We start from the raw sequence: 115,343 nt of genomic DNA, 5'->3' as shown, positions 1-115,343 counted from the left end.
GCCGCTCGGTATCCCCGCCCGCCAACGGTCTCAGCGCAGAGGTTGTTGAGGGCCATTTGCCACCGGGTACCGTGATCTCGTACGACGCGCCACCAAAACCGGGGCAGGAGCATCACTTGATCATGTTGGATGGCGCTTTAACGCTGACCGTGGATGCCGTTGCCCACGATCTGAGTGGCGGGGATTGCCTGCGTTATCATCTTTCGGGTTCAACCCGATTTGAAACGTCGCTTGAGCGTGGGGCTCGATATTTGTTGGTGCTGATATGATTTCGCGTCTCGACGTAGAGGGCTTTGACGCGGCAGTGAGTGACCTCACCGATATCCTGCACGCCTGTGTGCAGGATGGGGCGAGTGTTGGATTTATCTTGCCCTTTACGCTGGATCAGTCACACGCATATTGGCGGACCAAAGTACGCCCGAATCTGGACTTCGGCGCGATGGATATTTTTGCGGCCCATGACAAAGGACGCGTTTTAGGCACGGTGCAGCTCATCCCGGCGGCGATGCCGAACCAGCCGCATCGCGCCGATGTTGCCAAGCTACTGGTTCATCCACATGCCAGACGCCAAGGGTTGGGACGAACCCTGATGGTCGCGCTTGAGGATCGTGCCGTCGCTCTGGGTCGCACTCTGTTGGTGCTGGATACGCGCAGTTCAGATCCATCACGCCTATTGTATCAGAGCCTAGGTTTTCAGATCGCCGGAGAGATACCGAATTTTTGCCGCAACCCGTTCGAAGACCAGCTGGAACCGACAACCTATATGTACAAACACCTCTGCTGATCTGAGGCACTGCGCGCATTGGCTGCTGTAGAGGAATACCATTTCCCCAGCGGCTTACACTGCCGCCTGCAATCACTTTCTTTTTGAGCGAGAAGAGCCGTCGACTTTCAATAGGCAATCTCAATGTTGTACGCGTCTACGGCGGTAAAGGACTGCAACTGGTTGAAACCAGCCTAACAGTTGCCGCACCGGCTTCGTAAAAAAGAAAGCTTGTTTGTCGGTAACGTCCTTGGATGAAAAAACGCGAAGTGCGGTTATCGGGTAAACTCTGCAAAACGACTGGCACCGGGATTCTTACTGTGCGCACGGGCTTTTTTTCACACGGTCGCAGTCAATGGCAGGTGGCTGCTAGGTCAAGGCTACGCCTTCCACCGTAACCCTGTGCATCAGACGGCGGAAACCGTGATAATCGTTAATCGCCTTGTGCCAAGTGGCCCGGTTGTCCCACATGGTAATATCACCTTCCCGCCAACGAACACGGCACTGGAACTCGGGCTGTTTGCAATGCTCATAGAGCATCGCCAAGATTGCGGAAGACTCCTCCGCGCTGAGCTCTTCGACATAGGTCGTAAAAACAGGGTTCACGAATAGCCCACGGTGCCCGCTGAGCGGGTGTGTAATCACAACCGGGTGGCGTGCATCCTGGGTGGCCTTTTCCGCATTTCCCAGCCTTCCGCTCTTGGCGGCTTCGCTATTCTGCGCGGCAGCACCGAAGACATGGCGCGAAGAATGCACGGCAGTAAGCCCATCAAGGAACCGACGCATAGAATCTGACAGGGCCTCGTAAGCCGCCCTCATAGACACGAACAACGTATCTCCTCCATAAGGCGGCATCTCGATGGCATGCAGGATCGAACCCATGGCGGGAACCTGATCATAGGAATGATCAGTATGCCAGCCTTCGCCCACCGCTTCTTTCTGGTCCTTTTCCTTTAAGACCGTCGCGATTTCGGGGTAGCCGTCGATCGGCTTGAAAAAGCGGTTCACGTTGATCGGCCCAAAGCGGCGGGCAAAGTTCAAGTGGTCCTTGGGGCTGGCGCTTTGCCCTCTGAGGATAATGACGGAGTGCTCAGCAAATGCTGTGTGGATCTTTTCGAACTGGCTGCTGTCTCGGATATCGGCTCCAAAGATTTCTGCCCCGAGACTACCTGTGAGGGGTCTAATATCCATTAGTTCGCTCCTTGTGCCGCTGAGGGCAAAGTAGCGGATCATGAAAGATCGGGAAAACTGAATTAATTTAAATGGAACGCAGAATTGAGCGACGGGAAACGATGATAGACACCCGTGATACGTAGACCGGAGATTTGTGGGGCGAGCTGATTTGAATGGCTTCAGCGTCAAGTCAGATGACCTGCAATAGGCCATCCTGCGAAGTGATCAATGACACCTCCGGGATCAAACGTCGCCCAGGTTTAGCTACCGGCAATCTGGCGTTGGCTATGCAGCAGAGCGTTCCGTCAGAGCCTCCACGCATGATTTCAGTCAGAATGACCCGAGCTTTGGCTTATAGGTTTTAAGTGACATTGCGACGACCTGACCAGAACTCTTTGGGGGGGGGCAAGAATATGCAAACGCTCGTCTTGGGTTGAGTTGCAACAAAAAGTAAAGTGACACTATCAGCCTAGGATATTTTGAGGGGTTTTGGTTTTGCTCGCCCGCATTGCGTCTGGTCTTTTTTTGTCTGCTTTGGTCTATTGTTTTACCGCATTTGCAGCTCACGCTCACTCTGGTGATGGTTATGGCGGAGGCTTCGTTGCAGGCTTCACGCATCCTATACTTGGGTGGGACCACGTGGCGGCAATGGTCGCAGTTGGTCTGTGGGGTGCCTTTCTAGGAGCGCCTGCAGTCTGGATTCTGCCTGTTGTGTTTCCGCTGGTAATGGCCTTTGGCGCGGTTGCGGGAATATTGGGGATTCCCATTCCGGCTATCGAAACGGGTATCGCTCTTTCCGCTGTGGTGCTGGGAATAATGATAGTTTTTGCCGTGAAGCCACCAATTTGGGTTTGTGCTGTGATTGTCGGGTCTTTTGCGGTGTTTCACGGCTATGCGCATGGCACCGAACTTCCCACAACCGTTAACGCTTTCGCCTATGCAGTTGGTTTTGTCGTTTCAACCGGTTTACTGCATCTTATCGGTATTTCGTTTGGAATACTTGTTCGGTGGCCTGCTGGCAGAATTGCCGTTCGCGGTGCCGGTGGATTGATTGCATTCGCAGGAATCGTGTTCCTGACCGGCGTTGCCTGAGTATGAAAAAGCTTAGGCCTCTACTATATCTTCCCTTGTTGGTGCTCGTTGCCAATCCGGCATCAGCACATAGCCCCGTCCCCGGCATGGAAGGGTTTTACGTCGGGCTCCTCCATCCCTTTTCTACACCGCCGCAGGCACTTCTACTGCTTGGACTTGCATTGGGTGCCGGTGGGTTCAAAACTGCAAGGGTGCAGTGGCTACTTGGAAGCTTTCTGGTTGCCAGCCTTGGCGGCTTGATGCTTGCCTTTGGTTTTGAAGAACTCGACGCGACCATGTTCGCTTTGGCCTTTGTCGTGTGTTCGGTTGCAGCGCTTTTTCCTGGCAAACTGTTTCCGGTAGCCCTGGCATTGATCGGTGTCGGAGCCTTCCTGATAGGAGATGCATCCGTTCCAGACGAAGGCCCGCCTCGAGACAGGCTGTTCACAATGTCCGGCTCGATGGTCGGCGCGAATATGGGTATGCTATACCTTGTTGGAATTTTTCTTCTGATCAAAGAGCGTTTCCCTCAGCCTTGGGTAGGAACCGCTTTTCGCGTGGCGGCCGCATGGATTGGCGCTGTCTCGCTACTGATGCTCGCACTTGGGCTTTCCGAAATTACCCGTTCCATATAACCGGCCACCAAGACCCGAATTTGTCATCCGCACGGATTGACGATTTACCATTTTTTGTTGCGGTGGAGGGGAACAGCACGAGAGATGCGACAAAGATCAGGATGCAGGGCGGGCTGGTGAATCGGGCCAAGGCGGTGGGCGAGGTCGCGCAGCGACAGGATAAAACTTACAGTCAGGGCTTACGGCCGTCCTCGAATGCAGTGCAGCATCTCGTGATACGATGCCTTGTCAACGCCGGGTTGTCGATGTGGGTGGGCATGCCGGATCCGAGGATCTGTCATGGATATACCAAACTTGCCTGCCATTCGCGCGCTGGCTATCGCCGAAGCTATCGAAATCTTAACGGCTGGACCGTCTTCGCGGGCGATCCCCTCCTGCCTTTGACCTGATCGGTTCTATGGTGCATCGCAACCCTTCAATCCAGCCATACGCTGCGCGCGTTCGATCCCCAATTCGTCAAAAGTCGAAGTTGAGCGACAAACTCGTCATTTGTTTTCAGAGACCAAATGCTCGTTGACACAGGATTGGTCAAAGGCTGATAGCAGCTCTAAGCCGAGACACTCTGTGATCCTCGCGAAAGCGGCTTTGCACCCATTGCCTTTCTTTCTTCATTTACAAATTAAAACATTCATTTTATTGATTGTATATGAATGGAAATACATTTTCTCGACGCGCTTTCTTGTTCAACGCCGCATGTTGCGCGGCGCTTGTAGCACAATCCAAAATCGTCCGGGCGGATTTACAGCTTGGTTCTTCGGCTCGGATTACGACCTTGTCAGACGGGTACCTGTCCTTACCACCGGATATGGTCTTCGGGTTAATGCCTCAGCAAGAACTCGACCAGCTTCTGAACCGCAATCAAGTAGACATGACCAAATACGAGCCAGAGTGCAACGTGGCGCTCTACCGCGACGATGAGAACACGGTTCTATTCGATGTTGGAGCCGGACCAGATTTCATGCCCACATCCGGCAAGCTTTTGGAAACTCTTGAAACAATCGACCTGTCGCCCGAGGATGTCACCCACGTGGTTTTCACCCATGCGCACCCGGATCACATATGGGGTGTTTTGGATGATTTCGACGACCTGCTGTTCCCCAACGCAACGCATCACATCGGTCGCAAAGAATGGGACTATTGGTGGAACCCTTCAACTGTAGAGACGATCGGGGAAGATCGCGCTGCATTCGCAGTTGGTGCAAAGCGGCGTATGGAAGCCATTGAGGATCAGGTCACGTTCTTTGACGATGGGCAAGAGGTTCTTCCTGGCATCGCCGCCCGGGCAAGTTTTGGACACACGCCCGGCCACATGGCCTTTGAAATTCGCAATGGCAGTGACTCTGTGATGATTGTCGGCGACGCGATCGGAAATCCGCACGTGGCTTTCGAACGCCCCGATTGGTACAGCGGCACGGATCAGGATCCGCAGGCTGCCGCAACCGTGCGGAGTTCGTTACTGGATCAGACGTCGCAGGATCAAATGAAAATCATTGGCTTCCACCTGCCAAATGGAGGAATCGGCCGGGTCGAAAAAGCTGGCTCTGCATACAGATTCATTGGAGAGACGTAATGATGCGGTCGCTGACGATTGCCTTGGCCTTGGCTACACCAGTTTGGGCAAGTGAGGATATAGCAGATCAATACCCGCAAAGTGTGCTGTATTCCAAACCAGTTGAATACATCCCCGGCGTCTATTCCGCCATCGGCGCAACCGCTCCGCCGACCTATGAAAACTCTGGTCACAACAACAACCTCAGCTTCATCGTAACCGGTGAGGGTGTGGTCGTTGTAAACGGCGGCGCGGCCTATGTCCTTGCCGAAGCGCTTCACCAGGAAATTCAAGCAATCACGGATCAGCCGGTCAAGCTTGTCTTCAACGAGAATGGTCAGGGGCACGCAATGCTTGGCAACGCGTATTGGTCAGATCTCGGCATCCCAATCATCGCCCATTCGGATGGAGCTGCTGAATTCGAAGAGTACGGCCCCCAGATCCTGGAAGGGATGAAGCGATACAATCAGGACAAGGCAGAAGGAACCTTCCTGGCTGCCCCAACCGAGACATTCGACGATGAATACGTGGTTGAGTTGGGCGACTTCCGGATCGAGGCAAAATACCTCGGGCCTGCGCACAGTCCCGGCGATATCTCGATCTGGTTGCCGAACCAAAGCCTTGTGATCGCGGGTGATATGGCGTTTCACGAGCGCATGCTACCCATCTTTCAAGACACCTATACAGCGGATTGGCTTGAGACTTGGGACAACGAGTTTGAGGCTTTGAATGCCACATATGTCATCCCCGGACACGGTCACCCGACAAATATGGATCAGGTACGCCGCTATACGCGCGACTACCTGATCTATCTGCGCGGCAAGATTCAAGAGCATATGGATGCGGGCGGCGATCTGGCCGAGGCTTACTATGTCGATCAATCACCCTATGCCCATCTGGATACGTTTGAAGAGCTGGCAACAAAAAATGCCGGGCGCGTCTTCGAACAAATGGAATTCGAGTAACTCAGGAGTGTTGAGGAACAGGTATTCGCATCAATAATCTATGCGTCGTGATCGCCCCAACCCACATGAAGAAAACGGCAAGCCAAGCAGTCATCGACAAGGCGGACCCTCCGGAAAGCCCGGCCCCCACGGCGCAACCTCCTGCCAGCATCGCTCCGAATCCCATGAGAACAGCGCCAACCAGATAACGTTCCATCGGGGTATCCAGGCCAAACCGTTCAATCCTCCACTCCCCTGAGGTTATGGCTGACCCTGAGGCGCCAATTGCTACGCCTGGAACAAGGCCGATACCGAAGGACAGCACAACGTTTCGCTGGGTAACCAACGCCATCAGTGTATCCGTGGCCGGACCCGTAAACGTGATTGAAGACACAGGCACGACTTCAAAAGATGCTTGCGCGATGGCAAATGTGACCAACCAGCCAAGCGCCACTGCCACCCCAACCCCTGCGGCTGAGACGATCCTTGTAAGCGCAACTTTCCGGCGGGACGCAAACGCAATTGCCGAGACAAGTCCAAATGCTGCAATGGCTGTATAAACTATTGGCGAAAAACCAAGCATTTTTGAAAGATCTCGCGGTGCGCCACCCGAGACAGTCCAGATACCGGAAAGAAACTCACGGGCGGGACTAAGTACGCCGGTGTAGGCAGCCTGAGCCACCAAGGTCAAAACCAATCCAGTCACCAAGGCACGCAGATTGCCGCAGGACGCCAGCACCAAAAGCCGAGATGCACATCCACGCGCCAGCACCATGCCCACGCCGAACATCGCTCCACCGATTATTGCACCGCTTAGGCTGCCCGTTGACGCGATGGCGCGTGTCTCGGAAAGGTCCAGCCACTCAAACCAGACAAACGCCTGTACCAAGGTTAACGCTGCGGTGAAGGCGATCAGCCAAACCGCAAGGCGGGGGCCAAACTCGCCTTCGGCGACTTCGACAGTCGATGCACGCAAACAAAAGTGAGACTTCTGAGCCGTCACACCGAACAAGACACCGACAAGCACTCCGGCAAATGCCAAGGTGCCCGGGTCTCCCAACTGATCAATGAGCCTCTCCATGAACAGAAATTCTCACTTCGTATCGTGCGCGTCCTTGTCTTCGGTCAAGTTGTCATTGTCATTGCGCGGCCATTGGCCTGCGCGCCAACTGGCATTGCGTCCACAACTCACCCAAGGCGGCGACCAACCGGTCCACGTCCTCAGAAGAATGTACCGGTGACGGTGTAATCCTGAGACGTTCCGTTCCCTTGGGAACCGTCGGATAGTTTATGGGCTGGATGTAAATCCCATAGTCACGCATCAGAACATCCGAGATGAAGCGACACTTGACCGGGTCGCCAACCATGACCGGTATAATATGGCTTGGGTTTGGTGTATGGGGAATACCCAGATCGTCCAACTTGTCCCGAACTTCGCGCACACGCTGCTGGTGTAAATGCCGCTCCGCATTACTGTGCTTCAGGTGCCGAACCGACGCCGAAGCACCAGCGGCCACGGCCGGAGGCAACGCAGTGGTAAAGATAAACCCACTGGCAAAGGACCGGACAAAATCGACAAGCTCTTTCGACGCCGCGATGTATCCACCAACTACGCCGAATGCTTTGCCCAATGTTCCCTCGATAACCGTCAGGCGGTCCATCAAACCTTCGCGTTCGGCGATGCCTCCACCGCGCGGACCGTATAGCCCTACGGCATGTACCTCATCCAGATAGGTCATCGCGCCATAACGATCTGCCAGATCACAGATCTCGGCAATGGGTGCGATATCGCCATCCATGGAATAGACGCTTTCGAACGCAATGAGCTTCGGTGCATTGGCAGGCAGGTCAGCAAGGTGCCTTTCAAGGTCTGCCAGGTCGTTGTGTTTCCAGATTCGTTTTTGACAACGACTGTGGCGAATGCCCTCGATCATCGAGGCGTGGTTCAACTCGTCAGACAGAACCGTGATGCCCGGTATGCGGGACGCCAGAGTTCCCAAAGCCGCCCAATTCGATACATAGCCCGACGTAAACAGCAGTGCCGCGTCCTTGCGGTGCAAGTCGGCAAGTTCCTGTTCCAGCAAAACATGCGCGTGGGTGGTTCCAGAAATATTCCGCGTTCCACCCGCCCCGGCACCGCTTTTGTCAATCGCCTTATGCATGGCTGCAAGAACATCGGGGTGCTGGCCCATACCGAGATAGTCGTTCGAGCACCAGACAGTGACTTTCTCGGGACCGTTTTCCGCATAGCTCCGCGCAGTTGGGAACGCGCCGCGTTGTCGTTCGAGATCAGCAAAAATCCGGTAGTTTCCGTCTTCTTTCAACTGCTCCAATTGGTCGCGAAAATACTGTTGGTAGTTCATTTCAGTTCCCGACGGCCTCTTCTACGATCCCGGACAGCAACGCTTGGACCTTTTGCATTGGCCCGTCAGGGTAGCTTCGGTATCCCACCATCACGCCACTTTCGTCTTCGGCCACAAAAATACCGTAGGGGCAGAAGCCGATATTCATCGGATCGGCCTCCATCACCTCGCGCGAGATTTTTGCCGAGCAGAAAATAAAGATGTCAGCGGCCGCGAATATCTGCTTGTCGCTGCCGACATCAGCGCCTGTTCGATTCAGCATTTCACCAACATGGCTCACATAATCGATGACAAGCCCTTGCCCCACAATCGCGGACTCGACGGCGAACGTGGCATCATCGAAACTACCATCAAACGGGGTGGTGATGATCTCTTCCGCAAGTGCCTGACTTGCGAGAACAGCGGAAAACGCGGCCGCAGCGATAAAGTGTTTCATGGTTTTAGTCCTCCTCCTGAACCGCATTTTCTCAGATTGTTCATCGGGGTCTTTGACACCGGTCAAAGCCCCCGAATGCGTCAGCCGAACATGTCCGAGGTGATACCGGCGTACCAACCCACCGACTCTTCGTATGTTGCTTTTCTCAGGTCGGCATCTTCGCCGGTCTGGCTGATAAAGCCGTCAACCTTGGCGATCTTTTCAGGCGTCGCCTCGTAGGTTGCGCCAACCTTTACACCATCATCCGTGTCGATAAGCGACCAGCAGGTGTTCGAAAATTTGGCCGGGAACACTTTGGACCCGGTCAGCGCACCGCGAACGGCATTTGCGCAGACTTTCGCCTGACTGTTGGCCGAAAAACCGGATTTCGGCATGTCACCCTGCTGGCTTGCGTCGCCAAGAACATAGATGTCCGGATCAGCCTTCGACGACATATCCGCAGCGTTCACAGGTGCCCAGTTGCCATCTGTCACCCCTGCCATTTCCGCAATGCGTCCGGCTTTCATCGCCGGGATCACGTTGCAGACATCGACCTTGGTCTCTTCACCATCGATTGTGACTGTCATTGCATCCGGATTCACTGATACAATGCCACCACCAAAGTCTTCTCCGATCCAGTCGACCATACCTTCGTAATGGTTTGCCCAGCCTTCCTGGAACAACGACATTTTCGAGAATTTCGGCTTTGGATCCGCCACGATGATCTTTGCTGTCGGGTTATTTTCCCTCAGGACATGCGCCACCATCGAAATCCGCTCATACGGTCCGGGCGGGCAACGGAAAGGGTTCGGCGGAGCGACCATCGCAAAGGTGCCACCTTCGGGCATCGCCATAATCTGCGCTTTGAGAAGTTCGGTCTGCGACCCCGCCTTGTACGCATGTGGCATCTTGTTCTGCGCTGAGACATCCCAACCTTCAACGGCACCGTCAACGAAATCGATACCCGGGCTCAGGATCAGCTTGTCATACGGAACCGACCCGCCACCGGCCAACGCCACGGTCTTTGCATCCCGATCCACCCCTGTGGCCCAATCATGCACCACGTTGATGCCGTAATTCGCAGCAAGCGTGCCATAGCTGTGGGCGATATCCGAAAGATCCTGAAACCCACCTAGGTAAAGATTTGAGAAGAAACAGGTGTAATAGGTCCGCGACGGCTCGATCAGCGTCACGTCGATCTCACCCTTGCTGTCCTTGGCAATGTACCGCGCGGCAGTCGCACCGCCCGCACCGCCGCCGACAACCACTACACGGGGCTTGCCTTGAGCCAGCACCATCGGAGCAGAAAGCCCTGCTGCCACCACCCCGGCGGCTCCAAGAAATACTCGTCTATTGAGTGTCATGGTGTTTCCTCCCATTCGGCACTGTCACTCTGGGTTATTGAAGTAGGCGGCCAATGCCGCGATCTCGTCATTGCTCAGCCGTCCGGCGATCATTTGCATGACCGGATGTGGCCGCTGCTTGTCTTTGTAAGCGTGCATGGCGACCACGAAGTCCTCGTCAGGCCAATACACGATTGAAGGGATGCCCTCATCGCCTCCTTCGATCTGGTGGCATGTTGTACATTCGCTGCTGAGATATGCGCCGTACTCAGGATCCCCCTGAATCGCCAGGATCGCAGGGTCGACCGAGTGATCTGTGCCCCTCGCCGTTGGATCCGCTTCGGGTATGTCCTGAGGATTGTCGGAAAATCCCCGCAAATAGGCGATCACATTGGCGCGGTCTTTCGGGTCTTTCAGGCCGCGAAAACTCATCCTCGTGCCTGATGCAAATGCACGTGGGTTTTCGATATAGGCGGACAGAGTATCAGCGTGCCATTCCAGGCCCGAGTTTCCCGCGCGCACAAGGCTCTTGGAATAGTTGAAACCATCTAGCCCCGCAGCCTTGCGCCCAAAGACACCGTTCAGATGCGGGCCAATCTTGTTCTCGGCCCCTTCACCGACCTGATGACAGCCTTTGCATTTGGCGAACACCACTTTTCCGGCCTCAGCATCGCCTAGGTCTTCGGTTGCATAGGTCGATGAGGCAGTAATTGCCACTGCCGCTGCGCTTAAAACTATGTTCGACCATCGCATGATCAGTTTCCGAACGACTTAAGGTAGACGATCACCGCCTCAATATCGTCTGGTTTCTTAAGCCCCGCAAAAGACATGCGCGTGCCCTTCATATATTCCTTGGGTTTTGCCAGGAAGGCCGCCATTTCTTCAGCGGTCCAAATAAGACCTGCCTCGGCAGCGTCTTTCATGGCGTTCGAGTATTTGAACCCTTCGACGGACCCTGCATTCGCCCCGATAACTCCGTTCAATGTCGGCCCCGTGCTGTGCTTGGCACCTTCACCGACCTGATGGCAGGCTTTACACTTTTTAAAAACTTTCTCTCCGGCAGAAACCAGTTCTGCGGTTTCGTCAACTTCTGCGGCTTCCTGAACGGCTGGTGTTGCTGCGGCCTCTTCCTCCGGCTTTGGTGCTGCGGTTGGGATGAATGACGGTCCGTCCGCCGTAAAAACCGGCAGCTCATCCGGATTGGCGTCATTCATGACTGAGTTCGAACCACCCTCTGGCGGCGTCTCGACCAAAAAAACAGAGCGCATCGTGACGGTGGCCTCTGCCTTGCAGTTTTCCATGCAAGGTTCTTTGCGCCATTCGGTGTATTCGGTCTCGGGTCGAACATCGACGACAAAGCCGTCCATATTATACATTTCGAAATCTGCGAAATTTTCGTTGTTCAGTTCGAAATCATCATCCACCAGATCGTTGGAATAAAGGATGTAGGCGACAATTGCATAGGTCTCATCTGCGGTTAGCGTGCCCGCTTCACCAAACGGCATTGAACGCGAAATGTAGTCCCAAGCGGTCGACAAATGCGGCCAATAAGACCCAACGGTTTTAACAGGGTCTTCGTCGGCCAGCGTATCGAAACCACCAGCCAGAACAGGCCAGTTGTCTACACCCTCGGCAAATTCGCCGTGGCATGACGCGCAGCGGTCGGCAAAAACTTCTTCTCCGGTCCAGACGTCGCCGGACCCAGCCGGCAAGCCGCGCCCGTCAGGCAAGACATCCACGTCCCAGGCCGCGACCTCTTCCTCCAGTGCAGGCCGCCCAAGCCCATAAATGCCGTCGTGGCTGGGCGCGGGCGCGGTCAGATTCGCACCACTTGCAACCCGTTCTGCCGCCGCCGCCTGAATCTCTTCGACTTTGAGCTCCAACTCGGCTGCTCGGTTGGCTTCTGCTTGCGCATTTTCACGGGCTGCTGCTGCGTTTGCCTCAACCTGCTCAATCCGGGTTTCCAAGGTTTCTATCTGCGACTGGCCGTAGTTCCGGTTCGCGAAAGCCACCGCTGCCGCAAGCACGAACGCTGTGCCGCCAAATACGGGCAGGAAAACATGACTAAGAGACTTCGACATTTTCAGCGATCCCTTCTGCGCTCACGTACCAAGTCTGGATACAGTTGTTGTGATAGACCGAGTTCTCTCCGCGCTTTTCGCGCAGCTGGTCTTTGGTAGGCTGCACGTAGCCGGTCTCGTCGATCGCGCGGGCCTGCAAGAGCATTGGCGCCCCGTCCCAGTTCGTATCGAGATAGAAACGCGTCAAAGCCTTGCTGTCGCCCTGCTTGCCAAGACGCGCAGTCTCCCAGGTGATGCCACCGTCCTTGGACACATCGACCCGCGTAATTTGCCCGTGGCCTGACCAGGCAAGCCCGGAAATGACCAAGGGTCCCGGTCCGTGCTTGATCGGCATTTGGGGGCTAGGTGATGTAATGACGGATTTTGCATCCATCACCCACGTCCATTTCTGGGCTGTGCCATCGGCGTAGACATCAGTGTATTTTGATGTTTCTTCGCGGCTTTCGACCGCCATATCAACGACCTCAATGCGGCGCAGCCACTTGACCCACATGTTGCCTTCCCAGCCCGGAACAACCAGGCGAACGGGGTACCCATGCTCCATACGCAGCGCTTCGCCATTTGCCTTGAAGGCCACCAGCACGTCATCCAGTGCTTTTTCCATCGGGATGGAGCGGCCATTGGATGACGCATCTGCGCCCTCAACATAGACCCATTTGTCGGGTGAGATATCGGCCCCCGCTTCCTGCAACAGCGTCCGCAGCGGAACACCGGTGTATTCCATGTTGTGTATCATGCCATGGGTGAACTGGACCCCATTGAGCTGTGCACCGGCCCATTCCATACCCGTGTTCGCCGCGCATTCGCAGAAATACACGTGGTTTTCGCGCGGGAACCGCTCGATATCGTCGTAAGTAAAGACAAGCGGACGATCGACCAGCCCGTTGATCATCAGGCGATAGTCTTCTTTGCGCAGCTCAATCGCGCCCGAGTGATGGCGCTCAAAAGCGCATCCTTGCGGAGTGATCGTACCATCAAGCGCGTGGATTGGCGTGAAGTTGATCGATGAAATCGGAGAGGCGGTCAGCCATTCCACATTGCGCCGAACGACATGGGATTCGAAGCTGATCGGCATGCCATATGGTGTCTCATCGACGCCGGCACCCGTGTAAGACGCCCAATCCTGAAGCTCTGTTATCAAGGGGTCGGGCGTGTCCGCGGCGGCTGCACCGGCGACTGACCCTGCCGCAACCGCAGCACTGCCTTTCAGGAAGGCCCGGCGGGACGGTTTGAACGCGTCATCCATATCTCTTAGGTCTCCATCTGTTTTTTAAGCGCCGACAACATCGACGCTGGTGTTCTCTTGCACCGTTACGGTGCCTAGATTGCGAATGTGGTTTTCGACGACATCCCAGACCGGCGGACCCTCGGTGCCTTCGTTGACGCTTGCCCAACCAGCAACGACGTAGGTTTTCGACGGGTCAATCGGCTCACCAGTTTTGAGCAGGGTCATTTCGCTGATCCGTTGCCCTTGTGGCTTGGTCACATCGATGCGGTAGCCAAGCCCACCGACACGAACCATGTCGCCGCCCTGCTGGTAGTAGGGATCAGGATTGAACAGGTTGTCACCCACATCCTCAAGGATCACATGGATGAATTCCCCCGTCATTTCCGTACGATACGCATTCGGATAAGTCATTGAGGTCACGTTCCATATGTCCTCTCGCGTAATCTCCTGCCCCGGCAGGATTGACGGCCCCCAACGGACGCCGGGCGACATCGCGATATCCGCTTCACGCTCGCTGAGCAGCGCGTCGCAAATCAGGTCATCCCAAGTGCCATTGAAATTGCCACGGCGGTAGAGCAACGAGTCTGTTTTGCCGATCACCTCGCGCAGCGTGGTTTCATATGGCGCCCGCTGTTCGTCGATCAGGGCAGTGATCGCTGGATCGGGCGCAATGACGTCCGAAAAGATCGGGATCAGCTTGTGCTTCAGCCCCATCATCTGCCCATCCCGCACGTCCAGATCCACGCGGCTCACGAATTTGCCGTTTGAGCCAGAGGCGATGATATGCGTCTTACCCACCAGAACCGGCTCGGGCAGCGCGTCATGGGTGTGACCGCTGAGGATCACGTCTATCCCCTGAACCCGGCCTGCCATCTTCTTGTCCACGTCAAAGCCGTTATGACTTAGGACGACAACGACGTCCGCACCGGCATCACGAACCTCGTCCACCATTGCCTGCATGTTTTCATCCCGGATACCGAATGAGTATTCGGGGAACATCCAGCCTGGGTTCGCGATGGGCATGTAGGGGAACGCCTGCCCTATCACGGCGACCTTGGCACCACCCCGGTCGAAGAACTTGTAGGGCTTGAACAGCTCGGCGGGCTCATCCCATTCGGCATCAAAGATGTTCTGACCCAAAGCGGCAAAGGGCAGCCCTTCGACGATTTCGTTGACGCGGTCGCTGCCCAACGTGAATTCCCAATGGAATGTCATCGCATCAGGTTTCAGCGCATTCATGACGTTGACCATGTCCTGACCAGCCGTCTGATAGCAGGTGTAGGAGCCGTGCCAGGTATCTCCGCCGTCCAGCAGCAAAGCGTCTGGGCGGTCCGCGCGGATGGCGTTGATCACGGTAGACACGCGGTCCAAGCCGCCGACCCGGCCATAGGTCTTCGCCAACGCTGCGAAATCATTGTAGGTCAGCGCGTAGGCCGACGGGCTTCCATCTTCGATCCCGTAAGCCTTGCGGAATGCGGCCCCTGTAACATGCGGCATCTGCCCCCGTGCATCGCCGATACCCAGATTTATCTCGGGTTCACGGAAGTAAATCGGTTTGAGTTGCGCGTGAATATCTGTGACATGGATCAGGCTGATATTGCCGAAGGTCTCGAACTCCAGCAGTTGATCCTGCGACAGGCTTTGCTGTGCAGCAAGTCTGGCCCAGTTCCCGAACCCAGACGCCCCGTACAGTGCCGAAGCGGCCATCGAAACCTGCAAGAAGTCACGTCGCGAAATCATCTATTGGCTTTCCTGTTACTCATATAAATGTGTGAATGTTAAGTGCACGAAAAACCCGCGCCGGACATCACCTACGCGGGTCATTCGTTATTGACGTACAGCTGGGGTTTCCACGGAAAGCCCATTACCACGCGAAGCCACATAGAGCTCCAAAGCACGGAACTCGTCTGATCCTTCCGCAAAAGTCTCTGCCCGCGTGTCGCGAATACAGCCGCGAAAACGATTGTGGCGCGAAATCAACTTGGCCTGTTTCAGGCGATAAGTCGGGAATCCATTGATCATACCTTGGCTTAGGTGATCAGCGCGGATCATATTGCCCCAGTTGTCTTCATGACAATTGGCACAGCTCAGCTCCAACTGACCGTAGCGGGTATAATACATTTCCTTGCCCTGCTCCCAATATGGGGCGGCATCGCCATCAATGGCGACGTTCATTGGCATCCCGCGTGACTGCAGACCGATCAATGCGACCATACCCTGCATTTCTCCACCGGACCATTTCCAGGCATCAGCCTCCATACGGTCCGTGCGGCACCTGTTAATCAGATCTTCCATTACAACCAGCTTGCCGCTTTCGGCGTCGACCTTGGGCATGGATGCCTGCAATCCTTTGAAGCTTTCCACCCCATCGTGGCACGAAGCACAGCTTTCACCAGCGGCACCATCGACCGTCGCAAAGAGGTCGACTGCCTGATCGACGAAGATCATTGCTGGATTGTCAAAATCATCGATTTGCAGTGCTTGCGTTTCATCAGTGCGGAAATGCCAACCTGAATAGATCGTGTCCAAATTCTCGAGATGCGCCGGAGCTTTAGTGACCGAGGTCATATCCAGCTCACCGTTGATCACAAGATTCTCTTCGTCCGGTCCGGCCATTACTGCAACTGGGAAAACCAGAATTGCCGTGATCGCCGTAAGTGCCTTGGTATTCATCGCATTCCTCCCTTGGTGGACCAGCGCAAGAATTCACAACCAGCGCTGATCTTCCTTAGTCGTCGAGCCGTCAGGCGATCTCGATCGTTTTCTTTTCGTCGTAGACAGAGCCGTCATCATCGTACCAGGTAAAGACGAACTCACCGGCTTCGGGTACGGTCGCTTCAAACTGGAAGTACGGATTGGTCGAAATCGCCGGTTCCATAGTCACGTCAATCACCATTTCGCCGTTAAACTCGCAGGTGAAACGGTTGATGATCGAACGCGGAATGACGTTGCCTTCTTTATCCTTGCGCTGGCCGCTTTCCATCTTATGGCTGATCAGTGTCTTGATCGTGATGGCTTCACCAGCAGCAGCTGTCTTTGGAACCTTGACGCGGGGTTTTACACCGGATGCCATTGGTCAATCTCCTGTATTTCGGGGCGCTTGGCGATCAACCGCCGCAGCCGCCGATTGTTACTTTTACGGTCGCGGATGCCTTGGCAAAGCTGCCATCTGCCATCTTGGCCACTGCAATAACATCTTGCGTTCCGGCAAGACGGATGCGGGTTGAAGCGGCTTGCGCAGCGGCCAGCGGGCCGAAGTTGAACGTTGCAACGCCCGGTTCGGGGTTGCCCGCGGCCACGATAAGAATCGAAGCAGCACCCGGCGCGCTGACTTCGATAGGTACGGTGTTCCCGTTTTCAGCGATTTCCGGCGCCGTCAGTGTAACACCGCCGTCGGCCACATCTGCCCCGCCGGTAAACGCGGCGATCGCATCTTCAGCGGCTGCATTTGCGCGTAGCGGCATAATTGTCAGGAACGCGGCGCCCAGCCCAAGGGCCAGAGTCTCGCGGCGAGAGAGTTCCATATTCAATCTCCTTTAAATCCTCGTAAGTTCACACCGGAAGGCGTGACTACTCCTCTTTCAGGGTCGCAAGAAACGCGACCACGTCCTCGATTTCCTGTGCGGTCAGGATTGACGCCAAAGGCGCGCTCGGTGCTTTGCCGGTATAGGCGTCGCCCGGGCGGATATAGCCGTCATCCTTGTAGAACGCCGGCATCACCGTACCTTCGAACGTCATCTTTGCGTTCGCGATCAATCCGCGAAGCTCTGCTTCGGTCCAACGATCACCGGCCCCATCCAGCATTGGACCAACTTCGCCATGGAACGGAATGTCCGCCAAAGCCGTGACCGCGTGGCACGCCACGCAATTGCCTTTCGACTTGTCGCCAACGATGAGCGCACCATTTGCGGCATCACCGCCAACGCCGGTCAGAGAGACTTCGACAGCACCATATTCATCGTAGGTTACGTCTTTCGGGTCTGTATCTGCCGCAGATGCGGCAAAGCCTGTCATTGCGCAGACCAAAGTTAAGAGTCTCAGCTTCATGATCCCTCCCATTTGCTAACTCGCCGTTGGCGCCTTGCGACCCAATGCCTTTGTGTACCGTAGTCGACGAGCACGGCTTATCGCAACATTAAATTCATTATAGTGAATTTTTTTATTTGTAATGACAGCATTCAATCGCTCGAAACATCGTTTCGCTCCTGAATGCGTCGAGCATGATAGCGCTGGAAATCTTCACCATTATCAAGCTCATATCTTTTCTCTTCGACCCAGGTGAAAAGGTCCAGGGTTGTTCCCTTGGAGAACGCGCCCGGCATTACAGCAACCGCAGCATCAATGGCTGTGGCAGCCTCGGGAACCTCTTGCGGTAGAAATACAAGCGTTGGGGTAAACAGAATCCCCCACTTGCGCATCAATGCTCTTTGCTCATCCTCTTGCCCGTCAAAGTCGGTGGCTGTCGTGCTGCCATGCAAATCCAATTGGACGACAAAGAAATTCTCTTCGATAAACGCCGCCAGGTCGGGCTGAGGGAACACCTCTTCATGCATCTTTTTGCAGTAGATACAGCCCTGTTGTTCGATGAACAAAACCAACCGCTTGTTTTCACTATTGGCCTCTTCAAGATCCTCGCGGAGGTCTTTGAACGTGTCACGCATCCAAGGCGTTTTATGCAATCCATCGTCACCCAGTTCAGCAGCCAAGACTGCCCCGCCCATCAGGCATGCGATCAAAATTGACAAAGCTCGTTTCATATCTTCCTCCCAAATTACCCAATAGCTGCGAGCCACGGCATATGGTCGAGCATCCATTGTGCGATGTGATTGATGGAATTAGTGGCAATGAGAGTGCCGAAAACGACCAGCAAACCGCCCATTGCCTTTTCGATAAGTGGTAAGTGCCTTCTGAACCGCGCCATCCATTGCATGAAGGGGCGAACCAGAAAGGCCGCCAGAACAAACGGTGCAGTCATTCCAACCCCATAAACGAATAGCAGCACCGCCCCGCGCCAGGCCGTCTCAGTCCCGGCGGCCGTGAACAGGATCGCGGCAAGCACTGGCCCGACGCAGGGTGTCCAGCCAAAAGCAAATGCCAATCCAAGAACATATGCCCCAATCAGGCTTACGTTTGATGTCTCGCCGACGTCTGCGCGAAACTGGCGATACAGGAACCCGATGCGAATAATCCCCAGGAAATGCAGACCCATCGCAATGATGATGGCCGCTGCGATCCAACGCAGGATGTCGAAATACTCTCGTACCATCTGGCCAAATATCGAAGCGGTCGCTCCAAGTGCCATGAAGATCGTTATGATCCCTGCCGCAAATGCGACTGCCGAAAACGTTGCCCTGCGGCGAACGGTGCCGGAAATGGCGGAACCAGCAGAAATCTGATCAATCCCGACTCCCGCCAGATAACTGAGGTAGAAAGGTACAATAGGCAGGATGCAGGGTGACAGAAAAGATAACAGTCCTGCGACCAAAGCTCCTGCAAATGTAATGTCGAGCATGGTCAAACCTGTCTCGGTGCGTTATCATTCATACATTCAAAATAATAAAGATATTGCGTCGCGGTCAATCGGAGCTTGAGATGCGCCACTTAATTCTGCTCGTACTTGCAACTGCGTTGCTTGTTTCTCCCGTGGCAGTACGGGCAGAAATGACGCTTCTGATGGCCGAAGAAGATGGGTGTATGTGGTGTGCCCGCTGGGATTCCGAAATCTCAGAGATCTACCCAAAATCACCCGAAGGAAATGCCGCTCCGCTGCAACGCGTTGATATCAACGCAGCCATGCCTGATGGGATCGCATTGGAACGGCCTCTTTACTACACGCCGACCTTTGTTCTGCTGAACAACGGCCGAGAGGTCGGCCGAATCGAAGGATATCCCGGTGAGGACTTTTTCTGGGGGTTGCTGGGCGTCTTGCTACGTGACGCTGGGGTTCCGATTAAGGCCTCTGGATAAACTGCCGCAGACTACATAAACTGTTTTGAATACTTGAAGCCATGAAAGCGAGGCGATCTTGTTGGACAAATCTTCGAAACTGCCAGTGTTCTCAAAGGATACGTGCTCCGAAGACATGGACAGAATGATGGAGAATGCTCAGACGGCATCAAGTTTCCTCAAGGCAATCAGTCATGAGGGACGCCTGATGATTCTGTGTTATCTGTCTTCAGGGGAAAAATCTGTAACGCAGATGGAAGAAATGCTTTCGGCACGTCAGGCTGCCGTGTCTCAACAATTATCGCGCTTACGCTTTGAGGGCTTGGTGAAAACGCGACGCGAGGGGAAAGCGATCTACTACAGATTGGCTGATGATCGATCGACGCAAATACTAGAAGTCGTTTACGATCTTTTCTGTAGGGAAAAGTAGAAGCCGTTCAGAAAACCGCCAGCTTTGGGAGGAGACTGGCAATGTTCGAAGCATTGGGAGATGCAAACACAGTTGCTCTGATCGGTTTGATTGGTGGCATCGTATTGGGACTGGCCGCACGTGTCGGTCGCTTTTGCACGTTGGGTGCAATCGAAGACTACCTTTACGCAGATGATGACCGGCGGCTGCGGATGTGGGTAATTGCGATCGGCGTAGCAATTGTCGGCAGCCACTTAGCTATGGCTTTCGGGTGGCTGGACCCTGTTGGAACAAGGTATCTTGCACAGACCTGGAACCCACTTGGTTCGATCGTGGGTGGCCTCATGTTCGGTTACGGAATGGCGATCAGCGGAAACTGCGGCTATGGCGCGCTGGCAAGGCTTGGGGGCGGCGACCTTCGATCATTCGTCATCGTTTTGATCATGGGTCTTTCTGCTTACGTCGTAATGTCCGGACCCCTGGCATATCTGCGGGTTTGGGTCTTTCCTGTGGAAATGGATATCGATAACCCCCAGAGTATAAGCTTTCTTTCCGAACGGCTGACCTCTATTCCAGCTTGGCTCGTCGGCTCAGTTATCGGCGTTGTTTTGGTGATGTTCGCCTTGGCGAACCAGCGCTTCCGCCGCAGTCCGGCACAAGTGTTTTGGGGAGCTGTCGTTGGGCTGGCGATCGTCTCAGGTTGGCTAGGCACCAATTGGGTTGCAACACACGGCTTTGACGGCGAATCGGTGCAAACCCATACCTTTGCCGCTCCCTTGGGTGATACGATATTCTACCTGATGACAGCATCCGGAAACACGTTGTCCTTTGCGGTTGGCTCAGTCTCAGGCGTTCTCATCGGCGCGTTTTTGGGATCCTGGTCCAAAGGCCATTTCCGATGGGAAGCATGCGAAGATCCGCGTGAGCTCAAGCGGCAAATGCTGGGCGCGGCGATTATGGGTCCAGGAGCGATCATCGCGGTTGGTTGCAGCGTCGGACAAGGCATATCTGCCTTCTCACTTCTGACCTACAGCGCGCCTGTAACCTTCGCTGCGATATTTGTGGGTGCAGCCCTTGGATTGAGGCAACTCGTGTCTGGACTATCTTTCATTACTGAGCGTTGAGTTCACAGTCCAAATCAGTAAGGGTCGGGCTTCGCGTCGGCGCAGCGCACGCGCTGCACAGAAGCATAATAGAACATGGTTAGGTTGCTATGGTGCTGGCTGTTCTGCCATCATCATAACAAATCAATGTTTTTTCCTTCTGACTTCATCCTTGATCACCCCGCAAAGGACACGCCAAAGCTTGCCGTACCGTCGCGTCAGCGCCTCCAGATTCTGTAACCGGAAATAACAGCCATGGTTATAGGACGGACGAAGCTTTGGGATGTAACGTCATTTTTTCGCCGATCCGCTAGCTTCTTTTTCATCCGTAGCAAACGGCAGAAGCGACGAGGTGCACCGCAGCATAAAACCCCAGCCGGTTGCATCAGACGGCCTAGATTGCAAAACGCGCTTCCTGCGCATCGCTGTTTTTTGCAAGTGGCTGCGCGAGCCTATGAGGTGCGCGAAGTGTTATGCGCGCACCTACAACAGCTGTAGGTACGCGCATAACGCTGCATTCCTATCATTGATTTCATTCATGAAATTCAAGTGTGCTCGCCCATAACTTTGCGCGATGTTTGCGCATAACTTTGCACGATTGGCCCATAAGTCTGCGCGGTTCAACGTACACGCTCAATTGACAGTGGTTTCTGTACAAGTCCTACAACTTTATAGCATTTTCCTTCAATCACAACTACGATTTGATCGGCAAGTTTCAACCATAGTTTGACGAACGCAGTTCACTTGCACGCTTGCGATAGATCTCAAAATTAAACTCCGGCCGTGGGGGCTTGATATGCATTCGGCTGATACGTCACGTCATAGAGCATATTGGTCGAGACGGAATGATAGATCGAGAGACCGTGGAAGAGCTGATGCGAACATCGACCCGTCGCAGCTGGATGAAATCCTATATTGGACCAGCGTCGGGCAGTCGGATACAGCCCAGCCGCAGTGTTTGAGCTAGCCCTAGAGACTCGGTGACTTTCGCGAGATTTGATCCGTCGTATTTTGATCTTCAGCGTAGTTGTAAGTTCAATCCCTGAACATTGAGTGTCGAATCGTTTCACTATGTGAGAGCTACTGCATGCTGACCAACCCTCCAAATAAGTTGCTTCAGTGATTTGGGCACACGTTTAGCTAGAAGGTTCCCAGAACTACGCGGTGAATCTCGGGCTACCGCGCACTTCGACTTGACACGGTGGCCCTAACTGGTTCAGCTTCCGGTCATGACGTACACACGCATCCACTGCCATCGAATATCGGCTTGAGGTCGATAACCCACGCGAAATCCGTGGGAGGCAGCATTGGTATGCGGGCGAGGCTTATATCCTTGTAATTGCTCCAGATTAGAGTGCACGAGTCGGTTCGATTCCGACGCCTCCTACCATCCTCAAGAGGAGTCCGACATGGCGGACGACGTTACGAACGCAATTGATTTCAGCGATATCAAGCAATCGGTCGAGGAGAGCCTCGGACGCACACCCGAAGGCTGGTCCGGCTTGGTCACGAAGCTCTTCACAGAGGTCAAAGAATACTGCGATCTGAAGGGTGCCACCTATCCGTTTGTCCTCCAGATCAAGGAAAAGCTGGGAGAACTCCGCATCTATCATCGGTGTGATGATCGACACATTCAGTCCTTGATCGCTGCGACGATTGCGCGAGCAAATCACAGCTGTGAACGATGCGGGAATAGCTCAGAAACCCAGCTGCTGGATGGCTGGTACACGACACTTTGCTGCTGGTGCGCGCATGATGTCGCGAGCAAACGTCATCCGGAACGACACCGGCTGTTTGGCGTTCGGAAAATGCCCGTTCGGGGCAGGTTGACCTGCTCAGTTTGTGGCTATTTCGGCCAGCTAGATCGAACAGATGAGCGCGGACGTTGTCCTGCATGTGTGCAGAAAGGGTGGTGAGTGATGCTCAAAATCGTTGTCTACGTAAACGAAAGAGAAATCGCCCGGGCACATGCCGGGAACGTCAGTGAGGATATTAGAGGGCTCTGCGACTACGAAGTGCGCGTGAACGAACGACAGTCCGAGCAGCTCGGTATCGAAGAGAAAGCAGTACGCTTCGAGATCTCGCAGCATGATCGCGAGCAGACTGTGTGGTCACTCGTTGAGAAGATCGCTTCAATGTGGCTGGAGGAGACCGGTGCGCGACAGCCCCGCACTAAGGCTGATGACGTGACGCGCGCATTCCTAAAGCTGAAGAAAGCCAAGTTTCTCGCCGGACAAGTACCACTGTCTGATCCGATCACCAGCGCAGAGGAGCTCGACGCGCTCGCTGCTGACGTCGAGGTTGGTCCACTGACTCGAGCTCTTCTGGCACTGAAAGAAGCGGGGATCGCACTTGGCCGGGCAAAACTATCTGATCCGATTTCCGCAGATGAGATCAGAGCGCGCAAGGTGCATGAAGAGAGTGACAACGAATTGCTGTCGCAGATTCGGGCGAGCATTCGCGAGTTAGATGAGCGCATCACTAGTGAAGTCAATGGCGATGACCAGAGCGAGGACGAGCACACAGATCCAGCACTCGAAGCCTTCCTTGAGCTTTTGGAAAAAGACATCGCTGCTGGAAACCTCGTTGGAGACCTAGCCGAGCACATTGCAGCGCACAAACGTCGATTGGGTGACGATGATGACCAAGACAATTGAGCCAGTTTTCACAGATACCGAAGACCTCGGCTTCTTGAAAATGACGTTTGCAGTTCACGATGACGATCTTGGAGCCTGGTTCCCAGTTGGGCCCCCAGATTTTCGACATCTCACTTATGAAGAGATGACCGACGAGGTGATCCGGAAAATCATCAATGCAAAGGCCAAGCGGTTGAGAGAGGACGGACTCGATGCCTGGGATCCCTTGGAAAACAGCACATAACATCATGTGCGAATGGGCGACATGGCGACATGGCGACATGGCGACATGGCGAGACCAGATGTTGGTCCAACTGCGCGCTGACAAGGCTCCTTTCAGTGTGTTCCAGGATGTAGGAGACTGGATTTGGGCGGAGTTTGCAAAGGCGATGCAACCGGGCTTGGAGATGCCCTGCCCGAAAGGCTTTGAGATCACTTGGTCACATAGCGTTGGATTGATACTTCACACGAGAACTGCGTGACATCAGAAATCCTTGCTTGTCGGCTGCGCTCCAAACTTCAGAAGAATGTTATCCGCAGCAACCGTTTCAAAATACATGGGAGGATGTGACCTATGAACCAAGTAGTTGATTGGAATGACATCCATAACAGCGTGCTTAAAGCCCTTGGAGAGCAGCGTATGGGGTGGGCTGACCAGCTCGTACTCGTGCTGGAGGATGTGAAGCTCAGTGTTGCTCAACGCCCGGATATCTTTGGAACTAAGCTGCCGGTTGTCGTGCAGATCAAACAAAAGTTAGGCGGGTTGCGCGTCTACACACGAAAAATGCAATCGAAATATCTTCGACGAGCTGGAGACACGTGTCGAGAGGATCAAGAAGTCGTGTGAGCGATGCGGAAATTCTGCCGAAATACAAAACGTCATCTGGCCGGACATCAAGACCACGGTGTGATATAATTCCACTATGAGTACCGAAACCTTAATCAGCCTTGCCGTATCATTTGCTATCATCAGCCTATGCATCTGGTTCGTACGTCTCGTCGTCAAACAAAGCGGTAAAGACAGAACAGTAGACCCAGAAGCCGTGCAAGAACTGATGCGAAACGTCGACTGGTCGCAGCTGGACAGAGTCCTTTATCGACCCGGCGAAAAGCAGTCCGCTGCGGACAAGCCGTAAGTCTGAGCTACCGCCTTACAATTCGGACACTAGGGTCAGGACTCGTTCTCGTTTCATAGCCAGAACAAGACGATTGCGGCGAGAGCGATGGCTGAACAGAAGACCTTGGGGCACCTATCATATCTGGTCGCGACACGACGCCAGTCCTTGAGCCTGCCGAACATTATCTCGATGCGGTTGCGTCGTTTGTAGCGGCGTTTGTCGTATTTCACGGGTGTCTTACGTTGCTTTCGACCGGAGATGCAGGCGCGTATCCCTTTGTCTTGCAAGGCGTCTCGGAACCAATCCGCGTCGTAGCCCCGGTCCCCGAGTAGCCAGTCAACATTAGGCAGGCTTCTGAGCAGCGCCTTCGCACCGATGTAATCGCTGACCTGTCCGGCAGAGACGAAGAAGTTGATAGGGCGCGCCCGGCTATCGCAAATAGCATGCAGTTTCGTGTTCATGCCGCCCTTGGTGCGACCGATCAGGCGACCACGCCCCCTTTTCGCGCCCAGGCTGGACGCGGTGCGATGTGCCTTCAGATAGGTCGCATCGATCATCACTGTTTTCTTCTCGCCGTGCTGAGCCGCCAGGCCAGCCATCATCTGTGCAAAGATGCCCTTATCGCTCCATTGCTTCCAACAGTTGCAAAGCGTCTTATGTGGACCATACTCTGTCGGCGCATCACGCCAGCGTAACCCATTGCGGTTTTCGAAGATAATCCCACTCAGAACTTGCCGGGCGTCGACACGCGGCTTACCGTGGGACTTCGGGAAATAGGGCTCCAGACGCGCCATCTGTGCGTCGCTTAGCCAGAAGAGATCAGACATGTCACCGTTCGTTTTCCGAACAATGAATCATGCTGCCCAGCCAAAATCAATGGGTCCTGAGCCTAGACCGGTTTCGAATAATTTCGGACGGGTTAGAGGGTCCCCAGATCGACCAAGACTTCACACCTTCGTAAATTGTAGTGGAGAAGCTCCTGAAAATAGTCGGGTCTCAATGAGTGTCAGCTCGATGACTGTCGGAAGGAGTATGACTTGGAGGATTCATTACAGCATCCAACCGAGACCAATCAATATTGCGCATGAACTCTTTAACCAGCTTCGGGTCTCTCTTCCTACGCTTGCCTCCACTATTCACGGCAAACCAGCTTAGCCACAAGCCAAAGCCGACCAAGGTAAAAGATACAGCGATGCTGATTAAGGTTTCGTCGCTCATAACGGGACAATAGCACATGATGCCTTTCGGCTGCGCAACAAATTTGGCTTTGTTTGAAGTCAAGAGCTGTAAGACACTCAGATACTCATTCAATAAAAAATGCCGCGCGGCTGAGGTTCGACGTCGAGCAACCAGCCCGGCCACGTCAGCCGGGCCGACCTATGTGCATTGGTATCAGGAACCGCTGTCCACGATTCCTATGGAGAAGAACATCGTCTCACCGGAGTGGTCATCGACACCGTCGTTGTCCGTGGAGACATAGGCAGTACCCGACGGCGTGATGGCGAGGCCTTCAACCTTGTCCAGCACGTAGCCACCGGTTGAACGCAGGTCCGGGAGAAGGTCGCGCACTTCTTCCTTGCTGACGACCGGAAGATCACTCCCCAGCGGCGCGGGCTTCATCTCGGACAGCGGGATACGGTAGACCTTTTTGGTCACCGCACGGAAATCATGCTGGTTGTCCCGCTCAACGACATAGACGAAATCGCCATGGAAGGTGATCTCGGAAAGCCCAACCCAACCGGTCTCGGGCTCAGCTTTCTCGTAGAGCACTGCGCCCCACTCCTCGGTTTCAGTGTTATAGGCCACTAGCTTCACGTGGTTCGCGGGATCGTCAGCCCATTCTCGCTGAACGGCCATCCAAAGTGTGTCTCCAACTTTGGTGATGCCTTCAAAGCCGAAGCGCCGTTCGACCGCCATCAGTTCCGCCGGCAGGCCGATCTCGTCTTCGATCTGACCGTCAGCGGAGATATGAAAAAGCGCATGCGGAATTACGCGGTCGGTGCGGCCTTCGGAGGCAACCCAGAAGCCGCCGTCTCCGTCAAGCGTGATGCCTTCCATGTCGAGCTTTTGTGCCGCCTCTCCATTTGCCCGTGTGACGCGGATGGCGTCGGTGATCTGCGCAGGGGTTGAGGTCACATCGATACGGAAGATCGTCGGCTGATAGCCATAGAAACTGTCGTTGACAGCCCAGACCGTATCTTCGCCCTCGGCAACCATGCCAGAGATCGCACCCCAGCCGGTCAGTTCATCCATGCCTGCACTTGTCAGGTGCGGATAGACCGCAGGGGCGTTTTGATACTCGAAGAGCATCACATGAGCCCGCGCGCCGCCGTCTTCGATCAGGTCGGCTTCGTTGGCTGAAACAAGCAGATTGCGCTCTGGGATTGTAACATAGCCTTCCGGACCAACGCCGGACGGAAGCAATTGTTCGAGCACCGGATTTGCAGGATCTTTCACATTGTAGACGCCAACGACGCTGCCGCGTTCGGAGCCAACGAACACATACGGCGTACCATTGAAAACACCGAAGGTCACGCTTTCGGGCTCAACGCCTTTGCTGTCGGAGCGCTTGTCCGGATAGTGGCCGATATGGATGATGGCTTCTTCAAAAGACTTGCCGGACTCGTACACAACCGTGCCGTCCTTGTTAAAGATCGTCCAACCGCGTGAGCCGCCTTCGTAATCACCTTCGTTGGCGGTTGCAAAGTGTAGGTCGTCGATCCAGGCGACGGCATCCGGCTCGCGCAAACGACCAAGCTGGCTTTCGGTGAAGATGAGCGCACCGCGTTCGTCGGTCGCATCTATATTCTCCAGATCAACCGCTCCCGCGGGAAAATGGTTCACGATGGACCCATCACGCGCCACTACAACCATGTGGTTGTTTTCCTGCAAGCTCACAACCGTCTCACCAAGGCTGTTGATGTGCACGTATTCCGGCTCGGGATCGGTAGGCGCAACGTCGGCCAGACCGGTCAGGTCAGCGACCAGCATGCTGTCGCAGTTCAGACCTGCTTCCGAGACATCGATCATTACAAGATTGCCGGCAGGGAGCTGCGGGATGATGCCATCGTTCAGGTCTTCGTCTCGCTCATTCTCGATAGCAATCGAAATGAACTTGCCGTCCGGCGATTTTGCAAGGCTGTCTGGCTGGCCGCCAATGTCACATGTGTTAAGCTCGTTGCCTGACGCCACGTCGATAGCTTTTACCATGCCTGAAGGTGAGGTGTAGCTTTCAGATGTGTTCACGCCGACAAGAGCTGTGCTGCCGACAACTACGACGCTGGTGGGTTCACCGCCAAGGTCAATATTGCCTAAGGGGCGAGGATCAGACGGGTTGGTGATGTCGATACGGCCCAGAGCACCCAGAGGGCTGTCCGTGTAGACTAGCGTCACACCGTCCGCCGTGACGTCGATGATCTCTGGGCTGGACTCGCGATTGATATCCTCGCCCTCCGCCATGTTCTGGACCACCGGAAACGACGCGATGCGGTTGAAATGCATGTCGGCACTTGCCGCCGACGCTGTCAGAGCGAAAACCGAAGTCAGGCACACAGCACGATATGTCATTGAAGATCCCCCTTGGATGGACACGACGGGGGTGCCGTAGGGGCAAGACAGCTTCATGACAGTTTTGTCTAAGTTTTGTGAACTTAGTCCCGGCTTAGAGTTAAAACAGATCAGACTTACTATTTTGCCAGTGAAGCACTAACAGCTGTGCCGACGAAACCAACGTTAAAGATACCCCGTTTCGGGGTGCGTACGCCGAAACCAGCCTTGTAGACTAACTGTTTCAACATTCACTGCATCGGCTAGACGTCCCTGCATTCCCGGCGCAAGCAACGCAAGACGCCGTTCAAGTACGACAAGCGCAGATACATACGACGAGACCGCATAGAAATTTTGTTTGGCAGGCTCGCGGATTGGAGGCGCGTGGCACCCCGCTATGACTGTTGTCTCAAAGCCTTTCTCTCAGCCATCGCCATAGCGGTTCTCGTCATCTATCTGTTATGAATCCTGGTCCTAGAATTTCGGTCACTCGAGCGAGTTTTGATCTGTCATTTTCTGATCTTCGGCGAGGTTTCAGATTTCAAGCCTGAAACACAGAGTATCGAATCGACTCACCGCCTGAGAGCGACTCCACGCTGAACTGAACTCTAACGTAGTTGCTTCGGCCTCTTGGGCACACGTTAAGCTAGAAGGTTCCCGGAACTACGCGGTGGATTTCAAGGTTCAGCACACTCCGTATTGACATCGTGATACGAACTGGTTCAGCCTCTAGCCATGACATACACACGCATCCACTGCCATCGAATATCGGCCTGAGGTCGATAACCCACGCGAAATCCGTGGGAGGCAGCATTGGTATGCAGGCGAGGCTTATATCCTTGTAATTGCTCCAGATTAGAGTGCACGAGTCGGTTCGATTCCGACGCCTCCTACCATCCACTGGAGGCAACACATGTCACAAGACGCAAAATTGAATTACAGACTTGAACGGCCCTTGAAGGCGTTCATCGACGGCGAGCTAGCGTTGGAAATCAAACCTCGCATCTCGACTGGTGCACTGAAGAAAACGCTCCCCTTCGGATTGCCGGACGAAGACTTTCCCATTCGGAAATCGACTGTCGCAGCCGAAACAAAAGAAGGGATGCAATGGCTGATCACGCGGTTGGAGGAAATGAGCGCTCAGCAAGGTTCCGAGTACTTTGAAGACGGAGGTGCGTTAGATGCCGAACACGTTCGACTATGATGACATCCGCGCCTCAGTAGAAAAGTGCCTCGGTAAAGACAATCTCGGCTGGGTTCGAATTACCACTGAGTGCTTTGAAGCGATCAAGAAGCATTGCGACCAGCGCGACGAGAACTATCCCCGGGTCGCTCAGATCAAACAAAAATTCGGTTCGCTTCGGGTCTATATTGATGGTGCACAAGAAGGCACCTTCATTGAATCGAGATTACAGAAAGCTGTTCAGGAAGCAGGAATGTCCTGTGAACGGTGCGGTAACGTCTCCACACCGCAGGTCATTGGCTTTTGGCACACCAACCTATGTTGTTGGCACGCGCACGAAGCAGCCGCCAAGCGGATGCAAACCTTTCCCAAAGTGGGACTGAACCCTCGTGCAAAGAGAAATGCTCTGCAATGTCGCAGCTGTGGCTATATCGGACAGATCGCTTGGGGAGCTTCGGGACACAGGTGCCCCGCCTGTGTGGCGAAAGGTTGGTAGTCAGATGAGTGACACAAGCTGGCAAGAAACCGAAATCATGGCTCTGGCAGGCTTCTGCCATGACAAGGCTGACATTCTCCGACTTGTCTTGAGTGCCGTCAGCATCCGCAGGGACTGGGAAAACGTAAAACAAATGGTTCTTCACAACACCAGTTCCGAAGATCTTCACGCGGTGATCAAAGATCGGTCTAAAGAAGCGGCGGCTTTCAGTGAAGATCCTGAGGATTGGCGACAAGACGAGATTGCTCGATTGGAAGAGATCGATCCAATTCTGGCGATCTTTGGCGGGGACGCAGTGAAACAAATGCCCAGCCTGGACTTGTGGAAGGATGTCATGCGCATCATCGCAGAGCGCCATGCCATCGATATGTCGCCGAAAGCAACTGATACAGGAGACCAAAAATCCGCTGCGGCACGTTATCTACTGGACAGAGAGGACTTCGACTACTTGCCGCGCACGCTCCGAAACGAGATGCCGGCCCATATCCAACAACTCACAACCTGGAGCGATCAGTTCGCCAGACTGGCTTCACTTGATCAGCTGAATACACTCCGAGCCCTTTCGCTGACGTTTCCTCATTGTGAGCCAGTTACTGCGGGCATCGCGCACAACATTGAATGCAACTGGGGTATGGGATCCGACGTCATTCAAATCCAACCGACACTTCTAGTGGGTGAACCCGGTGTCGGCAAAACTGCCTTTGCAAAAGCAGTGTGTGGAGCGCTCGGCCTTCACGTCCAAAGCGCAAATGTTGGGGGCAAGTCGGAAAACCACCTGTTTGGTCTTTCCGCAGGATGGAGTTCTGCGCATGCAGGCATTGTGACAGAAGCCGTGGCAATGGCCCGCGTTCTAAATCCCGCGATCATTCTGGATGAAATTGACAAGACTCATTCAGGTCGCAACGGAGACATAGTCGGCGAACTTTTGGCAATGCTGGAACCCTCTGAGGCCAGACGATATCGAGAGAAGTATCTGGCGACTGACGTGGATGCCTCTCACGTGAGTTGGATCTTGACCGCAAATGATCTGAGTGGCGTTCCTGCCCCTTTGCTTAGTCGCTGCACCATTTATGAGATCCCGCCACCGACAACGGAACAATTGCCTGCGATCATTCAGAGCCTGGTGAACGAGTTTGCCGCCGAATTTGGACTAAGGCCTGAGTTCTTTTGCCTGGATCTGGGTGATGTCGAGGCGCTGGTGGACACGTATGAGCAGCACAGGTCGGTACGGATTCTGAGACGATTTGTGCGCGGCCTCCTTCATCAAAAATCAAAAGGCATCACTTGGAACTAGCAGGTCTGAAAGGATCCGAGAGAAACCATTTCACTACATGGGAAAACGAAAAGGTTGAGAGTTGTAGTTTATGTGAATCATACCCCAATCGCAGAAGCGCCCACCATACTTGAGCGCAAACAAGACCAGGCTGAGCGCTGTCGCTGTCAGAACTGCGGATACGAGAATGGAAATGAGTACAGCTGCCTCCATTTGCATACCTGAACCTTAAGTTTAAAAATTATTGTGTGTGATTGGAGATTAACGTGAGTGACGACAAAAAAGCTACCGCCGCCCCGGACTCACCGGCGGGCACTCAGAAACAACCAGATGGTAGCTTCTCAGAGCTCGTCCAGGAGCTCTGGGGGGAGTCTCGACAAAGATCTTGATCTAGAGTTTCTTGAGGACTGAATCAGCCTCTCCCCGCCCGTCGGGGTCCACGCGAGGGTGGCCCCCAGGCAGCCCTAAAATGAATTAGTCTCGATGTGATCTGACAGCTGACCGTTTTTCCGGCGGCGTCTGTCAGATCACATCGGAACCACTACACCTAAAATTGTGTGTTTATACTCTTAATTTAAACATTTCGTAGGGATTCTCCTTAACATCCCAATCGCCAGTATCGGCAAAACTCGTCATGACATCGATGCTGGCCTTGTTGTTTTCGGCGTCCGGTGCGCGCCTTTTGAGTTCGCACGACAACTGTAGATATGTCGTTACTCGCGGGACATTTCCTTTAGCCTCCCAGTTTTGGGATAAAGTCGATGATTGTGCATTAGGACAAACGCAAGATTCATCGCAAGCTACGCATTCACCGCGTAGCCGACCTACCGATTTGACCTGTAGAGCATCTTTCGAATTTCAGCATGGAGATCACTGTGCCGCCATTTGTCAGGCTCAAATACGTACGAAGTAATTCGATCCATATGAGAGGCAATTGTACCTGTTTGCTCCGTAATCCTCTTGAGTTCTCCATAATCTACAACAATTTTTTTGTCGTTTAGCTCTGTGGAAATGCTGGCATTCTCAGACCGCCCAGGGGCACGAGCCGACCAACCAGTGATGCCATGTGCAAGACGATTTCGAATTTCTAGCGAGCTTAGAAGTATGGAGTGGATTTCAACTACGAATTCCTTGTGCAAGTCGCGTTCCGATGCTCTGTCGAGGTGAAACTGCTTCCAAAGATCCAATTTTTGGGAAAGGCTTTGTCGCTGGGCTTTCTTTCCGTTGGCGCCGAAGTCGGCCAATGCTGATTGCAAGCTGCGTTCAAGCATGGACCATACGGAAAAATGGATGCCTACCGCTTCACGCAATTCAACAAGTGTGACGGCGCTAGTTATGCAATTTTTGAAGTTTTGTTTTTTCACTAAAGCTCCTTAGCATGAAGCGTCGCTGGCATTGCCTTCATCTTCCCTTTGCAACGGGGAAAACTAATGCACCCCAAAAAACTGCCATACCGGCCGTTTCGTTCAACCAACCATCCGTTTTCGCACGCCGGACAACTTGGGTACTCTGCACCGCAGGTACATTTTTTTAGTTTAGATCCCTCGACTCTCGTCGGAAATCCTTTGCCGCAACTTGAGCAAGCAGAGATTGAAAAGCCGCATAGATCAGCGTGTTCGCACCTGTACCAGAAACGACCGTCTTTGGTTGGAAACGCTAGAAGTTGTCCACCGCATTCGCCGCAAATGTGGTTTTCTTGCTGAAATTCGGGCTCACCAAGAATGCCATACTCAGGATCTTCAAGCAGCTCGGTAACAAAAGCGGATTGCATAGATGCGGAGCTCATCAGTGTCACGGTTTTTCTTGCTCTGGTTAGGGCGACATACATGACGCGTCGCTCTTCCGCGTTTTCGAATGGCTCAGCATCCGGTGAGACCATGTTTAGAAGAGGGTCATCAACAATCTCGGAGGGAAACCCAGTACGCCCCCTGAACAGATTGAGGACAATGACATGGTCAGCTTCCAGTCCCTTCGATGAGTGAATTGTTTTGAACGTGATGTCCAGCTGGGGAAAAGCGCGTCGCAAGCCGGTTAATCCTGCCGGAGCAAGGTGTCGATATCGGCCCAACAGCAGTACCGTCGTCTTTTTCTCGCCGTCTAGGTTTTGCGGTATTGAGCCTAAGACTTGGGTCAGCTTGAGATCCGCATCATGGCGGAAAGTCGATACAACCCTAAGCGCCGGTGCCTCAGCAACTCCAGCTGGGATTACGATTTTTGTTAGTTGAGCTGGGTTTTTCAGGACAAACCGTTTTGCAGCGTGCGCAATTTGATCGACAGACCTGAATGTCCTCCCAAGGTCAACAGTCCGGTGCACACCTGTTTCTCCATCAAAGACACCACCAAACTCTTCCCCGAAGTGCCGCATGAGATTGATGTCAGATCCTGCAAATCTGTAGATAGACTGCCAATCGTCACCAACTGCGAAAACCCGTGCATCAGAATGCTGAGCTTTGAGAGCTTTGACCAATCGCCCTCTACTGCGTGAGATATCCTGAAACTCGTCTACGAGAATATGTCTGAATGGGCTCACAAATTCTTTGCTCTCCGCGTACTCAGAGGCACGCAGTATCATGTCTTCGAAGTCGATCCGCCCATTTAGTCGTCTTTGATATTCTTCATAGACCGGTTCAAAGATCGTTAGAAAAGCCTTCGACCGTTTTCCGAGTTTCAGCTTTTCTGCTTTTTCAGAGCATTCGCGAATATGGTATCCCCCACCCTTGTAGTGGCGCAGGAAGGTTCCAACCAACTGCACGAAACTGTCGGCCTGCTTTAGCTCCACAACCCTGTCGAACAAAGTTTCTGGCGATCTCGGAGCCAGCTCCTCGTATTCGGTGACTTTCTCAGCCAAAGCTTCAAGCAGGCGACCCTCTTGGCGCTCATAAGAATATGTTTCGATTAGAGTGGTTTTATGTTCTTCGTGGACACCCCGTTTCCACTCCATACTTTCCAGGTATTCTTCTTGGTCGACAAACGGAGCAGTTGTTAACTCATAAGTGCCGTCCGCAGCCCGCTTCCTGCGAACACCAAAATGTTCGATGTAAACGCCACTCTTGGTCAGCTTGAAGTCAGGGCAATAATCCCGAAACCCGCCTTCTGACACCTTGTGCTCGTAGTTCGGTTCATATTCGTATTCGATGCCATTTTCGAATAACCAGTTGGCTATCATCAGCTCTTCGAAACTTTTGACCTGCTCACCTTGAAGTGTGCGGAGGTCCGCCTTCTCAATGAAGGTGTAGTAGGCGTGCTTCTGATTGAAGTCCCACTCACTCTTTTCTTCGAGCCGAGCGTAAGCGAACCAGCCGATGATGGCCTTAGAAACATCAGTCGCGGTCTTTACGAGATCACTTAAGATATCCCTGACTAGAGCGAGGAACGCTTTGTCATCCGTCGCATGGGCCGCAAGAGCCGGTTTGCTGCCTTCCACAGTACCGATGATGTCGTAGGCCAGTGAATGAAACGTTCTGGCTTCTAGTTGTTCACCGCACTTTTCTTCGATGCGTTCCGACATTTCCTTTGCGGCATCACGCGCGAAGGCAAGCAATAGAACTTCTTCAGGTTTCCGAGTTTCAGATTTCAGCAAATACCCGGCTTTGGCAGTAATAACGCTTGTCTTTCCGGAGCCGGCCCCGGCGAGCACGAGAGTAGCGTCCTCATCGGCTACAATAGAAGTACGTTGTTCTGGCGTGAGTGGGTTGCTTTCAAACGTATTAAAGAACTCCGTCCACTCGATGAGTTGCCGTTTCTCGAACTTTAATATGGCTTCATTTCGTCTGGCTCTGGCGTCACCAATAAACGCTTGAATCTTCTCTACTTTACTTTTTGCAGCATCTTCGATTGCAGCCGAAGGGAGCTTCGACAACAATCGGCGATCTAAATCCTTTGCTAGTTCAAGTTTGGGCGACAACATACATGCCGATGGATAACACTTAGGCTCGGACAAATCGTCTATGGTACGCAACAGTTCAGTAATGCCTTGTGCTTCGGCCTCGAAACATTCTCGGTTGTAAACCAACCATTGCGCCCGAACTACTTCCGCGAATGACATAGCTTCGAGATGATTTGCCCCCTTGAGAAGATAAGTACTATTGTCATCTGCATGAACAGAAAGCTGACTTCCGAATAATCCTTTAGTAACCGTGGGAGCTTCTGCGAGATTGCGGAGATGGAGCCGGTGGGCGTGCTTCGCTCCAACAGTCAGTTCGTGGTCTTCGAAGGTTAGCTGGCGCGCATGTGACCCAAGAGGATCCAACAAAAAACCAACAATCGGTTTGGATTTAATTCGGTTCAAAATCATACTTGCTCGTCACCTGCCAACCACCAAGTTAACTCCCTAATGTGTGAAAAATCAGCCTATTTTTGGGCGAATAAGTCGACGAGCGATTGAAGAAGAACAGTTTTGAGTCCACCAAACTGATTTCCGTTATCCTCACGAAGGTTGCGCACTGTTCGCGTGGGTGGTCATCTTGGTGGGTGTAGTTCAAAAGAATGGCTGTATCACTGACTTCGGCGTCTACCACGCTCGCCCGACAAGGTGTGCCGGGGCTTTCAGTGACAACCATTTTGCAAGCTTTCAGTGAATTCAGCTCGTGTTCTCTAAGCGAAAATAGATGTTGAAACCTTTCAGCGGGTATTGGGTGTATTTGAAAGTCTATAAAATCCTCTCATTCGCATAGTTCAGAGGGATTGGCGCCGAGTAGCAACCCGCTACGACAGATGCCTGAAAGCGCTTCTTTCAGGCATCGCTCTCGCGGCCGTCGGCATCTTCTGGCTCTGATGCTCAATGAGCCTGGAGCCTAAGAATTTTAACGAGAGCGATTATAAGCATCGAGAATTTTTAGGTGCCTTAGTGACGTATTGCCGCTCAGATAGCCAAAGGTTCTTGGTGTTTCGTTCACCGGCAATACGGTTTCATTGGGCGCGACCGCGAAAGTGAGGTTTCATACTTCTTATACCGCCCTTTAGAGTATCTTGGGCAATCCCGTGCAAGAACTGCTGCGATAACGCCAGCACTTAGGTTCTCGCCCTTTGAGCCAAAGCAAGTTCCTACCCATCGGTCGTAGGTCTTGGCACCGGTTAATACGCAGCGCACCATTTTACCACTGTAGTTGCTGACCATCCACTTTTTGCCTTCAGCACCTCCAGGTTCATCCAGTTCTGGAGCGTCGACACCGTCAAAGCGTATCGGGACGCCTCGCACCTCTATAGTATCCGCATCTCGCACGTGCGTGACCTGCCCTTTGATTTCTTCAGCAGCAACTGCGTTGCTCGTACCGAGGACGATGTAAACGCTCACCTGAATAATAAATTTGATCACTACTGCTCCAAAGATTTTTTCTGTAACATCCTTCAAGTGTTGCGGGAATTCAACCTATTGCTGAACAAGCGAAGAGAAATAATTGCGTTGTGGCGTTGGACTAAAAAAGCCAGCATCCTGTGGCGGACAAATGGATGACCTGTTTTGTGTCTTGCCACCGGTATTTGGCAACATGCGTGTCAACATACCGCACCAAGTTTTTTCACTTAAGCAAACCGTGCCGAAGTGTCAAAAATGGCTACTTCGCTCTGTCTCAATAACCACCGACAAGGGTTTTGATTGTTGAACAATAGTCCAGCAAGCCACGACTACACTTCGGCTTCTCTGGATATCGCCGGGTTGACTCGGCAACCTGGAAGGGTTCTCAAGATTTGACACGGTGTGAGGACGATCAACACTCGCAAACTTTTCACTGCGCGAAACTGACGCAAGCGCTAGACGCTTGGTTGGCTGCGTTGAGCACTCGTTCCTGCCGACTGCTTGGGAATGCAGGGGCGAACAAAGGACACGAAATGTACCATATCATACCAGACATACATGGCCATGCGGACAAGTTGGATGGCTTGCTTGCATATCTTGGTTGGCGAAAAATGCTCTCGGGATGGATAGGGCCGACACCTGAGCAGCGAATTGTGTTCCTCGGTGACTTCATTGATCGCGGCCCCGAGAATGCACGCGTCTTGGATACCGTCAGATCGCTAATCGACAGTGGCAAGGCTTGTGCGGTTATGGGAAATCACGAGTTCAATGCCATCCACTACCACACGGTGGTTGACGGTAAACCGCTGCGTGAACGGTCTCAGAAAAACCGAAACCAACATAAGAGTTTTCTGGATGAATTCCCAACTGGCGACGCAAGGACACGAGACGCCATCAACTGGATGAAAGATTTGCCGCTGTTTTTCGAGAACGATCTTTTCAGAGCCGTCCATGCCTGTTGGTACGCCCCTGCTATCGACCTTCTCAAAACGGAACTTTCAGATACACGGCTTTCAGACGACGATCTGGAGCGAGAAGGCTGGACCGCAGGCCCATTGTGGGACGCCCTCCAAATCGTGACATCAGGCGTCGAAAAGCAACTTCCAGAGGGATACTCGTTTTTTGACAAGGGAGAGCATGAACGCCACCATGTTCGGATCGCTTGGTGGCTTAATGGGGCACGTTCATGGCGAGATGCTGCCCAAAGCGTTCCCGATGTATCAAGCTTACCAGATGGAAATCTACCAGAGGATGTGTTTGACTACATTTATTCCGACACTAAACCAGTGTTCTTCGGCCACTACTGGTTGACCGGCAGGCCCCGCGTTGAGGCTCCTCATGCGCTGTGCCTGGACTATTCTGCTGGCAAGGGCGGACCATTAGTCGCCTACAGGTTTGAGGGCGACCAGAAGGAGAACTTGGTAGACCAAATAGTCGCACAAGAGATCAGCTAAACATACCGATTGCGTGTTCTAAACGCTGGGCCCGGTGATCGAAATGGCCCAACGCGCAAACCCCTTTGTGGTCGGCGCAACCTATTCGATTTACTGCTTTGGCCCAACAAAGCCGGCCAACGCAAAATTCGAGCGCGGCCAGCCCGTTGGTGCTGGCAATGGAGCCTCACCCAGTGATAACCGTTCCCGAAGTGCTTCAAGACCGTCGACGTCCAACCTTGGTTCTTCGTCCAAACTTGCAAATCCTCGCTCGACATGCGCTTCGATGCTTTCACAGCAGAGATGTCCGTAGGTGCGGCTCACGGTATCCGTGTTGGCATGCCCCAACTGTGCTGCGACAACGGCCAACGGCGTGCCTGACTGAACCAATTGACTGGCGTAGGTGTGCCTTAAGCCGTGAAACACGAAATGATCAGGTAATCTGGCGGCTAGCACTGCGGCTTTAAATAGATGCTTATGGTTTCCGCTCCAGGCCTTTCCTGAATTCATTCTGAACAATAGATCTTCCCCGTCACGAGTGGCCGACAACCTGAGAAAGAAGCTCATCCCTTCTTGGGACAGCACGACAAATCGGGCACGCCCGTTCTTTGACGGTCGCACATAGACGCCGAAAACGCCGGCACCGACATCACAGACTTTCATTCTAGCCAACTCGGAAACACGACACCCCGAGTAGAGCGCAGCCTTCACTAACTTATGAAGATCAGGGCGGCACTCTTCAATAAGTGCCCGGCATTGGCGACGGGTCAGGAAAACATGACGGGGCGCATCGGCATTGGGGAGCCGTCGAAAGCATCTCCAAACCCTGTCAGAATCAATCTCTCCATTTTCCCATGCCATTCGCAGCGCTAGGCGCAATATGCCGACCAATGTGTTTGCGGTCTTCTTGCGCTTTCGTAACGCCTCCGGGTCTAAGTCTTCGATTTTGCACCTAGGACCCTGTTGTCGGTTTCCGCGCTTAGGCGGAGTCTCAAGAATATCCCGGCAAAACTCCGTGACTATTCGACTGTTTACCGCGCTTGCCTTCAGGTCGCCGAGCCTCGGAATAATGTGATGATTGATCAGCGACAAGTTGGTTTCAAAGTGCGAGCGGGTCGCGGCAATGCGCTTCCATTCGACGTAGTCTCGCAGGGCATCTCCAACTGTAAAGCCAAAGGAATTGTTCTCGTATCGAAGGTTTCGTGTGGCTCCCACCGGGTAAGAAGGAGACGCGATGTTCTGGACCGCAGGCGACTCAAACCAGTCCTTGGCCAAGGTAAGGGCTTCTTCGTGACCAACTTGCCAACCATTGTAGTCTCGCGCGATAGCTAGCCGCTGTTGTGTGTACCCGTGATCGCTACGCCTGACGCGGGCTAGCCAATAGATCGGCTTCCCAGTCGATTTCTGTATCCCTATGTGTCGACAATACTCCAGAATCTTCCAGTATGGAGCTTTGCGCTCTGGAAGTTGGGCTATCACCTCTTTCTTGCTCAGATCCAACTTTGCGTTCGCCAACGGCATTTGTACCCCCAAGAAAAAGTTCTCTCGCCTTCCTTTGAAGTCCAAACTTCTCGACGTACTCAAGGAGCGCTTCTTCAAGTTGGCGTTCTTTATTCTGATTCAACTGCACCTCCCTTGTGGGTAGCCGCATCTGACACCGAAAATGTAAACAAACAGTAAATGACGTGGACTTGTTACCTGGGTTGCCAACGTCAAAGGTGACACGCCCCGGTCATGTCGCCAACGGACGGTAGATCCCTTCTGTCATGCATTCACTACATATCGGGCTTCTAAAACCGCCCGTTTTCAAGCATGATGAAACGGCGTATGGGTCGGGATGAATGACAAAAAACTCACGTAGTCGAGAGCTTGAAAATAGCTGAATTCGACTTTAATTCTGCAACCGGCGCCAAAATCCGTAGGTCCTCGGCAGATGCACATGTGAAACGTGCAGAATACTCGCGCTCCAGCTTCAATAAGGTTTTTGTTTCCCCAAAATCGCTGTTTTTGGTTGAGAACAACTTCCCGGTTTACCAAGGGACAAAGTAAGCGGGCCTTTAAACGGCGATTGAAGGCCGGGAAATTTTCTCCGTATGCCCAGTCAACGCAGCGCGACGATTGATCGCTATTCTGCGAAAAACAGCTTGATTGGGACGGCTCCGTTACCGAAGTCCTAACCTTTCTGTATCTCCACCCTACAATGTTGCCCCCGTCGGCCACCTTGGCCGAAGTCGCTGACGGGGCGGTGTATGGCGTCTGATCCTTGTGACCCGACCACGTTTACTAGCGAGCCAGTGCGATAATTGTTGGGAATCTTTCGTGAGCCTATGTTTTCAGAGGCCAAAAGATTATGAGTATAGCGCAAGTGTTGCGCCATACTTTTTTGAAACTTAAATGCCGCCAAATGAGCCGGCATGAGCAACACCACTAGGACCCGTCGTTTGGAACGTACCACCAACTTCATTTGCTTGACGTCCATAGAACAGACCATCTACGCGACCGCTGGTATCTGACCCAGCTACGTTTGCAGTGAAGGTTCCCCCCGAAACGCTACCAGTTCCGGTAAAATCAAGCTCTGACGCTGAACTTATTGCTCCAGTGTTCACATTGACAGCTTGAGTACCAGTGCTCGCAACACTTACCGTCGAAAAGTCAGTTGAAACCGATACGTCAGAACTTGTCACATATGGTTGACCATCAGCACGGCGGGCCACGCCTACACTTGCCCCATTGTATGTCGCGGATTTTCCGCTGGGGACATTTGCCGCGGCTGTCTTCGTTCCAAATGAACCTGCCCCAACCTTGCCAGAACCGGTTCCATACCCAGTGATCCACGCACCATAGGTTTGATATTCGTAGCCTTGCGCAACCGGATCAACAAATACTGCAAAGTTTTGCTGATTAGCCGTTTCCGCCCCAAGAATACCAGACTGGGAACTCAAAGTGTCTCCGCTCCTGGAATCGAAATTTACAGACGTACCGGGACCACTAGCACCGAACGCGACAACGTTCCCATTCCGAGTTGTAATAGTCGCTGTGCTGGCGCCAGGACCAGACAGATTACTAACCGCGACATCTCCTGTACTCAGGTCCGCTGTATATGAGGCAGAGACCGACTGCCCTTCCAGTTGTCTGGACCCGTCAGCAGGAAGATTGGAAAAGCCTGTAAACGGCTGAGTTGAGGAGCCAGTTGAACTTGAACCACCACCCCCACTAGAACACGCGGCGAGCGCGAGTAAAATTATTGTTTTAGATAACAGACGCAACGAAGTAGAAACCATTGCATACCCCTCTTTTAATGTTTAACGGTGAAGCACCTGTTATTAGGGTGTCGATACCCTGTCTACTAACAATAAGATACTTACGATACTAAAAGGAAATCAAACTTGTATAAGTTGTATTTTCGTCACTACGTTGATTTTACATAGTTTTTTTTGAATACTTGATATGGTATTTCGGCTTTTTTCAAATCTATATAAAATAATATGTCAATCAAATGAGAAATGAGAAAAGGCTCTAATGCTCAGGGAAATGCGCACGATCCTATTAGGTTTAATATTCTTTCTGGCAACCGCCTTATTGCTCTGCATAAGCAGCTCGGTAGTTGCATCGGAAGCCACAGAAGGAACAGATGGCGACCCCAGAATCGAGAACTCTTTTCTTCTCGGAATGGAATACCTAAGAAATGGGAATCCTAGTTTAGCTGCGAAGCATTTTCTACTCATACTTGCAGAAGACCCATCGCTTGTCCGTGTTCGCCTTGAACTTGCGAGAGCGTACTTTCTGAACAAACAGTGGGAGAGGTCAAGAAGTGAATTTTTCCGAGTTCTATCGAGTGACCTGCCAGAACCTGTACGTATTCGAGTTCTTGATTACATCAGGGCAATTGATGCTCGCAGGGGATTTGATTGGGACTTGAGTATTGGTGTTTCTTCCGTCGGTGATACGCGCTCATATGACACTGATCAGATCTATCTCGATTTTGGAGGGGCTCATCTTCCCTTTACACTGCAACGTGAGAAATCAAAGGAGTTGGGCCTACGGCTTACTGGAGGTGCAAATTTCAGAAAGCCGATCAAGAATAGTTTCGACACCTTGGAAACTGTGGCGTTTGCGGCAGTGTCGTTCGACCTGAAGGAAGCAAGAACTTCTCGATATGACGACTACCAATTGCTAAGCCGTGTTGGCCTTCGACTACTTTCCCCTCGCACGACAGTTTCAGTCGCCCCGGTTATTTCTACCAGAATATTGGCTGGTGAAATTTTTGAGAACCGCAATGCTTGGGAAGTCGCCTTTGAGCGCCGCGGGCTAGTCGGTGGGGCTTTGTTTGGCTTCTTGAGCGTAGCGGACTTACACAATAAGAAGTCTGAGGCTCTCGATGGCTACGAGACTGTAGCGGAACTGGGTTTTCGGAGGTCAGTTTCTGGCCGAAACGTTGTAGGCGTAAGCCTGCTACTAGAGGACAAGAACGTAGACAACAGTTTTGAGAACTACATCAGGCGTGGGATTCGCCTGTTCGGCAGCTTCAATGCTCGCTACGGGCTAACTATTTCACCGAGCATATATTTCTACGAAAAGAGCTATAGGGAAAGAAACCCCCTGCTTACTGGTGACCCCGACGAAACGACCATTGGCACTTCCATACGGGTGGAGAAAAACGACGTTTTCTTTGCCAACGGGTTCTCACCATTCGTTGAGTTTGAATACTCTCAAACGAAATCAGAAATAGATGCCTTTAGCTACAGCGAGAACAAATTTAATGCCGGGGTGGAGCGCCGGTTCTAGGCAACCTGCCTGAGCTAAAAGTACTGATTGCAGATTGCGGTTGCGATGCTGATCACATTAGGGTCAGGGTTCATAACCAATAGACGACAGCTGCCGCGATAGCTATGGCTGAGAAGAGGACCTTTGGGCAACGGGCATAGCGTGTCGCCACGCGCCTCCAATCAAGGAGATTTGTGAGACACATGTAAGGTTTGGGTATCGGCGCGTTCATTTGCTGTTGCTCTGGTAGAGCTGGGAGATCAACGCGAAGAAGACCTACCGTGTTCATTAGGACTGGGGCTTGCAGTTGCGCAATGAGGCCTCCCGCGCCGGAAGCAATCATTCCGATGGAACCAAGGCCAATCATGCACAAACAATCGACTTGGACCAGTCAGATGAGGCTGCTCATTCGATACTGGCACGCTTCTCGCGTGATGTCCGTATGGAATGCTTGGCAGCAGATCGCGATTTTCCATATTCTTGCGACTGGTGCCGCATCTTACGTCAAGTCAGCTGAGCATACCGATTACGTGTTCCAAACCCTGTATCTAGTGATCAAAATAGCGAGACACGCAAATCGCTTGTAGCGCAGCATTGTTGGCTACCTCTTGCTTTGCAGGCTTCGATTAGTCACTCTTGCCTTTTCAAGAAGGCCCTGAGATTGCTCTCGCGCCACGGTTTCCCTGTCGGCGAAGGAGTTTCCTCCCTATTCAATTGTTCGGCTATCGCGTTCACGCTCAGACCGGTTTTCTGAAGCTCCAAGCTTCGACGCAGTGCAAACTCTTCTCGTTTGTGCTTGGAGCTCATCCAGTCCGATTGGCGCTTGCGCCAATCGCCAAAATGCTGGTCAGGATCGAAAGACCATTCAGATGTCTGGAGCGGATCTGGTGGGATGCGTAAAATTGGCATGTCAGTGTTTTCAAACCATTCGTCCATGAACCCATTCCGACGCCAGTTCTTCACAACAGAAAAATCGACGACAAGTACGGTTGCACTGTCGGTTCGACACATGTGCTCAATGGAATTAAGAGCTGATTGAATGTGAATGCTGCCCCTGTCCGGTTCAATTTCGAGAAAAACCTCTTCACGAATCAGATTGTAGCTGTGCTCTTTCGCGTATCGGCGGATCAGCTCCATCTGGTAGCGAATGGTTTTACTGGCAGTGGCCGCAGCTTCTACATCTTTGGGCAATTCTTTAAACTGCGCCCATGTAACCGGTAGCGTCCAATAGAAACCTACAGCGTTTTCCAAGCGTTACACTCCCAAACATTTGAAATCCGCAAAATCCCGAGGGATCCTAAATCAGGTCTGAGGATTGGTTAAGTTGGCGTCAATCGAAAGAATCCACGGAGAACCCTCAATGTCAAATAGGAGCGAATACCCGATTTCTGAAAAGCTTCCAGCTATCATTCAGTTGGTAAAAACGGCTGGCGCAATGATCCGAGCCGAGTTTCATCGACCAGATAGACCGCGCGGAACCCTTCACAAGGCCACTGTCGACACCGAAGTTGAAACTTTTTTGAAAACAAATCTAATGCGTCTTCAGCCGGCAAGCTGGCTTGGAGAAGAGACCGAAAGCTCATTGATCGACGGGTCACTGACTTGGGTGATTGATCCTCATGACGGGACGGCGGACTTCATGAAGGGCTTGCGCGGTTCCGCTGTGTCCGTAGCGCTGCTTGAAAACAACATGCCCGTATTAGGCGTCGTGTATGCGCCCACAGCTCCGGATGATGCAGGCGATCTGATTGCGTGGGCAAAAGGAGGCGACCTGACACGCAATGGGCTGGTAATCAAACTTGCGCCCTCCAACGACAAACCAATCGTCGGATTGAATGCCGATGCCGCGGATTATGCATTTGCCAATCATGTTAGCCTGAAAGGGGTCCGCGTGCGCACTCTGCCTAGCCCTGCCTACAGATTGGCGCTCGCAGCTGTAGGAGAGCTCGATGCTGCCATGAGTTTGGTTGGCGGGCTGTCTTCTTGGGATATTGCTGGCGGACACGCTCTTCTGATTGGCGCTGGAAAGGTTATCACGCAGAGGAACGGAAGTCCTATCGACTACAGTCAGACCTCCTTCGATGGTGTTGTCGCAGGCGCGGGAGCTTTGGTGCGCGAATTGTCCGGCGCTCAAATGGAAGCGCACCCGAAATCCGCTCGCAACCCTGCCGTTCCCCGCAAACGCATAAATCTGCCCGCTAGTCTCTCGCGCGCACATGGTGTCTTGTTGGGACAATTGGCAGGCGACGCGTTGGGCTCATTCGTGGAATTTCAGGAGGCAGAGACAATTGCCCGCAGGCACCCGGGTGGTGTCGACAGTCTTTTGGACGGCGGAACCTGGAACTTGATTGCTGGCCAACCCACTGATGACAGTGAAATGGCTTTGGCACTGGCCCGGAGCCTGTGCGCGATGGATCGTTTCGACAGAGATCACGTGGCGAATGCCTACATCGAATGGCGGGATTCTCGGCCCTTCGACATTGGAATCACAACCAGCAGTGCGATATCTGCGCTGGCACAAGGTGGCTTCGTCGCCTCTGATAGCCAGGCAAACGGGGCATTGATGCGGGTGAGCCCTATTGGGGTCTTTGCATGTGGAACGCCTGCGCTGGCCGCAGAGATCGCACGCCAAGATGCTTCTCTCACCCATCCGAATGAGGTGACCAAGGCCGCTAATGCCGCATTTGCTGCGGCGGTGTCTACGGGTGTGGCAGGAGGGAGTAAGGAAGACATGTGGTCTTCCGCGTATGCAAATGCGGGTCAGAATGGGGGCGCGGCTATTGTACGCGACCGGCTTTTGACGGCGCGAACGCAACGTCCCATCGAGTTCCAACATCAAATGGGCTGGGTCCTAACGGCATTTCAGAACGCATTCTATTGTTTAATGTCCAAACAGTCACTTCGGGACGCGATTGTCAGCACCGTCGCTTGTGGCGGAGACACCGATACTAATGCTGCTATTTGCGGCGCTCTTCTGGGGGCTTTGCACGGACGGGATGCCATACCTTTACAATGGCGAAATGCCATTCTCACCTGCCGACCGGTTGACGCGGATGACATCCATCACCCACGACCCAAAACCTATTGGCCGGACGACGCGCTCGACCTTGCCGAGGCGTTGTTGGTTGCAGGTGCGGCGGGTAATCAAGATGCAGTTTGACTGCATATCCAAATTGAACAAAAGCAGGAGGACTAATCCATGAATGACTTCAAGAACCTAAACAAGCAGAGTCAAACCTTGCTGAAAATAAAAATTGATTGATACATTTAGGCGGCGGTACTGGCGGCAAAGTCGAACAACATTGGGCTGAGCGAGGCTTTGTTTCTAGCTATGCAGGGATTGGCCAGAGAGATGGCAGTTCATTCAATTGAAAGGAAAAAAGCAAAAGTCCTATTGGAAGGCGCACTTCAGAGCATTTTCTGAAAACCGATCTAAAGTAACCCGCCACTGACAAGGCGTTAGACGTTAGTGTTGTTTAGTCCTCTCCCAAATGGTTTGCATAGAAACATCAAACGTTCTGACGTACGGGTGAGATCAACGTTAATCCTCAATAGGAGGTCTTCGATGAATGTGATCACATACAGCCAAGATGCCTATGATTGGGCAGAGTCAACAAATCTCACTCTGGTAGAAATAAAAGGCGAAACCGTTCTGGGGGCAGCGATGCGACAAGCGACCGGATGGTTTATTGATAGAAGTGAACGATATCGAAACTACTGCGGTCGAGATGCTCAAATTGAGACCACGGACACATCTATTCCGCCGCTCCCACATCATTCTGCATTGTCGAGAACGAGGTGTGCCCAAAGTAACACTTTAGCTTCTCATCGACATGGGTCTGGAGCCGTCGCTCATGGTGTACTTGCTGAACACTCCGCTCGAAGATATTTATGGCAAGCGGTTTGGTCGGCTAAAGAAACGGATGGGCTTCGACGATTCTAAATGGTGCTTCCATAGCATCCGCAAAACAGTTGTGACACAACTCCAGCACTCGAATATCCCGGAAGAGATCACGAAATATATTTTGGGCCATGAGAACCGGGCCATCACTTTTGGCCTGTATAGCGCCGGACCCAGTCTCGATCAGAAACGTAAAGGCATCTCGAAGCTGATTTACTCAGCCTGATTGCCTGACCACCTCACTTCCCTAGCACTTCACCTTATCAATGCCGGCAGGGTAGATTACGTCTGGGTCCCCCTCAATTACCAAGACTACATTTTTGTCCTCATACTTGCCCTTGAGAGCGCGAAGCGCATCATCTCGGTGCAGATAGGCGTCTTTATGGATATCTATCGAGCCATCTTTGCGTCGGACTACGAAATTGTACCAAAGTGCTTGCATCTATTCCTCGTCGTATTCCGTGCCTTGCCGATGTTTGCGCCTTCCTCAGCGAGAAATGGTGACAGTGTCATGGTCCCCAACCGCTCCCAGTATGGATTCGTAAAACGCACTCGCGTTCTCCCATTTGGTTATTTCTGCGTCGGAAGCGGAGTGCAGAAACTTACCCCTTCTCGATAAGTCTACAAGGTAAAAAGTTGAGAGACAGAAAGAAGGAATCCCTCTGTTTGGGGGATTTTCATCCCTTCTTATTCAATAACTGAGGGAGGAACTTCAAGGAGACTTTTACCGTCCTTTGCTGCGGGCCACACAAAACGGCCATTCTAAAGCCGTTTGCTGAACAGGCATTTGCCTTGGGCATCCCACCAGATGATCTTCAACAGATCACCGCTTTGAAACATGAGTTCACGCTTTGCGCCCGCTTGTGAAACTCGTTCGATTCAGTTTCCCGCGAAACTCTGCAAATCAACGAGAATGTCTGGGTTGCTGCCTTTGCCTTCTAGTTCTTCACAGACTTGAGTGAGAATTACGAAGTATTTTTCCAAGCGTGGATCGCTTTTCTTTAGCTGGCTAAGATGCGCTGCGAGCAATTCCGTTGCGGCAAGAAGGTTATCGGCCACCGGATCACGTCCTGCTACCAAAGCCCATGGATCGTTTAGACGCCATCGCAACAAACCAACCAAAAGGAATGGGCCGTAGGAGTAAGCCGTTGAAAAGTCTTTGCCGACGGCCTCACGAACCTTGGCTTCAGCAACCGACGCGATGAAGTCCACTTCTTTGCGATCAAGAAGCATGGGTGCGTTGTCATTTCTCGACAGCAAAAATGCAGCGCAGGCCATCTGGTCTTTCTTCCAGCGCTCCTTAGGAAGTGACAGCAAATGATCAAAAGCCTGCCGCTGATGTAAAGGGTTAGTAGCCGTTCGCCCAATTCCTTGAAGCATCAGTGATCTGCTTCCGGGAGCAAGAATAAATGGGTGTTGTCTAACTGGAGAATCCAAAGCTTCTAGCAGGTTTGGAACAACCCAATCTGGGCATCTTTTGAACAGCCAGGTCAGAAAGCGCAGAGATTGGTTTTCGTCGGTTCCGTCGCCATTTAGACGCGCACGGACATCTTGTTCCGCACGCTCTATAGCTTTGTCGAGAAGAGTTAGAGCTGTGTCGGGGATGCCCTTTGGAAGGTCACCGTCGCTTGAAACAGAATACTTTCCGAAAGGTCGCATCGACACTTTGCTAGCTAGCGTTTCCCAGTCAGGTATTCGCTGATCCAAATTGTCTTCAAGGAGCTCAATCAAGCCGTAACTACGCTCAGTCTCAAACCAATTGTCAGAGCCGCACGGTAGGACCAGCCGGTTGGGCACCGACGGTTTCTCTGGCTCCAAACATTCGATAACCTCCTCCCATGTTTGATCAAGCTGCTCAGCATGCCCCCAGTCAACAACCAAGGGGCTTGCAAACCCCTCGGAGACCAATGTGAGTCTTGCGCGGCCAGCAGCGGGCGTTTGCTGCAAATGAAGCTCAACAGGTGTGTTTGTCTGTGGTGGATTCGCGAGCGGAACAACGGCTCTACGAGGTGTTGAATCCGTTTGTTTCTTCAAATGTACTTTGATCTCGTCGGTGCCAGCAACTAAGCCAAGGCGAGCTGGCCTGTCGCTTTGGTATGACTGCCCCGCCGGCAACAGAGCATCCGGAGGAATGAGGTCATAATTCGCCGCTCCATCCGCGTTTTGAACAATGGTGGAAATCTGAGGCAGGAAGTCGTAATAAACCGGGTCGTTTTCCGACAACCGTCGGGCAGCTTCCAATGCTCCCAAAGCCACCGCTTCGGGTTTCAAAGCTTGGACTTCGCGCCCTAACGCGTCTTGTATTTTGCCAATAATAAGATTGCGAATTTGTCCTGTTGTTGGAGTTTCGAACAACAAGTGATCGCATCCAGCCAGCGCTTGGACCAGTTTTGAAGGAACGTCTCCCGTAGCTGGTAAAAAGCTCTTTGGAGGTTCAATGATTTCCCATCTTCCGTTCCAAAGCCTCAAGGGCTCAACGTCGCAAGTTCCCTCAACAGCAAGCTGACATGGCAAGTTGGACGCAACGACATGATCCGAGCGGCGAGGGTTCTCACATTTCTCCGTTAAGGACGCGGAAGCTTGATCCAGCAGTGAGTCCATTCCTAAACCACACTCGATTAGCTCACCAACGCGTTTACGCTCTGGCGCAAATTTTTCCTCTCGTCTTAACTTCAAAACTTGCACTGACAGGCCCTTTGCATGGTGCCCAATCACTCCAATGGTTTGCCCTTCTGTCCATCTTTGAGACATTTCATCGCTTAAGCCAGCAATTACGGCGAGGACAGATCGCCAAACCAACAGTCTGCGCCCCGGTCTCAACTTCCGAAGGCTGGACAAAAGCGCTTCTTGTTTTTCTTCGTCGAGATTTGGCAGGTCGGGAATTGCGAGAACTACCGTAGCTTTTCGAGCGGAAGCCATGGCCGACAAAGACCCCGCTAATTCAAGCTCGAATTCTGGTGCATTGTCGATCATGGATCTTACTGAGAGGCGCCGATCCGCACTTCCGACTTTTCCCCAACCGGGTCCACGTCCATGAGGCGATCTGAGAGCCTGCATACCACCGATAATTTCTGCTTCAGGTGATGCATCATCGACCCTGACGACGACACCACCGATGCCGCCGCGAACCAGTTGTTCTGTGTTTTCAATCGTCTCTTGACCCGGCACTTCCAACCAGTTTTTAGCACCGAAGTCATTCCACCCATTGAGGTCATATCCTACTAGTTTTCTCAATTTGACGACTCCTGAAAACACGAGCGGACAAAGTCAGCAAGAGCCGCTTTTCCTTCCTTCAGTGTTTCACCACGGGCGTCGAGAGCAATCGCGCAGACCCTGCTTGCACCAATTGAGATTTCTGAGTTCTCAAACTCTCCATGGGCTGGCATCAAAATTAAGCCTTCCCGGATGACCTCCTGGCTGGCTTTCTTTCGAAGTGCTTCAATCAAAATTGCAGCATTCCTCGCCTCGTCGCCTGGTGACATCCGTTCAAATGGGTTTGGCGTCCAAACGGGGACGCGCCGCTCGAATTCATCTGATTTAAGATCGGTAATTCTCAACCAAACGTGCGCCTTAGCTCCAAATTGAATGGATGTTACAGCCTCAGGCCGGGCTTGGACCTCCACGATCAACCCGCTTTCTTGCAGCCAGAAAACCGCCAAGGGTCTGTCATGTAGAAATCGACGACCCTGAATTGCTTCATCCAACCAAACAAGGGGCGCTTGAGCGAGAAGCTTAGTTTCTTTCAATCCATGCAGCGCCAGTGTCACGGCAAGAACACAGAAGTCTGTCCAGCTTTGCGCTTGCCAGGCCCACAGTTCATCTTCAGCTTTGTCTTGCCTGAGAAGTCGAAGCCACGCCTCGTTCACTGCTCTGTAGGCTCGATTTTCCAGCAAAACATAATTCGCCGTAACACCTGGTTCCGCGACACTGACACCAAGCTGGTTTAATTCGCGCGACAAACGCCGGCACAACCTCGAGTATGCTTCAACATCCCGATAGCGTTTACTATTTTCAGCGCGTCGATGCTCCCGCATCCATTGCCTCGCAAAGTGGGAAGCCAAACGCAGGTACGAGTGCAAAACGCGATTTTCCAGAGTGTCGAAGTTTTCGTGGCGTGCAATAGCCAAAATGCGTTGATCTGCGCCCGCTCTTTCCGCAGTCGTTGTTCCGGGTTGCCTAACCATCCAGAGCATTGAAGCTCGATCCATCTCTTGGACGCGATCCAAAGGCGTCAACTCTCGATTTCGTCTCAGGACTCGCCGTATCTTCTTTTCTAGTTCCTGCAAGTAAGGCTTCACCCCGATGGATTGCCGGACGATCTCGGCCATCCTAGGGTCACTTTCGTCTTCCGCGCGATTCCAAGCTTCTTGCAAACGGGTCCACAGGTTTTCGGGATCATCGAGCGCGGCCTCTAGTTCTTCAATCCTTGCTAGCACCCTGTGCATGCGTTCTGACGCAGCAACAGAGATTTCCTCCGCCGGTGTTTTTGGCTCAAGCCCAATCTTTGGCCTGGCTGGTAATCCGGTGACTTTCACCGGATTTTCAGCCGTTCCGGATTTTGGATATGGAAATAGGCGAAGCTCTCTGTCATCCCAACTTAATAAGGGAGCATGTAGGGAACGTCCGCCTTCGCCGACCTTTGCGTCACCAAGCAAACAGTCGCTCGGCCCGAGGGCATCCTCTTGCGCATTAGTAGTTTTCAATGACCATGGCCGGCGAAGAAGGTTCATCCTCGTGTTACCCCACGCCAAGTAAACTGACCCGTCCCATCTTCTGCGACTTCTGCCGAGTGACGGATTGCATCTGCCAAAACTGGGTCGCTCAGTTCTCTCTCAACATAGTTGGATAGCTCTTGAAGCTCTGTGCTCGCATTTTCCATCTCTATGCCGCGCAACTTAGGCAGAAGGCGCATTTCGACCTGATCGGCCAGAGCTGTTTGGATGTCTCTTCTACCGTTGTCCTCCGGGTAATTCGCTGCATAAGCCATAATTGAGCGGCCCAGACGATGGCCAAACGGACGACCAAGTTTCGTCATGTATTCGACCATTCTCTCGACATGCATTTCAACCCGCGATTGGTCCTCCGCTAGGGCGTTGATACCACGAACCCACTTTCGCCACTGTGTGCGTGTGAGAGCCTTAGAGTCAGCCGGTTTTCCCTGAGGCGTTCCTGCTTTAATCGATTTCGGGGCCGCAAATCGCATGACATTTGCGCGGTCCACGACTTTGTCAGACAGAGATTGAGTACTCTCGTCTTCGTTCATCGTTCCGGCAAACAGAACATTATATCCAGGGAATATTCTTGGGGTCGTTTGACCTTCGGGCATTGGAATGTCTAGCTCAAGCTCGGCATCCTTCCGGGCCTCTGACCTATTTGTCTCATCTATGCCGGGTCGGCTTTCCAGCCGGCTCAAAAAGTCTGAGAAGTAGTACTCAACCCTTGCTAGGTTCATTTCGTCCAAAAGAACAAGCATCATCCGATCTTGTAAGTCACTGCTCTCCGCTGGACCGTTAAACGCATCCAGATGGTACAAAGAGCGCGCCAAATCGGTAGGTCGGAATTGACCTTCGATGTAGTTGTAGAAGCCCATTAGATCCTGTGGACTATCCCAACGTGGTTGGACTGGTACTTGCAAAAACCCAATGCCCATTGCTTGGGCATATCGACGAGGCAATTGGCTTTTGCCGGTCCCGGAAATCCCAGCCAAAACTGCCATTTGCGTAGTCTCGTTGACTTTCATCGCTGTGTGGAAGGCCCGAATGACCCTTGTATGGTAATCCAGCCCATGCGCTTTCATGTGGTTTGAAACCCGATGCAAAGCTTCGTTCTCTTGCTCTTGGGCATGCGTATCCCAAGTGTTCAAGTCTTTCAGAACAGGAGGCAGTGCGTTAAGTTCGCAAAGCGGATCAGCAGCCTTTTTGTTTCCGGAAATTCCCGCTTTGTCTTTGTATGTTTCAATTTGTGCCAGAAGTTCAGCACGCTGCGCTTCCATTCGCGACAATTCGGTTTGAGTCGACGCAACTCTAGCTGCCTCGTCCGTATAGTCTGCTTTAAGTTCTTCCAATCTCGACTCTGCAATACGAGCGGCCTCTTCTGCCTCTTCCCGTCGCCGATCAAAGCCCTCAATTTCCGCCTCGACGCGAGTAATATCTCGCTCCAATTTCTCAATTTTTTCGCGAAGCTCTTCTTCACGGGCCTTAAGTGTTTGGAGATTAGCCAGCTCTTCGCGCAGGTTCGAAACCGTTTGCTCCAAGCGGTTGTGGTCTTCTTCTAGTTGCGAAATTTGACCAACCAGCTCTTCCGCACGTTTCAGTCTAGCCTCGACCTTTTCAAGCTCGCTGGACTTTTCCGACAAATCTCGCGTCACATCTGCAAGTGCAGATTGGGCGTCCTCAGTTTCCTGCCGCATCGCGAGCACTTCCTGGCGTCGCTCCTCAAGCTGCTGCCATTCCGCAAGAAGTTCGTCCTTTTGACGTAAAAGACTGTCCACTTCAGCTTGGATATCTGAAATGCTGGAAATTGCACCTCGGCGTTTTTCCAACTCCGCTTCTAGGTCGTCTAAGGTTGTCGACTTTCCGCGAATTTGCGCTTCTAGCTCACCAAGGGTCGCGAGTGGACCTTTTATCGTGATGGCCTGATCAGCTCGCGCCGAAACGACTACCATTACAATTGTCAGCGCGAGCAATCCAAAGCCAATGACCATAACAGTAAGTAATAGAGAACCCATCAGTTAACTCCTTCGGCTGGCGTTTCGATTTCATCGGATTGTGACTGCTCGAGTTGGTTATTTGACAACTCGGGCTGAACTGCACTGGTAGACGCAGGTTTGAAATTCTCTGCCTCAGATTTTAGTCGGGCAATTTCACTTTCTAATTCGCGTTTTTGAACTCCCAGTTGGTTGTTCTGGACCTCCAACTCGCTGTTCTCTTTCAAGATACTCTCTTTTTGGCTGAGAAGTTGACTAAGTTCCTTTTGGATCTCAGACAGTGCTTGGCTTTGAACTTTGAGGTGGCTCAATCGTGCTTCTTCGCCAAGGCGTTCGCTTTGCCGTTGTCTAAGTAGTTCTAGTTCGGCGACGACTTCAGCCTTCTTGCCTTCTAAGTCTTTCCGAGTCGCCTCGAGAGCGAGAGCTGCGCCATCCCGTTCTGTTTCGATAGCAGTTAGCCGTTGCTTTGCTTCCGTTTCCTGCGCAGACAAAAGGCTTACGCTTTGCCTTAGGGCGGCCAATTCACCGGTCACTCGTGTTAAATCGGCGCTCTCGGTATTAAGATTGGATCGAACAGACGCAATTTGGGCTTCGAGATCATCTTTGTTGTTTTCGGCCGTTTCAAGATCCAAGCGCCTCTGTGCGAGTTGCTCTTGACTGGCCACTAATTGTTCTGAAATTTCTTGGAGCCTACTTTCTTGAGTGCGTAAAGACTGAACCTTTTCTTCAAGGCCGGTTCTTTCCGCATTTAAGCCTTCAAGCAGAGCAACTTGTTTGTTCCTTTTATTTTGTACAGAAGACAACTCCTCTTCGAGCTTTTCCAATCGTGGCCGAAGTGAAGCAAGTGCGTCTTGCGCGTTAGATAGTCGGCGCTCAGCTTGCTCAGCTTCAGCTTCACGCTCGCTCAAATTCTTTTTCGTGTCTTGAAGATCTGCTTCTAAATAATCCAGGTCTGCTCGTTTCGAATTCAGCTGTGCATTAATCTCATCCAGATCATCTTTTATCTGTTCAAAATTGGCGACTTCGTCTTTTAGAACGTCTCTTCTTCGCTGTGCGTCTCGTGCCTCGTCCTCTGCTTTGGTCAACTCATCGCGAAGTTTTTCGACCTTTCTAGAGATCTCCTGCTCAGATGACTTGGCTTTCTTCAGGGCTGATTCCGCAGCGTTTCGATCAGCAATCAAACGCTCCGCTTCTGTTTTCTCTTTCGATAGTGCCGCCAAAGCTTCTTTGGCTTCATTCACTGCGGCATTAAGACTATCAAGATCTTGCCGAGCAGCAGCAGCCAGCGCTACTTCTGCTTTCAAATTCGAAAGTTCGCTTTGACTGGTGCTGATTTTACCTGCCAGATCGGCATGTTGTTCCTGGGCGTCTTCGACCGCGCGCAGAATCCGCTCTTTGTTGCCGCGGATCTCGCCATACTCATTCTCCAGAGTGTTAATTTTAAACAACAAGAATCCGAAGGCAGCGGCGGACAACAAACCAGTTCCCGCAGCGATAAAGGTGAATGTTCGCGACTTTCTCCAGGTTTCATTTGCTGAGTTCACGTTCGACGAGGTCAAGGCACGCCTCCATATCTTGTTTCAATTCATCGACCCAAAACCGCTGAATTTTCCAGCCGGCAGAGCGCATCAAGTGATCGCGCCAATGGTCATCAAGTTTGCGATTGCCGTCGGCATCCTGGTGCCAGCGACGCCCATCTATTTCGAGGTCAAGCTTTATGTCCCCTTCGCCAAACAGAGCGAAGTCGAGACGGCGGCCCATAATCTGGTATTGGGGTCTAGGATCGAGCCCTCGTGCTTTCAAAGCGTGAAAAACAACCCGTTCCCACTCGCTGTCAAAAACACCTTCGCCACCTTGACGCGTTGGGCTCGTCGCCCGCGCTGCTAAGGTTCTAAGCTGCTTGATCTTCCCAGATTGCGCGAAGTTGAGATCGCCAAACACGTGCGCAACAGCCCGGGCTCTACTAATCGCAACGTTCAACCTGCGCCAGTCTCTCTGGATAAACGTTATAGCGCTGCTTCTAATCCTGGAATGAACTGTGGGCGAAAACAGAATCAAGTCTCGCTCCTGTCCTTGGAAACCATCGACTGTCCCAACCCGCAGGTCTGAGGCGTGCAAGAGATCAGCGGGTATCCTTTCGCGCAGAGCTTTATCCAATTCCTGAACCTGCGATCTAAACGGAGAGATAACACCGATACTTCCCCCGTAGCTGTTTTTCGTCAGCAAAGCCTCGACATGACTTACAATCGCCGAAACCTCCTTCATGTTCACATTTTGTGAGCCATGCGATACGACGGCGGGACCTGAAACATCCGTCCAAGCTAGGCCAGGTTTTTGCCCCTTAGGCAGTTTCAACCGACTTAAATCAGCAGAAACTCTGAGTTTTCCGCCGTAGAACGCATCGTTTATGTAACCGACGATGTCTTCTGCGGAACGATATTGGTCGCGAAGCATGACGGCGGGAACATTGGGTGTACTCCGAGAAAGATCGAACAGGCTTTTTCGACCCTGAGAAAACCGACCCGTTCCCCGCGGTGGAAGACCGTACGAAGCCATCAAATTGCGGTCTTGTTTGAGACCGATTTGAGGTATGAAAGCAAGTTGTCGATCATCACCTACTACCACGGCGCGCTTTGCTCTCGCCAGAAGTGGCAACGCTGATGCAATGTCGCACTGACTTGCTTCATCAAAGACAACTAGATCGAACAAACCTTCATAGAGCGGTATGCGACGCGGTACTCCAAGCACGGAGGCCAACCATAGTGGACGGTGTTCCAAAACACTTTGCGCGATTGTGCGGGACATGGTTTCTCCGCCATGCAAAGTCAGATCATCGTGCTCATTTGAGAGCGAAATACGTTGATCTTCTGTGAGAGCAGCGCGTTTTGCCAATAGCCTGCGCATCACCGTTTTGGCCAAGCTCTCAGTCTCTTCTGTCAATACGACAGGGTCTCCTGGAGTGCCGATCTCCATCAGCTGCTTGCGGCAACTTAAAACATCCTGTTTGAGCTCACTAATGTTGTCCAAACCGGATGAATTGGCGGCAAGTTTTGCCCGTCCGAACAACCATCCCAGAATACGCGCCCATAAGCTGGATTTGTGCTCCGCAGAAGCGGCATCTGCTTCTTTGGAGCTCTCTTTTCCCAAGAGATCAATTTTTTCGACCGTGTCGGCTAAGCGGGTGTTCAGGTTTCGAATAAGACGAATTTGCTCCAGAGCCGCTTGTCGCCTTTCCGATACTGAGGCGAGACTAGCAACAACACTTGGATCGACTTCTCCCGTTCCCCTGCTTGGTTCATGAACAAGCTCTGCAACTGTTTCGACCATTCCTTGATCGATATCGCGGGAAGGATCCAAAGTCCTTACGTAGAAATTCACGCTCGGCGCGATTTCCGAAAGCCGTTCCTCAACGGCATCCAACGCTTGGTGGTTTTTTGACGCGACAACGACGGACCCACCTTGTAGAATTTCAGAAGCAACCATCGCAACGATTGTCTGGCTTTTACCTGTTCCCGGTGGACCCGTCACAACGGAAAATGGTGTGCTTAAGGAGTTTGCGGTGGCTTGAATCTGTTCATGATTAAGCGGCCCAACATTTATCGGTGCCGCCGATCTTAACTCACCCGTGTAAGGCAACCCCAGAACCTGGCCAAGCGCCGTTCTAGATATTTTTTGGCTGTCCCAGGTCGCAATCACATCTAAGTCTCTGACTGCACCTGACGTGAATGAGGTCTCGGTAGGCAGGAAAACACCCATCGCATCGAAAATTCCCTCATCATTCGGATCGAGGGTCGCTGCAAAATTTCGTCCTGTTATTTTTCCAACAACAAATCGTGCCGCCGCTTCTTTTACCTTCGCAAGAAAAGCGTCTTTCGATAGCCCAGTTCCCGCCTGCCCCGTGAAAGCTTTGAACAGTTTGGCTTCTGACCAGGCAGAATTCCGAGCAAGTGTCTTCACCCAATCCGGGTTGACCATAACGTCGTCAGTGTCGATGCGTACTTGCAATGACCGGTCATCTCTATCCCAAGTTGCCGCGATTAAACCAACCGGTTGGATAGCAGATGCGCCATTTTTCTTCGAAACTGCAATCGGCCAGCCAACTGCCATTGTTTTTTCGTTGGCGTCTCGCCGAGAGAGAGCTTCACGGAAGCTATCCGGAAGGTTCTCCAAACTTATTCGGACGACTCCGATTTCGTTCTCATCAGGAACGAGATTACCATTGCCGCAAACGAGTTGGAAAGCAGTTCCATGACGGTCGTCAGCTTGCGTTAAAGCACCCCGAGGATCGCTTTGCAGAGCCGCGCGGTAATACTTTATCAGAGCAATTGGGTCTATTGCCTGATCGGAGCTTGAGTCTTGCTCCACATCGAGGATTGGACTTTCTTCCTTCTGAAATATCGCTGGTGCCGCGACAAGCTTATCAGAGTCGATGAACGGAGTATCTGCCGGTGTGCGCTGTCCTGCTGCATTCTGAGCAACGCCAACTCGACTTATTGCACGCCACTTTTTATCGCGACCAAGGACAACAGCACCCTGTTGTTGCAAGGCCAAAAGTTCCGCACGAATTTCCTCTCTGCGGCTTGCTTTGAAGTCAACATCAAGCAATGCGAAGAGTTCGTTCGTCGTGCGGCCTCTTGGAAATGCCTCAAGTGTATTTTTGACAATGCCCAAAGATTTCAACTCCTTAATTGAGAAGGACATATGCACTTTTTTGATAGAAACTTTTGCGAAGATGCGAAAAAAATTAATTCTCAGCCATATTCCAAACGAAGGTTTCTTCGTGTCTCGGTTTGACATCTACGCCAGGCAAGCACAACCCATGTGGCAAAGAGGTTTACCTTACGGCACCCTAAGCGTGCCCTCGGTAGATAAATGCCCTGCCAACTTTTTCGTAGTCCGCTCGACCCAAGGCGACTAGAATGACCAACAAACCTTGAACAAAAAACTTCAATTTGTAGCCGTAGCTAAATGGCCAACCTTCTCCTTCTGCCACACCAGCCAGTTCAAAGGCCGCTTCGTCCACTTTCCACTCTCGCTCCCCAAGAACGGAGATACAGGTGTCAACGACGCATTGCTGGAATAATTGAGAGAAGATCTCACCCTTAGTATTCACCGACGATACAACGAACCCACTTGGAACCTTGTCTACCCTATATTCGTTCCGGAGTTGGACACGCCCGATTTCACTCGCTTCCATCATCTTTCTTTCCAATCCAATTTTCGTCAGAGAGATATAGAAGTATTGCTGATACCACTTGTGCGACGGTGCCACAGAGTTGTGAGTTTCAGCCAATAGAGGCACGTGTGTGTATCGTGTTCAACACCGACTGTAGGGTGACCCATAGCTCTTCCCAATAGCGATAGTGGAAGACCTCGCAACCCTTCGAACCGTTCAGGCGTTCGACGAAGAACATCACCCAAACATCGGAATCGGGGAACAAAGTACCGGCAAACCCTGCGATGGTTGCAATCCTTGCGCCTGGTCGGGCCCACAGTGTTGCGCTGATCAAAAGGTGGGTCTGAGTAAACAAGTGAGTCTTTCTTTTGACAACCTGGTTGTCTAACCACTATATGACAATATAGTTGTCAATTTAGGAGAATCACCATGGAAGCCCTCGATTCCTTCCTGCGGGCCCAGGTTGAGCCCATCACCTATGTCGTCTTTTTCGGTATGCTGATCATCTTCGGCCTGCTCGAAACCAGTGTTGAACGCAGCCATGAGCCGCCCGGGCGTGTTGGCCGTTGGCCTGCGAATATCGGGCTGACCGTATTGAACATCGCTGTTCTCGGGGCCCTGCCCATCTCCGGTGTCGTCTTTGCAGACTGGATGCGGGACGCCGGGGTCGGGTTGTTCAACTGGATCAAAACCAATCCGATTCTGGCCCTGACAGGTGGGTTCCTTGTGCGCAGCTTCACAAGCTGGGCGACGCATCTGGCGATGCACAAGATACCGTTCCTGTGGCGGTTCCACCGGGTGCATCACTCCGACACATTCCTGGACATCTCGACCACGGTGCGCTTCCACCCCATCGAATTCCTGATCAACCTGCCGATCATGCTGACCGCCATCGCGATCTTCGGCATCTCACCGGTGACACTAATGCTGTACGAGGTGTTCGATGCGGGCATGAACGTGTTCACACATGCCAATGTGCGGCTGCCGAAATGGCTGGACCGGGTGCTTCGCGTGTTGATCGTTACGCCCGACATGCACCGGGTGCACCACTCCTCCGACCATCGGGAAACCGACAGCAATTACGGCGCCACCCTGTCGATCTGGGACCACGTGTTCCGCACCCATACCCTGAAAGAGGGTGACGCTTTGAGCGAGATGGAAATCGGACTTCGGGAAGTGCAGGATCGCCGGGCAAACTCCCTGCTGTGGCTCTTGGCCCTGCCGTTCACCCCGATCCGGATCAAGCGGCGGAACCTGACTGCCGCTGAAAGAACCAAAGATACCCGAAAGGAGGCTGCATGACCGCTAAACCCGAAACAGTGACCCGTCTGATCCGAGAGGTCCGCACATGTTTCAACCAGCTTCGATCCCTGGCCGAAAACCTGAACGCCGATCTGGATGTGAACCCCTCGATGCGGGCGGTCATGGAAAGCCTCGCCCGAGATGCGCACAGGACTGTTCCCGACCTTGCCAAAGAGCGTGGGACTTCCCGCCAGCACGTGCAGAAGGTGATCAACGGTCTTCTCGACCAAGAATTGGTCAAGGCCTCGGAGAACCCGGAACACAAACGCTCGGTTCTCTATCTTCTGACATCGAAGGGCGACCAGGTTTTCGCCGAAATCCGGCGGCGTGAGGCGGCCCCGATGCGGGCCCTGTCAGAGGCCCTCAGCCAGGCAGATATCGAACAAACGTCTGATGTCCTGTCACGCATGAACCAAACCCTGGACCACCTCATCAATCAAGGAGAAAGCACATGATGAATTTCGAGAATAAGGGCCACGGTCGCACCATCGTCATGGCGCTGATTGCCATCCTCGTCGGCGGCATTGCGGTCCACTGGTCGTGGAACACGCTGGCGGTGGAACTGTTCGCCCAGCCGGAGATGACGTTCCGCCACGCGATTGCGGTGGAACTTCTGCTAATCGCGGTCGGATCGCTGATCGGCCTGCCCAGCTTCCTGTCGAAGTTCCGGGACGCCTGAGCCGTTGTCGCTGAAAACCGCCATCGTCCGGCAGTTTGGCAAGCCCACGAGTCTGGTTGGAAAGCTGGCAGGTCATATCATGGCCCGCCGATCTTCCAACCGACTACGCAACCAAAGGACCGTTGAGTTGATGAACCTACAGCCTGACAGCCGGGTCCTTGAGATCGGATGTGGTCCCGGGCTGGCACTGGCCCTGTGTGCGGAAACCGTCTCGGAGGGGCGCATTATCGGGTTGGATCATTCGCCTGTAATGATCGAACAGGCCCGGAAGCGGCTAGAGGCGAGTGGCTCTGAGAGTTCAGTTGATCTGGTGTTCGGTGGCGTTGACCGTCTCAAAGAATGGCCCGGTGCGTTCGACCGGGTATACTCCCTGAACTTGATCCAGTTCATTGCCGACAAAACCGACTTCTTCCAGCGCGTGTTCGCTACCCTGGATCAGGGTGGTATATGTTTGACGACATATCAACCACGTCTGGACAACGAAGATCCAAACGGGGCTTCTGCTATGGCCGACAAGGTCACGCGGATAATGAAGGAGGCAGGGTTTAAGCAAGTTGTTCGAATTGGCATAGTAGCCGGGCCATCACCAGCGCTCTGTGTCATAGGCCAAAAAGAAGTCAGGCGTTGACCGACTGCCGGAACCACTTGGAACACCCCAGTTCACATAAAGGCTGACGTGGGCGCGACCTTGACTCAACGGCAGCTCTGTTCCGCATATCGGAAGTTGCAGAGCCTGGTTGAGAAAATCCACTGTGGGCTAAAGTCAGAAATTCGTCTTGATTGGCCTTCAAATCCAGTATGGCTAAAGCAAGCTATCACATTTTGGCGTTCCATATACAAACTAGCAACTTCATCAATCGTTTGTGGCTTGACTTAGGAGCTCATCACATCTTCCGTTGAATGATGCGTAATTTGTTCCTCACGATTGTCGCGTCTACCTTTCTCTCGGGAGCTTCCGTCGCATCTGACACAATGGAAGTCGATCTGGAACTGGCTCTTCTAGTCGACGTTTCACGGTCAATGACAGAACGAGAACTCGAGATTCAGCGCCGGGGTTATGCCGCGGCACTACTGTCAAACGAAGTCTTCGCTGCAATTCAGTCGGGCCTTTTGCAGCGGGTGGCCTTGACATACGTCGAGTGGGCCGGAACACAAGAAGTGATCGTTGATTGGCGATTATTGGAAACGCGCGCAGATCTGGAAGAATTTGCGCGCGTTCTAACCACGCGTTTTGATCCCGCGTTGCGCCGTACTTCGATTTCTGAGGCATTGATCTTCGGAGCGGCGATGATCGAAGGGAACGAATTCGAAGGCCTGCGCAAGGTAATCGATGTTTCTGGCGACGGGCCAAACAATCAGGGTCGCCCGGTTTTGCAGGCCCGCGAGGCTGTATTGTCGAAGTCGATTATCATTAATGGGTTACCGCTGATGACCCGCGAAGGTATGGGGAGCCAGTGGCACCTCGACAACCTTGACGTTTACTATGAAAACTGTGTGATCGGTGGGCCTGGTTCCTTCGTAATCCCGGTGCTTGACTGGCAAGACTTTGCAGAGGCTGTGCGTCGAAAACTGGTGTTGGAAATCGCATCTGCGCCATTAAAGGAAAGGTTATTGACTGCACAATACGCACCAACCTCAGACTATGACTGCCTGATCGGCGAGAAAATATGGGAAAGGAACCAACGAATCTGGAGCGAACCCTAGAAACGACTGCCATCGAAAACCCACGTTTCAGTAATTAAAACCAGCCGCAAATGACTACGGCTTGTATTTTTTTGACCCTTTTATCATAAAATGCCCAAATAGCTTATTCAGAGAGCCGTGTTTGGTCTTTGAGCTGCGTCAATCGAATGACTTGAGCTACCGTTTGCTTGAATGTAGGCGTGCCCATTGCTTGGGTTGCTCTAGATGGTTCATCATAGGTTCGAAACCGCCTCGAAAACCGCAAGTCAGGAGCGTTCGCAAACCGCTTCACTGGCGGTTCCAAAATTCGACTATTAGCGCCCGTATTTCAAATATGATCAGAGATATTGAAACGACTACTAAGACAATCGCTGAAGCTCTGGCTTCTGCACGGCAGATTTCTCCAATGACTTCAGAGGCAGGTCAGCTAACACTGGATGAGGCATATTCAATTGCAAGTCGTGTCCGAGGGATTCAGGGCAAAAAGAGAGTTGGCCGGAAAGTTGGCTTCACAAACCGCGCGATCTGGCCTGTTTATGGTGTGGATCAACCCATTTGGGGAGAGGTCTACTCAGAAGGACTGTTTTCGACTGATCAGCCGGTAAATTTGGCAAGGTATTCAGAACCGAGGATTGAACCAGAAATTGTATTGGGCCTTAAACATGCACCAATAGCTGAAATGGATAATGCGCAGTTGGCAGGTTGTGTGGAGTGGGTCGCTCCAGGATTTGAAATTGTGCAATCGATTTATCCTGGTTGGAAATTCTCGGTCGAAGATTCAATCGTAGCACAAGGATTACACGGCTGCCTCGTTCTTGGCGACAAGATCGCGGCGACGCATGATGTTTTGACCGGCTTGGCTGAAGTGCCTCTAGCATTGTTCAAGGGCGCCGAGGCCATCGAGTCCGGCAAAGGTGAAAACGCGCTTGGAGGCCCAATCGAAGTCCTGGCTCATCTCGTGTCTCTACTCTCCGACACCGACCAGCTTCAGGGAGGCGAGCTGGTTACAACCGGTACTTTGACGGACGCATGGCCGGTGTCTCCGGGTGAACAATGGTCAGCTGGCTTTGGTGGAGTCATGGACACCGAGCTATCGGTGCGATTTACATGAGGCTGAAATAGAGTTGTGACGCCTACTGCACCAAAGAAAATTTACTCTCCATAGATGGCCACGATGGTCTTCAACTGATTTCATCAATTCTGAAATGCAAGTCATACGATGCTATCCAAATCAGATTACATGATGTTTCTCAGGCACCCTGCCTGGCTATGGATCAAGAAACACGCCAGGCATCTGTTGCCGCCGATTGACCCTTCATTGCAAGCACGCTTTGACGAGGGGCACGCGTTTGAGCCTTATGCGGAGGCGTTATTTGGTGATCTCGTAAAACTCGGCTTTTCAGATTTTGCAGAATACCAGGCTCTGCCCGCGCGCACTTTGGATGCTTGGAGAAACGGTGCGAACGCCGTGGCACAGGGACGCTATGAAGATGGAACCATAACTTGCATCTCCGACATCGTGAGCCGCAGTGGCGATGGGTACGTTCTGACAGAGATCAAGAGCGGGACATCTGCAAAGCCCGAACACACTTTTGATCTCGCATTCCAGCGTGTCGTGCTTGAGGCAGCCGGGTTCCCCATTGCGCGCTGCGAAGTGGCACATGTGAACCGTGATTACGTCAGAAACGGCGAAATCAATCCGCAAGAGCTTGTCAGCATCACTGACATCACGGATGCGGTGACTGAGCAGCTCGAAAAAACACGCACGCGTATCGATCAGGCATTGAGCGTCGTTGCCAGCGATACGATGCCTGATCCGTCCCCCGAACTTGCGCGCCTTAAATCCTACGGTGAATGGCTGGAGATCAGCGAAGAGCTCGACCCACCTCTCGCGCAGGACAGTATCCACCGCCTTCCGTTCATGAATGCGGAAAAAGCCTCGGAACTCATCGCAAATGGGGTCACAAAGATTGACGAGATCACTGTTCCATCTGTGTTGGGCAAGTCGACGCAACGCTACTTGAGAGCAGTGGCGAATGGTGCACGCACAATCGATCATCAGGAGTTGAGCAGGTTTCTGAGCGAGATTGTCTATCCGCTTTATTATTTTGACTACGAGACGTCTCAGAGTTTGGTGCCACCCTGGAACGGAACGCGTCCCTATCAACAAGTGGCTTTCCAGTATTCCTTGCATATCCAACATGAGCCTCGCGGAGAAATCGAGCACAGGGAGTATCTCCACCGAGACGCCAGTAACCCGATGCCAGCCTTACTGAAAAGGCTTCGTGAGGACATAGGAGACGTTGGCTCTGTAGTGGTTTGGTATGCTCCGTTCGAGAAATCGCGCAATACGGAAATGGCGGAAACTTATCCAGAGCACGCAGAGTTCCTGGAAGGCCTGAACGCCCGCGTTGTAGATCTTATGAAGCCGTTTGCGGATGAAGTGATCAACGATCCTGCGTTCATGGGTAGCGCCTCTATCAAGGCCGTTCTTCCGGCGTTTTTGCCAGAACTTTCATACGACGATCTGGACATCAAAGAGGGGGCGAGCGCGTCTCGTCTTTGGAAGGACGTGACACTGATCCAACCGGATGATCCAGCGCGCGAGAAGGTCTATTCTGATCTTGTGGCGTATTGCACGCGCGACACCTGGGCGATGGTCGCAATTCACCGGGAATTGCTGGCGATGTGAGGTTTAGTGACCATCGTTTATTTCCTCTCTGTAAGAGGGTACGCATCCTCCACCAAGCGGCCTAAATCTCTATTTTTCAATGCTTTGGCGCTGTCCGCTTCTCCGTCTGGCAGTTTTTTCACCTTGTGGCTTGCTTCGTATTCTGCAATCGCGCGTTTTTCGCTTGGGTCAGTTTAGCCATTTTTCTGCTCCTGTTTGCAATTAGAAAGGAATGTCGTCATTCAGAATACGCATTGGTGACTCAGTGGGCTGAGACCAGCCACTCACTAGCTCCGCTTGCTGAATACCTCCGCTCAGCACTTTCGTCTCGCTTCGATATTGTCGGAGAACTATCTCGACGGTGTGCACGGACTGACCTTCAACATTTTTCCAGGTACAAGTCTGCAAACGCAACCGCAATCTTGCGACCACATCCCTGACTTTTGTAGGTCAAGATGATTGGCACGGGCGGTGGCCCAGGCATATCAAAAATCTCAAATCTGATGATTTGGCCTTTCAAGAAACTGGGCTCCCTGCATGATCTTCGGGCGCAATCTGCTCAAACAATTCTCGCCACCGCACTGGTGATCGCCTCTTTGAAATGTCTACTGTCGCAATCGTAAGGGGCAACTCAGAACCCGTCACAGACCATCTGCGCAGGACGCCCTCTGATCTTCTCAGGGCAGCGTGGTGCGGATACAGGAGCACGAGCCGCGGTCTTGCTCCGTTAGCCGCATAACTATGGCCATAGGCAAGCATCTGATAGATGTCGGACTGAGCAACGCCAAGCTTCTGAGTGTCACCAGTATTGAGCTGCTTCCACTTCGTATCGATGATGACCGGCTCGTTTTTGTATTCGATGACAATGTCAGGAATCATGCGGAAGAGTTGGTTGCTCAGCGCATGATGTTTGAAATGCTGCTTATGAACGATACCTCGTCCAAGTGTCTGTTGAGCACGGCGAGCAATATAGCGTTCAAACAGGTCGTTCATCGGGAACAATAGTGCTGTCCCGGTCGTGCTTCCCGAAGTTGTGTTTTGCCAGTCACCGCTTAGTAAAAGTCGCGCCAAAGGTATGATGTCTGCAAACGCTGTTGCGCTTCGATCACTCTGAATTGGTTCCGCAAGTGGTCTGTGGGATCTGCCAACGTGCCGGAACGTATCGAGGATTATTTGCAGGAGCCTTTGCGTCTCAGAACTCCTACTGATACCACGCAAGCGCAGCGCCGCTGATTTCAGTAGACGGTTCAGCTGCGTGTTTTCCGACAGTTCATCGAATTCACAGAAGAGCTTTGTCGGCGCGACAGGTCGCTTTGTTAGCTGTTGCCCGATGTTGATGTTGCCACGCACAAATGGAAGGTCATCCTCGTGCCGCATGTAGTGGCGCTGTAGCCCGCCCTTCATCGCTTTTGTCAGCCTGCGGGCGAAAAGCGCAATAAGTAGTTCCAAGAGGTCTTGTCGCTGCGTCTGAAGCTGTGCCAACTCGCCATCTGAAACCCGAAGATCGTTCACCACGGAAAGCATTCGGATAAGAGCAAGTCGGCTCTCCGACCCAGTGCCATCGATTTTTGGGAGGATTTCCAAAGATCGGCCCTGGAAACTCAAGACACCGCAGACTTGACCCGCCTTGAGCCCTCCAACCACACGATTGAGTACAGCGCCTTCTGGCAGCCTTAGGTCTCTAGCAGCTCGTTCAGCTGTTTTAAGAAATGTCTCGGCCTCATGCTGCCGAAGGCCATCGTCACCAATTGGGAAGACGCCCCACTCGCGCTTGATCAATGTCGACTGATGCTTGGCGGATTGGGCCATAAGTGGTCAACCCGTCTGCTGCTGCACAGAACTGATCAGTTCCTCATAGGCCTCACGCCCGTATTGACCGAGTTCAAGATAGTTATCGACATATCTAAATCGTTCATCCTCGTAGGCATCATCGACACCGGGTGGGGATGAGATGCGCTCTCTGCGAAGGAAGGCGTTTCCACCTCCGAGAATAGCCCGCACGCGACCGAGGTCCTCGTGAAAGTACTCTCGCAAAAGCGGGATGATCTTGTTAGCGATCACCTCGTCTAGCTGCTCCAAGCTTTCGACGCTCGTGAAGTATCCGTGGCCAATCAGATGATCTGCGCCGAGATACCATTCGAGGCGTTTGTTGATTGCCTCAAGCACGCTGTCCAAACCGATATCTTCAACCACGATGTCGCTAAGAATTTCCGGCTTGGGGGGAAGCTCTTCGAAGCGGAAACGGCGACGGAGGGCAGTGTCGAGCAGTGCAATCGACCGGTCAGCAGTGTTCATTGTCCCAACAATGTGCAGGTTCGGTGGGAGCGTGAAGCGATCCCCCGAATAAGGCAACGTAACAGTCAATTCGTTGAGAGCACTCGCTCGCTTGTCCTCTTCAAGTAGCGTGATCAGTTCGCCTAAGACCTTGGAGATATTGGCCCGGTTGATCTCGTCGATAATCAACACATGGGGAGGGTGCGGGGCATCGGTCGTTGCGGGCTCAAGGTATGCGAGCAGGTTGGGCCAGTTAATCTTGTTGGGAAACAGCTGATAGATCGATTGCTGCGAGAAATTGCTCGCGTATATGTCTTCGACCTCGATGCCACTGTCGTCGTCCGCCTGCCAACGCCATTCAACTTCCCTGCGGTGATGGTGACGAACATCGGGATCGAATTTGTATGGGCCAGACACGACGCCGACCGCACGAACCCTTTTGTTACCCTGGCTGGCAATGACGATATCACCCGGCCGCATGTTGTTGCGTAGCTGGTTGAGCATCTCGATGTTTGGGTTCTTGCCCGTTGCTTCTTCCTCACCCGGTTCTTCACGCCAACGATCATAGACGGCGTTGTAGCTTCCGAATTTGGGGTCGGACCAGTCGATCTTGCCGCCGTAGCCCAGAGAGACTAACCCCTTTTCATAAGCCTCGGTTCGAATGTCTTCGTCCTCAGGGTCCCATGCTCGACCCAGCGACACCTTGAATATTCGCCGGTCAGAATAATCCGCTTGAGTGTTCGCCTTTGCAGGGCGCTGTCGTGCCCGCTCCGCGATGCGCTTCAGTACCCCTGGACGAGCAACCAGCCTAAACCCTGCCGACTGCACGCCATCCGCATCATCATCGTTGCCAGTTTCGGGCCGGAGTCCTTCGATGAACTCCTCGTAGCTGTAACTCTGATGGAATGTGACAAATTCAATTCGTCGCTCCTGATAGAGTTCGTCATATCGCTTCATGACATCTTCACGTTTCGTAGGGGCATGACCATCGCATATCAAAACTGCTCTCTTCGCGGTTTCATAGGTCTTTCCGGTCCCCGGAGGCCCATAAAGGATTGTATTGAGTGAACGTGAGGCAGGTCGCTTAACGCTACCGTCATCTCCATTTCTGGCATCTGCCTTCATCGGGGGTGTGACAACAGCGTCCGGAGATGGCTTCCACCGTTCGACGACACCTTCCATATAGAAATCGATGGGTTTGCCCAGTTCGCCTTCGAGGCTTTGCCGAAGCTCTTTCAGCGATTGGTCGATTTCGACGAGATCGCGCTTCTGTACGTCTTTAACAGGAACGTCCTCAAAGGCCGCAAGGATTGCGTGCTTGTCGCGAACAGTGCTTATGCGCTCGAAGTCATCTGGGAACAGTAGGTTGGCAAGGATGTGCCTAAACTGCCGGTTTTCGCCATCAGAGACCGAGGTTAGCCAACGAGCGAAGTCCCAAGAAGATGACGCAAGCTGTGTTTGTTCCTCCGGGGGTTTCGTCTTGAATTCACGCAATGCGTTGATTGCGAAAACGAACTCACGCCAACGGTGGGTGTTGTATGCTGTGCCTGTGTGCCCGAGGCCGCCCAACGTAGCATCGGAAAGCATCGGCTGGTCTTCTGGGAGAGTTTCTCCAGACCATGACCAAATTAGCTGAACATCTTTCCGTTTCTTGGGTTCTGAGATGCGTGAAGCGAACAGCAGTATGAGCCAGTGAAGCTCTGACATAAGCTGTTTACACTGCGGCGAACCACCGGAAAGCTGCGCCTCTAGCTTCTCAAAGAAGTCACCTTCTCCCGCGTCCAGGTTCTGGACAAAACGTTCATCGAGCTCGTCGAGGAGCTCTTTGGTCCATAGATTGTTATTAGAAGAGAAGATTGAGCCGTCACCGAGGAGGCAGGTGTCAAGCCAGGTTTCAGCTGCTGCGTAAACGGCTTCTGCGCTTTCTTCATGTGGGTTAAATCGTGCCATTTTTGCTCGCGTTTATTAAGTCAGGAAGTCGAATGAAAACATAAGCATAACGTAAATCGCACGAACATGCACCTTTGCATAGCGTCGTAATAAAGCTGAGTGGTGAGGTGCTCCAAACTTCCTAGACACCTGCCTTTTCCAGTTTGACCTGTCTTTCTTCGAAACCAACGGGCGACAGCAAGCAGGGGTTTGTACGCGCACTCTGACGGAAAGTCCGTTTGCGTTTTGTCATAAAAGCTGTTGACGCTGATCTATTGGGTGTCGGATCATTTGAAGTTTTTCCATTGGCTGCAAACATGAGGTGGAGGCACGCTAGAACGGTAAAAATCCTGAATCCAGACTCCTGCCCGGCTCGAAATTGTTTTGCTTGCCCTGCCGTCTTATGATGAACACCAGCAGAATTGTCCGGTGCAAATTCGTAAACTTTAGTCTTCCCTCCGAGTATAGGAGCACACGCCTCGCAATTGACAGTTGTGAATTTGTTTTCGATATTGGCCAAGCGGAGCTCAAGCCAGATAGGCGTGTTCCGTGGCAAGAAACTAGGGCGTTGATCCTTTAGGCTGCGCCCGTGAAGAGCAGGAAGCTTTCACAGCCGGTTCTCGATTTAAATCGAAACTAGGACTGTGAAATGACAAATAGTTTAAGAAGAATTCGCGATGAAAAGTATGCCGCTCAAGGTGGTCGATGCTTCTATTGCAATCAGCCGATGTGGTCAGGGTCACCGCTAAAATTCCAAACCGCCCATTCTGGTTCAGAGCGCAAGGCGCGTTGGTTCCAATGTACAGCAGAACACTTACTTTCTGTTTCGGATGGTGGATCAGAAACTTCAGCAAACATTGTTGCTGCCTGCAAGTTCTGCAATCAAAGCCGCCACCGATCAAAGCAGCCACTATCGCCGGAAGCATATAAGTCAAAAGTGCTCGGCCGAATGGAAATGGGTGGTTGGATGCGGTTGAGTTCATCAGACACCGCACCGGCTAGTGGCTGAAAACGATTAACCCGCGAAACTCCATCGCTGCAAAACGTCTCGCGCTTTTGCCATATTCAATGCGTTTGCTATGTCGTTTTGCATTCCTTCGCGTGCCTGATCATCAAGCACAAGCAACTCGCTAAATCCACACGCAGCGCAAGTGATATCTTCATTCGAAATTGTACTATCGGAAGAGCCGCATTCTGGGCACTTTGCAAGGACATCGTCGTTGAACATTTCGCAGCCTCTGACCAGTTGTCTCTAAACTAGGTCGGTCGATTGATGTTTCACGGGATCACAGAGCGCCAACTGATTTTCAATAAACGCCGCTGACTTCTTTTCGTCCGATTTGGTTGCGTAACGGCCCGAATGCAAAACCGGATGATGTTCTGCACCGGGCTGAGACATCGCTTTGTCCGTTAAAATTATTTGCAATACTTTGGTGCGGCAGTGCTTTCTGGAATCCTCAGTTGTTCAGTTTTCGAGCGGCTTGCTTTGCTTCATATTGCTTCCACAGACCCATGTGTCCATTTTGCCGTGCATTTGCCAGCCACAGTTTCTTTCGGGCATCAGGCATTTCCATTGATCGATACTTTCCGCCTGAGAATTTTGGCCAATCTATCGCTAGGCCAAGTTTGACCATTTCTGCGGATAAATCACGGCCATCCTCGAGGTAGCACTTTGCAACAGTCCGTCCGTGGGTATCTTGCTCGGTCACTTCCGCCCTAATTTTTTGACCCTTGCAGAGCGAAACGAGCGCCCATTTTGCCTTCTTACCATAGGGGTGGTTCATCTCGGGAGCATCGACACCAAACAAACGGACCTGTGTTTTCTTAATGACCAATGTATCGCCATCTACAACGTAGGCTGAACCCGCCAATATCCTGACGTCGGGTTCTGGTAGCGTGTGGTCCGGGTCAAAACGCTGTGGCTGCGATGTGCGCTGCCGTTGGTTCGTGGTTAATCTAGGTGTCTCATGTACATCAGATTGGCTTGGAGTGGTAGTTGTGTCGCCAGGCCTGTTGCTGCGGACTGTCAAATACACCGCGACAGCCAAAACCAAACCTAAAACTATCAAGATTTCCACGAGACAGGTCTCCAAAAGTTAGGTCAATCAAATTTTTCGCACTGGATCCGGATCGAACCAAGCACACGTTCGGGTTGATATGCTAGGGACGCTTCACATTCGCTTTGAGAGATGTGACGGATTTGCCCAGCTGAGCGCATTCACGCGCGCGTAAGCTAGGCGACTGATCTCCACTTACTGAAACTTCCAGAATAACAACCGGAGATTCAGTTAGTTCGTGATTTTCGCTTCCGCTAGGGCTGGCAGCGCAGGTTGGCGGAATCTCACAGAAGAATGACCGTTTCGCGCAAGCAATCGTTTCGTACCGTTCAGATGTGCAACCCAAGGTGAAAAATCTTAATGAATGATTAAGTAGCGAACTATCGCGTGATGAGTGTGGAGCAAGATGCAGTATGACGGAGAACAAGGATCGCTTAACGGCTGAAGAAGCAAAGGGACTTCGTACGGCTAAAGAACTCGAAGGTCATCTTGCCTGGTTAGATACTTTTACTCCCGCAGCCTTAGGGGTCCTAGCTATTGCGTCTGGCATTTACACCTATCTTGGTGTGTCCTCGCTGCTTGAAGATAATGGCGCGGTCTCATTCTTCGCTGCGGTCGCGTACTCAATCGCTGTCTCTGTCGGTATCTTTGTCTTTTGGAGCTATATGCTCCGTCTGTTGCCTTCGATGCGTACGGCCAGTGGTTTCATTGGTCTGACCATCTCCACGATTGTTGGCTCTATCGCCATTATCGCCATGTCTAGCTGGCTTAACGCAGCAGCTCTCGCTGGCTCGGCAGCGGTCGAACAACACTTGGAAAACACTGTCCGTGACTACCAAGCTGCTCTTGAGCAAGCCCACGACATAGCCCTTAGCGGCCAAGCTTTGGGTCGCGAGGTGGAACGTGCCCGCCAAAGTTTCGAGGAACTCGCTGAACTGGAGCAATCGGGAGACCTCTCTGGAACCGCCGGCCGAGGCGCAGTGTTTCGCGTACTGACCCAAAAGGCTGAAGAATTACGCAATCTGGAAGAGCAGATTGCGACACAGCAGGAACCTATCGAGGACGCTTTCCAACAAGGCAACGAAATCCTCGCAAAGATGCGCGAGCTTACTGTAGCGCCCGGGCCAGTGGATCGCCGCTCGGTACAGTTTTCTGAGGAAAGCGTGAAGTTGGCGGGTGTGATCTCGCGCCTCAACCAATACAGCGTGGCACCACTTGTTGCTCGTGCTGCCGAGGACTTGCCATCCTCGGTCGTACTTCCAGAGCTTGATGGACGCAGCTCCGACGTACGAGATGCGCAATCATCCACAATCAACTCCGTTTTGAATGCGTTGGACCAACGCAGCAAGACACTCAAGAACGCAGCTGACGAGGTATTGGACATGGAGCCGCCCATCGAGACGGCATACAATCCGATTTCCAGTGCCGATGCTGTAATCAAATACGCCCACAACTTCCTACCTTCGTGGGCCGGAGCAATCGCAATCGACTTGCTGCCTGCCGTGTTGGTATTCGTGCTGGCTATCACCCAAGCCGCAATCCGCAGCGGTAAGGACGGTATGAGCATAGAGGACACGCTGACACTTTCCGACCTAAGAGCCGCTATGAACGCCATGAAGGACGTCGAAGCAACTATGGGTCTGGCGGACGCTGCCATCCTTAACCGCGCCGCGTCGCAAAAAGATGAATCGTGATGGGCCTGCTACGTCGTTTCGATCCACGCTCTGGGCTGCGCTACATTCTGATTTTGCAGCTAGCGATTGCGGGCGTTCTTGTATTGTCGGACGTTGTTGGTGTCATTCCCAGCCCGTTCCAAGAGCGAGTTGAACTCCCGACAGGACCCGTATCTCCCGGTGATCAGCGCCGAGAATACCGAACTGATCGCAGCGATCCATCGTTAATACCTCAAGACGGGCCGCTAGACTTGCCCGTACCAGAAGCGTTCCCTGACCGATTGGACTTCTCAGTTCAGGAAGTTGAAGGATTAGGGAGGGTCCTTCTACTCAGCGGTCAGATAGAGGTGGATGACTCGTCTCGCTTCGCTTCGTACTTGTCGGACATGAAGGAAAAGCCTGACCTAGTAGCTCTTCACAGTCCGGGAGGAGTGGTTTCAGAGGCATTATCCATCGGTAAGAGGATTAGAGAGGCTGAGCTTGCTTCTGCCGTTCTCGCTGGCGCAATGTGCGTGTCCTCATGCCCTTACATTCTAGCGGGCGGAGAAGATCGCATAGTTTCACTTCGCGGCCTTGTGGGTATGCACCAACACTACTACGACCAGCCTCGTTTAATACCTGTCGTCTTCGCAGTTGAAGGCATCCAAAAGGGGCAAGGAGAAACGATGCAGCACCTCATCGACCTGGGCGTGGACCCGTCGCTGATGCTGTACTCGCTGAACACTCCACCTGAAGAAATCTATGTGCTCGTCGAAGAAGAACTCTTGGATACACGCATAGCAACTCAAGTAATCGACTAACGCGCAACACCGAGGAATTTGTCTTGTTCAAGATTCTAACAATTGCTGTGGCTCTTTTCGCCACGACTGCCGCTGCTGGTGGCCTCCAAGTACGCGACGCAGACACTATCGTTGTCGATGGCACGCCCGTCCGTTTGAACGGCGTGGACGCGCCAGAGCTTGGCACTCGGTCTGGTCAAAATGCTAAACGGTGGATGGTTAACTTCCTGCGTGGCAAGAACATCGAGTGTGAACTGAATGGTGAGCGCACCTATGATCGCTGGGTTGGTGTTTGTTACGCAGACGGACAAGACATTGGGGCGGCCGTGATAGCAGCTGGACATGCTTTGGATTGCGCTAAATACTCGGGAGGGCGCTACAGGCAATTGGAGACCCCGGCAGCGAAAGCACGTCTTAAGCGGGCCGGTTATTGCCGATAACGTGCAAGCGCGCCTTGGGGAGCGCTTATTTGGCCAAAACCCTTACGCATCTCTACAGCGCCTTCCGTGGTGACTAAACGGGGGAAAGGGCATGGACAGGCGCGAACTTGCCGTTGTCTCTTCGTTTGTGCTGCGGCCTCTGACTTGGTCAAGTTTGATGTTCGGGCAGGATGCCGCCCGCGATGGTGTCTGGCGTGACAGCTATCCTCCAGTCACACTTGCGGGGGTGAGACTAACCCTGCGTTGATGAAGCGGCAGCTGGCTCACTTGCCGGCTGCGATGACGGCTCGCTTCCCGCCGCCGAAGAAGACTTCGACAGAACATTGTGCAGCAGGTGATAGGGCGCATTGTCTACAAACTTCTGGGCCGCGATTGGGTCGATTTCTCGATCTTTCCCACTATTTTTTATGATATAACGAACGAAAGCCGCAGCAGTCACCGCAGTGATTGTGCTCAGTGTTATTGATGCAAACTCAACCATTCTCGCTCTCCTTGCGCCCAATATAGGCGTCTTCCGGGGAAAATGCGAATCCCAGCGCCATCAGCGACTCAACTCCCCTTTGATTTTTTGATCAAAAAGTTCGATGTAGTCATCAAGTAGCTCCACGTCATCATTGGCAGCATCGCTGCGCTTCGAGAGCCTCCAACGACCATAGGCCACCACACCATAAACAAAGGCTGCCATAGCTATCACTGGCCACGTAACAGAAAAGGCAACAGCCTTCAGAAGAGTGAAGCCTATGGCGCCAGCTCCTACCGTGACAGCTGCATTCTGGAGGCCGTTGAGAACTTTCTCATCGCCTCGCGCAGCATCAGCGCCATTCATCCGTCTTTCTTTTCTAAATTTTTTGAACCACGACTTCAGCGTTCGGGCTACATTCGGATCGTTCAGATCCAGCATGCAATCGCGCATATCGGTCTCGCCGTAAGGATCTTCCAAGAGCTGTGATATCGTAACCTTGATACCTTCCCATGGTGTTCGATCACCTAGCCTCTCCGCCGAGGCCATTGCTACCAGAGCAACACTCAGGGTGTGCTGTGGTCCATTATTCTGAGGATCCACATCCTGCGACATGAAATAAGCTCCAACTAATAAACTATTGATTGCATTGCATACCTGTCGAAGCAAGAACATTCGCCGCCCTCACCTTGTTGCAGACAGGCGAGAGCCTAGGGTCAGGATGCATTGATTTTTAACGCGCTGCATGACTCACGGCTCGGAATTTGTGGTCTTCCCCCAGTGAAGTGGTCCTCCACTATGTTTAGGAAAACGGAGGAATCACATGGGGAACAAGCGACCCAAGCCAGAGGAAATTGTCACGAAGTTACGACAGGTTGAGGTCCTTACTGGGCAAGGTATGCCGCGTCTGGATGCGATCCGGCAAATTGGTGTGACTGAACAAACCTATTATCGCTGGAAGAAGAAATACGGTGGTATGGGCACAGACCAATTAAAAGAACTGAAACGTCTTCAGAAAGAGAACGAGCGGTTGCGCAGAGCCGTTTCCGATCTGACGTTGGACAAGCTGATCCTGGCGGAAGCTGCAAAGGGAAACTTCTGAGCCCCGCTCGTCGCCGAGCTTGTATTGATCGGGTGCGCGCTGAGTTGCACGTCTCGGAACGTCGGGCTTGCCGCGTCCTGGGACAGCACCGATCCACTCAACGAAAGGTGCCAGTCGGTCGTCAGGATGAAGACCTGCTGGTGGCCGACATGATCGAGCTGGCGCGTCAGTATGGTCGGTATGGCTATCGTCGCATTGCGGCCCTGCTCAGAGATGCAGGCTGGCATGTGAACGACAAACGGGTTGAAAGGCTGTGGCGACGAGAGGGGCTGAAAGTGCCAATGAAAAAACCAAAGAAGGGACGGCTCTGGCTGAATGACGGATCGTGCGTCCGGCTTCGGCCGGAACACCGCGATCATGTCTGGTCCTATGACTTTGTGCATTGCCGAACCGACGACGGGAAGGCTTTCCGCACATTGAACATTATCGACGAATACAGCCGGGAGTGTCTGGCCATCCGCGTGGATCGCAAGTTGAACTCGGGAAATGTCATCAACGCCCTGAGCGACCTGTTGCAAATTGAGCATAAGCGTGCAAATCCAGCGGGTTTCATGCAAATGCGTGTCAAGGAGTTTTTTCTGTATTTGAAACGACCAGGCGAGCTTATGCGCGGTTTCACTGGTGCGCCTCATCTACATCAGGCTTGTTTAACGGCGTGGATGCCAAGTTGCTCACTATGAGAAGCGGACATTGGTTGTCTAATCGAGGCCATGTCTGGTTCCGATATGCTCAGTAGCCTTTGCTAGTATGAGTTCATTTGTCTGAAGTTGCGTAGCGTCGCGCAAAATACAGCGAGTTGAGCTCAAGCGGAAAGGAGTTGACATAGTCGGCGGCAGTAAGATCGCTGTAGGTTGCGGCAAGGAGCGCATTTTCTTGAAGCGAAAACACACCTACCCAGTTGATCGACTTGATCTTCTCCTCAACGATTTCCGCGATCTTGGAGCGATCTTCTAGTTCTCGCTGTTCCAACCTTTCGAGCACCGCAACAAAGGTGAAAGGAACACTCGTGCCATCCCTCCAGTCTTCATGGTGCCAAACTCTAAACTCGCGAATGGAACGGAAGGCCCGTCCTAGCTCTGAATTTTCCTTGGAATAGGTGTCGAGCACTGCGCGCCGGAATTTGCTAACTGAAACGACAAAGTCGTCTGGAAATGCAAATCGTCCAAAGACACCTTCAAGGGCTCGAGCAAATTCACGTTGCTCCGCCGAATTCCGGCAACCCCGGTTACGCTCCCAAGTTAACAGTAGTTCTTTGCTGATGCTCATTGCTCTAAAAAGGTCTGCGACAAGGTTTTCTGGGCAATTGGCTAAGAAGCAGTTTCTCGGAGATACGCCTTTTTCAAGCTGAACCAATGTTTGGTCGCTTAGGCACGACAAAGCAGTATTCTCCGCTCACGGATTCAGATTATGTGGAGGCGCTCGATACCTTCCATACTATGCTGAAAGCTATCATGGTTAAGGCTTGACCGCTGCGAACGGCGGCAAGCACCTTGAACTTGCCTGCCGTGAGCTTCGAGATGCGGGCGATAGACACTAGGACCGAACAGCATTTGATCCAGTGTCGCCGCTGGTCGCGCTCTGGATTGCGCAAGTTACAGAGGAGGGCGATATGGTAACTCGGCAACCCATCGACAAAATTGCAACTAAGCCGAGCTTGTTGCTGACAAAAATCCGCTGGGAAGTATTTTTGTCATACGATCATTCATTGAGCATATTCGCTTAAAGACCAATTTAGAAGAATTTCTGAAGGGCTTGCAATTGAACTAGCTCAAATTAACCTCGCCAGCTCGGATTCGATTTAGAGAGCGTTTTCACGATAGGGTATTACGATGACGCAAGAGGTAAGCGCGGCTGAGTTTCGAGCCAACTGGGAACAGCAGAGTGATCGCAGCAAGAAGATCGCCCGTGAGGCTGGAATACGGAGATTGAAGGCTGCATATCGGGCTAATCCGCGTGCCTATGCACTCCACTTGTTGGCCGCGATCAATCAAGGACCGTATAAACGTGCTGTCCTCAAAAAGTGGGTGCAAAGCTATCGCTCCGGCGGAAACTCAGTTTCCCTGTCCTTCAGCAAGGACTTCAAGTTCGGAAGGCTTGCGGCAAAAATCAAACTCGACCCCCGCCTGTTGGCTGCTTTAACCAGAGCACCTGGAGATCGACACGGCATAGATGCCGTCGATGTCTTGCGCCGCAGTATCGAAGCCAACCCGCGTGAGTTTTCGAAAAACGCTGGCTTCATCTTTGACCGACGGCTTGCCCAGCGCACCTCGAGAACCGACGGCCCCACTATCGGAATGCCAGGCTCTTATCGTCCGGGAGAAAGCGACTTTGAGCTTTTCAACGACATCTCCTCCACCTTGAACTTCACAGAAGACGTTCAAACAGCGCGTTCATACTTTCAGATGGAGGTCGACACCAACCTCTACCCGCCGAATGTTACCTATGAGGGATGGGGTAGTATTCAGCTGGGGGACAAGCCAAAAGACGAAGTCCGCACAGAGGCAGGACTAAGCCCAGACTTCGAAGAAGATCTCTTTCGAAGAGTGAACGACACGGTTCGTGAAGGTGTACAGAATGCTTTGGCAGATGCACAAAATGAACTGACGGATATCGAAAAGCACAATGAGAGGGTCAAAAACCTGACCGAAGAGGTGAATGGAGCGGCCCAGATCATCTCCTTTTTTGATCCCGAACTTGGGTCAAAGTTCAGCGCTCTGGCAAATGGGGGCCTTCAGATCTTCGATGGTATTGGCTCGATGTACGCGTCAGGTGGCCTGAGCTTCAGCGGGGTGGGCAGTGTCCTGAGCGGAATATCTGCGATCTCGGGCGTGTTCGGGGATGCGGGCCCCACAGCAGACGAAATTATTTTGGATGCGATCTCGCAGGTCGTTGAGCTGCAAATTGAAACACTGAAGCTGCTGACGGAAGTCAAGCAGGACATCGCGGTGCTTCAAGGGACTGTCGATTACCTGATCGAGCTTTCCCAGCAGAACACTCAGGATATTCTCGACAGTATTGATGACGTCAAAGATCAACTTGACCTTATGACAGATCAACTGCTTTCGCTGAATGCTTTGATCAGGTCTAGCTTCCGGGATGAGGTGCTGCGCAACGTCAGCCTGGATGAGCGCGCTGCGGACATTCTCCGAGATCCACTGAGCCAATTTTATCAAATGGCTGAAACACGACCAGATACCTACGCTGATTTCCCGCAAGAACTGAAAGATGTCTATCTGAGACTGCGCTTTTATCTTCAAGACCTGGTCAAGCTCTCAACAGATCTGGACATCATTCGCACACCGACCTTCATGCTTCAGGAGAATGTCTTCACTCGCCCTATCGAGCAGCTGGAAGATATCATTGCCCTCCCTGTCGAAGAACGCATAGGCTTTGCTCAGCATGCGGCGGCTTTTTTTGATAAAGCCAGATGCGGATCTGAAAACAAAAGCGCTGGGTCGGAGGCTTGCAGCAGCACTGGAGGAGATCGGCAACCCAGCCCTATTTTTCAACGTGTTCCTGACGAGGTTCATCCTTAACCGCGGGCTTCACTATGATCCAGATAGTCTGGATGGCTTGGCAGATAGCCTGATGGATCAGGTTGAGAAGGTGCAGGCTGTTGTTGACGCGAGCCGCGACCTGTTTGTCCATGCGGTCAAAGAACTCCAAGATCAGACATTCGCCTTCTTTGATCTGACGCATGAAATGCGTCAGGAGATCAGCTATGTTTTCATACCAGGCTTGGACAATCTCTCGGACGAGGGCAGCGAACTCTATTGGGAGCTCTACATGGGCGGCCTCGGCCTTGAGACTCGCCCCGGAAAGCCCACTGTTGAGCAGAGACTTGTCGATATCATCACCAATGCGCCGCGCGACCGCCTTCTAGGTTTTGGACAGAAACTAGGCCTTCTGGAATACAAGGAGGTTGTCCAATCGACCACAACGCGGAGAGTGACCTTTGTGTTTGAAAGGCGCATTGTTCACCATATCGACTACGACGACTATGAACTTTTCCGCTCGCAGTCTCTGAATTGGGACTTTCCCTATGAGTACGTGCTGAATGAGTGTCGATTTACAGAGCCGGGAAAGGAAGTTCTGGCATCTGCTGGCTACGACGGACTCGAAACGCTCTACGTAAGGGCCAAAATCAATAGATACGTTGTAGCCAGTCGCGTGCGCGGGATCCGAGATATGAGGACCCGCGTGAAAAGACTGAATGGGAGTGTCCCAAATTACACGGTTACCCAGCAGCACCCACACCCCATGCATGTATGGGACGAGGAGCGGCTGGAAATCACTAATGACGAGCTCGAAACACTGCGCGCAATTCTTCTGTCCTGGATACCCTGGATGCTTCAGAACGCGGCGGACAAATGGCGTGACCTGGTGGCTACTTCGGATACCAAGGCGAATGCAGAAAGGCTCCTGAAAACCAAACTTGCTGCCGAAACCATTATCAGGATCGCCTATGGACGCGCCATTGATACCAGACCCGCGTTTGCTCGGCTGTCAGAAAGCCTGTCTAACGGAATTTTTGATAGCGCCAGAGTTCCGGTGTTTGACCGGGCGCGCGACGGATCGGAGACATTCATGCTGATAGAAGGCATCGAAGAGGCCGATTGGCAGCTTGAACAGTTTTTGAAACAGCAGCCGGACTACACAAAATTCAAGGATTACTCGTCTGCGTTTGCAAGCCTGGCAGATGCTGGTGTTTTGATTGAGTCTCTCAAAAACTAGGAGCTCTGCAACGCTGTCCTCGCCTTTAAGGCCGTCCAGCACGATCCTGATCTTCTCTTCTGCGGAATACTGTTTGCGGGTCACACGGCGAATGTCCTTTACGACCTTCTCACCGTGGCTCTGTTTGGTTCCGGGTTTCTTTCTCATCTCCACTCCTTGGCGGTTACGATGAGCCAGAAACCCTCTCTTATCAAATCGACCTAAACTGTCCCATTGGCGCTGACGTCAAACAAACGAGACTTGGTGAAATTCCGAACTCGAAATTACCCGCACTAACTGTGAGCAACTTGGTTGAGCTCCGTTTGCACGTTCAAAATCATCAGCAAACTTGTTAGTTAGTTTTCAGGCAGATTGAAATACGCTTACCGGACCCGCAAGGACAGAAGTCATTTTTACTGAATTGGTCTTTTGAATTCCTTATTTTTTTGTGGGCGTTTCTTCGATTTACCCGAATGGCGCTTCCGAGAACATCCTTGTAGAAGGCCACTTGTGGAGGTACTTGTTCGATAACCTTGGTCCCGAACCTATAGGCTTCTGCAAGGAGGAACCTCGACTTAGTATACTGAGACCAACCGCTATCTTCGTTTAGAGAGTTTTCACAATAGGTCGTAGCAACCGCGACCTTGTTAAACATTGTTGGCACTAGCGTCTTGTCACAGGTGGTCGAAATAAGGTCCCCAAAATTAGGATGCACAAACTCAGAGCAGAAATTGTAGTATGCTCGAATACCCGGTAATTTCTTGTCAACTTTGTCGATCTGGCCTAAGATATTTCGGGCTTGAAAACCGCGCCCCCACAAGTCCGGTTCATCTCTTTTGGGATCTGTGTATTCGGTTTTTTTTCCCATTTCTTCGAAGCTTGTGAACTGATGCGCTTCCCAATCAAATCTCGTTCCAAGCAAATCTGCTATCACATCCGCCACCTGTACTAGCTCCTCAAAGCTCTTGACCTTACCAGACGGGACGATGGCTAGTGATTTGTCTTTAACTACTTCAAGCGCTGCGAACCTTTCAACGACACCTCGGAGGTCATTAATGTCTTCAGTTAAACCTTGTGAGGGATTGGCTAGGCGATGGCATGACTTAACTAGCGTCAGAAGCTTGGGAACAACGGCCATTATCATTTTGTGCGGTGGAGCGCCCGTCTGTCTCGCAAGAAGCGTATTAACTTTGGGACTACCTGATGGCTCCTTCCCCTGTTTTCTCAGGTCATAGACCTGCTTCCCAATTGCGTTGACTTCGTCGTCAAGTGGCCAAACAAATGTCTTCTGGAAGCCCTTGAGAGAATTTAAGATTACAGAAGCAGCCGCTGAACTCTCGGTGCTTAGGGCTTTTCTTGCTTCGAACGTGTCTGATTCATCTAACATGTATTCAGTCCGATTGTTACCGGCCAATCTTCTGGCAACACTCATGCTGCCAATAGCCTCAACACTGCCGAACCTCCTTCGGTAGGTCAATTCTGCCGCTTTAGTATGCCGGTTCACGGCTCGAATGACGAGTTTCGAGCTTCAACAGGATGCGGTAGGGTAGCATAAACTGACCGCAAGTGTTTCTCTGTCAATGTTTGTGCGTTGGTTTGGTAGAGCTAAAAATGTTCCAAGCCCGCAGTCTTATCGACTGCACGGCCATTCGAACCAGCCGAGCGGCCCGCATCTGATGCGATACTCAAAAAACAACCTCTTTTGACAAAGCGTTCTCGCAGTTCAAGTACTTCTCGTTTCTTATGGGCTTTGCCTCTATTTTGAGTTTGCACGGTTATGCTTCCGGCCTTGCATGGTTATGGTGTCGAACCAAAAAAGACTCCGGCTCAAGTATTTGCTTTTGCTTGATAATTTGCCACAACTAAAGCGCGAGTTAAGCGATTCGTGCACGCTTATGCTCAATTTACACCTGTTCATCTTGCGCGGCATCCCTTCGTTCATCAGATCCGACAATGGACCCGAGTTCGTAGCCCAAGCTGTCCGGGACTGGATCGCCGATGTCGGCGCCAGAACCGCTTACATCGAGCCGGGGTCGCCGCGGGAGAACGGTTATTGTGAAAGCTTCAATGCCCGCTTCCGCGACGAATTCCTGAATGGTGAGGTATTTTACAGCCTGCGCGAGGCCCAAATCCTGATCGAACAATGGAGAAAGCACTACTACACCAAACGACCGCATAGTGCTCTGGGTTACCGCCCTCCGGCTCCCGAAACCATCATCCAGATGGACCAAAGGCCGGTCATGCACTAACAATCAAATTGGACCACTTAGGTGGGGCTGATCATTTGACTTTTTGCGGTTTAAGGCCTTGTATCGCCGGTCTCGGGTAACGCAAGACATCTGTGAAGTACGATAAGCGTCGATGTGAGCGTCGCAACCACATCGAAATCATGCTTAGCAGGCTCGAGGACTAGAGGCATGCAGCAATCCACCGTGCGCGACGCCTCAAGGTCTTCCTGTCGGCCGTCGCTTTCGAAGCAACCGTCATCTTCTGTATAAAACCTGATCTAAAAACGGATGACTTCGCGGCCTCGTGTATGATGTGGAGGCACCAACCAACTTGCTACTTTCATGTCAAAAACAATACCCCAGCTCCTGATAGTCAACCGCGTAAAGAGTTTTACACATATCTAAAACAAAACTGGGAACTGATGTCGGACGACCGCTCTTCAATTCCTTTGAAAATTCAATATTGTAATTTTTGAACATAAAGTCAGACAAATCATCCAGCCTGATACTGTCTGTTATGGATTCTAAGCTAAAGCCCAAACGCTTAACGATTTGCAATTGACACCTCGTATGGGCATCTCTCTGATAATACATTGGAAAGTATGTGCAAAGACGCTTCATAGTCCCTTCCGTGCGCCTGTCTTCAGCTCTTAGAGAGCAGAACTCCATATAGAAGTCGTTGTCGCAAACATCGGACAGTAAATTGAATTGCTGATTCAATTTTGGTGGGTTTCCAACCACTGGATTATTTACGAACCAATGGTAATAGTATGACATCCAACGCTCTGCTGGATTACGATGAACAAACGCAACGCGCTCAATAGACTCAGTTTTGATGAAATCCCGCGCATCAGTTGTTGAATTTGGAACCAGCTGAAGATCTTCCGGCCTTTGGTTGTTTAAAGCAGTGAAGCCAACCTTTAGATTTGTAATCAAAAGTAAGTTTTTGTTTTTGTCGAAAAATATCCGCGATCTCATCAGTTGGCCTTATACTTGACTGTAGTTCTCGAGCGCAAATTCGTTTCGGCGTAAGGAAGAGTCAATGATTCTAACTGAATTGATGATAAGATTTTCTGGTTCATTACCCCTTCAGACAGAGTAGGCGCCTTTTCTGGTGACGAAAATTAGAAGAGAAATTACTGTCACCATAGTCCAAGTGTTGCTGGTCTATTTGACTTCTCAGAGGTGGTTCCAAGTGGGAAAGATCAAAGTCCAGCTGGCAAACTTTACGATAGTTTCAACAAACAGGCACAGGAACGTCGGGCGCTAGAGATTGCTTTAGGTTGCAGATGAACGTGGAGAACACCGTTCGTGGCTTTTTTTGACAAAAATCGACGACGTGTTCCCCAACATATTGTTAAATATCTATGTTCGAATGAAAATTCTTGTAAGATGAGCCGATTTTTTGGACGTTGCTCTGTCCTTTCTGGAGCTGGCAACCAAGGCGCTGCGACAGGCGAAACCGTCGGCCAGCGATAACTGCGCTCGCGCGATGAGCACCATACACTACGCGTTTTTCGTCAAGCCTCGACCTTTTTGTTACTTAAATTTTTAAGTCACGCCAACGTGATTGAGTATTGGTGGAAAACCATTTGTGTACTAATTGACGATTTTTCGAAGTTAAATTACGAGACACATCTGCATCTCTAGAGTTGTAAAATATATTCCGAAAGATGCATAACTTAACACAATTCCTAAAAGAGGTTTATTTTGAAGAACGATAATTTCGATCCGTTTTGGTTTCGAAACGAGAAGCGTTGCAAAGCGCTTTGCGCCGAAGCGGCAGGGTATCGCGAGAACACTTTACCTCGAATTACGGTCGTAACACCCGCGTTTCGATCAGGGAAGTACATCCGTGATACAGTTGAGTCAGTGCTTCACCAATACTATCCGAACCTCGAGTACCTCGTTTACGACAGCTGTTCTGATGATGGTACAGCAGAGATACTTTCGGAATACTCATTCCTGGACGCCACAATCGAGAAAGACAAGGGGCAAGCAGATGCTCTGAACAAGGCGTTCAATCGGGCGACGGGGGACATCCTAACGTGGCTCAACGCGGATGATATATTCGCACCTTGGGCGTTGTGGCGGATGGCGCTTGCTTTTGAGAAAAATGATACCGATTTGGTGGCCGGCCAAGTTGTCCTCTTTTCTGATGAAACGCCGCTGTCGCGCCACACTTACGGCCTTGCGGACGGTCCTTTGGTCGAGCGCGAGCTCCTGAATCTCGACGGTATGTGGAACACAGGCCAGTACTTCTATCAGCCAGAGGTCTTCTTCACGCGAGAAATCTATGAAAAAGCCGGAGGATACGTATCCGAGGACTTGCATTATAGCATGGATTACGAGCTCTGGCTGCGGCTGGCGGGTGCTGGCGCAAGAGTATGTGGGATTGGCGCACCCATCACGTTTTTTCGCAAACATGATGAGCAAAAGACCCATCTAGAGGAGGCATTTAGAGCTGAACTCAAGGAAGTTGTGGGCAGCTACGCACCGCGGCTGAATGATTTGCCGGTAAATCCCGGGTATAAGTGGTCCGATAAGCGCCCGGTGATTGTTCTGATCAATGACCTCGGTTTTAAGTACGGTGCCGGTGTGGGTCACCGACGAATTGCTGAAGCATTGCGTTTGCAGAACTGTGACGTTCACTGCTTTTCGTTGGCCCAAGACGTCGGAGATGCAAACTTTTCCAATGTGCGCGACTACGAACACCTCATTCTGTTAATGGAGGGTTTGGACCCAGATGCAGTTATCATCGGGAATTTGCACGGAGCCGAGCGAAAGCACGTGTGGCTTTCAACGGTACTGGACAGGTGGAAGACATTCTTCTTCCTCCATGATTTCTACATTCTCACGGGGCGGTGTGCGTACCCGGGTGCTTGTTCGAAAGCTAAAGACGCGTCCTGCGATGCGTCGTGTCCGACGTCCCAAGAATACCCGAATTTGGAGCCGAGACGTATTCCCGCTGCTTTGTCGCGCAAACGACGCCTTGTCGAGCATCCAAACGCGCGACTTTTGGCAAATTCTAACTATACAGCAGACATTGCGAAAGACATCTTGCTTGGGCGCGGTCTCAGCCGGTCTGAGGTAAGTGACAAAGTCTTTGTGGCAAAACTTGGCATTAACACGCAGCGTTTTTTCCCCGTCGATGCAGACGAGGTTTCGCAACTTCGGGATCGATTGGGTCTCCCCGCCGCAAAAAAAATTATTCTGATGCCTAGTGGAGACTACAAAGATCCGCGCAAAGGCGGAACTGATGCTTGGGCACTATTGGAGAAGCTCCCCGCTGAGAAATTTCATGCGTTGGTAATTGGAAAGGGAGTCCCGTCAAAATACTCTAATCAGAAAATGGTCACTCAAGTTCCGTACCTGAAGGATCTCAATGGACTCGCTGACTATTTCAGAGTAGCAGATTTCGTTCTGACAGCCTCTCGCGACGAGACCTTCGGTCAAACAATTGCTGAAGGAGCTATATGTGGTGCAGTACCGATCAGTCTAAGAGGCGGCGGCGCTCTCCCAGAAATATGTGGTGCTATACACGGGTCCTTCCATGTCCCGCGTCAAGAACCGAGGGACATGGCCATTGAGAAAATGGCAGATTTCCTTATGCAGATGGCAATGGATCCGGATGCTCTTCGGCAACGAAAACTAACCGCCCGTCTCTCTGCTGAAAATGCGTTCAGTCTGGAGGCTCTTTCTCGCAGCTTGCATCTTGCATTAAAACAGTCAGGAATTGTTTCCGAAAAACATCTACCTCCGAATATTAATTTAAGATTACAAACAGATACTCCACCCATCACAATAGTTTCGGGAGAATTCACTATTGAACAGGATTACTTGCAAAGCAGTTTGTCGAGAGACAGGTTTAGTCTTGTTGCCCCTCGATGGCTGAAGAAACCTGGTCGGTTCGAGGCAATTCTCGCCGACAGGCAAAGCCTGTCAAGATTTGTGTTGCGACATCCTTTGAAGTCACCTCGGGTTTTCCTACTGCATCGAATTCGTCGACGAATGGATAGGTTAAATTGACAAGTGGCGTAGCCAGAGGCGGATTGATGGGATGTCGAGGAAGCCGAAGAGTAGAGGAACTTTCTCGCCTTTTCATGCGGCCAGCCCGGAAAGTCCTCAAGTATCCTTTGAATCTTATTAACTCAATTCTAGGTTCGTTGCAGTCCGCAATAGCGGCTTCAAATCCAGTGTTAGGTGGCGCGTTCCACGCAGTAAAAGAGTTGAAAGACTACACTGAAGCCAAGGTTGACCTCGTCGGTGACCTTGGCCAGTAGGCAGTATAGCAAGCGCTAATTAAAGCGCCGCAAAGCGGAGATACAGAGGCACCATCTGGTTGCGAGAGGCCATGCCAGTTGAAAGCGCTGGAGCAAAGCTGGAGCTTAGTTCGAAAGGGCTAACCAAAAATGATGAGGAGCAGCGGTCCATGTCCCGGCGCTTTTTGTGCCTGTTAAATAACTCGCCATCTTCTCTGAGCAATTTGAGTAAAAGGGCGATCACACCCTTCGCTCTATAATCGCGACTTATGTTAAATCCCAATCAGTCTCTGGATCGGGGGAAAAAACCGCAAATCTTATACCTGAGATTAAGTTCGACCTGCGATGGTTGCCCGGCATTCTACATGAGAATTTGACATGAAAAAGCTTGCGACCATCGACCTGCCCAAAACAAACGCCAACGCCTTTGAAGTGCTGGCGCGCTGCCAGTCCGCAGCCGAACGCGCCGGAGTCGAACAAGCCAGAATTCAGGCCTTTCTGGAGGACGCGGTCCAAGGTGACTATGAGCACCTCTTCCGCAATGTCAAAAGCCATCTTGCCGCCTCAGACGCGAGGGTGTGATGCGATGGGCTGGTCATTCACCAGCCCACCGCTTCAATTCTCCCAAATTTTATCTCATACACGTTGCTCAGATCCGCAGCTTGCAAATGATTGGGGAACAAGCTCGCAAAACCGGTGCGAATTTCCGACAGTTTCCGGAAATCGAATGTTTCTGCCGTGTATGTCTTGAACGACGATCTGCGCAGTATCACTATTAGACTAGGCGTCCTTAAACCAAGTCTTGTTCCTTGTTTTCACTCCCAGATTGGCTGCGCTCCAAGCCAAAGCACCTCACTGAAATAGATCAAAAGTCAGCGCGCGAGCTTGATGCCGAACCAGTTGCGAAGGTCGGCACCAATATCGACCGGCCGGTCATCAATCTCTATCGACCCCATATCACCTCTGGCGATTGTCTGATTGTCACCGGGTATCAGGACTTCCTGTCTTCGCTTTCGATTCTGATGAAGGAATTGCCCGAGCTGAAGGATCCGGAAAATGACAGTGACATCCGGATCCGGATATCGTTCGGGATCGACACGGCGAATACCAAACATTTTACCAACCCCAAACCAGTCACCGAAGAAATGAAACTCTACTGGCTGGAGCGCTCCGGGCTTCAAGTGGAAGAGGATCACGATCTTCTCGCGGTGCTGGCAAAACACGCCATCAAAACCGGCAAAATAGATTTGCGTGTCTTCGATCCGGAGCTCGCCAAACGCAAGTTGGGGATATCTGGGGATCGGCGGCTACACTCAAAAATCGTCAGCTCATCAAAAGGTGCCGTCGCCGGGTCCGCAAACTTTTCCTATTCTGGGCTCTACAGAAACATTGAGTATGCCGATGACCTGGATGCGGGAACTCATGAACTTCAGGTCGAACGCACAGATGCCGCTGAGCAAGCCTGGGACGTGTCCGTCGATTGGAATGCCCAAGCACTGGAGATACTGGAAAGACTTATCAAGTCGGTTACCGCTGAAGATGCGATGGCGCGAACGATCTCGGAGCAAAAGGGGTTTGAACCCTGGCTCACTGGCGCCCGAAAAGAGATCACGAGCCATACGCTCTTTGGGTATCAACAGGAGCTGACCTATGAGGCGTGTTCCATCGTTTATGACCATGGCATCGCCTTCGTAGAAGCGCCGACCGGTTCGGGAAAGACAGAGATCGGCTGTCACCTGGCTGAAGCATTGTCAGAAACATTCTCGGAAGTCGTGCCCCGCTCCCCGGTCCATGGCGTAGCGCGAAAAAATGCAGCTGTAATTGCCCCGCCCAAAGTAATTCCAAGTTGGCGCAAGTACTCGACAAACTCGCTCCAACCTGTCGCAAACAGCAAACTTGCCAAACAACACCTCCGCGGTGCCGGCGATGGAGAAAAGTCTGGGCTCAGGCTCGATCAGTTTGGCATTCTGATCATTGATGAAAGCCACACTGTTACGCCGGGCTTTGAACAAGCATCTCAAATGGCCTCAGCCATCGAGCTTGCCCCGCCAAGCTGGAATGTCTGTCTGTCGGCGACGCTGCTCGGAAACCGGGATGTCGACTGGTTGACCCATATGCAGGAGAAGCGGGCGTCCATTTTCATGACGCCGACTTTCATTCAGGCCATGGGTGAGTTGTTCGAGCGCGAAACCCAAGTGCCCAAGGATATATTCAATCAGGATGCGCAACTGGCCGTCCTATCGGAGCCTGACACGACGCTCACGCGAGAGGCGCGCAACGAACTCGCTCAGCTGGTTTCGCCGTTTTTGACACGCAGACAACGGAAATGCATTGGCGAGGACGAAGATCCGACCAATCACAGTTACCCAAGACTAGAAAACCACGGGCGCCCGAAGAAACTTAAAGTGACAAAGCCTCAGCAAACGCGCCTGGATGAGATTGTGGCTCTCTGCAAAGAACTTGCGCCTGGCGGTAGGGTGACCGCTGTCGAGAAAAGCCGCTTCGGACACGTCAGCACGCAACAAAGCACGCAGGACCAGCTCTACATCCGCAACCTTTTGAACATTCTGCGCGTGAGCGCCGCCCAAGCCCATTGGGAGATGTCTCATGGAGCTATTGGCAAATCGCTTCGCGATTTCGAGCGTGGTGGGAAATCGAAGAAAAAGGTATCCCACCGCGACCAGTCCGACATGTTCGCGGCATTGGGAATAGAAGCGCCTGAACCCACAAAAAAATGCGACGCTCTAAACCAAAAACTGGGTCTCAGTGTTCTCAAGGAGCTTGATGAAAAGCGGTATGAAGCGTGCCTGAGAATACAAAATGAAAAAGACAGGGTCGTTTTTCTCGCAGAGCGGACGGACACACTCGAGATATTTGCAGAAGCATTGTCGCGCCGAGGCCACCACACCAACTATGTCGTGGGAAATCAAACCAAGGGAGAAGATTGTGCGGTGAAGGCAATCTTTGGAGACGGCCCCGACAGCTTCAAGCGTATCAAACAGGGAAAGTCCGTTGAGTCTTACTTCCGGCCTGGAGGAAAGAACGAACCAAAAGGATCTGCATCGGTTTTTCTGACTTACAAGATGGCTGAAGGTATCAACCTTCAGTCGTCAGACACGCTGGTATTGCTTGGCCTGACCTCGAATCTGAAGGAGCTCATCCAAGGTCTGGGTAGGATCGACCGGATCGATAGTGAGTTCGGGGTCGTCAACTACCACCTTGTTGACGTACCGGTAGGTCAGTTTGCATCTGACGAAAAAATCGCCCAGCGCATAGAGAACTACAAAACTTTGGCTGGGGAAGCGTTAGTCGACGCGGTCTTAGAAGAAAGCATCGAAGACGCAGAACTGATCCTCGAAAGTGTTGTCGAATATCTGCGATCCCCAAGGCAGCTTCGCGACAACAACTTTCACGATGTGCTGGAGCGCACCAAGGATACAATCCCCGAAGAGCGCTACAAGTTCATCGACAAGGCCAAAATTCAAGGCACCTGGGGTGCAGAGTTGGCGCTCTTATCGGCTCGTGAGAAATTCACGGCGCTACATCTCAAAGGACTTAGCAAGAGCAACAGCTTCTTTCCGCCTCGCCTGCTGCTTCTTAAGGATACTGCGCCAGGCCTGATATTGGAACGCGACCAGCTGGCCTGCGTCCAAACTCTGGAGACTGCATACGAACGGACCAGAAGCCTTGGCATGGAACACGCCCACATGTCACTGGAAGGTCTCTCTGAAGCGCTAGAGACGATTTCAGAGCAGATCGGCAAGCTGACCGAGTGGGACTTGCGCCCGGCGCGCGTTGAGAGCCTCATGAAAGCCTGCGCCGAGTTCATGGGACGCAAAGGTGGTATCGAACTCAGTGATCAAGAACTATTTGGCCATCTGTCCCTGCCGGCCGTGGAAATGGTGTGCGAGGCGTGGAGCCGTGAGCTTGATCCCTTCTGGGAACAAGCAAAACACGAAGTGCGTGACAGCTTCGCCTATGAGGATCTTCCCAAGGGGTACATCGCGCTTCAGGTTATCCTGGAAAAGCTCGAAAGCGATCATCAGGCGTCCGCTGAGATCCATGAAAAAATGGTCCGGGTCATCGAGGAAGCTGAACAGGTTTCGCGCGACCACGAACCTGCAATTGGACAGCGCATTTCAGTGGTGTTCTTTTCGGATGGTACAGGAGAACACTAGGTGGCTTCATAACCTGCCCCCAAAACCGCAGCTCGACTGGCAAACTATGCTGCGTTGCTGCGCTCCCAAAAAGGGGATTTTCGAAGTTGGCCGCAGCATCACCAGGCTTGCCAATCGCTGCGCCTTAAAAAAATGTGTGCTAGCTGCCATTCAGCTAGTATCGCGAGTGTACTCGCATAGATTGAAGGCCTCTTAGACTTCTTGTTCTCGGGAGATGCGCAGTTTCATTCTGGAAGCTGCATTGCTGCGGTTACAAACTCTCTCAGCGCCCCCAGAGAAGGTGTGAATCGTCGCTTACTTCGCGCTCCCATTCAGGCAAATCGCGAAAAGCGGTATCAACTCGAATAGCGTCCTCGCGGCCGCGTACTTCGGCGCCGAGAATAAACCGAGCCGGTATATGGTCTGAGACCTGGACTTCGGCCTGCGGATCGAGTGGAACATTAGCAGGAATCGCTTGACTACCGACAATTGTGATACCAGCGCGGTTGCGGCGAAACATTGCTTCAAACGCTTCAGCGGATTCATAGAAATGGTCGTAAGGCAATATTTCACGCCGGGAGGCATTGGTATGCAAGAAGCGGCATCGACATTCCCAAAGAATCTCCGGCGAGAGATGGAGGATGACCCAGCGCCGGTTTGGAAAGTCTACGATTTTACGATTCAGCATTTCGCGATTGACGTTAGTGATCGTGGTGCAAATGGTATCAGTCCGGTTGTCAATACGAATACAATCTGTGGTTACAACTTCAAGGCCACGCCGTCGGCACTCTTGAACGGAGAGCAAACCATGCTGGACGATTGACGGGATGTTTTCAATTGCTGTGAAGTGCAGAATTCGGCGAACACCGCGTGCCTCGGCTACTTCTTTTATGCGAACCTGTCTTTTAGTTTCCTTCATGATAACTAGCACTGAGAACGGAAATCCGGTTCACCTTACCTCTTCATTGCCATGCAATATCTGGATCATTCTTTCCTTTAGGCTAACGGCGCCAGAGGTCGAGCACCAATCTTTCCAGCTGATATGAGCTACCCCAGAGCCTTGCTTTTTAACCGAATAAAGAGGCAGAACAGCTTCCTTTGAATTCATGACTGCATCATAGAACGAGAAATCTCGATTCCACCGGATTGCAACAAAATAGTCTGCTTTTTCGATATTGCTCGGCCGCAACGAAACTCTCGGAAAAGGGCCGTCAGTACCGAGAATACGGGATTTCACTTCTACTAGTCCAAATGCCGGCGCATGAATGTCAGAGCCACGCCGGTTCCCGCCCTCGACAACACCTTCCAACGCCGCAGCTACAAGTATTTCTCCAAGAAGGTCATGTGAAATCTTGTCGTATCTACGGATGCATTTTGCAGTGCGCAAAATTTTTGCCATTTCTCGGGCATCTTCGGAGGCGTAGTCATTCTTACTCAATAGTCGGATCCGGATGATCGGGACGCAGTTAGATCAGGAAGTAATCAAGTCTCTATCTGGCTCAATGGCCGCCGCAAGTCGAAAGTGATAGGTGACGCATCTTTTTATGTAGCCCTTGTTCACTTCCATCCGACCGGGCGCGCCTTGTAGGGCTGAAAGTCTGCTTCGCGGGATGCTGCATGCACCTTTCGGTGGCGCCATTTGTCCGCACTCTGCCCTTTCACAATTTAAGGTGGCGAACGGCCATTGCTGCCCTTGGCTGCCAAAACTGTTCGTGGCGCCATGCCGCGCCAAAGCGGACATGGTTAAGGTGAAAGGCTATACGAAAGCCGAGACCGCCGAAACGGGATCAGTATTGCAGTCACGGGAGTTCAAAGAATGTCCAATCGATTGAAGCGGATAACGCCTTCGAGTCGTCGGATAACTGATGGCCAGCTTGCCCATTGCAGATGGGGTACGAGCCGTGCTGTTCCAGAAAATCTGTCAGAAAGAAGCTTTCAAGATCATAGACGTTATCATTACCGTAAGTCTTTAGCACGTCAGCGGAGTAATAGGTGAATTTGGCTTTGTAGTTCTTGGCGTAGTTGCTGATTCCGAGATTTCCAGATTGCCCTGTCAGGTGTCCTCTCAGCCTCATTGACAGGCTGTTCTGCTTTGACTCACTCATTCCGATATAGATTAGCCTAGACGCCTGAAACGGATAAGGAATTTCCATATCCAATAGATAGATGAAATAGATGCCCGCAACGCCGCGAACAAACTTGATCTCTTGCTCGCGCAGATTGTAGGTTTTGGTAAAAAGAATTCGCATCGGGGCATACTAGTAGGGATAAGCATCTGTGACCAATGAAAAAATTAAGACGGCTACCGAAGTTGTCACCGGGTTCATCAACGAGCAAGCGAAGGACGAAGACCTTGATCCTGACACTGTAAAATCGGTCGGCGCACTGCGTGATGAAGGCAAGCTGACCAAGGTCAATCTGCTTCGGCAGCTCGAAGTTCTGCGCAAGGCAGCGATCAATACTCAGGCAGATGAAGGCGGTGCAGATGACTAAGCTGCGCTCCCTCAAAGCCACCGGTTTTCGTGGCGCCCGGTTTGAGTTGCCGCTGGAATTCACCAAGAAACATCGAAGCCTTGCGATCTATGGAGAAAACGCCGCTGGCAAAAGCACGATCACCGACGCGCTGGAATGGTTCATCCGTGACCGGATCGAGCACCTGTGGAAGGAAGATTGCAAGTTAGACGCGCTACGCCATGTCAAATGCGAAGACGGTGACGCGAGTGTTGTCGAAGTCGTCTTTGACGGCGCGGATCAAAACGGCTCCAAAAGCCTTTCGGCGGCCCTGAAGACAAGCACCGCCTATGGCGATCCCGATGTCGCGACTCTCTTGGAAGACCTCAAAGGTGACCGTATCATCTTGCGGCATGCCGATATCGTCGGTTTTCTGGACGAAACCAAGGGACGAAAGCGCGAAGCGATAGCGCGTATTATCGGTTTTGACGAGATCATTCAGTTTCGGTCAGTCATCCAGCAGTCGCGCAACGCCCTGCAAAAAGACGGTTCCTACACTGGTGCGAAGCAGCAGTCGGAAAATCTGCAATCCGCGATGATTGAGTCTGTTGGCCAAGTTGTGCCTGATCGTGCTGCCTTTTTTGAAATCGCAAAAGGCCTTGTAGATCCGTTTGATACTTCCACGGAGATCGTCGACAAGACGAGCTACAAAACGGCTGTCGATGAACTTCGCGGCCTCGGAAACAACGCCGAAAAGATCAAGGCAGCGCAACGTCTGAAACTTTTGGAGCAGCTTTGCAATGACCTTCAAACCGATCTCGAACAAGTAACCGATAAGCTGAAGGTTTTTTCAGAGGATTACAATGCACTGGCAAACGAACGCGAGAACGTCAACAAGCTGCGCCTGAGCGAGTTCCTAGTCAAAGGCAAAACGGTCATCGATGACGAGGCATTCACCAAGGATGAATGCCCCTTCTGCCTGAGCGATTACAAGCTCGAGGACCTTCAAGTCGAGGTTGCGCAGCGGATCACAGCACTCGGCGAGCTTCAAGATAAGCTTGATGAATGCGGTGAGTGTAAGGACGATCTTCTGTCGTCCATCACTGATGCCGGAACTAAGGCCAATACGGTAGTTTCAGACTACAGTGATCTGGCAGAATTCGAGGCGTTGGTGAATAGGGCCAAGACGACTTATCAGTCACTTCGCGAAGGTTGTAAAACAGTCGAGGCGGCCTTTGAAACCCTGACGGTGTTTGAGCCGCCCGAAGGTTTTGTAGACGCAATCGCCGACCTGAGTGATAAGTGTGAAGCGTCAGCCACGGTGGCACAGGAAGCCGCCAAAAAGCTCGAACTGACCGAAATCGAGAAACGGATCGCCGAGGTGCTGACGACTCTGCAAACGGTTGGCAGCCAAGTCAAATCCTACGAAACCTGCCAACGCACCATCGCCGCGTTTGAAGCGCAAATCCTGACGCTGTCGACCATTTTCGATGAGTTCGTGAAGGTGCAAAACGAAGCGCTTCAAACCGTTCTCGATATAATCAGCGCCGATGTCGGCAAGTTTTACCAGAAGCTGCACCCCAAAGAGAGCGTTGATAACGTCCATCTTTCCATGGTCGGCGAAGAAGGCGTTGAGTTTGAATATTCTTTTCATGGCCAAGCAACGCAGCCGCCGCGCAAGTATCTGAGCGAAAGCCACCTCAATAGTTTGGGCGTCGTGCTCTTTCTTGCGAACGCACGGATATTCAACAAGCAAGCGCGTTTTCTCGTGCTGGACGATATCGTCACGAGCTTTGACATCAATCACAGAAGAAGGCTACTGCGGCTGCTAAAAGAAGAGTTTGCGGACTGGCAGATTCTTATCCTGACGCACGAAAATGTCTGGTTCGATCTCATCAAGCGCGAAATGGCTCCGTCAGGCTGGCTGTTCCATGAGGTTAGCGCCGACAATGAAAACGGCATACTTCTGGAGAAAAGCCCTGCGACGTTGCGGGCGTTGATCGATCAGAAAAAGGGTAAGGAAGACGTTACCAACGATTTGCGCAAGCTCCTCGAAGCAGTCTTGAAGGATGTTTGTTATGCTCTGGAAGTTAAAGTTGCCTTCCGGTTCAATGAAGTTAATGAGAAACGCATGCCAGAAGAACTGCTATCGCAGCTTCGCTCGACGCTCAAAGAGAAGTCGCCCGACCTCGCAAAAGATGCGGTTTTCGCTGAGCTTGCCGGCTCAACTCTCATCGCAAATCTCGATTCTCATGATAACCCAGAAAAGATCGTGGGCGGCGACATCGATGTTCTGCTCGAAGACATCAACAAACTTGTGAATTTGTTTGTCTGCCATGGCTGCAATCACATAGCTAGGGCCTCAGCTCCAGTGGCGGGGGCTAAAGCGATTTCGTGCCGTTGCGGCAAACTACAGATACCTTGGAAGACTTGAGTACGAAATGCGGAGCAGCTTTCTGGATCAATAGAGCTAGGGCAGGTTGCCAAATTGGACCAAGCAAGCCAAAGAGTTATCATACTCCGGCACCCGAGGGCTTTGATCGGATGGACTAGAAGGCAGCCAATGACCTCTCTCTGCCCTAACTTGGCCTCCGACCCAACCCCTGATCCAGGCCACTTGGCTGTAGAATCCGTTTCAGTTTCTTTCTCGCAATTATGTTACGACCAAGGACTGCTGAGTGGGTTTTGGCGTTTGTCAAACTCAGCAGGCAATAGTTTTGGGTGGGGGGCATGCTTAGCGTCCAATGAAACTACGTTCAAAGATGGCGATTGAACCCGTTCAGCCAGTCAATCAAGTCAAGCTTGAGATCTTCCGCTGAGCGATAGAACGGATTGATCGTTCCCATCTCACAGAATTCCGCATGGAAGGCTCTGGCGAAATCCTCACACGAGCTTCTTGCGATCTGCCGATCATATACCTGCGAAATCCCTTCTTGAGTCAGCAGTTTTTGATAGTCGCTGTCTGCATAGTCTTGCCCCAAATTCGTTTGAACGTACCGAAGTTTGCGGTCTCTGCGTGCGTAGACCGGCAAAACTGAGGTTTCTAGGAACTTCGCCGGCGTAAATCGGTCTCCACCTGAAGAAACTGATGCGAGCACTTCTCCTGTTTCTTCAATGACAAAGACATCTAGAACGACGCGCTCACTACTCTTGACAAGGGAAAAGACAAAGCGATCTTGGCTCCCGAGACAGCGAGTATCGGAAGCAAAGGGTTCAGAAGGTGTGAAGTGTTTGCTCATTGTGAGCTCCTTTTTCTAGGGTTGAGTATTGGGGAAAATTTGCTCAATTCAGCCATCATTCTGGCAAGCAAAACTACGTTTGCATCGATGTTGCCCGAGGATCTTCACAAACCCGCCGGTTTGGTGCGTCGTCCCCACCGGTCACGAGCAGATCACTGAGCCGAACGAGATGCCCCCTGCTCGTGCGCCCTTCGGGTTCGGCGCCATGGGTCGGAATTTCTCGGTCGGCCAAAGATTCCATGAGTTTTCGAGACGAAGTACCTCGCGACTTAGCAAGCGTCGCAACAGGTACGAATGTTGCTTGAAACCGTGCCAACTGCTCCGGGCTGATGAGGTAAGATAAGTTCGGCCCATGTTGTACCTGGCGCGCTTCGAGCAAACCTAATCTGCACCAATGGACCACAGACTGCGGCTTCCATCCAGCAATCTTGGCCACATCATGCGCAGTCCAATCGCGCGAAAACCGCAACGTGGACAGTTCGTCATCAATCTCACTCTTCAAAAACTCAAATGAGCTTAAGGCCATGTCTTCATCGGCGACGACAGGTCTGATTTTGCACTCAAACACAAGGCGGAACAGGTGCAACAAGGCGGAACGATCTGTCGTTCTGCGGAGATTCAGCTCAAACAATTTGACGGTATCGCCAGGTCGGTGATCCGCAGAAGATCTGAGTTTAGTGATGCTATCCAGCAGCGCTACACGGTCAAAACCGCCGTCGACCAGCGCAGGGCGATGCTGCACTGCAACCTCGCTGACGACGCCTGCCTCTCGCAAAAGCTCGAACTGTTTTCGGTGGATACCAAGCAGCCGTTGAACCTCTAATCCACTACAGTATCGATCTCTATCTGCTGCAATATTCACAAGCTCCAGCCGGGGGATGACCGTGTGTGTATGCCCGTAGCCACTTTGGCTTTGCTTACCGGCAATGTGCTTTTTCTGAACCGCTTCGACCAACCTTTGTGGCGAGATGTTTAGTTCTGCGGACGCCTCTTTGGCAGACACCCATTCTCGCTGACTGGAAACAACAATTGCGCCAACATAGCTGCCATTAAATTCCTCTGCGACAACGCGTGCGACGGCCGAACGAAACGGATCGTAGGCCGGCTCCTTGAATTTCATCAGTCGATGATACCACTTGCCCAACTTCGCTGGTGCTGAATTCTCTTTAGAGGCACTCGCAGTTAGACGCTCACTCACGTGATCCTCGAAACCATGCGGCCAATTGTGTAGAAGTTTCGCAACTGGTTCCAGCAACGCAACTGACTCGGATACAGTTTTAGGCAACCTAGTTTTCCCGGTCTTTCCAGTGCGATTCTGAGAAAAGCTCGAAGCCAAAAAATGCAAGAAACCCCCGATATCGGCTGGGACTGGGTTCACATCATCAAACGGCGCGCAATACGTACCTTCCAGCGTCGATCCGGAAATTAAGCGAGCGATTGCAGTTTCATGCTCCGGTGCTGGTTCTGTTTCGATTTCTGCCCGTTGAGCACCGCAACTGCACGTCTCATACCCGCCCGAGACAGGCGTGAATTGCGAAGCACAAATTGGACACCTGTCAACAAGTCGCGTTCCGTGGTGCGGACACGCGGACACCAAAGCGTGCCGCCAAGATGCTTCAAACACTTGTCCATTCGCCGAGCATTTTGGGCAAAAGGGATCTGAATGATGTCGATGGAACGCCCACTCGAGCGACGCCGTGGTCGGATTGGATGAAGGAGAGATGCGGCTCAACCGAAGATTATCAACGTCTAAGGCACTGGCGAGCGCAGGCAATTCCTCAACCATTTGTCGACCATAGCGGACGTTAATTCTCGACAGAAAATCTGCTGTGTGTCTGTAAGCATTCATATGTCCATAACGGCGAAGAAACCCCAAAAGGCTTTCGTTCTCAGCCGGCAGAATGCGGATAAGGTCGTTCATGCCTATTGCTCTTGAATCCCCAATAGATCTTGAACTGTGCTTGGGCTTACCTCAAGCTGTGCTGCTTCCATCACCTCACCATACGCAGAGACGAGCTGTAAGTCCGAAGGTGGATCCAGAGCAAAGAACATTTCGCATGAAACTTGTGACTGCATAACCTTGCTGGCACTCTCTGAAATCTGGCCTAAGGACAGAGCCGTACCAGGAAGTCTTTGAATGGACGCTCGAAGCATCTTCAAGACTTGGCCAATTCGGCCGCCGGAAGCGCCGTAAAGTCGACGCACCAAGTCTTCCTTGTCAAAATCAAGCAGCAATCCAGCTTGTTCAAGACATTGAAACGCGGAATTCACTGCTGCGCAAAAATGCTTGCGGTCTTCATCTTTGGACCAAGAGTAAGGTTCAATAACCACGGTCTTCATCGAGCGAGCTGCAAACTGCTCATTCGCGTCGAGTAAACTTTGAAACCTTGGAAGGCCCGCAAGCACCAGTACCACGCCTGATTGGTCAACGACTGTTTTGAAATGATCTCCGGCTCCGCGAGCGGACAAATTGGCGCCGCGTTCGGCAGTGTGGCTTGCTTCGTCCAGCGCAATAACTCGGATGCCAAATGCGCTGATGAGCTCAAAAAGCCTTTCGCGCACAATGCTGGTTTTTTCCTTTGGGCCCGCCGTACCGCCAACGGCTTCAAGCAAAGCCACATAGAGGTCACGGTCATTTGGTCTCGCCGGCACGCGACCGAGCACAAAGTCAGATTTTTCCAGTAGCATACCAGGTGCCCGACGCACCGTTTGGTTGCGGGACTTTAAATCTGACAAAAGCTCTGTCTTGCCGCATCGTGTAGGGCCCAAGATAGGAATGATCCCACCAGACTCAGAACTCGCGAAGGTCAACAGGTCTTCTACTTCCAGCAAGGCGTGCATGTAAGAATGGTGACGAATTGTGATATCGCGCAAAACCGCGTCGAAATCATTCTTGGTCTGATCAAGCATTCTTTTTCTCCACCTTGGGCAGGTCAAGGGTGGTTGGAATCGTCATTGCCGACGTTCGGGGCGCCACCAAAACTTGGCCGGGGATCAAAGGCTGTTTGAGCGCGCGCTCATGCATTCTATGTGTTCTTCTCCGCTCGATCTCATCTGCACGCGTCTTTTGCATCTTGGTTTTTCCGAGTTTTTTGGTCTGCCGACGCTCCATCATGGCCTGGAGAACAGCTTCGCTGTCAAAGCAATCCGGCGTCATCTTTGCTCGGGGCGGCCGGATTGCTTTGATGGCGGCATAAGACAAACCGTCAAGTCCATCAATTTTGTTGTATGCAGGGACAAGTCTCTCATCTTGTGGGTCGACCACTAAAATCATTCTTACATCCAAAGGATTGTATCTGATTTTCAGCTGCTTTCCGTAACCAATACGGCGGAGTAGGTCCCCTAGTTCTTCGGACCAGAATTGCATATGTTCAAACTCGACTCCGTATTTCCAACCACCACGTGTTTCTTCGAACACCCAGAAGCACTCCGCACGTTCTTCCAGTGTGAGTGGATCAGGCATTACGTGTTCCTCAGCCAATCGTTGCATCGCCTCCAGTGGTGATTCATATTTTCTGAAAACACTGCAAATCCGCTTTCGTTGACGCAGGTGGTATTCGTCAAACCGCCATTTCTGCATGATTTCTTCGAATTCATCGAGTGTGAGGCAGGCCTCTTCTTCCGCCTTTTCTTGCCGGCTGTTGCCGGGCAATAAGGTGCTTTCGGTAGCACCGGGAAGTGTTTTTACCATATCATTGAAGGTACGATTGTATCGTTCAATGAACGGTTTCTGCTGTGGGTTTCTTGGCTCAGCCCAAAACACTTCTGAACGCGTAGCAATAATAACAGCGTCCAAGAAATCTCCCTGGTTCTCCTGCGCTTGATCAAGAACGAACAGTTTGGGCTTCGCTGCATATGTCTTTCTGCTGACGATTCCAAAATTTTCAAAAAATTCTTCTTCGCAGTGCGTCATCGTCTTCATCAATGTTTCGACAATGGTCTCCGAATTGGGATGATGAAGAGTAAACAACTGAGCCAGAACCCATCCCGTTGCACAGTCAATAGCCGCAGTCACCCACGGCCTGCCAACGAGTTCACCGCTTCGATTTGTAACCATGATGTCCGCTGGCGTTGAGTCAATTTCCACTCGATCAAATGGCGCTTCGATGTCGTAGAACTTTTTTGCTTGTTTCCTATGTGTTTTCGCGTGCTTACTACCCATTTTTCGTTTGATTAGGTCATCATGTGGCAGCGTTTTGATAATCGCTTCGACAACCTTGCGCCCGCAATTTCCCGCTTCCAAATCATTTTCGCTACACCAAAAAAGGTACTGCCGACACGCCTCTCGATGCAGATCGGAAACCCGCAATCTGTCGTGTGGTAGGTACTGTTGTTCAATCAAATTTTCGACAATTTCGCGAAACACTGCGTCACAGCGATCAGTGCGATTTCCCGAACGATGAGTTTTGGGGACCAACCCCTGGACACCGTTTTTGATGAATTTAGACGTCCAATCATTAATCGTGCTTTGTGAAGGAAACGGCTTTCTGCGTGCAGCGAACTGCGCCTTCTGAGAAACCTGCTTTTCAATGTATACCCGTCGTGATCGACGAGGCACTTCTTTTTCCCTCAGGCGAAGCTCCTGCCGGACAATGAAAAGGCGGAAATCAGTTTCTAACCTGTGCTCCTCGGACTGATACGTTCCATATCTTGTTGGGCTCAACTCAGAGGATCGCACAAGCCCATTTGAAATGGCCTTCCGAAACTCATCTCCAGAAATTTGATAAACTTCACCGTTCTGATCGATGAGTTGCACCGCGTCCTTTGATGGAACCGGGCCGTCTACGACATAGTCTTCGCCATTATGCGTAATCGTTCGGCCGTCTTTTCGAGAAACAAGGTTCATTAAAACTTCAGAACCTCCAAGAAACGGGTGCAGCCGTCGTTTGCTTCCAGCGCAGAGGCTTGACGCAGCCTCGACGCCGTAATGTCGAACTTCAGGAGACCGTTGAGCAAAGCCATGCAGATTTCACCTTGGCTAAGTCCGTGATGAAGGTGCAGATCTCTATATGAGGAACTGTCGTCGCCCATATCGCTGAGTTGCTCAAGAACATGCGCCGGGCACTTTTTTCCAACCCAGGGAGCCAGCAGTCTAGCATTATAGTACAAGGGCCCTTGAAGGAGTTCTTCGGTGACCATTAGCAAAGACAAACCGAAGCTTTGTAGGAGCTCTGGGTAGAGCAAATACTCAGGTTTCTTCTCAATGTGAGCGGAATGCTTAGCGTCCAAAAGCGACTTGGTCCCGTCTTTCAGAAGAACTTCAAAATCCGGCGTGTAAATGGGGTTCTTTCTACCTGCACGACCGAGATGCGCTTCCAATGCGTTCTTGTCGCGAAAAACTCTTCCAGAAGCCAGACTGATAGTACATGGTTGAGTTTTGAGAGAGAGCACTCGCGGGTCAATCTCCAAGCAACAGACAAGCGTTACTTCCATGTGGCTTTCGAGCTGGATGACGCCACGAAACTTGGTGCCGGCCATCTTGCTTGCCCGTTTCTGCATGCCACGCTTGTGCACACGGCGCATCGTTGGATTTGCGAACTTGTTTTCTTTCATACAGAGACGAATACAATAAGTCATTCGCAATGGCAATGGGCGCCATGCGAATGAAACAAAAGGTGTGCAGTACTGATGCAAGATAGCAACGAGTTTCGTGAAAGAGCACTAGCAGAAAATTGGATGGCGCTGGGTGAGTGGCTCAATTCTCTTGTTCAAGAACCTAGTTCATATGGGTTCAAATTTGCTGAAGAAGCTCTTCAAGCCGTCGCGGACGCAAGAGGAACCAAAGCCAGCAGTCTGCGCAATCAAATGCGAGCTACGGACTGGTTACAGTCCAATCATCCTGAGATTTTGGATAAGAAACCACAGTGGCTTGGAATGATGCAGGTTCTGCTACTTTCAAGACTGGAGCAATATAGTTCCGAAAAGGCGAAGGAGATCTCCCCAAAGGTCTTTGCCGGTGAAGTCTCGCAATCGGAAATGGCGCGCATTCTTGAAAAGGTGCGTACCAGCAGGTCGGTTATGGGTCGTCCTCAAGCGCAAGCGAGGCTAACGGCCAAGCAGCGTGGACAATCATTCGAGAATGCCGCGAAGGCTTTCTTTAAAGAGAATGTCGATGACATTTTCAATCATCAGAATTTGATCGTTCAGGAAGGAAAAACGCTGGAGCCTCTGGGAACAGACCTGGTTGTTTATGATGGCTCTGAACTGCTCTGCGCAATTGAGATAAGGGGGCCGCGATCAAGAGTGGATCCTAGCTATATTATTGACCAACTGGCTCGCGCCGCTCTGGTGCTACGAAATGTTCCAGAAGTTCTCTACGTTGTTCCTCAGGATTCTGAATACAACCTTCAAGAGATGGACAACATTAGAGAGAAGTTGGAGATCGACGGGATAAAGTTCGCGGCTTTGCCAGAGAAGGAATGGTTCACTCTCGCGGACCTTGAGATTTTTGAAGAACGCTATCCGGAGTTTAGGTAGCAATTCTGTTCACCAAGAAGACTGCTGACGTGCGACCTCAGTAGGCCCAAGTTTCGTAAGCTAGCGGCAAAGACCTCAGCACATCTCTTCTATGACGCCAATCGGCCATCACTCTGTCCATATGAGCAACGAAGCGCTCGTTATGACACCGCTCAAGCAAATGAACTAACTCGTGCACCAAAATGTATTCGGCACACGTCCGGGGCTTCTTTGCGAGTTCAAGATTTAGCAAAATTCGACCCGTGGCTGTGTTGCAGCTCCCCCATCGTGTTTTCATCTTTTGAACTCGAATTTCTTTGGGCTCCACGCCTAAACGTGCCGCCCAATCATCTACGTGACCAGACACAAATCGCTTTAGGTGCGCACGGTAGAATTCAGCCATGGTACTGGACTTTGTCGCCAGATTGGATCCAGGCCGCACCGTCATCCTCAGCCGACCGTTGCCAGCAATCTGAACCGTTGGCTTGGCTTGCTCTTCCCTGACTTCCAGCAGGTATCTTTCGCCATCGAAATAGTGGCTTTCGCCATCCACAAACTGACGTTTGCTCTGACGTTGCTGTTGTTGAAAATCGGCTTGCTTATTCCTGATCCAACGCAGTTTCTGAATCACGGCCAGACGTGCATTGTCATCTGACAGTTTGCTGGGAGCCGTCAGTTTCACCAAGCCATCTGGCGGGCACACCGATAGGTGGATGTTCTTTACATCCTTTCGGATCAAATCAACGTCGATCCCGGAAACCGATAGCTTGGTCCTACTGATACTCATGTTGGTTCCGAACAATGTTCAGGATGTCATCAATGTCTATGGCATCTCCCACCGCGGCAAAGATGGCTCCGGCAACCTCGCGTTCTTTGATTGCGCTTCCGACCCAATTCGCCTTTTTTGTTGACTTGATCGCGGTATCAACTTTCGCAACCCAACTCTCGTCGACATCGAAGTTATCATACATTGCTTTCTTGGCCGTCGTATCGACTGAAGCAGGGTAGTCAGTTGGGTCAACGCCACCAGGGTTAACAACCTGGACAGAGAGCTCTTTGACTTTCTCCAAGTATTCCTTGTACTCGAGCGCCTGCTTCCGTCGTTCTTCAATAAGCGCTTCCAGAAGTTCAGACATTTTTTCATAATACTGAGGGTTCACTCGCTGCTCATCAATGATGACTTTGCGAATGTTGTTTTCGATTGCTTCGGCCATAGCTTCTTCCGAAGTCATCATAGCCATAGTGTGATCTTCAAGGGGTTCTGTACCCTTCTCGACGATCAGTTGGATCAGGCCCATTTCTTCAAAGTCAGCGAGCAGTTTGCTGTCCTCCGCCTGAATGTAGGTATCCAAGAGACGTCGCATGGCCGGTTCGTATAGTTTCATGTCCACAAAGTCACCACTGGCCAGTTTCACCTCGGCGCTCAGTTTGCTGTAATGTTCAACCTCGGTTTTCACCTCAGCTTCCTGCGCTGTCGTGTACCCCGCCGCCAACATCTCGTTTGCGAGATTGGCGTATGCTCTGACCAAGGACGCCGCTGCCTTGTACAGTGCAATCCGTTTGGGTTCGTTTTCGGCGATCTCGGTTTTGTTGGCCGCATCACCAATAAAATAGTCAAAGTATTGTTTCTGCCGACGTGGCTCCAGCACAGGCTCGCAAATCGCCTTGATTGTCTCCCGGGCTTCTTCAAGCCGCTCGGCTCCTTTTTCGAGCCGGTCACTCAGCAACCCGGCAACGTCTTCCTGATCGTAGTTATCAAATGCACCGCTAGTGTAATCGGAAATCGAGCTTTCCAAGCGGTGGAAGAGATCCTTGTAATCAACAACGTAACCGTATTCCTTGTCGTCTCCATCCAGCCGGTTCACGCGGCATATCGCCTGGAATAGGCCGTGGTCGCGCATCTCCTTGTCGATGTAGAGATACGTAGCAGAAGGGGCATCAAACCCAGTAAGGAGCTTATCGACCACGATCAGCAACCGCATCTGGCCAGGCTCGTTTACGAATTTCTTTTTGACGGCCTTTTCAAACTCCTCAACCCGGTTCATAGCCTCGTCTTCGGACTGCTCAAAATAGTCCGCAAGCATCCTGCGATAGATGTTGTACTGGTTCAGCTTTTCGGTCAGCCCCTCTCCAGTGCTTTCACCTTTGATATCCGCAGGAGACGGGTGGTAGCTGGTGACAATGGCGCATTTGCCAGCAAGGTCAGTTTGGCTGAAGATATCAAATACCTTGCAGGCTTGATAAATACTGGAACAAACCAGCATTGCGTTGCCGCGCCCATCCATAAGGCGAGGCTTTGTTTCCATGTCCATCAGGATGTCGTCAACGATCTGCTCTAACCGCCCTTGGCTGGACAGGACCTTTTGAAGCGTTCCCCATTTCAGTTTGAGCTGCGCTTTTGCAGAGTCACTCAGACCCTTTGTTTTGGCTTCGAACCACTTGTCGACCTTCTTTTGAGAAGTGACGTACTGGTCGATATCCCGGGCCTCATATCGGAGGTCTAGGACAACCTTATCTGCAACAGCCTCATCGAACTTATAGGTATGGATGAAGCCGCCAAACACCTCGATACTTTTCTTCTTGTCTGCCCGCAGCAGCGGCGTGCCGGTAAAGCCAACAAAGGTTGCATTCGGCAGGATCGCCTTCATAGCCTCATGAAGCTTGCCGGATTGGGTTCGGTGACATTCGTCTACGAAGACAAACATCTCCCCCTTGGCTTCGAAGTCTGAAGGTAAGCTCGCCTTCAGGTCCTCAATAAACTTTTCGGTTGCTTGCTCATCTTCGCCCTCGGATTGACGTCCGAATTTGTGAATCAAGGAGCACACCAACCATTCGACTGGGCTGTTCAGAACGCTGATCAACTCATCACCACTTTTGGTGCGAAAGATCTTTTCATCAACGCCTTGAAAGACGCCCTCGATCTGTTCATCCAGCTCGGTACGATCCGTAATCACCAGCACCCGGGCGTCGTCCACATGCTCACGGATCCATTTAGCAAGCCACACCATGGTCAGGCTTTTGCCTGACCCTTGAGTGTGCCAGATAATGCCGTTCATGTGACCGTGGATGTGGTCCTGAGCAGCAATCACCCCGTGATATTGGTTGTGCCGGCAGGTCTTCTTCACTCCTTTATCGAACACAATGAAGTCGTGGATTAGCTCCAGAAACCGCCGTTTCTCGCACATTAGGCTGAGGTGAAAATCAAGCGGGCTGTCGAACGGATTTTCGACGTCTTCCTTCCAGGCATAAAAGTGCTTTTCCGGCGTCTGGATCGTGCCGTAGCGCAGTCCTTCAGTGTCATTGCCGGCAAAGCAAAACTGCATCGTGGTAAAAAAGTTTCGGATGAACGCCTTGTCCTGGTTGTCTAGGTTTTGTCGAATGCCTTCGCTGACTGACACACTGGATCGTTTGAGCTCGATCACCCCTAGGGCGATGCCATTGACGTATAGAGCAATATCCGGCCGCTTTTTGTTTTCCCCTTCGACCGATACCTCCTCTGCAATGGCGAAATGGTTGTTTTCGGGGTTTTCCCAGTCGATTAGCCAGACGGTCTGGGTTAACTCATCCCCATCGTCTTTGACCTTCACTCCATAGCGCAGCAGGCCATAGACATCCTTATTGGCCTCATAGAGATGGCGGCCAGACCCAAGGGCCGTCGCAATTTCTAGTTGGTTGAACACCCGAGACCGAACCGAGGCGCTGTGCCCCTGCGCTGTCAGCCATCGACCAAGGATCTCGGACTCGATGTTCCGATTGTTCGGTCGGTCCTGCCAGTTGCCAAGGTATTCGTATTCCAAATAATTTTTAAAAAGCTTGACCACTCTGTTCTGAGTGGCCCGTTCAATCTGACCAATCTTATTCATACCAATCTCGTTCTGCCCGTCAGAAGCTCTTGCATCACGCCGTGTTTGAGGGCTTTGGTTTTTGAAAGCCGAACTTCTAGTGCTGAAATGTCTTGATCCATAGAGCTCAGAACCTCGGAGACTTCCTCCTGTTCGTCGTATTCTGGCGCCATGAAACTGAATTTGACGAAGTCTTTTTGATACAAATGGGTGATTGTCGAACCAGCCGAAATTTCGTCAATAAACTCATCGAATATTCTAGATGTCAGTACATGATAGAGGAACTTTGGACAAAAAGAGTTGTCAATCGGACGAATTACGAACACTCCACTATTTAGGGTTGCCGGCCCAACCAACTCTTCAACATATCCAGCTTTCCCTATTGTTCCATCTTTGGTGACAAGAACATCTTGTGCTCTGAGCTGTATTTTTCGGTCTTGAGAATAGCGCCACTCATCCACAAACCAGCAAGAAGACCAATCGACTGCACCGTTTGAAAAGTCCGTTCCTGTTACTAAGAAGTAGTCACCCGACTCCATATACTCTTTGGTTGTGAGAGCTTGCCAACCAATACGTGCCGACAGACGCGCATCTTTGCCAATCGAAATCTCCTTCCAATCGCGCACATATCCCGGCAGACGGGTTTTGCCGGTTAGTAGCTGTTGCATGGTGGCAATCTTGACCGCGCGCTTTTTTGCAATCAGCGCCTCAAGTCCAGCAATCAACCCATCCATATCCGAAAGCACCCCAGCGATGGCACTTTGTTCGGGCTTCGGAGGGAGGGCGAAGCTGAACTCTGATATTTCTTCCCTATTTATCTTGGGAATGCCGCTTCTTGCAGAGATTGTGCTTGCAAAGTTTGAAAACCTTTCCCCGAGCATGGCGTAAAAGCAAAACTTGGCATCAGCGGCGGTCGTAGCGGACAACGGGTACATGTCGGCACTGCACAAACCTGTGCAATCTGAGAAAATCAACTTGCGAAGATATGGACGTATTTTGGAGTAGACTATTTGGCCGGACTCAAAAACGTACTTTCCGCTTATTGCGCTTTGTTCAAACGCTGTTTTTCGTTCTAGCAATCGCCCCGTCGCTTCTTCAATATGATCCGGAGCAACTAGCAAAAATTCGCAAAATGGCGGCTTTCTTGGATCAACTTGACCGCTTGCGATGTTCAGAGTTTTATTGAAGGGAAGCACTTCCCAGTCCTCTGGAATCAAACCGGCGTCTGTCTGTTTGTGTCCCGCCTTCACCATGACAACCCCATCTTTTTCAGATGAGCCTCGACTTTGGCGCTGTATTGACCGACGGCCTCCTCCAGCTTCGGTAGGGTTTTCGCATAGCGTTCTTCCAAAACCCGGACGCGATTTGCCAAAGCCTGCGTAACCCTCTCGACTTCCTCCTCAACTTGGGACTCGACGGACGCGACCCACTTGTCGTCTACAACCAGTGTTTTGGCCTCCTGCTCCGATAACTGTGGGATCTTCTGAAATACTTTTAGGTTCAGAGCCGCAATCGCGTCTTTCTCAGCCTTCTTGGTTGTGGTCTCAGCGGTCTGCAATTTCAGCAGCTTCTTGAGTGCGTTTACTTCCTCTGGATCCGTGACCGCTTTGATCTGCCGCTTCACTTCGGCCTGCGCATACTTGCCGTTGTCCCCGTGGGCGGATTGGATCAGGCTGTCTTCGCCACTGTTTTCGTCGATGTAGCTTTCCAGCGCCTGGGCAGCCTCGTCCCTGGCCTGTGTCTTTGCTTCAAGGTCTGCCTTCTCATCCGCGAAATAGCGATCAACCACTAAAGCTGGTGGAATGAGATCGGACTTATGCTTGGTTTTGGCCTTGCCAGCGCCAAACTCAAAATCCGCCTCTTCCTTGTAGACATTCTTGCCATTCTTGTCCTTCACAGGCACCAGTTGGCGGACCTTGCTGGCTGCCTCCCAACCGTCCTGAACCAGCATGTAGACATCGTCTTGCATCACATCCCGCCAATAGGACATGAGGATCTGGTAGATGTCATATTTGTCCAGCAAATCAGCATCCGCGAAACTGCCGAGCAAGTCCTCGGAAATCGTGTGGATCAGTTCCTTTGGATGATCCCCGTTCGTTATCTTCTTGAGACGGTCAACATGCCGGGTTTTCCAAGCCTCGAAGCGTTCCATGGTCGCGGATTTGAAAGTTTCGAACTCCGGCTGGTCCAGAATGGTCTTTTTGATCTGTCGCGGCTCGACCAATGCTTTGGAATAATTAGGTCGGACCCCGTCTTCGAACAAAACCGAACGCAGGTTTGGGAACACATCCCAATACCGCGATAGGGCATCTATATCCGCGTTCGGAATACCGCCCTGCAAATGAGCGCTGAGATCATGGATGTCCTCTGGTTCGCTAGCGTCGATATACCTCGGAATGTTCAGGTTGAACTCGTTCTTGTCCGCAATCTCATCATATGGAACCAGCCGTGAATACCGGTCCACTTCGATCTGATTGTTGAAGGTATCCACGATCCGGTGGATGTCTTGCGACCGCAGTCGGTTCTTGTTGCCGTCTTTGATGAAGCCCTTGGAGGCGTCAATCATGAAGATCGGGTTGTTTGCCTTGGCCGCAGCCTTGTCGATCACGACGATGCAGGCTGGAATACCGGTTCCATAGAACAGGTTCGCCGGCAGACCAATGATCCCCTTGATGTACCCTTGGTGAATCAGATTCCTGCGGATGTCCGCCTCGACGTTTCCGCGGAAGAGAACACCGTGAGGCAGAATTACAGCGCCTTTGCCCGTACTCTTAAGCGACTTGATGACGTGCAGAAGGAAAGCATAGTCGCCGTTCTTCTCGGGAGGTTCACCGTACTCAAAGCGACTGAATTGATCTTCCCCCACCACAATGCCATTCGACCAGGATTTGAGAGAGAATGGCGGGTTGGCAACAGCATAGTCGAAGGTCTCAAGAGTTCCGTCTGCCTTCGTCCAGTGTGGAGCAGAAATCGTATCGTCCTGCCAGATCACACCCGTCGGACTATTGTGCAGCACCATGTTCATCTTGGCGAGCGCCGCAGTGGCCTGTTCCTTCTCCTGACCGAAAAGCGACAAGCCGTTGGGAGCCTCTGCGTTCACTTTTAGAAGCAGGGAGCCCGAACCACAGGTAGGGTCGTACGCCGTTTGGTCTTGTTTGGTCTCGGAATCAATGCCGATGACCTTGGAAAGAATTATAGAAACTTCAGAAGGTGTGTAGAACTGCCCTTTGCTTTTTCCCGACTCTGTCGCGAAATGGCGCATCAAATACTCATAGGCATCTCCCATGAGATCGTCGCCCTCGGCCTGGTTCCGCCCAAGGTCCAAGCCATCAAAGATCCGGACTAGCTTGGACAAAGTGTCCACCATAGCCTTCCCTTTGCCCAACCGGTCTTCGTTGTTGAAATCATTGTCAGCACTGCGGAGCCAGTCCATGTCATTAGCTTTCGCGAAAGCACCGACGATGGTGTTCAGGCGATCACCGATATCCGTCTTGCCATCTGCTGCAACCATGTCACCAAACGATCCGCCTTCAGGCACAACGATGGCGCCGTACTTCTGATTGGCGTATTTGTCGGAGACATACTTCATGAACAGAAGCGTCAGGATGTAATTTTTGTATTGGGACGCATCCATGCCGCCGCGAAGCTCATCGCAGCTTGCCCATAGAGATGCATAAAGATCGGTTTTCTTGACTGCCAACGGGTCACCTCAGGGTTCGATAGGTACAGCGCCCAATTGGCCGCAGTGATTTGTTGCCGCGATCAATGGGCCTATTGGAGATTTCAAATCAGAGGATGCCGCAGCCGCTAGGCATTCGCAATCGCCCAAAAGTTGAGTTCGCACACAAGAAACTAAGAATTTCAACTCTTGATTGCATCATAACCAGAACTTTGGGCAATTTAGTCGGAACTTTGGGTCAAAACAGGATTTTGGGCGATCCTACAACAGCTTAAAAGTCCAAATTCTCAACGCTCAGCGCATTTTGCTGGATGAATTCCCGGCGCGGTTCGACCACATCGCCCATCAGCTTGGTGAACAGGTCATCCGCCTCGACCATGTCATTCACGCGCACTTGCAATAGCGTGCGCGCGTCCGGGTCAAGCGTGGTTTCCCAAAGCTGGTCGGGATTCATCTCACCCAGCCCCTTGTAGCGTTGCAGTGACAGGCCTTTTTCGCCCTCTTCCAGAATGGCGCGTAGCAGATCCAGCGGACCGTGGATGACCTGAGACCGGTCGCGGCGCACCAGCGTTGCAGGGGTATTGTAGACCTCTTGCAAGCTTTGCGTGAAGCTGCCGGTTTTGCGCGCCTCACCCGAGCGCAGCATCGGGCCGTCCAGCGTACGAACCTCTTCAACGCCGCGGAGGATACGCGCCAGTCGGATACCGTGATCCTGAGTGATACGCCCTTGCCAGCCGCGCTCATATTCCAGCGCAATCAGATCCAGACGGGCGGCAACCTTATCGGCTACGCCCTGCAGGTCAGCATCCACCGCGCCCGGAACAAAGGCTCCTGCGACGGCGGCCTGTTCCAAAATGTGACGTGGATAATGGGTTGGGAACGCGTCCAGCACACGTTTCAGCTGACGTGCTTCGTCGACCACGCGGGTCAGGTCCTGCCCGATGATCTCTTCGCCCGAGCCCAGTTTCAGAACAGCACCTTCGACCCCTTGATTGATCAAGTAATCATCCAGCGCCGCTTGATCTTTCAGGTAAACCTCTGATTTACCGCGCGACACTTTGTAAAGCGGCGGCTGCGCAATATAGAGGTACCCGCCCTCAATCAGCTCCGGCATCTGCCGGTAGAAGAAGGTGAGCAGCAGCGTCCGGATATGCGCTCCGTCCACATCCGCATCGGTCATGATTACAATCTTGTGGTAGCGCAGTTTTTCGATGTTGAACTCATCGCGGCCGATGCCTGTGCCCAACGCCATCACGAGGTTGCCGATTTCCTGCGACGACAACATCCGGTCAAAGCGTGCGCGCTCGACATTCAGGATTTTCCCGCGCAGCGGCAAAACGGCCTGAGTCAGACGATCCCGCCCTGTCTGCGCCGAGCCACCGGCCGAGTCCCCCTCGACGAGAAAGACTTCGGTCTTGGACGGATCTTTTTCAGAGCAGTCTTTCAACTTACCCGCCAGATAGTTCACATCCATCGCCGTCTTGCGGCGAGTCAGTTCACGGGCCTTGCGTGCAGCCTCACGTGCCAGCGCGGCCTCGATGATCTTGCCGACAATGACCTTGGCCTCGTTGGGGTTTTCTTCGAACCATTCGGCCAGTTTTTCGTTCATCAATCCTTCGACCGCAGGGCGGACTTCGGACGAAACCAGTTTGTCCTTCGTTTGCGACGAAAACTTTGGGTCGGGCACTTTGACCGACAACACACAGGTCAGACCTTCGCGTGCATCGTCACCGGTGAAGCTGACCTTTTCCTTTTTCGCGATCCCGCTGGACTGCGCGTAGTTGTTGATCGTGCGGGTCAGCGCCCCACGGAAGCCAGCGACATGCGTGCCACCGTCACGCTGCGGGATGTTGTTGGTGAAGGGCAGAACCGTCTCATGATAGCTGTCGTTCCACCACATGGCGATCTCAACTCCGATATCGTCCCGCTCACCCTGGATATAGATTGGCTCGGGCATTGCGGCAGTTTTGGATCGATCGAGATACTTCACGAACTCCTTGACGCCGCCCTCATAGAACAGCTCGGTCTCCAGCCGTTCCGCCGGGCGTTCGTCGATCAAGATAATGCGGACGCCTGAATTCAGAAAGGCCAACTCGCGCAGGCGCTTTTCCAACGTCTCAAACGAATACTCAAGGTTCGAAAACGTGTTGGTCGAGGCCAAAAAGCGCACCTCGGTCCCGGTGCGGTCGCCGCATTCACCCACGACCTTCAGATGCTCTGCCGTTTCGCCACCTTCAAAACGCGCGACGTGTTCCTTGCCGTTCCGCCAGATGCGCAGCTCAAGCCAGTCGGACAGCGCGTTCACCACCGATACACCCACACCGTGCAAACCGCCCGATACCTTGTACGAGTTGCTGTCGAATTTTCCGCCCGCGTGCAATTGAGTCATGATGACCTCGGCGGCCGAGACCCCTTCTTCGGGGTGAGTATCAACTGGAATTCCGCGCCCGTTATCGCTGACCGAAACGCTGGAATCGGCATGAATTTTAACGGTCACATGGTCGGCGTGACCGGCCAGAGCCTCGTCAATTCCGTTGTCGACGACCTCGTACACCATGTGGTGCAGGCCCGACCCGTCATCGGTGTCGCCGATATACATACCGGGGCGCTTGCGGACCGCCTCTAAGCCTTTGAGAACTTTGATAGAATCTGCGCCGTATTCTTGTGGTGCCTGTGCGTCTTCGGACATGCCGTTAGTACCTATATTATTTTGGTAACTTATACGTTTTCTGGTGGGGATTGTCACGCGCTCCCCCAATATTTTGTGGTCTGGATTGGTGGTCCTTGCGGATCATAGCCGGTCGAGGTCATCCGCAATATCAACGGCGATTTCTGACGCGTTTACATCATCGCGCTCGGCAGACAACCTCAGGCCCAAAAGGTCGGATTGGTATCGGGCTGCAAGACGATCTGGGTCATGTTCCGGGCTGATTTCTCCGGCCGCTTGGGCGCTGCGAAACAGGTCCGCAAAACAAGACTTCATTTCGACCATGTGCGCGCGCGCCTGATTTGCCAGATCATGATTTCTGGCCTGTAACTCGGCATAGGTCTTGGACAGCATGCAGGCTTTGGTCGGCAGGCCTGACGCCTCAACCACCAAACGCGGCTGCGCTTTGAGCGCCCCCAACGGGCCAAGCTCCTGCGACAAGGCCATTATGTTCGCAACCCCATCCTGCGCGTAGCGTTTCAGAGCCAACGCATAAAGCGCATCCTTCGATCCAAAAGCGGCATAAATGCTACCTGGATTCAGCTTCAGCTCACGCTCCAGGTCTTTCAACGATGTACCCGCCCAGCCATGACGCCAGAAAATGTCACGGGCTTTGGCGATCAGCGCGTCTCGGTCATAGGTCGGTTTGCGAGGCATCGTCACTTACAATTCTTGAACGTTTGCTCAAATATATACTTGAGTGATCGCTCAAGAAACCCTATTTATGCGCCATACGCCAAAAAAAAGGAGTTCCGACATGGCTGATTTCCCCTCGCACGACCTCGAAACCGCCCCGGAAGGGTCCAAACCTTTGCTGGAAAAATCCCAAGCCGCTTTTGGCCGTCTTCCCGGCCTGCACAAAGTGATGGCCGAAAGCCCCCAGCATCTGGAAGGCTACCAGGTGCTGCATCACCTGTTCCTGCAAACGGATTTCGACAATGATGAGAAAACCGTCGTCTGGCAGACCATTAACGTGGAGAACGAATGCCACTACTGCGTGCCCGCGCACACGGGCATCGCCAAAATGATGAAGATCTCGGACGACATCACCGAAGCGCTGCGCAACGAAACCCCGCTGCCGAACGCCAAGCTCGAAGCATTGCGCACTTTCACGCTGCAGATGATGCACACACGCGGCAACCCCAGCGAAGAACAGCTGCAAGCATTCTTTGACGCAGGTTATTCGCACCGCGCCGTTCTGGACGTGGTTCTGGGTCTGGCGCAAAAAACCATGTCAAACTACGTGAACCACATGGCAAAGACGCCGGTTGACGAAGTCATGCGCGGCTTCCTGTGGGAACGTAAAGTCAACGAACCCGCCTAAGCGGTCACGACCGAGCCGTCTGTGCCTTCGGTCACAACCAGCGATTGGGCCCTGTCGCCCAATTCCGCGAACAGTTCAGGCCCGGTGCCCGTCATCCAGGCCTGAGCGCCCAGCGCGCAGATCTCATCATATAGCGCCGCGCGCCGCGCCGCATCCAGATGGGCAGCGACTTCGTCCAACAAAACGATCGGGGGCGACCCAACCATTCCGGCCAGTGCCCGCGCATTTGACAGGATCAGTGAAACAAGCAGCGCCTTTTGCTCTCCGGTCGAGCAATCCCTGGCGGGCACACCTTTGGCCGCAAACACCCCGTACAGGTCGGACCGATGTGGCCCGACCAACGTGCGACCCGCTGCCAAATCGCGAAATCTGCTTTCGTTCAGCGCCTCGCGCAAGTCCTCAGCGCTCTCTGGCATTGCACCTTCTGTCTGCACCAATTCCAGATCCGCCGAGGGGAATGCTGTCTCAGCCTGTTCCTGAGCCGTGCGCAGATGATCCAGCGCCGCCATACGGGCGGCGTGAATCCGGTGTCCTGTCTCGGCCATCTGGCCTTCCAGCGCCGCGTACCAATGGGCGTCGCGCACCTGCTCTTTCAGCAAACGGTTGCGTTCCCGCATGGCTTTTTCATACGTCAAAGACGCCTCGGCATGCGCGGGATCAAAACTCAACGCCATGCGATCCAGAAACC

At 52.2% G+C, this 115,343-nt stretch carries 97 protein-coding genes, 1 tRNA gene and 6 pseudogenes (2 of these 104 only partly in view); 47 read left to right on the top strand and 57 right to left on the bottom strand.

Annotated elements, in window-relative coordinates:
- Together AVO44_RS16055 and AVO44_RS16050 are read left to right on the top strand one after the other, a co-directional pair.
- On the top strand, nucleotides 1–269 hold the final stretch of the coding sequence (locus tag AVO44_RS16055) for a helix-turn-helix transcriptional regulator (protein WP_068338990.1). Its footprint begins 286 nt before the window's first position; the window shows 269 of its 555 coding nt (coding positions 287–555); its start codon lies off the left edge, out of view; it ends in the stop codon at nucleotides 267–269.
- The gene (locus AVO44_RS16050) at nucleotides 266–784 is read left to right on the top strand and encodes a GNAT family N-acetyltransferase (RefSeq protein WP_068338897.1); all 519 of its coding nucleotides are present in this window, start codon (nucleotides 266–268) and stop codon (nucleotides 782–784) included. The genes AVO44_RS16055 and AVO44_RS16050 overlap by 4 nt, the downstream gene beginning before the upstream one ends.
- A gap of 348 nt (nucleotides 785–1,132) precedes the next feature.
- On the opposite strand, the gene AVO44_RS16045 is transcribed toward AVO44_RS16050, so the two are convergent.
- Complete coding sequence (locus AVO44_RS16045; RefSeq protein WP_068338893.1) at nucleotides 1,133–1,954, bottom strand: TauD/TfdA dioxygenase family protein; 822 nt, start codon at nucleotides 1,952–1,954, stop codon at nucleotides 1,133–1,135.
- A gap of 477 nt (nucleotides 1,955–2,431) precedes the next feature.
- On the opposite strand from AVO44_RS16045, the gene AVO44_RS16040 reads away from it, so the two are divergent.
- The 4 genes from AVO44_RS16040 to AVO44_RS16020 all read left to right on the top strand — a co-directional run bounded on the left by AVO44_RS16040 (nucleotide 2,432) and on the right by AVO44_RS16020 (nucleotide 6,156).
- Nucleotides 2,432–3,028: a HupE/UreJ family protein gene (locus AVO44_RS16040; protein WP_233422000.1), complete on the top strand. Its 597-nt coding sequence runs from the start codon at nucleotides 2,432–2,434 to the stop codon at nucleotides 3,026–3,028.
- A gap of 191 nt (nucleotides 3,029–3,219) precedes the next feature.
- The gene (locus AVO44_RS16035; protein ID WP_169794866.1) at nucleotides 3,220–3,642 is read left to right on the top strand and encodes a hypothetical protein; all 423 of its coding nucleotides are present in this window, start codon (nucleotides 3,220–3,222) and stop codon (nucleotides 3,640–3,642) included.
- Nucleotides 3,643–4,288: 646 nt separating this feature from the next.
- Nucleotides 4,289–5,212 carry an MBL fold metallo-hydrolase gene (locus tag AVO44_RS16025; protein WP_082677523.1) on the top strand — a complete coding sequence of 308 codons (924 nt, stop codon included), beginning with the start codon at nucleotides 4,289–4,291 and terminating at the stop codon, nucleotides 5,210–5,212.
- Nucleotides 5,212–6,156, top strand: a complete 945-nt coding sequence (locus tag AVO44_RS16020; protein ID WP_420865722.1) for an MBL fold metallo-hydrolase — start codon at nucleotides 5,212–5,214, stop codon at nucleotides 6,154–6,156. The genes AVO44_RS16025 and AVO44_RS16020 overlap by 1 nt, the downstream gene beginning before the upstream one ends.
- A 1-nt stretch (nucleotide 6,157) precedes the next feature.
- On the opposite strand, the gene AVO44_RS16015 is transcribed toward AVO44_RS16020, so the two are convergent.
- From AVO44_RS16015 to AVO44_RS15950, 14 genes are all read right to left on the bottom strand, one after another.
- On the bottom strand, nucleotides 6,158–7,216 hold the full coding sequence (locus AVO44_RS16015) for a YeeE/YedE family protein (RefSeq protein WP_068338883.1): 1,059 nt from the start codon (nucleotides 7,214–7,216) through the stop codon (nucleotides 6,158–6,160).
- A 58-nt stretch (nucleotides 7,217–7,274) separates the two neighbouring features.
- Complete coding sequence (gene hemA / locus AVO44_RS16010) at nucleotides 7,275–8,498, bottom strand: 5-aminolevulinate synthase (protein ID WP_068338879.1); 1,224 nt, start codon at nucleotides 8,496–8,498, stop codon at nucleotides 7,275–7,277.
- A gap of 1 nt (nucleotide 8,499) precedes the next feature.
- Nucleotides 8,500–8,934: a DUF302 domain-containing protein gene (locus AVO44_RS16005; protein ID WP_068338876.1), complete on the bottom strand. Its 435-nt coding sequence runs from the start codon at nucleotides 8,932–8,934 to the stop codon at nucleotides 8,500–8,502.
- An 80-nt stretch (nucleotides 8,935–9,014) separates the two neighbouring features.
- Nucleotides 9,015–10,277, bottom strand: coding sequence for an NAD(P)/FAD-dependent oxidoreductase (locus AVO44_RS16000; protein WP_068338873.1), 1,263 nt, complete (start codon nucleotides 10,275–10,277; stop codon nucleotides 9,015–9,017).
- A gap of 24 nt (nucleotides 10,278–10,301) precedes the next feature.
- On the bottom strand, nucleotides 10,302–11,009 hold the full coding sequence (locus AVO44_RS15995; protein ID WP_068338871.1) for a c-type cytochrome: 708 nt from the start codon (nucleotides 11,007–11,009) through the stop codon (nucleotides 10,302–10,304).
- Between the two features lie 2 nt (nucleotides 11,010–11,011).
- Nucleotides 11,012–12,337 (bottom strand): c-type cytochrome, encoded by a 1,326-nt coding sequence (locus tag AVO44_RS15990; protein ID WP_068338868.1) that lies wholly within the window; start codon nucleotides 12,335–12,337, stop codon nucleotides 11,012–11,014.
- Complete coding sequence (soxC, locus tag AVO44_RS15985) at nucleotides 12,321–13,583, bottom strand: sulfite dehydrogenase (RefSeq protein ID WP_068338866.1); 1,263 nt, start codon at nucleotides 13,581–13,583, stop codon at nucleotides 12,321–12,323. Before soxC ends, AVO44_RS15990 begins: the two co-directional genes overlap by 17 nt.
- A gap of 24 nt (nucleotides 13,584–13,607) precedes the next feature.
- Nucleotides 13,608–15,305: a thiosulfohydrolase SoxB gene (soxB, locus tag AVO44_RS15980; RefSeq protein ID WP_068338863.1), complete on the bottom strand. Its 1,698-nt coding sequence runs from the start codon at nucleotides 15,303–15,305 to the stop codon at nucleotides 13,608–13,610.
- An 87-nt stretch (nucleotides 15,306–15,392) separates the two neighbouring features.
- Nucleotides 15,393–16,238, bottom strand: coding sequence for a sulfur oxidation c-type cytochrome SoxA (gene soxA, locus AVO44_RS15975; RefSeq protein ID WP_068338860.1), 846 nt, complete (start codon nucleotides 16,236–16,238; stop codon nucleotides 15,393–15,395).
- Nucleotides 16,239–16,308: 70 nt separating this feature from the next.
- A complete protein-coding gene (gene soxZ / locus AVO44_RS15970; protein WP_068338857.1) occupies nucleotides 16,309–16,638 on the bottom strand; it encodes a thiosulfate oxidation carrier complex protein SoxZ in 330 nt (109 codons plus the stop codon).
- A 34-nt stretch (nucleotides 16,639–16,672) separates the two neighbouring features.
- Nucleotides 16,673–17,089 (bottom strand): thiosulfate oxidation carrier protein SoxY, encoded by a 417-nt coding sequence (gene soxY / locus AVO44_RS15965; RefSeq protein ID WP_068338854.1) that lies wholly within the window; start codon nucleotides 17,087–17,089, stop codon nucleotides 16,673–16,675.
- 46 nt (nucleotides 17,090–17,135) lie between these two features.
- Nucleotides 17,136–17,612, bottom strand: a complete 477-nt coding sequence (soxX, locus tag AVO44_RS15960; RefSeq protein WP_068338979.1) for a sulfur oxidation c-type cytochrome SoxX — start codon at nucleotides 17,610–17,612, stop codon at nucleotides 17,136–17,138.
- A 131-nt stretch (nucleotides 17,613–17,743) separates the two neighbouring features.
- Nucleotides 17,744–18,322 carry a thioredoxin family protein gene (locus AVO44_RS15955; protein WP_068338851.1) on the bottom strand — a complete coding sequence of 193 codons (579 nt, stop codon included), beginning with the start codon at nucleotides 18,320–18,322 and terminating at the stop codon, nucleotides 17,744–17,746.
- A 14-nt stretch (nucleotides 18,323–18,336) separates the two neighbouring features.
- Entirely contained in the window at nucleotides 18,337–19,077 is a 741-nt protein-coding gene (locus tag AVO44_RS15950) for a cytochrome c biogenesis CcdA family protein (protein ID WP_068338849.1), read from the bottom strand.
- An 80-nt stretch (nucleotides 19,078–19,157) separates the two neighbouring features.
- Between AVO44_RS15950 and AVO44_RS15945 the strand changes: the two genes are divergently transcribed.
- The 10 genes from AVO44_RS15945 to AVO44_RS21340 all read left to right on the top strand — a co-directional run bounded on the left by AVO44_RS15945 (nucleotide 19,158) and on the right by AVO44_RS21340 (nucleotide 24,795).
- Nucleotides 19,158–19,532, top strand: coding sequence for a thioredoxin domain-containing protein (locus tag AVO44_RS15945; protein WP_068338976.1), 375 nt, complete (start codon nucleotides 19,158–19,160; stop codon nucleotides 19,530–19,532).
- A 115-nt stretch (nucleotides 19,533–19,647) separates the two neighbouring features.
- Entirely contained in the window at nucleotides 19,648–19,941 is a 294-nt protein-coding gene (locus AVO44_RS15940) for an ArsR/SmtB family transcription factor (RefSeq protein ID WP_068338846.1), read from the top strand.
- Nucleotides 19,942–19,982: 41 nt separating this feature from the next.
- Nucleotides 19,983–21,044: a YeeE/YedE family protein gene (locus AVO44_RS15935; RefSeq protein ID WP_068338843.1), complete on the top strand. Its 1,062-nt coding sequence runs from the start codon at nucleotides 19,983–19,985 to the stop codon at nucleotides 21,042–21,044.
- Between the two features lie 1,275 nt (nucleotides 21,045–22,319).
- A tRNA-OTHER gene (locus tag AVO44_RS21120) sits at nucleotides 22,320–22,413 on the top strand.
- A 19-nt stretch (nucleotides 22,414–22,432) separates the two neighbouring features.
- Nucleotides 22,433–22,939 carry a hypothetical protein gene (locus tag AVO44_RS15930; protein WP_068338840.1) on the top strand — a complete coding sequence of 169 codons (507 nt, stop codon included), beginning with the start codon at nucleotides 22,433–22,435 and terminating at the stop codon, nucleotides 22,937–22,939.
- A gap of 3 nt (nucleotides 22,940–22,942) precedes the next feature.
- Nucleotides 22,943–23,680, top strand: a complete 738-nt coding sequence (locus tag AVO44_RS15925; RefSeq protein WP_068338837.1) for a hypothetical protein — start codon at nucleotides 22,943–22,945, stop codon at nucleotides 23,678–23,680.
- Nucleotides 23,664–23,903, top strand: coding sequence for a hypothetical protein (locus AVO44_RS15920; protein WP_157770010.1), 240 nt, complete (start codon nucleotides 23,664–23,666; stop codon nucleotides 23,901–23,903). Before AVO44_RS15925 ends, AVO44_RS15920 begins: the two co-directional genes overlap by 17 nt.
- A complete protein-coding gene (locus AVO44_RS15915; RefSeq protein WP_157770009.1) occupies nucleotides 23,872–24,141 on the top strand; it encodes a hypothetical protein in 270 nt (89 codons plus the stop codon). The genes AVO44_RS15920 and AVO44_RS15915 overlap by 32 nt, the downstream gene beginning before the upstream one ends.
- Nucleotides 24,142–24,233: 92 nt before the next feature.
- Nucleotides 24,234–24,506: a hypothetical protein gene (locus AVO44_RS15910; RefSeq protein WP_068338827.1), complete on the top strand. Its 273-nt coding sequence runs from the start codon at nucleotides 24,234–24,236 to the stop codon at nucleotides 24,504–24,506.
- 76 nt (nucleotides 24,507–24,582) lie between these two features.
- Nucleotides 24,583–24,795 (top strand): hypothetical protein, encoded by a 213-nt coding sequence (locus AVO44_RS21340; RefSeq protein ID WP_068338823.1) that lies wholly within the window; start codon nucleotides 24,583–24,585, stop codon nucleotides 24,793–24,795.
- 53 nt (nucleotides 24,796–24,848) lie between these two features.
- On the opposite strand, the gene AVO44_RS20750 is transcribed toward AVO44_RS21340, so the two are convergent.
- Both AVO44_RS20750 and AVO44_RS15895 read right to left on the bottom strand, forming a co-directional pair.
- Entirely contained in the window at nucleotides 24,849–25,604 is a 756-nt protein-coding gene (locus AVO44_RS20750) for an IS5 family transposase (RefSeq protein ID WP_082677522.1), read from the bottom strand.
- A gap of 565 nt (nucleotides 25,605–26,169) precedes the next feature.
- Nucleotides 26,170–28,344, bottom strand: a complete 2,175-nt coding sequence (locus AVO44_RS15895) for an esterase-like activity of phytase family protein (RefSeq protein ID WP_068338818.1) — start codon at nucleotides 28,342–28,344, stop codon at nucleotides 26,170–26,172.
- Between the two features lie 247 nt (nucleotides 28,345–28,591).
- On the opposite strand from AVO44_RS15895, the pseudogene AVO44_RS20745 reads away from it, so the two are divergent.
- The 4 genes and pseudogenes from AVO44_RS20745 to AVO44_RS15880 all read left to right on the top strand — a co-directional run.
- Nucleotides 28,592–28,788 (top strand): annotated as a pseudogene (locus AVO44_RS20745) (IS5/IS1182 family transposase); the annotation flags it as partial.
- Between the two features lie 466 nt (nucleotides 28,789–29,254).
- On the top strand, nucleotides 29,255–29,527 hold the full coding sequence (locus AVO44_RS15890; RefSeq protein WP_169794865.1) for a hypothetical protein: 273 nt from the start codon (nucleotides 29,255–29,257) through the stop codon (nucleotides 29,525–29,527).
- The gene (locus AVO44_RS21115) at nucleotides 29,505–30,002 is read left to right on the top strand and encodes a hypothetical protein (protein ID WP_068338812.1); all 498 of its coding nucleotides are present in this window, start codon (nucleotides 29,505–29,507) and stop codon (nucleotides 30,000–30,002) included. Before AVO44_RS15890 ends, AVO44_RS21115 begins: the two co-directional genes overlap by 23 nt.
- 4 nt (nucleotides 30,003–30,006) lie before the next feature.
- The gene (locus AVO44_RS15880) at nucleotides 30,007–31,296 is read left to right on the top strand and encodes an AAA family ATPase (RefSeq protein ID WP_068338809.1); all 1,290 of its coding nucleotides are present in this window, start codon (nucleotides 30,007–30,009) and stop codon (nucleotides 31,294–31,296) included.
- A gap of 803 nt (nucleotides 31,297–32,099) precedes the next feature.
- Here the strand turns inward: AVO44_RS15880 and AVO44_RS15875 are convergent.
- Both AVO44_RS15875 and AVO44_RS15870 read right to left on the bottom strand, forming a co-directional pair.
- Complete coding sequence (locus tag AVO44_RS15875) at nucleotides 32,100–32,639, bottom strand: hypothetical protein (RefSeq protein ID WP_157770008.1); 540 nt, start codon at nucleotides 32,637–32,639, stop codon at nucleotides 32,100–32,102.
- A complete protein-coding gene (locus AVO44_RS15870) occupies nucleotides 32,639–35,569 on the bottom strand; it encodes a UvrD-helicase domain-containing protein (protein ID WP_068338802.1) in 2,931 nt (976 codons plus the stop codon). The genes AVO44_RS15875 and AVO44_RS15870 overlap by 1 nt, the downstream gene beginning before the upstream one ends.
- Before the next feature lie 384 nt (nucleotides 35,570–35,953).
- Between AVO44_RS15870 and AVO44_RS21110 the strand changes: the two are divergent.
- Nucleotides 35,954–36,049, top strand: a pseudogene (locus AVO44_RS21110) (IS5/IS1182 family transposase); the annotation flags it as partial.
- 117 nt (nucleotides 36,050–36,166) lie between these two features.
- Here the strand turns inward: AVO44_RS21110 and AVO44_RS15865 are convergent.
- Nucleotides 36,167–36,625, bottom strand: a complete 459-nt coding sequence (locus tag AVO44_RS15865; RefSeq protein ID WP_233421999.1) for a thermonuclease family protein — start codon at nucleotides 36,623–36,625, stop codon at nucleotides 36,167–36,169.
- Nucleotides 36,626–37,101: 476 nt separating this feature from the next.
- On the opposite strand from AVO44_RS15865, the gene AVO44_RS15860 reads away from it, so the two are divergent.
- On the top strand, nucleotides 37,102–38,022 hold the full coding sequence (locus tag AVO44_RS15860) for a metallophosphoesterase (protein WP_068338799.1): 921 nt from the start codon (nucleotides 37,102–37,104) through the stop codon (nucleotides 38,020–38,022).
- A gap of 90 nt (nucleotides 38,023–38,112) precedes the next feature.
- Here the strand turns inward: AVO44_RS15860 and AVO44_RS15855 are convergent, their stop codons facing one another.
- The 3 genes from AVO44_RS15855 to AVO44_RS15845 form a co-directional block, all read right to left on the bottom strand.
- Nucleotides 38,113–39,276, bottom strand: coding sequence for a tyrosine-type recombinase/integrase (locus tag AVO44_RS15855; protein ID WP_157770006.1), 1,164 nt, complete (start codon nucleotides 39,274–39,276; stop codon nucleotides 38,113–38,115).
- 82 nt (nucleotides 39,277–39,358) lie between these two features.
- Entirely contained in the window at nucleotides 39,359–39,625 is a 267-nt protein-coding gene (locus AVO44_RS21105) for a hypothetical protein (RefSeq protein ID WP_157770005.1), read from the bottom strand.
- 766 nt (nucleotides 39,626–40,391) lie between these two features.
- A complete protein-coding gene (locus AVO44_RS15845) occupies nucleotides 40,392–40,943 on the bottom strand; it encodes a transferrin-binding protein-like solute binding protein (protein ID WP_068338791.1) in 552 nt (183 codons plus the stop codon).
- A 589-nt stretch (nucleotides 40,944–41,532) separates the two neighbouring features.
- Between AVO44_RS15845 and AVO44_RS15840 the strand changes: the two genes are divergently transcribed.
- Nucleotides 41,533–42,786, top strand: coding sequence for a tetratricopeptide repeat protein (locus AVO44_RS15840; RefSeq protein WP_169794864.1), 1,254 nt, complete (start codon nucleotides 41,533–41,535; stop codon nucleotides 42,784–42,786).
- 609 nt (nucleotides 42,787–43,395) lie between these two features.
- Here AVO44_RS15840 and AVO44_RS15825 read toward each other — a convergent pair.
- Nucleotides 43,396–44,016, bottom strand: coding sequence for a recombinase family protein (locus AVO44_RS15825; RefSeq protein WP_068338781.1), 621 nt, complete (start codon nucleotides 44,014–44,016; stop codon nucleotides 43,396–43,398).
- Nucleotides 44,017–44,125: 109 nt separating this feature from the next.
- On the opposite strand from AVO44_RS15825, the gene AVO44_RS20740 reads away from it, so the two are divergent.
- Both AVO44_RS20740 and AVO44_RS15815 read left to right on the top strand, forming a co-directional pair.
- A complete protein-coding gene (locus AVO44_RS20740) occupies nucleotides 44,126–45,925 on the top strand; it encodes an inositol monophosphatase family protein (protein WP_082677520.1) in 1,800 nt (599 codons plus the stop codon).
- Nucleotides 45,926–46,598: 673 nt separating this feature from the next.
- Nucleotides 46,599–46,892: a tyrosine-type recombinase/integrase gene (locus AVO44_RS15815; RefSeq protein ID WP_068338779.1), complete on the top strand. Its 294-nt coding sequence runs from the start codon at nucleotides 46,599–46,601 to the stop codon at nucleotides 46,890–46,892.
- Nucleotides 46,893–47,431: 539 nt separating this feature from the next.
- On the opposite strand, the pseudogene AVO44_RS21610 reads toward AVO44_RS15815, so the two are convergent.
- From AVO44_RS21610 to AVO44_RS15770, 8 genes and pseudogenes are all read right to left on the bottom strand, one after another.
- Nucleotides 47,432–47,494, bottom strand: a pseudogene (locus AVO44_RS21610) (IS66 family insertion sequence element accessory protein TnpB); the annotation flags it as partial.
- 51 nt (nucleotides 47,495–47,545) lie between these two features.
- The gene (locus AVO44_RS15805; protein ID WP_157770003.1) at nucleotides 47,546–49,900 is read right to left on the bottom strand and encodes a hypothetical protein; all 2,355 of its coding nucleotides are present in this window, start codon (nucleotides 49,898–49,900) and stop codon (nucleotides 47,546–47,548) included.
- Nucleotides 49,897–51,396 carry a DUF2357 domain-containing protein gene (locus AVO44_RS15795; protein WP_068338767.1) on the bottom strand — a complete coding sequence of 500 codons (1,500 nt, stop codon included), beginning with the start codon at nucleotides 51,394–51,396 and terminating at the stop codon, nucleotides 49,897–49,899. Before AVO44_RS15795 ends, AVO44_RS15805 begins: the two co-directional genes overlap by 4 nt.
- Entirely contained in the window at nucleotides 51,393–53,393 is a 2,001-nt protein-coding gene (locus AVO44_RS15790) for a hypothetical protein (protein ID WP_068338765.1), read from the bottom strand. Before AVO44_RS15790 ends, AVO44_RS15795 begins: the two co-directional genes overlap by 4 nt.
- Nucleotides 53,393–54,931, bottom strand: a complete 1,539-nt coding sequence (locus tag AVO44_RS15785) for a coiled-coil domain-containing protein (RefSeq protein ID WP_157770002.1) — start codon at nucleotides 54,929–54,931, stop codon at nucleotides 53,393–53,395. Before AVO44_RS15785 ends, AVO44_RS15790 begins: the two co-directional genes overlap by 1 nt.
- Complete coding sequence (locus AVO44_RS15780; RefSeq protein WP_205626551.1) at nucleotides 54,900–58,169, bottom strand: AAA domain-containing protein; 3,270 nt, start codon at nucleotides 58,167–58,169, stop codon at nucleotides 54,900–54,902. Before AVO44_RS15780 ends, AVO44_RS15785 begins: the two co-directional genes overlap by 32 nt.
- 52 nt (nucleotides 58,170–58,221) lie before the next feature.
- On the bottom strand, nucleotides 58,222–58,665 hold the full coding sequence (locus AVO44_RS15775) for a hypothetical protein (RefSeq protein WP_157770001.1): 444 nt from the start codon (nucleotides 58,663–58,665) through the stop codon (nucleotides 58,222–58,224).
- Nucleotides 58,658–58,903: a hypothetical protein gene (locus AVO44_RS15770; protein WP_068338756.1), complete on the bottom strand. Its 246-nt coding sequence runs from the start codon at nucleotides 58,901–58,903 to the stop codon at nucleotides 58,658–58,660. The genes AVO44_RS15775 and AVO44_RS15770 overlap by 8 nt, the downstream gene beginning before the upstream one ends.
- 74 nt (nucleotides 58,904–58,977) lie before the next feature.
- Between AVO44_RS15770 and AVO44_RS15765 the strand changes: the two genes are divergently transcribed.
- From AVO44_RS15765 to AVO44_RS15735, 7 genes are all read left to right on the top strand, one after another.
- Nucleotides 58,978–59,850, top strand: coding sequence for a sterol desaturase family protein (locus AVO44_RS15765; RefSeq protein WP_068338754.1), 873 nt, complete (start codon nucleotides 58,978–58,980; stop codon nucleotides 59,848–59,850).
- On the top strand, nucleotides 59,847–60,305 hold the full coding sequence (locus AVO44_RS15760) for a MarR family winged helix-turn-helix transcriptional regulator (RefSeq protein ID WP_068338751.1): 459 nt from the start codon (nucleotides 59,847–59,849) through the stop codon (nucleotides 60,303–60,305). The genes AVO44_RS15765 and AVO44_RS15760 overlap by 4 nt, the downstream gene beginning before the upstream one ends.
- Complete coding sequence (locus AVO44_RS15755; protein ID WP_068338748.1) at nucleotides 60,302–60,529, top strand: hypothetical protein; 228 nt, start codon at nucleotides 60,302–60,304, stop codon at nucleotides 60,527–60,529. Before AVO44_RS15760 ends, AVO44_RS15755 begins: the two co-directional genes overlap by 4 nt.
- Before the next feature lie 4 nt (nucleotides 60,530–60,533).
- A complete protein-coding gene (locus tag AVO44_RS15750; RefSeq protein WP_068338745.1) occupies nucleotides 60,534–61,157 on the top strand; it encodes a class I SAM-dependent methyltransferase in 624 nt (207 codons plus the stop codon).
- Between the two features lie 272 nt (nucleotides 61,158–61,429).
- Complete coding sequence (locus tag AVO44_RS15745) at nucleotides 61,430–62,233, top strand: DUF1194 domain-containing protein (protein WP_338057448.1); 804 nt, start codon at nucleotides 61,430–61,432, stop codon at nucleotides 62,231–62,233.
- A gap of 313 nt (nucleotides 62,234–62,546) precedes the next feature.
- Entirely contained in the window at nucleotides 62,547–63,323 is a 777-nt protein-coding gene (locus tag AVO44_RS15740) for a 2-keto-4-pentenoate hydratase (protein WP_157770000.1), read from the top strand.
- Between the two features lie 108 nt (nucleotides 63,324–63,431).
- Nucleotides 63,432–64,904, top strand: a complete 1,473-nt coding sequence (locus tag AVO44_RS15735; RefSeq protein ID WP_068338740.1) for a DUF2779 domain-containing protein — start codon at nucleotides 63,432–63,434, stop codon at nucleotides 64,902–64,904.
- Between the two features lie 495 nt (nucleotides 64,905–65,399).
- On the opposite strand, the gene AVO44_RS15730 is transcribed toward AVO44_RS15735, so the two are convergent.
- Nucleotides 65,400–66,692, bottom strand: coding sequence for an McrC family protein (locus tag AVO44_RS15730; protein ID WP_068338738.1), 1,293 nt, complete (start codon nucleotides 66,690–66,692; stop codon nucleotides 65,400–65,402).
- Between the two features lie 6 nt (nucleotides 66,693–66,698).
- The gene (locus AVO44_RS15725) at nucleotides 66,699–69,107 is read right to left on the bottom strand and encodes an AAA family ATPase (protein ID WP_068338735.1); all 2,409 of its coding nucleotides are present in this window, start codon (nucleotides 69,105–69,107) and stop codon (nucleotides 66,699–66,701) included.
- A gap of 628 nt (nucleotides 69,108–69,735) precedes the next feature.
- On the opposite strand from AVO44_RS15725, the gene AVO44_RS20915 reads away from it, so the two are divergent.
- Nucleotides 69,736–70,095: an HNH endonuclease gene (locus AVO44_RS20915; RefSeq protein ID WP_099045673.1), complete on the top strand. Its 360-nt coding sequence runs from the start codon at nucleotides 69,736–69,738 to the stop codon at nucleotides 70,093–70,095.
- 448 nt (nucleotides 70,096–70,543) lie between these two features.
- Here the strand turns inward: AVO44_RS20915 and AVO44_RS20735 are convergent, their stop codons facing one another.
- On the bottom strand, nucleotides 70,544–71,164 hold the full coding sequence (locus AVO44_RS20735) for a thermonuclease family protein (protein WP_082677518.1): 621 nt from the start codon (nucleotides 71,162–71,164) through the stop codon (nucleotides 70,544–70,546).
- Between the two features lie 392 nt (nucleotides 71,165–71,556).
- Between AVO44_RS20735 and AVO44_RS15710 the strand changes: the two genes are divergently transcribed.
- The 4 genes from AVO44_RS15710 to AVO44_RS21335 all read left to right on the top strand — a co-directional run bounded on the left by AVO44_RS15710 (nucleotide 71,557) and on the right by AVO44_RS21335 (nucleotide 74,282).
- On the top strand, nucleotides 71,557–72,837 hold the full coding sequence (locus tag AVO44_RS15710) for a hypothetical protein (protein ID WP_068338728.1): 1,281 nt from the start codon (nucleotides 71,557–71,559) through the stop codon (nucleotides 72,835–72,837).
- 230 nt (nucleotides 72,838–73,067) lie between these two features.
- Nucleotides 73,068–73,616 (top strand): COG3904 family protein, encoded by a 549-nt coding sequence (locus tag AVO44_RS15705; protein ID WP_157769999.1) that lies wholly within the window; start codon nucleotides 73,068–73,070, stop codon nucleotides 73,614–73,616.
- Between the two features lie 23 nt (nucleotides 73,617–73,639).
- Nucleotides 73,640–74,035, top strand: coding sequence for a thermonuclease family protein (locus AVO44_RS15700; RefSeq protein WP_233421997.1), 396 nt, complete (start codon nucleotides 73,640–73,642; stop codon nucleotides 74,033–74,035).
- Nucleotides 74,036–74,126: 91 nt separating this feature from the next.
- Nucleotides 74,127–74,282: a hypothetical protein gene (locus AVO44_RS21335; RefSeq protein ID WP_169794863.1), complete on the top strand. Its 156-nt coding sequence runs from the start codon at nucleotides 74,127–74,129 to the stop codon at nucleotides 74,280–74,282.
- Here AVO44_RS21335 and AVO44_RS15695 read toward each other — a convergent pair.
- Nucleotides 74,268–74,516, bottom strand: coding sequence for a hypothetical protein (locus tag AVO44_RS15695; RefSeq protein WP_068338720.1), 249 nt, complete (start codon nucleotides 74,514–74,516; stop codon nucleotides 74,268–74,270). The genes AVO44_RS21335 and AVO44_RS15695 overlap by 15 nt on opposite strands.
- Nucleotides 74,517–74,576: 60 nt before the next feature.
- Complete coding sequence (locus AVO44_RS15690) at nucleotides 74,577–75,110, bottom strand: hypothetical protein (RefSeq protein ID WP_157769998.1); 534 nt, start codon at nucleotides 75,108–75,110, stop codon at nucleotides 74,577–74,579.
- A 208-nt stretch (nucleotides 75,111–75,318) separates the two neighbouring features.
- Here AVO44_RS15690 and AVO44_RS20730 point away from each other — a divergent pair.
- Nucleotides 75,319–76,109, top strand: a pseudogene (locus AVO44_RS20730) (IS3 family transposase); the annotation flags it as partial.
- Between the two features lie 241 nt (nucleotides 76,110–76,350).
- Here AVO44_RS20730 and AVO44_RS15675 read toward each other — a convergent pair.
- Complete coding sequence (locus tag AVO44_RS15675) at nucleotides 76,351–76,950, bottom strand: hypothetical protein (RefSeq protein WP_157769997.1); 600 nt, start codon at nucleotides 76,948–76,950, stop codon at nucleotides 76,351–76,353.
- Between the two features lie 476 nt (nucleotides 76,951–77,426).
- Between AVO44_RS15675 and AVO44_RS15670 the strand changes: the two genes are divergently transcribed.
- Complete coding sequence (locus AVO44_RS15670; RefSeq protein WP_068338707.1) at nucleotides 77,427–79,133, top strand: hypothetical protein; 1,707 nt, start codon at nucleotides 77,427–77,429, stop codon at nucleotides 79,131–79,133.
- On the opposite strand, the gene AVO44_RS21605 is transcribed toward AVO44_RS15670, so the two are convergent.
- From AVO44_RS21605 to AVO44_RS15660, 3 genes and pseudogenes are all read right to left on the bottom strand, one after another.
- Nucleotides 79,096–79,296: a hypothetical protein gene (locus tag AVO44_RS21605; protein WP_233421996.1), complete on the bottom strand. Its 201-nt coding sequence runs from the start codon at nucleotides 79,294–79,296 to the stop codon at nucleotides 79,096–79,098. The genes AVO44_RS15670 and AVO44_RS21605 overlap by 38 nt on opposite strands.
- A 1,035-nt stretch (nucleotides 79,297–80,331) precedes the next feature.
- A pseudogene (locus tag AVO44_RS21600) lies at nucleotides 80,332–80,478 on the bottom strand (IS3 family transposase); the annotation flags it as partial.
- A 184-nt stretch (nucleotides 80,479–80,662) separates the two neighbouring features.
- Complete coding sequence (locus AVO44_RS15660) at nucleotides 80,663–81,742, bottom strand: hypothetical protein (protein ID WP_068338701.1); 1,080 nt, start codon at nucleotides 81,740–81,742, stop codon at nucleotides 80,663–80,665.
- Nucleotides 81,743–82,217: 475 nt separating this feature from the next.
- Here AVO44_RS15660 and AVO44_RS15655 point away from each other — a divergent pair.
- A pseudogene (locus tag AVO44_RS15655) lies at nucleotides 82,218–82,559 on the top strand (integrase core domain-containing protein); the annotation flags it as partial.
- Between the two features lie 324 nt (nucleotides 82,560–82,883).
- Here the strand turns inward: AVO44_RS15655 and AVO44_RS15650 are convergent.
- Nucleotides 82,884–83,474, bottom strand: coding sequence for a hypothetical protein (locus AVO44_RS15650; protein ID WP_169794862.1), 591 nt, complete (start codon nucleotides 83,472–83,474; stop codon nucleotides 82,884–82,886).
- Between the two features lie 774 nt (nucleotides 83,475–84,248).
- On the opposite strand from AVO44_RS15650, the gene AVO44_RS15645 reads away from it, so the two are divergent.
- The 3 genes from AVO44_RS15645 (at nucleotide 84,249) to AVO44_RS15630 (ending at nucleotide 90,978) form a co-directional block, all read left to right on the top strand.
- Nucleotides 84,249–86,567 carry a glycosyltransferase gene (locus AVO44_RS15645; RefSeq protein WP_157769995.1) on the top strand — a complete coding sequence of 773 codons (2,319 nt, stop codon included), beginning with the start codon at nucleotides 84,249–84,251 and terminating at the stop codon, nucleotides 86,565–86,567.
- 611 nt (nucleotides 86,568–87,178) lie between these two features.
- Nucleotides 87,179–87,382 carry a hypothetical protein gene (locus AVO44_RS15635; RefSeq protein ID WP_068338690.1) on the top strand — a complete coding sequence of 68 codons (204 nt, stop codon included), beginning with the start codon at nucleotides 87,179–87,181 and terminating at the stop codon, nucleotides 87,380–87,382.
- Between the two features lie 227 nt (nucleotides 87,383–87,609).
- Nucleotides 87,610–90,978 (top strand): DEAD/DEAH box helicase family protein, encoded by a 3,369-nt coding sequence (locus AVO44_RS15630; RefSeq protein WP_068338687.1) that lies wholly within the window; start codon nucleotides 87,610–87,612, stop codon nucleotides 90,976–90,978.
- Between the two features lie 262 nt (nucleotides 90,979–91,240).
- Here AVO44_RS15630 and AVO44_RS20725 read toward each other — a convergent pair whose 3' ends face one another.
- The 3 genes from AVO44_RS20725 to AVO44_RS15610 all read right to left on the bottom strand — a co-directional run bounded on the left by AVO44_RS20725 (nucleotide 91,241) and on the right by AVO44_RS15610 (nucleotide 93,206).
- Nucleotides 91,241–91,876, bottom strand: coding sequence for a DarT ssDNA thymidine ADP-ribosyltransferase family protein (locus AVO44_RS20725; RefSeq protein WP_082677515.1), 636 nt, complete (start codon nucleotides 91,874–91,876; stop codon nucleotides 91,241–91,243).
- Nucleotides 91,877–91,906: 30 nt separating this feature from the next.
- Nucleotides 91,907–92,395: a hypothetical protein gene (locus tag AVO44_RS15615; RefSeq protein WP_157769994.1), complete on the bottom strand. Its 489-nt coding sequence runs from the start codon at nucleotides 92,393–92,395 to the stop codon at nucleotides 91,907–91,909.
- Nucleotides 92,396–92,756: 361 nt separating this feature from the next.
- On the bottom strand, nucleotides 92,757–93,206 hold the full coding sequence (locus tag AVO44_RS15610; RefSeq protein ID WP_068338673.1) for a hypothetical protein: 450 nt from the start codon (nucleotides 93,204–93,206) through the stop codon (nucleotides 92,757–92,759).
- A gap of 28 nt (nucleotides 93,207–93,234) precedes the next feature.
- On the opposite strand from AVO44_RS15610, the gene AVO44_RS15605 reads away from it, so the two are divergent.
- Together AVO44_RS15605 and AVO44_RS15600 are read left to right on the top strand one after the other, a co-directional pair.
- Entirely contained in the window at nucleotides 93,235–93,450 is a 216-nt protein-coding gene (locus AVO44_RS15605; protein WP_068338670.1) for a hypothetical protein, read from the top strand.
- Nucleotides 93,443–95,842 (top strand): AAA family ATPase, encoded by a 2,400-nt coding sequence (locus tag AVO44_RS15600; RefSeq protein ID WP_068338952.1) that lies wholly within the window; start codon nucleotides 93,443–93,445, stop codon nucleotides 95,840–95,842. Before AVO44_RS15605 ends, AVO44_RS15600 begins: the two co-directional genes overlap by 8 nt.
- Nucleotides 95,843–96,164: 322 nt before the next feature.
- On the opposite strand, the gene AVO44_RS15595 is transcribed toward AVO44_RS15600, so the two are convergent.
- From AVO44_RS15595 to AVO44_RS15575, 5 genes are all read right to left on the bottom strand, one after another.
- A complete protein-coding gene (locus AVO44_RS15595; RefSeq protein ID WP_068338667.1) occupies nucleotides 96,165–96,647 on the bottom strand; it encodes a hypothetical protein in 483 nt (160 codons plus the stop codon).
- 73 nt (nucleotides 96,648–96,720) lie between these two features.
- Nucleotides 96,721–98,568 carry a TniQ family protein gene (locus AVO44_RS20720; RefSeq protein WP_082677514.1) on the bottom strand — a complete coding sequence of 616 codons (1,848 nt, stop codon included), beginning with the start codon at nucleotides 98,566–98,568 and terminating at the stop codon, nucleotides 96,721–96,723.
- A gap of 2 nt (nucleotides 98,569–98,570) precedes the next feature.
- On the bottom strand, nucleotides 98,571–99,557 hold the full coding sequence (locus tag AVO44_RS15585) for a TniB family NTP-binding protein (RefSeq protein WP_068338662.1): 987 nt from the start codon (nucleotides 99,555–99,557) through the stop codon (nucleotides 98,571–98,573).
- The gene (locus AVO44_RS15580; protein WP_068338659.1) at nucleotides 99,550–101,493 is read right to left on the bottom strand and encodes a Mu transposase C-terminal domain-containing protein; all 1,944 of its coding nucleotides are present in this window, start codon (nucleotides 101,491–101,493) and stop codon (nucleotides 99,550–99,552) included. Before AVO44_RS15580 ends, AVO44_RS15585 begins: the two co-directional genes overlap by 8 nt.
- A complete protein-coding gene (locus AVO44_RS15575; RefSeq protein ID WP_068338657.1) occupies nucleotides 101,493–102,200 on the bottom strand; it encodes a PDDEXK family nuclease in 708 nt (235 codons plus the stop codon). The genes AVO44_RS15580 and AVO44_RS15575 overlap by 1 nt, the downstream gene beginning before the upstream one ends.
- 75 nt (nucleotides 102,201–102,275) lie before the next feature.
- On the opposite strand from AVO44_RS15575, the gene AVO44_RS15570 reads away from it, so the two are divergent.
- Nucleotides 102,276–103,124: a hypothetical protein gene (locus AVO44_RS15570; RefSeq protein WP_068338654.1), complete on the top strand. Its 849-nt coding sequence runs from the start codon at nucleotides 102,276–102,278 to the stop codon at nucleotides 103,122–103,124.
- Nucleotides 103,125–103,161: 37 nt separating this feature from the next.
- Here the strand turns inward: AVO44_RS15570 and AVO44_RS15565 are convergent, their stop codons facing one another.
- The 6 genes from AVO44_RS15565 to AVO44_RS15540 all read right to left on the bottom strand — a co-directional run bounded on the left by AVO44_RS15565 (nucleotide 103,162) and on the right by AVO44_RS15540 (nucleotide 113,988).
- Nucleotides 103,162–103,890, bottom strand: coding sequence for a M48 family metallopeptidase (locus tag AVO44_RS15565; RefSeq protein WP_068338651.1), 729 nt, complete (start codon nucleotides 103,888–103,890; stop codon nucleotides 103,162–103,164).
- Complete coding sequence (locus AVO44_RS15560; protein ID WP_068338645.1) at nucleotides 103,877–106,966, bottom strand: type I restriction endonuclease subunit R; 3,090 nt, start codon at nucleotides 106,964–106,966, stop codon at nucleotides 103,877–103,879. The genes AVO44_RS15565 and AVO44_RS15560 overlap by 14 nt, the downstream gene beginning before the upstream one ends.
- Entirely contained in the window at nucleotides 106,963–108,198 is a 1,236-nt protein-coding gene (locus AVO44_RS15555) for a restriction endonuclease subunit S (protein WP_068338640.1), read from the bottom strand. Before AVO44_RS15555 ends, AVO44_RS15560 begins: the two co-directional genes overlap by 4 nt.
- Nucleotides 108,192–110,645, bottom strand: coding sequence for a type I restriction-modification system subunit M (locus AVO44_RS15550; RefSeq protein WP_068338637.1), 2,454 nt, complete (start codon nucleotides 110,643–110,645; stop codon nucleotides 108,192–108,194). Before AVO44_RS15550 ends, AVO44_RS15555 begins: the two co-directional genes overlap by 7 nt.
- A gap of 250 nt (nucleotides 110,646–110,895) precedes the next feature.
- Nucleotides 110,896–113,313: a DNA topoisomerase (ATP-hydrolyzing) subunit B gene (gyrB, locus tag AVO44_RS15545; protein WP_068338634.1), complete on the bottom strand. Its 2,418-nt coding sequence runs from the start codon at nucleotides 113,311–113,313 to the stop codon at nucleotides 110,896–110,898.
- A gap of 102 nt (nucleotides 113,314–113,415) precedes the next feature.
- Nucleotides 113,416–113,988 (bottom strand): TetR/AcrR family transcriptional regulator, encoded by a 573-nt coding sequence (locus AVO44_RS15540; protein ID WP_068338632.1) that lies wholly within the window; start codon nucleotides 113,986–113,988, stop codon nucleotides 113,416–113,418.
- 100 nt (nucleotides 113,989–114,088) lie between these two features.
- Here AVO44_RS15540 and AVO44_RS15535 point away from each other — a divergent pair, with 100 nt between their 5' ends.
- Nucleotides 114,089–114,655 carry a carboxymuconolactone decarboxylase family protein gene (locus AVO44_RS15535; protein ID WP_068338629.1) on the top strand — a complete coding sequence of 189 codons (567 nt, stop codon included), beginning with the start codon at nucleotides 114,089–114,091 and terminating at the stop codon, nucleotides 114,653–114,655.
- On the opposite strand, the gene recF is transcribed toward AVO44_RS15535, so the two are convergent.
- Nucleotides 114,652–115,343, bottom strand: partial view of a DNA replication/repair protein RecF gene (gene recF, locus AVO44_RS15530; RefSeq protein WP_068338626.1) — the 3' portion only. Its footprint extends 406 nt past the window's final position; only the last 692 of its 1,098 coding nucleotides appear in the window; its start codon lies off the right edge, out of view; it ends in the stop codon at nucleotides 114,652–114,654. The two genes, AVO44_RS15535 and recF, sit on opposite strands and share 4 nt — an antisense overlap.

Origin of the sequence: Ruegeria profundi (genome assembly GCF_001507545.1) — a bacterium.
Lineage (GTDB): Bacteria > Pseudomonadota > Alphaproteobacteria > Rhodobacterales > Rhodobacteraceae > Ruegeria > Ruegeria profundi.
Note: the sequence above shows the minus strand (reverse complement) of the source record. Positions and strands in the feature narration are given on the sequence as shown.

Bases quoted from the DNA above. Each gene is read 5' to 3' on its own strand.
- AVO44_RS16050 (WP_068338897.1), top strand. From the start codon at position 266: ATGATTTCGCGTCTCGACGTAGAGGGCTTTGACGCGGCAGTGAGTGAC.
- AVO44_RS16045 (WP_068338893.1), bottom strand. From the start codon at position 1,954: ATGGATATTAGACCCCTCACAGGTAGTCTCGGGGCAGAAATCTTTGGA.
- AVO44_RS16025 (WP_082677523.1), top strand. From the start codon at position 4,289: ATGAATGGAAATACATTTTCTCGACGCGCTTTCTTGTTCAACGCCGCA.
- AVO44_RS16020 (WP_420865722.1), top strand. From the start codon at position 5,212: ATGATGCGGTCGCTGACGATTGCCTTGGCCTTGGCTACACCAGTTTGG.
- AVO44_RS16015 (WP_068338883.1), bottom strand. From the start codon at position 7,216: ATGGAGAGGCTCATTGATCAGTTGGGAGACCCGGGCACCTTGGCATTT.
- hemA (WP_068338879.1), bottom strand. From the start codon at position 8,498: ATGAACTACCAACAGTATTTTCGCGACCAATTGGAGCAGTTGAAAGAA.
- AVO44_RS16005 (WP_068338876.1), bottom strand. From the start codon at position 8,934: ATGAAACACTTTATCGCTGCGGCCGCGTTTTCCGCTGTTCTCGCAAGT.
- AVO44_RS16000 (WP_068338873.1), bottom strand. From the start codon at position 10,277: ATGACACTCAATAGACGAGTATTTCTTGGAGCCGCCGGGGTGGTGGCA.
- AVO44_RS15995 (WP_068338871.1), bottom strand. From the start codon at position 11,009: ATGCGATGGTCGAACATAGTTTTAAGCGCAGCGGCAGTGGCAATTACT.
- AVO44_RS15990 (WP_068338868.1), bottom strand. From the start codon at position 12,337: ATGTCGAAGTCTCTTAGTCATGTTTTCCTGCCCGTATTTGGCGGCACA.
- soxC (WP_068338866.1), bottom strand. From the start codon at position 13,583: ATGGATGACGCGTTCAAACCGTCCCGCCGGGCCTTCCTGAAAGGCAGT.
- soxB (WP_068338863.1), bottom strand. From the start codon at position 15,305: ATGATTTCGCGACGTGACTTCTTGCAGGTTTCGATGGCCGCTTCGGCA.
- soxA (WP_068338860.1), bottom strand. From the start codon at position 16,238: ATGAATACCAAGGCACTTACGGCGATCACGGCAATTCTGGTTTTCCCA.
- soxZ (WP_068338857.1), bottom strand. From the start codon at position 16,638: ATGGCATCCGGTGTAAAACCCCGCGTCAAGGTTCCAAAGACAGCTGCT.
- soxY (WP_068338854.1), bottom strand. From the start codon at position 17,089: ATGGAACTCTCTCGCCGCGAGACTCTGGCCCTTGGGCTGGGCGCCGCG.
- soxX (WP_068338979.1), bottom strand. From the start codon at position 17,612: ATGAAGCTGAGACTCTTAACTTTGGTCTGCGCAATGACAGGCTTTGCC.
- AVO44_RS15955 (WP_068338851.1), bottom strand. From the start codon at position 18,322: ATGAAACGAGCTTTGTCAATTTTGATCGCATGCCTGATGGGCGGGGCA.
- AVO44_RS15950 (WP_068338849.1), bottom strand. From the start codon at position 19,077: ATGCTCGACATTACATTTGCAGGAGCTTTGGTCGCAGGACTGTTATCT.
- AVO44_RS15945 (WP_068338976.1), top strand. From the start codon at position 19,158: ATGCGCCACTTAATTCTGCTCGTACTTGCAACTGCGTTGCTTGTTTCT.
- AVO44_RS15940 (WP_068338846.1), top strand. From the start codon at position 19,648: ATGGACAGAATGATGGAGAATGCTCAGACGGCATCAAGTTTCCTCAAG.
- AVO44_RS15935 (WP_068338843.1), top strand. From the start codon at position 19,983: ATGTTCGAAGCATTGGGAGATGCAAACACAGTTGCTCTGATCGGTTTG.
- AVO44_RS15930 (WP_068338840.1), top strand. From the start codon at position 22,433: ATGGCGGACGACGTTACGAACGCAATTGATTTCAGCGATATCAAGCAA.
- AVO44_RS15925 (WP_068338837.1), top strand. From the start codon at position 22,943: ATGCTCAAAATCGTTGTCTACGTAAACGAAAGAGAAATCGCCCGGGCA.
- AVO44_RS15920 (WP_157770010.1), top strand. From the start codon at position 23,664: ATGACCAAGACAATTGAGCCAGTTTTCACAGATACCGAAGACCTCGGC.
- AVO44_RS15915 (WP_157770009.1), top strand. From the start codon at position 23,872: ATGCCTGGGATCCCTTGGAAAACAGCACATAACATCATGTGCGAATGG.
- AVO44_RS15910 (WP_068338827.1), top strand. From the start codon at position 24,234: ATGAACCAAGTAGTTGATTGGAATGACATCCATAACAGCGTGCTTAAA.
- AVO44_RS21340 (WP_068338823.1), top strand. From the start codon at position 24,583: ATGAGTACCGAAACCTTAATCAGCCTTGCCGTATCATTTGCTATCATC.
- AVO44_RS20750 (WP_082677522.1), bottom strand. From the start codon at position 25,604: ATGTCTGATCTCTTCTGGCTAAGCGACGCACAGATGGCGCGTCTGGAG.
- AVO44_RS15895 (WP_068338818.1), bottom strand. From the start codon at position 28,344: ATGACATATCGTGCTGTGTGCCTGACTTCGGTTTTCGCTCTGACAGCG.
- AVO44_RS21115 (WP_068338812.1), top strand. From the start codon at position 29,505: ATGCCGAACACGTTCGACTATGATGACATCCGCGCCTCAGTAGAAAAG.
- AVO44_RS15880 (WP_068338809.1), top strand. From the start codon at position 30,007: ATGAGTGACACAAGCTGGCAAGAAACCGAAATCATGGCTCTGGCAGGC.
- AVO44_RS15870 (WP_068338802.1), bottom strand. From the start codon at position 35,569: ATGATTTTGAACCGAATTAAATCCAAACCGATTGTTGGTTTTTTGTTG.
- AVO44_RS15860 (WP_068338799.1), top strand. From the start codon at position 37,102: ATGTACCATATCATACCAGACATACATGGCCATGCGGACAAGTTGGAT.
- AVO44_RS15840 (WP_169794864.1), top strand. From the start codon at position 41,533: ATGCGCACGATCCTATTAGGTTTAATATTCTTTCTGGCAACCGCCTTA.
- AVO44_RS20740 (WP_082677520.1), top strand. From the start codon at position 44,126: ATGTCAAATAGGAGCGAATACCCGATTTCTGAAAAGCTTCCAGCTATC.
- AVO44_RS15815 (WP_068338779.1), top strand. From the start codon at position 46,599: ATGGGTCTGGAGCCGTCGCTCATGGTGTACTTGCTGAACACTCCGCTC.
- AVO44_RS15795 (WP_068338767.1), bottom strand. From the start codon at position 51,396: ATGAACCTTCTTCGCCGGCCATGGTCATTGAAAACTACTAATGCGCAA.
- AVO44_RS15790 (WP_068338765.1), bottom strand. From the start codon at position 53,393: ATGGGTTCTCTATTACTTACTGTTATGGTCATTGGCTTTGGATTGCTC.
- AVO44_RS15780 (WP_205626551.1), bottom strand. From the start codon at position 58,169: ATGTCAAACCGAGACACGAAGAAACCTTCGTTTGGAATATGGCTGAGA.
- AVO44_RS15765 (WP_068338754.1), top strand. From the start codon at position 58,978: ATGGAAGCCCTCGATTCCTTCCTGCGGGCCCAGGTTGAGCCCATCACC.
- AVO44_RS15760 (WP_068338751.1), top strand. From the start codon at position 59,847: ATGACCGCTAAACCCGAAACAGTGACCCGTCTGATCCGAGAGGTCCGC.
- AVO44_RS15755 (WP_068338748.1), top strand. From the start codon at position 60,302: ATGATGAATTTCGAGAATAAGGGCCACGGTCGCACCATCGTCATGGCG.
- AVO44_RS15745 (WP_338057448.1), top strand. From the start codon at position 61,430: ATGATGCGTAATTTGTTCCTCACGATTGTCGCGTCTACCTTTCTCTCG.
- AVO44_RS15740 (WP_157770000.1), top strand. From the start codon at position 62,547: ATGATCAGAGATATTGAAACGACTACTAAGACAATCGCTGAAGCTCTG.
- AVO44_RS15735 (WP_068338740.1), top strand. From the start codon at position 63,432: ATGCTATCCAAATCAGATTACATGATGTTTCTCAGGCACCCTGCCTGG.
- AVO44_RS15730 (WP_068338738.1), bottom strand. From the start codon at position 66,692: ATGGCCCAATCCGCCAAGCATCAGTCGACATTGATCAAGCGCGAGTGG.
- AVO44_RS15725 (WP_068338735.1), bottom strand. From the start codon at position 69,107: ATGGCACGATTTAACCCACATGAAGAAAGCGCAGAAGCCGTTTACGCA.
- AVO44_RS20915 (WP_099045673.1), top strand. From the start codon at position 69,736: ATGACAAATAGTTTAAGAAGAATTCGCGATGAAAAGTATGCCGCTCAA.
- AVO44_RS15710 (WP_068338728.1), top strand. From the start codon at position 71,557: ATGACGGAGAACAAGGATCGCTTAACGGCTGAAGAAGCAAAGGGACTT.
- AVO44_RS21335 (WP_169794863.1), top strand. From the start codon at position 74,127: ATGGACAGGCGCGAACTTGCCGTTGTCTCTTCGTTTGTGCTGCGGCCT.
- AVO44_RS15695 (WP_068338720.1), bottom strand. From the start codon at position 74,516: ATGGTTGAGTTTGCATCAATAACACTGAGCACAATCACTGCGGTGACT.
- AVO44_RS15690 (WP_157769998.1), bottom strand. From the start codon at position 75,110: ATGTCGCAGGATGTGGATCCTCAGAATAATGGACCACAGCACACCCTG.
- AVO44_RS15670 (WP_068338707.1), top strand. From the start codon at position 77,427: ATGACGCAAGAGGTAAGCGCGGCTGAGTTTCGAGCCAACTGGGAACAG.
- AVO44_RS21605 (WP_233421996.1), bottom strand. From the start codon at position 79,296: ATGCGTCAGATCAAAGAAGGCGAATGTCTGATCTTGGAGTTCTTTGAC.
- AVO44_RS15660 (WP_068338701.1), bottom strand. From the start codon at position 81,742: ATGAGTGTTGCCAGAAGATTGGCCGGTAACAATCGGACTGAATACATG.
- AVO44_RS15635 (WP_068338690.1), top strand. From the start codon at position 87,179: ATGAAAAAGCTTGCGACCATCGACCTGCCCAAAACAAACGCCAACGCC.
- AVO44_RS20725 (WP_082677515.1), bottom strand. From the start codon at position 91,876: ATGAAGGAAACTAAAAGACAGGTTCGCATAAAAGAAGTAGCCGAGGCA.
- AVO44_RS15610 (WP_068338673.1), bottom strand. From the start codon at position 93,206: ATGCGAATTCTTTTTACCAAAACCTACAATCTGCGCGAGCAAGAGATC.
- AVO44_RS15600 (WP_068338952.1), top strand. From the start codon at position 93,443: ATGACTAAGCTGCGCTCCCTCAAAGCCACCGGTTTTCGTGGCGCCCGG.
- AVO44_RS15595 (WP_068338667.1), bottom strand. From the start codon at position 96,647: ATGAGCAAACACTTCACACCTTCTGAACCCTTTGCTTCCGATACTCGC.
- AVO44_RS20720 (WP_082677514.1), bottom strand. From the start codon at position 98,568: ATGAACGACCTTATCCGCATTCTGCCGGCTGAGAACGAAAGCCTTTTG.
- AVO44_RS15585 (WP_068338662.1), bottom strand. From the start codon at position 99,557: ATGCTTGATCAGACCAAGAATGATTTCGACGCGGTTTTGCGCGATATC.
- AVO44_RS15580 (WP_068338659.1), bottom strand. From the start codon at position 101,493: ATGAACCTTGTTTCTCGAAAAGACGGCCGAACGATTACGCATAATGGC.
- AVO44_RS15575 (WP_068338657.1), bottom strand. From the start codon at position 102,200: ATGAAAGAAAACAAGTTCGCAAATCCAACGATGCGCCGTGTGCACAAG.
- AVO44_RS15570 (WP_068338654.1), top strand. From the start codon at position 102,276: ATGCAAGATAGCAACGAGTTTCGTGAAAGAGCACTAGCAGAAAATTGG.
- AVO44_RS15565 (WP_068338651.1), bottom strand. From the start codon at position 103,890: ATGAGTATCAGTAGGACCAAGCTATCGGTTTCCGGGATCGACGTTGAT.
- AVO44_RS15560 (WP_068338645.1), bottom strand. From the start codon at position 106,966: ATGAATAAGATTGGTCAGATTGAACGGGCCACTCAGAACAGAGTGGTC.
- AVO44_RS15555 (WP_068338640.1), bottom strand. From the start codon at position 108,198: ATGGTGAAGGCGGGACACAAACAGACAGACGCCGGTTTGATTCCAGAG.
- gyrB (WP_068338634.1), bottom strand. From the start codon at position 113,313: ATGTCCGAAGACGCACAGGCACCACAAGAATACGGCGCAGATTCTATC.
- AVO44_RS15540 (WP_068338632.1), bottom strand. From the start codon at position 113,988: ATGCCTCGCAAACCGACCTATGACCGAGACGCGCTGATCGCCAAAGCC.
- AVO44_RS15535 (WP_068338629.1), top strand. From the start codon at position 114,089: ATGGCTGATTTCCCCTCGCACGACCTCGAAACCGCCCCGGAAGGGTCC.